We start from the raw sequence: 115,343 nt of genomic DNA on the forward strand, positions 1-115,343 counted from the left end.
GGTCATCGTCAAGATTAAATTCCGAAACCCCATTTGCGAAAGCAGATGGGGTTTTGTTTTGGGCGGGCGGAAAGTGCGAGGGCGGATCAGGGCGAGCTCTCGAATATCCTCAGGGGCGGCGGGCCTGAACTGGCCTAATGATTTTGAACACTTCAATCGGGCGCTATATTGGTACCCAAGTCTGAGGTGTTTGGATACTTCGCCAAAAAGTGCGCCTTTATCAAGCAGCGCACGGGCGACTACTCGATTCGACGGCTTTGCCTGACGCTGATAGTGCATCCCGGTGGTTATTACAGCGTGGCGGTCTGAGCCGCAATCTATACGCGCCAAAGACGACCAGCGACTGCTGGGTTTGGTCAAGCATTCCTGGCTGGAGAGCGGCGGCGTTTACGGCTATCGCAAAATCCATGACGATCTGCGCTAGGTCTGTGAGGATTGTGGTGGTCATTGTGTGGCTAGGCTGATGCGTCTTTAAGGTATGCGTTCTCAGACAGGTTATCGACGCCGCCCCGGAAAGTGCGGCGGTAAGCCAGCGGTAGCATTACCCAATTTGTTGAAGCGCCAGTTCGATGTCTTGGAATCCAACAGGGTTTGGGTCACTGACATCACCTACATTCGTACGTATGAAACAACGTAAAACGCCGCCATGGTTTCAACAATCAGCTGCCATCGGTAGTTTGAAAAGCGTTACGCAATGAGCTTGCAAGGTGTCTAGAGAATCCGGGGCGATTCACACTGATTGAGAAGGCGCGGGATGACCGGCAAATAGTTAGGATTATTTTTGCCGTCCCAGTTCGGACGATCAATCGCATCTTGAACGTCAAGGATAACAATCAGGATAGGGGCGGATTGGTCCTTCATCTCATCTCCTTTGGGTAGGGCGGCAGGCCGAGTGTGCTAAGACGAGCCTCAACCAACAGTTGATTGCACTCGAAACCTGCCTACAGCTCTCTGCGAAGCCCTCCATAATGAATCTCAAGCTTATGCAAGTTGAGTTCGGCAGACGCTTACCGATACGCGCACTGTCTGATGCGGAACATTTGCCAGGATTCCTAACGGATATTGCCTTCTACCTAAGCTAGAAATCTCTCAATGGTTGGGCCTGGGTGTTGCCGACGCCTCGGCGTAGCCCAAATTCGTCCAATCGATAAGGCCGATATCGTAATTCGAGATTCGCGCGTTGGCTTATGCGTGATGGGAGGTGAGCGAGAGTGGGCTTTCGATGTCATCACAAGGCTTCTGGGGCGGGGCGTGAGCGCGCTCAACGATCTTTAAGGTTGTGGGCTGGTTTTGTCTGTTCTCGCCTTCTGGGCACCTTTGCCGGCCTCTGGCGACGTGACTTCACTTTTCCACAGACGAAAAAAAAGACCTTGAAATTCAAGGTCTTTTTTTAAGATGGTGCCCCGAGGGAGACTCGAACTCCCACTCCTTTCGAAAACGGATTTTGAATCCGCCGCGTCTACCAATTCCGCCATCAGGGCTCAATGGCGGCGAAGTATAGAGATGAGATTACCGTTGGTCAATCACGTTTCATGGTCTATTTTCACTATTTCCGCTAAACTTCCCGGCCCTGCTAGACGAACCCCATCATGCGCGTTTCTGACTTTACTTTTGAACTCCCTGATTCGCTGATCGCACGCCACCCTTTGGCCGAGCGTCGCGCCAGCCGACTGCTTACCCTGGAAGGGGTCAGCGGTGCCCTCGCACACCGTCAATTCACTGATTTGCTTGAGCATTTAAACCCAGGCGACTTAATGGTATTCAACAACACCCGCGTAATTCCTGCGCGGTTGTTTGGCCAAAAAGCCTCCGGCGGCAAGCTGGAAATTCTGGTGGAGCGCGTGCTGGACAGCTATCGCGTGCTAGCCCATGTGCGCTCCAGCAAATCACCGAAGCCGGGTTCGAGCATTCTGATCGAAGGCGGCGGCGAAGCCGAGATGGTGGCGCGCCATGATGCATTGTTCGAGCTCAAGTTCGCCGAAGAGGTTCTGCCTCTGCTGGAGCGCGTCGGCCATATGCCGCTGCCTCCCTATATCGACCGCCCTGATGAAGACTCGGACCGCGAGCGCTATCAGACGGTGTACTCCCAGCGCCTAGGCGCGGTTGCCGCGCCAACGGCCGGACTGCATTTCGACCAGCCGCTGCTGGATGCGATTGCGGCCAAGGGCGTCGAGACGGCCTATGTGACCCTGCACGTGGGGGCCGGCACCTTTCAGCCGGTGCGTGTGGATAACATCGAAGACCACCATATGCACAGCGAGTGGCTGGAAGTCAGCCAGGAAGTTGTCGATGCGGTATCTGCGTGCAAGGCTCGTGGCGGGCGTGTAGTCGCAGTGGGTACCACCAGCGTGCGCTCCTTGGAGAGCGCGGCGCGTGATGGTGTGCTCAAACCGTTCAGTGGCGACACCGATATATTTATCTTCCCAGGCCGGCCGTTCCATGTCGTCGATTGCCTAGTCACCAATTTCCATCTGCCGGAATCCACGCTCTTGATGCTGGTGTCGGCATTTGCCGGTTACCCGGAAACCATGGCGGCTTATCAAGCGGCCATCAATAATGGGTACCGTTTTTTCAGCTACGGTGATGCGATGTTTATCACCCGTAACCCGGCGCCACGCGGCCCAGAGGAAACCTTATGAGTCGTATGTCGTTTGAATTATTGGCCACCGACGGCAAAGCCCGTCGCGGTCGCCTTACTTTCCCTCGCGGTACGGTAGAGACGCCGGCGTTCATGCCGGTTGGCACCTACGGCACCGTAAAGGGCATGCTGCCCCGTGACATCGTCGCCACCGGTGCCGAGATCATTCTTGGTAACACCTTCCACCTGTGGCTGCGTCCGGGCACGGAAGTGATCAAGAAGCACGGCGACCTGCACGATTTCATGAAGTGGCAAGGCCCAATTCTCACCGACTCCGGTGGTTTTCAGGTGTTCAGCCTGGGCGCCATGCGCAAGATCAAGGAAGAGGGCGTAACGTTCGCCTCGCCGGTGGATGGTTCTAAAGTATTCATGGGGCCGGAAGAGTCGATGCAGGTACAGCGTGACCTGGGTTCGGACATCGTGATGATTTTCGACGAGTGCACGCCTTACCCGGCCGATGAAGATGTCGCGAGAATCTCCATGGAGTTGTCGCTACGTTGGGCTCAGCGGTCGAAGAACGCCCACGGTGATAACACCGCTGCGCTGTTCGGTATTGTCCAGGGCGGTATGCATGAAAGCTTGCGTAAACGCTCGCTTGAAGGCCTCGACAAAATCGGGTTCGATGGCCTGGCCATCGGCGGTTTGTCGGTAGGCGAACCCAAACACGAGATGATCAAGGTGCTGGACTACTTGCCAGGCCTGATGCCCGCTGACAAACCTCGTTACCTTATGGGCGTTGGCAAACCGGAAGATCTCGTAGAGGGTGTGCGCCGCGGTGTGGACATGTTCGATTGCGTGATGCCAACCCGTAATGCCCGCAATGGGCATCTGTTTATCGATACAGGCGTGCTGAAGATCCGTAACGCGTTCCATCGCCATGATGATTCGCCGCTGGATCCCACCTGTGATTGCTACACCTGCCAGAACTTCTCCCGTGCTTATCTGCACCATCTGGACAAATGCGGGGAAATGCTGGGTAGCATGTTGAATACCATCCACAATTTGCGTCACTACCAAGTCCTGATGGCTGGTTTGCGCGAGGCTATTCAACAGGGTACATTGGCCGCCTTCGTCGATGCCTTCTATGCCAAGCGCGGGCTCCCTGTGCCGCCCTTGGACTGAGTTTTCCGACCCTAAGATTCACTATTTGCAACTGGAGTGCTAAATGAGCTTTTTTATCTCTAACGCCATGGCTGACGCCGCTGCGCCTGCTGCTGCCGGCCCTATGGGCGGTGGTTTCGAGTGGATTTTCCTGGTCGGCTTCCTGGTCATCTTCTACCTCATGATCTGGCGTCCACAGGCCAAGCGTGCCAAAGAGCAGAAAAACCTGCTGGGCAGCCTGCAGAAAGGTGACGAAGTTGTGACTACTGGCGGTATCGCCGGCAAGATCACCAAGGTTTCCGACGCTTTCGTGGTTCTGGAAGTCTCCGACACTGTAGAAATGAAGTTCCAGAAGGGCGCCATCGCCGCCACGCTGCCAAAAGGCACGCTCAAAGCGATCTAAGTAACAACCTTTACCAATCGACGGGGCGCGCAAGGCGCCCCGCGTTATAAGCGGGCGGCGTGATGCTGAACAAATACCCTCTGTGGAAATACGTACTGATCCTGGCGGTGCTGGCGATCGGTTTTATTTATTCCGCTCCCAATCTCTATCCTGATGATCCGGCGATCCAGATCACTGGCGCCAGCACTTCGTTGCAGGTCAATCAGGCTGACCTGGAACGCGCGAGCAAGGCTCTGAACGACGCGGGTATCCAAGTTAAAGCGGCAACATTGGCGGCTGGTGCGAAGGGCGGCTTGTTGCGCCTGACCAAGCAAGAAGACCAATTGCCGGCCAAAGACGTCGTGCGCAAGGCCATGGGTGACGACTACGTCGTTGCGCTGAACCTGGCACAGACCACGCCGCAATGGCTGCGCAGCATTGGCGCGCACCCGATGAAGTTGGGTCTGGACTTGTCCGGCGGTGTGCACTTCCTGCTGGAAGTCGACATGGACAAAGCCCTCGACGCACGCCTGAAAGTCTATGAAGGCGATGTGAAGAGCCTGCTGCGCAAAGAAAAGTTGCGTTATCGCAGCCTGCCGCAGCTCAACGGCGCCATCCAGTTGGGCTTCTCAGACGAAGCTTCCCGCGAACAGGCCCGTGCGCTGATCCGCAAGAACTTCAACGATTTTGACATCGTACCGGCTGACCTGAACGGTCAGGCCGTGCTGCGTCTTGCAATGAGCCCGGCCAAGATCGCCGAAATCCGCGAGTATTCCATCAAGCAGAACTTGACCACGGTACGTAACCGCGTCAACGAGCTGGGCGTGGCCGAGCCGATCGTTCAGCGCCAGGGCGCCAACCGCATTGTGGTTGAGCTGCCAGGCGTGCAGGACACCGCTGAAGCCAAGCGTATCCTGGGTAAAACTGCCAACCTGGAATTCCGTCTCGCAGCTGAGCCAGGCGCTTCCCGCGCGACTTCCGAGGAGTTCGAATTCCGTGAAGGCAATCGTCCGCCGGCGCAAATCGAGCGTGGTTTGATCATCACGGGTGATCAGGTAACCGACGCCAAGGCCGGGTTCGGCGAGCACGGCACACCTGAAGTTAACATTCGCCTGGATGGTCACGGCGGCGAACTGATGAGCCGCGCCACGCGCAGCAACGTCGGTCGCAGCATGGCGGTGATCTTCATCGAGCAGCGTCCTGTTACTACCTACACCAAGCAGATCGTCAACGGCGTCGAGAAAGACGTGCCGGTGCAGACCTTCAAGGAAGAGAAGAAGATCATCAGCCTAGCGACCATCCAGTCGCCGCTGGGTGCTCAGTTCCGTATCACTGGCCTGAACGGCCAGGGTGAATCCTCGGAGCTGGCACTGCTGCTGCGTGCTGGTGGCCTGGCGGCGCCGATGTACTTCGCTGAAGAGCGCACCATCGGCCCAAGCCTGGGTGCGGACAACATCACCAAAGGCGTGGATGCTGCACTGTGGGGCATGTTGTTCGTGTCGCTGTTCATCATCGCCATCTACCGCTTCTTCGGCATCATCGCTACCGTAGCCCTGGCGGGCAACATGGTGATGCTGCTGGCCTTGATGTCGCTGCTGGGCGCTACGCTGACCTTGCCGGGTATCGCCGGTATCGTACTCACCATGGGTATGGCGGTAGATGCCAACGTGCTGATCTTCTCGCGGATACGTGAGGAGATCGCCGCAGGCATGACTGTGCAGCGCGCAATCAACGAAGGCTTCGGCCGGGCATTTACCGCGATTCTCGACTCCAACCTGACCACATTGCTGGTTGGCGGGATTCTCTTTGCCATGGGCACCGGCCCTGTCAAAGGTTTTGCGGTGACCATGTCCCTCGGTATCTTTACCTCGATGTTCACGGCCATCATGGTGACCCGCGCAATGGTCAACCTGATCTTTGGCGGGCGTGACTTCAAGAAGTTGTGGATTTAAGGGGCTGCCATGTTACGTACAATCAACTTCATGGGCGTTCGCAACATTGCGTTCGGCGTCACTGTGCTCCTTACCGTTCTGGCGTTGTTCAGCTGGTTCCATAAGGGCCTGAACTACGGTTTGGATTTCACCGGGGGTACGCTCATTGAGCTGACCTACGAGAAGCCGGCCGACGTTACCTTAGTGCGCAACGAGCTGGTAAAGGCCGGTTATCACGAGGCCGTGGTGCAGAGCTTTGGTGCGACCACCGACCTGCTGGTGCGCATGCCAGGCGAAGATCCGCAACTGGGTCACCAAGTAGCCGAAGCCTTGCAAAAGGTTGGCGGCGACAATCCCGCGTCGGTCAAGCGCGTCGAGTTTGTCGGCCCGCAAGTAGGTGAAGAGCTGCGCGACCAAGGCGGCCTTGGCATGCTGATGGCACTCGTCGGCATCATGATTTACCTGGCTTTCCGCTTTCAGTGGAAGTTCGGTGTCGGCGCGATTGTGTCGCTGATCCACGACGTGATCGTGACCGTAGGTATTCTGGCGTACTTCCAGATAACCTTCGATCTGACCGTACTGGCGGCTGTGCTGGCGATTATTGGTTACTCGCTCAACGACACAATCGTGGTATTCGACCGGGTTCGTGAGAACTTCCGCGTATTGCGCAAGGCGACGCTGATCGAGAACATCAACATCTCCACCACTCAGACCCTGCTGCGTACCATGGCGACATCAATCTCCACTTTGCTGGCGATTGCTGCGCTGATGATCTTCGGCGGTGACAACTTGTGGGGCTTCTCCCTGGCGCTGTTTATCGGCGTTCTGGCGGGTACTTACTCGTCGATCTACATCGCCAACGTGGTGCTGATCTGGTTGAACCTCAACAGCGAAGACTTGATCCCTCCAGCCGCGACTGGCAAGGAGGTCGACGACCGCCCTTAATGAGCGCTTGTTGATCTGCTGTTACAAGAAAGGCACGAGTATTGAACTCGTGCCTTTTTTTTTGCTCCAAGGCTGGGTATAGCGCGGATCTTTCGGTCCGTTTGTGATGGTCAGGAGGTTCAACGTGAACAAGTCGTTACTGGTTGGTGCGGTATTGGGTGCTGTCGGTGTAACTGCCGGGGGTGCTGTCGCCACCTACAGCCTGGTAAAAAGCGGCCCTGAGTATGCGCAAGTGCTGGCGGTGCAGCCGGTAAAAACCCAGATCAAGACCCCTCGCGAAGTCTGTAAGGACGTCGCAGTTACTCGGCAGCGACCGGTGCAGGACCAGCATCAAATCGCAGGTACCGTTGTAGGTGCCCTGGCGGGTGGTTTGCTGGGTAATCAGATCGGTGGCGGTAACGGTAAGAAGCTAGCGACGGTAGCCGGTGCGGTCGGTGGTGGTTATGCCGGTAACAAGGTTCAAGAGGGTATGCAGAATCGCGATACCTACACCACCACACAAACGCGTTGTAACACCGTCAACGACATCAGCGACAAGGTAGTCGGCTATGACGTGCGTTACACCTTGGATGGCAAGGAAGGCTCGGTGCGGATGGATCGTGATCCGGGTGGCCAGATTCCGGTCGATAAAGAAGGTCGTTTAGTGTTGGGTCAAAACCAGCAATAATTTGAGGCTTGTCATAGTTGAAGGTGTGGGAGGGTGCTTGCTCTTGATGTGGGCGCATCGGTTAATGAGTCTGTAACTGAGCTGCTGTCATCGGAGGCAACATCCCTTTCACATTGATTGGTAGCGTTGCTGGTATTCAAGTTCGCACCAAATCGCAGGCATAAAAAAAGCACCCCGAAGGGTGCTTTTTTTTATGCTCGCTAGCTTAGCGCTTCAGCGAGGCTGGCAGGTGTGGCTGTATAGCCGTCAGCACTGCCTTGAAGCATTTGGTGTTGCCAGCAACGACGTGGCCTTTTTCCAGGAAGTCGTGACCACCGGTGAAGTCGCTCACCAAGCCACCGGCTTCCTGGATCAGCAGAGCGCCTGCAGCCATGTCCCACTCGGACAGGCCTGACTCCCAGAACGCATCAAAACGACCGGCAGCAACATAGGCCAGGTCCAAACTCGCTGCGCCAGCGCGACGGATACCTGCGGTCTGGCCAACCAGGGCGCGGAACATGCCCAGGTAGTTTTCCAGGTTGTCCATCTGGTCATCGCGGAAGGGGAAGCCGGTACCCAGCAGGGCGCCGTCGAGACTGGTACGGCCGCTGACGCGCAGGCGGCGACCGTTCAGCTGGGCGCCACGGCCACGGCTGGCGGTGAATTCTTCCTGGCGAACCGGGTCGAGGACGACGGCATGTTCCAGGCGGCCACGGTATTTGCAGGCGATGCTTACTGCGAAGTGGGGGATGCCGCGCAGGAAGTTGGTGGTGCCATCCAGTGGGTCGATGATCCACAGGTAGTCTTCGCCTTCGCCGCTACCTTTATGCAGGCCGGTTTCCTCACCCAGGATGCCGTGGGTAGGGTAAGCCTTGCGCAGTGCGTCGATGATTTTCTGTTCGGCGGCGCGGTCTACCTCGGATACATAATCCTTGGCGTCTTTTTCGTCGACCTTGATGGTATCCAGGCGCTCGATGGAGCGGAAAATCAATTCACTGGCGCTGCGGGCGGCGCGCAGCGCGATATTCAGCATGGGCTGCATGGATGTGTCACCTAAGGTTGTTAAAGAAAGCCGGGCATTCTAGCAGAAACTTTCTTCAGGTGAAGGACGACGTTAGCTTTCATGGCATAACCTTAGGCTGTTCTGTAAGATTTGCTCCCCTTTCCCATGTCCGAGAGCGCCTCCCTTGCTGCAAAACATTCGTGTCGTCTTGGTCAATACCAGTCATCCCGGCAATATCGGTGGGGTGGCGCGTGCCATGAAAAACATGGGGCTGACGCGCCTGGTGCTGGTCGAACCGCGCGTGTTCCCGCATCACGAGGCCGATGCCCGTGCATCCGGTGCCAATGACATCCTTGAAAAAGCCCAGGTCGTCGCCACCCTGGAGGATGCTTTGGTCGGCTGCAATCTGGTGCTCGGCACCAGTGCCCGTGATCGTCGCATCCCCTGGCCTCTGCTGGATCCCCGTGAATGCGGCGGTAAAGTGGTGGAAGAGGCTGCTGGTGGCGCTGAGATCGCCTTAGTGTTTGGTCGTGAAGACTCCGGCCTCACCAATGAGGAGCTGCAGCGATGTCACTACCATGTGCACATTCCATCGGACCCTGAATTCAGTTCACTGAACCTCGGGGCTGCGGTGCAGGTGCTGACTTACGAAGTGCGCATGTCGTGGCTGGCAGCTGCCGGTCAGCCAAGCAAAATGGAAAAGGAAGAGGTTGCGTCGACCAAAAGTGGCGAGCTGGCCACCATGGATGAGCTGGAGCGGTTCTATGAGCACCTGGAGCAAACCCTGGTGGCTATCGAATTCCTTGACCCTGACAAGCCGCGGCACTTGATGGCGCGCCTGCGTCGGTTGTACGGGCGCAGCTCGGTAAGCCGGGCGGAAATGAATATATTGCGTGGCATCCTCACGGAAACCCAAAAAGCGGCCCGTGGCGAGCTTCTTAAGCGGAAGGATTAAAAATGTTCGAGCGTTTGCGAGAAGATATCCAGAGTGTTTTCCACCGTGACCCGGCGGCCCGCAACGCCTTTGAAGTGCTGACCTGCTATCCGGGCATGCACGCGATCTGGATTCATCGGCTATCCGGCGCCTTGTGGGGCATGGGCTGGAAATGGCTGGCGCGACTGGTGTCGAACTTCGGCCGCTGGTTGACGGGTATCGAGATTCATCCGGGGGCCAAGGTGGGGCGCCGTTTTTTTATCGATCATGGTATGGGTATCGTCATCGGTGAAACTGCTGAGATTGGCGACGATGTCACGCTCTATCAAGGTGTGACGTTGGGCGGCACTAGCTGGAACAAAGGCAAGCGCCACCCAACGTTGGGCGATGGCGTGGTGGTAGGGGCCGGCGCCAAGGTGCTAGGGCCATTCACTGTAGGTGCTGGCGCTAAGGTCGGCTCCAATGCGGTCGTAACCAAGGCTGTACCGCCTGGCGCAACCGTGGTGGGTATTCCGGGCCGAATCATCGTCAAGCCGGAAGTTGGCGATGAGCAGGAAGCAAAGCGCAAGGCAATGGCCGAGAAGATCGGCTTTGATGCCTATGGAGTCAGTGAAGACATGCCTGATCCGGTCGCGCGCGCCATCGGCCAGTTGCTTGACCACTTGCAGGCGGTGGACGGGAAGCTGGACGGTATGTGCGGCGCGCTGAAGGAGCTGGGCAGCAGTTACTGTGCGAAAGAGCTTCCTGAGCTGCGCGAAGAGGACTTCGCCGAGATCAAGGACGAAGCTGCGACGAAGACTGGTTGAGGTCTTCCAGGCACTGAAAGTCACCTGTGGGAGGGGGCTTGCTCTCGATAGCTGTTTGTTAGTCGTTCACTACGTGGGCTGGTCCGCTGCTATTGGGAGCGGTTGCCTCCTACATCTTGACCTCCATTGGTCTCGGAGTAGCCGCTAGGCCCTGTTCCCGCTGTTCGTCCCCACCCCATCCTGCTATGATTTGCGCGCCCTTTTTACGGGTAATCCTGACTAAAGTACTAGGTCTTATAGTTGACTTAAATACTCGGGAATCGCATACTTGCCCACATTCTGAAACACCTTGGTAATTGTCCATGAGACTGACTACAAAAGGCCGATACGCGGTGACTGCCATGCTCGACCTGGCTCTGCACGCGCAAACTGGGCCGGTGTCCCTGGCCGATATCTCCGAGCGCCAAGGCATTTCCCTGTCCTATCTTGAGCAACTGTTCGCCAAATTGCGCCGTAGCAATCTGGTCTCCAGCGTGCGTGGGCCAGGTGGCGGCTATCAGTTGTCCCGCGATATGCAGGGCATTCAGGTGGCCCAGGTGATCGATGCGGTCAACGAATCCGTTGACGCGACCAAATGCCAGGGCCTGGGTGACTGCCATGCAGGCGACACCTGCCTGACGCACCATTTGTGGTGTGACTTGAGTCTGCAGATCCATGAGTTTTTGAGTGGTATCAGCTTGGCTGATCTTGTGACTCGCCGTGAGGTACAAGAAGTAGCCCAGCGTCAGGACCAGCGCCGTTGCAACACTAAGGCGCCGCGTCTGGACAAGATTGAAGCGTCCGCCGTCGAGTGACAGCCGAAGAGCTAACGGCACGCCAGCCAGCCTGATTTAGGAGAAAGTCCATGAAATTGCCGATTTACCTTGATTACTCAGCGACCACCCCGGTTGATCCGCGTGTCGCGCAAAAGATGAGCGAGTGCCTGCTGGTCGACGGAAACTTCGGCAACCCGGCCTCCCGTTCCCATGTATTCGGCTGGAAAGCCGAGGAAGCGGTCGAGAATGCTCGTCGCCAAGTCGCCGACCTTGTTAATGCCGACCCGCGCGAAATCGTCTGGACTTCCGGCGCCACTGAGTCCGACAACCTGGCAATCAAGGGCGCGGCGCATTTCTACGCGACCAAAGGCAAGCACCTGATCACCACCAAGATTGAGCACAAGGCTGTCCTCGACACCATGCGTCAACTGGAGCGTGAAGGTTTCGAAGTTACCTACCTTGAGCCGACCACCGACGGTATCGTCACCCCGGCCATGATTGAAGCCGCGCTGCGTGAAGACACAATCTTGGTTTCCGTGATCCACGTAAACAACGAAATCGGCACCATCAACGACATCTCGGCCATCGGCGAGCTGACTCGCTCCAAGGGCATTCTGTTGCACGTCGACGCTGCTCAGTCCACCGGCAAGGTTGATATCGACCTGTCCAAGCTGAAAGTTGACCTGATGTCTTTCTCGGCCCACAAGACTTACGGGCCTAAAGGTATCGGCGCGCTGTACGTGAGCCGTAAGCCACGCGTGCGCATCGAGGCCACCATGCACGGCGGCGGTCACGAACGCGGCATGCGTTCTGGCACCCTGGCGACCCACCAAATCGTAGGCATGGGCGAAGCCTTCCGTGTAGCCAAGGAAGACATGGCTGCCGAGAACGTGCGCATCAAGGCCCTGAGGGATCGCTTCTACAAGCAGGTCGAGAACCTTGAAGAGCTGTACATAAACGGCAGCATGACCGCCCGCGTACCGCATAACTTGAATTTGAGCTTCAACTACGTCGAAGGCGAGTCGCTGATCATGGCGCTCAAGGACCTGGCGGTTTCGTCCGGTTCGGCCTGCACCTCGGCCTCTCTTGAGCCTTCGTACGTACTGCGCGCCCTGGGCCGCAACGACGAACTGGCACATAGCTCGATCCGCTTTACGTTCGGCCGCTTCACCACCGAAGAACAAGTCGACTACGCCGCGCAGAAAGTCTGCGAAGCCGTCAACAAGCTGCGCGTTCTGTCGCCGCTGTGGGACATGTACAAAGACGGTGTCGATATTTCCAAGATCGAGTGGGCGGCACACTAACTATAGAAGCCGCCACCCAAGCTCTGTAGGAACGTGGCGGAAAACGCAGGCGTTTTTACAGGGTTCCAGAGCGGCCCTGATGAGTGAGGATTCAGTACCATGGCTTACAGCGAAAAGGTCATTGACCACTACGAAAACCCGCGCAACGTCGGCAAGATGAACGCGGAAGATCCTGATGTCGGCACCGGCATGGTCGGCGCTCCGGCGTGCGGCGATGTGATGCGCCTGCAGATCAAAGTCAACGAAGCTGGCGTCATCGAAGACGCCAAGTTCAAGACTTACGGTTGCGGTTCGGCCATCGCCTCCAGTTCTCTGGCAACCGAATGGATGAAAGGCAAGACTCTGGATGAGGCTGTGACTATCAGCAACACCCAGTTGGCCGAAGAACTGGCCCTGCCGCCAGTGAAAATCCACTGCTCCGTACTCGCAGAAGACGCCATCAAGGCGGCCGTTCGCGACTACAAGCAGAAGAAAGGCTTGATCTAAGCATTTGGCGACGAGTAAGGAGTCAACGATGGCTATCAGCATGACAGAAGCGGCTGCGCAGCACATTCGCCGCTCCCTGAATGGGCGCGGTAAAGGTGAGGGGATTCGTCTGGGTGTTCGCACCACGGGCTGTTCCGGCCTTGCCTACGTGCTGGAGTTTGTCGACGAGGTGGTTGAGGAAGACCAGGTGTTCGAAAGTCACGGCGAGAAAGTGATCATCGATCCTAAAAGCCTGACCTACCTGGACGGCACCGAACTCGATTTCGTCAAGGAAGGGTTGAACGAGGGCTTCAAGTTCAACAACCCCAACGTACGCGGTGAGTGTGGCTGCGGCGAAAGCTTCAACATCTGAGGCTATTCGTGGGTACTCCTTGTCATTTCGCTTTATTCGAGCTGCAGCCGAGCTTTCGGCTGGACCTTGAGCAGCTTGCCACGCGCTACCGAGAGTTGGCGCGTGGGGTGCATCCGGACCGCTTCGCTGACGCTTCCGAGCGTGAGCAACGCCTGGCCCTGCAGCAGTCGGCCAGCCTCAACGAGGCCTATCAGACACTGAAGAGTCCGCCAAAGCGCGCGCGTTACCTGCTCGCCATGAACGGCGGCGAGTTGCCGATTGAAGTCACGGTTCACGATCCCGACTTCCTGATGCAGCAAATGCAGTGGCGCGAAGAGCTCGAAGACCTACACGACGAGGCCGATGTGGCCGGTGTCGCCGTCTTCAAGCGCCGTCTGAAAGTGGCCCAGGATGAGCTCAACGAAAGCTTCGCAGCCTGTTGGGATGATGCAGCGCAACGTGAACAGGCTGAACGCCTGATGCGACGTATGCAGTTCCTCGACAAGCTCACCTACGAAGTGCGCCAGCTAGAAGAGCGCCTCGACGATTAACCCAGTGCTGCCCGTGATGCACGCCTGATAGACAGATAAGACCTGATTACCATGGCATTACTGCAAATCGCCGAACCCGGCCAAAGCCCTCAACCGCACCAGCGTCGCCTGGCGGTCGGGATTGACCTGGGCACCACCAATTCCCTGGTCGCTGCCCTGCGCAGTGGCCTGTCCGAACCGCTGCCGGACGCTGATGGGCAGGTCATCCTGCCCTCGGCCGTGCGCTATCACGCTGATCGCACCGAGGTCGGTGAGTCTGCCAAGTTGGCGGCATCTAGCGATCCTTTGAACACTGTGCTGTCTGTCAAGCGCTTGATGGGGCGTGGCTTGTCCGACGTCAAGCAGCTCGGCGACCAACTGCCGTATCGCTTTGTCGGCGGCGAATCCCACATGCCTTTCATTGATACTGTCCAGGGGCCGAAAAGTCCGGTGGAAGTGTCGGCTGATATTCTCAAGGTGCTGCGCCAGCGCGCAGAAACGACCTTGGGCGGCGAATTGGTCGGTGCAGTGATCACGGTTCCCGCTTATTTCGACGACGCACAGCGTCAAGCCACCAAGGATGCGGCGAAGCTTGCCGGCCTCAACGTGCTGCGCCTGCTCAACGAGCCGACTGCTGCTGCTGTGGCCTACGGTCTGGACCAGCACGCCGAAGGTCTGGTTGCCATTTATGACCTGGGCGGCGGCACTTTTGATATTTCGATCCTACGCCTGACCGGCGGTGTGTTTGAGGTGCTGGCTACTGGTGGCGACAGCGCGCTGGGCGGCGATGACTTCGACCACGCGATCGCAGGCTGGATTATCAGCAGTGCCGGCTTGTCCGCGGACTTGGATCCAGGCGCACAGCGCAACTTGCTGCAAACTGCTTGTGCCGCTAAAGAAGCGCTGACTGATGCTGCCTCTATTGACGTGTCTTACGGCAACTGGTCGGCACCGCTGACGCGCGAAGCCTTCGATGCGTTGATCGAGCCAATGGTCGCCCGCAGCCTCAAGGCGTGCCGTCGCGCCGTACGTGATTCCGGTATCGAGTTGGAAGACGTCGGTGCCGTGGTCATGGTGGGTGGTTCGACCCGTGTGCCGCGTGTTCGTGGGGCAGTTGCCGAGGCTTTTGGTCGCGAGCCACTGACCGAAATCGACCCCGATCAAGTAGTCGCCATCGGCGCAGCGATCCAGGCAGACACCTTGGCCGGCAACAAGCGCGATGGCGGCGAACTGCTGCTCCTCGACGTGATTCCGTTGTCGCTGGGGCTGGAGACCATGGGCGGCTTGATGGAGAAGGTGATTCCGCGCAACACCACCATCCCCGTCGCCCGCGCCCAGGACTTCACCACTTATAAAGACGGCCAGACGGCCATGATGATTCATGTGCTGCAAGGCGAGCGCGAGCTGATCAGTGACTGCCGCTCCCTGGCGCGTTTCGAATTGCGTGGTATCCCTGCAATGGTAGCCGGTGCTGCGAAAATTCGTGTGACCTTCCAAGTCGACGCCGACGGCCTGCTTAGTGTCGCGGCCCGTGAGCTGGGGTCTGGTGTTGAAGCCAGCATCCAGGTGAAGCCTTCCTACGGCCTCACCGACGGCGAAATCGCCAAGATGCTCAAGGACTCTTTCCAGTACGCCGGTGACGACAAGGTCGCCCGTGTGCTGCGCGAACAGCAAGTGGATGCGCAGCGCCTGCTTGAAGCGGTGCAGGGCGCCCTTGAGGCTGACGGCGAACGCCTGCTGGATGCCGAAGAGCGCATGGTCATCGACCTGCAGATGCATGAATTGGCCGAACTGATGAAAGGCACTGATGGTTATGCTATCGAGCAACAGACCAAGCGCTTGTCGCAAGTGACCGATGCCTTTGCCGCCCGCCGTATGGACCAGACGGTAAAAGCCGCCCTGGCGGGACGCAACCTGAATGAAATCGAGGAATAATTAATGCCGCAGGTCATTTTTCTGCCACACGCCGAGCATTGTCCGGACGGTATGGTTGTGGAGGCTGAGACCGGCAAGTCCATCCTCGAAGTTGCCCATGACAACCACATCGAGATCGAAAGCGCTTGTGGTGGCGTGTGCGCCTGTACCACTTGTCACTGCATCATTCGCGAGGGTTTCAATTCGCTTGAAGAAGCCGACGAGCTGGAAGAGGACTTTCTCGATCGTGCCTGGGGCTTGGAAGCGCAATCGCGTCTAAGCTGTCAGGCAAGGGTGGGAACTGAGGACATCACTGTCGAAATTCCGAAATATTCGCTCAACCATGCGGCCGAAGCGCCGCATTGATTCAAGGAACTGTCATGAGCCTGAAATGGGTTGATGTACAAGAAATCGCTATACAACTTGCTGAAGCTCATCCTGAGGTCAATCCTCTTACCGTGAACTTCGTCAAACTGCGTGATCTCGTAATGGCGCTGCCGGAATTCGATGACATCCCGGATCGGGGTGGCGAAAAGGTTCTGGAGGCGATTCAGGGCCTGTGGATCGAAGAAGCAGACTGAGCCGCCTTTTACGCAGTTAGGCAATACCCAATAACCCGCGTATAATTCGCGGGTTTAATTTTTCGTAAATTACCGTTTCTGGAGTTACACCATGGCTGTTCAACGTACTTTCTCCATCATCAAGCCTGACGCTGTTGCAAAAAACGTCATCGGCGAGATCACCACTCGTTTCGAAAAAGCCGGCCTGAAGGTTGTAGCTTCGAAACTCAAGCAACTGTCCAAGGCTGAAGCTGAAGGCTTCTACGCTGAGCACAGCGCTCGTGGCTTCTTCGGCGACTTGGTTGCCTTCATGATCTCCGGTCCTGTTGTTGTTCAGGTTCTGGAAGGCGAAAATGCTATCGCTCTGAACCGTGAGCTGATGGGCGCTACCAACCCTAAAGAAGCTGCTGCCGGCACTATCCGTGCTGACTTCGCTGAATCCATCGACGCCAATGCTGTACACGGCTCGGACTCCGAAGCTGCCGCTGCTCGCGAAATCTCGTACTTTTTCGCTGCTACTGAAGTAACCGCTCGCTAAGCATTGGCTTAAAGAGTGAGGGTGAATCCATGACTACATCGACTGTTAAAACCAACCTGCTGGGTCTGACTCAGCCGGAAATGGAGAAATTCTTCGACTCAATCGGGGAGAAGCGCTTCCGTGCCGGTCAGGTAATGAAATGGATTCACCACTTTGGTGTCGACGATTTCGACGCCATGACGAACGTCAGCAAGGCCCTGCGCGACAAGCTCAAGGCCATTGCTGAGGTCCGTGGCCCCGAAGTTGTCAGCGAGGACATTTCCACCGACGGCACGCGTAAATGGGTGGTGCGCGTGGCGTCCGGCAGCTGCGTCGAGACCGTGTACATTCCCCAGGGCAAACGTGGCACCTTGTGCGTTTCGTCCCAGGCAGGCTGTGCCCTGGATTGCAGTTTCTGCTCCACCGGCAAGCAAGGCTTCAATAGCAACCTCACTGCCGCCGAAGTCATTGGTCAGGTGTGGATTGCCAACAAATCCTTTGGCAGCGTCCCGGCGACCGTCGACCGTGCCATCACCAACGTGGTGATGATGGGCATGGGTGAGCCGCTGCTGAACTTCGACAACGTGATTGCGGCCATGCATCTGATGATGGACGACCTGGGCTACGGCATCTCCAAACGCCGTGTGACCCTGTCGACCTCCGGTGTGGTACCGATGATTGATGAGCTGGCCAAGCACATCGACGTATCCCTGGCGTTGTCGCTGCACGCACCTAATGACGCATTGCGTAACCAATTGGTGCCGATCAACAAGAAGTATCCGCTTAAGATGCTGCTCGAATCTTGCCAGCGTTACATGGCTACTTTGGGTGAGAAACGCGTGCTGACCATTGAGTACACCATGCTCAAGGACATCAACGACAAGGTCGAACACGCGATCGAGATGATCGAGTTGCTCAAGAACACCCCGTGCAAGATCAACCTGATCCCGTTTAACCCGTTTCCCCATTCTGGCTACGAGCGGCCGAGCAACAACGCCATTCGTCGTTTCCAGGATCAACTGCACCAGGCAGGCTACAACGTCACCGTACGCACCACTCGTGGTGAAGACATCGACGCCGCCTGCGGCCAATTGGTAGGACAGGTGCTGGATCGCACCCGTCGCAGCGAACGTTATATCGCCGTGCGTGAACTGAATGCCGCCGACGACATGCCGCAAATCGCTGTGAATCGAATCTGAGAGAGGATCTCTATGCCCTTGCGCCTTGCGCTGCTTCTGCTTGTTACCGGCCTCGCGGCCGGTTGTGTTTCATCGGGCCATGAGAGCCCTTTGCAAACCGGTAAAGGTCGTGATGAGGCGCGAGTTGCCTATGTGCAACTGGGGTTGGGTTACCTGCAGCAGGGCATGAGCGAGCAGGCCAAGGTGCCTTTGAAAAAGGCCCTTGAGCTGGACAACAACGATGCCGACGCCAACGCTGCATTGGCCTTGGTGTTCCAAGCCCAGGCCGAACCTGAACTTGCCGATCAGTATTTCAGAAAGGCTTTGGCCTCCCGTCCTGCCGACCCTCGGCTGCTGAACAATTACGGCAGCTTCCTGTTCGAACAGAAACGTTATGACCAGGCTTCCCGTTATTTCCAGCAAGCTTCTGCCGACACCCTTTACCCAGAGCGTTCGCGGGTCTTCGAGAACCTTGGGGTGACCTCAATGCGTCTCGGCCAGCGCGACAGTGCTCGCCAGCAATTGGAAAAAGCCCTGCACCTGAACAGTCGCCAGCCGCGGGCATTGCTCGAAATGGCTGAGTTGTCTTACGAAGACAGGCATTATGTGCCGGCACGTGACTATTACGAGCGTTTTAGCCTGCTCAGCGGGCAAAATGCACGTAGTCTATTGCTCGGTGTGCGCCTGGCGACAGTTCATGAAGAACGCGACACGGCCGCACATTTTGGCCAGCAACTCGAACGACTCTATCCCGGTACGCCGGAATATCAGCAATACCTGTCGGAGCAATGATGAAAGCGGCGCACCCGGAAGTTGTAGCAGCTAATCGCGTAAACCCAGGCGAAACCTTGCGTCAGGCCCGCGAAAGCAATGGTTGGTCGCTGGCGGAAGTGGCCCTCAAGCTCAATTTGACCACCACGTCCTTGGGCAATCTGGAAGCTGGCGCGTTCGATAAGCTGCCTGGGCACACCTTCGCCCGAGGCTATATCCGCGCATACGCCAAATTGCTGGGTATCGACCAGACCGTTCTGGTTCAGGAGTTCGACCAATTCACCGGCACCGATTCCCAGGGCAGCAGTGTTCATGGCCTGGGTCGTATCGAAGAGCCAGTGCGCGTTTCCCACACCATTTTGCGAATTGTTAGCCTGTTGCTGCTTGTTGCGGTGATCGGTGGCGGGTTTGTCTGGTGGCAAGACCAAGCCTCTCAGCGCAGTAAAGACCTGACCAGCAGCGCGATGGAGCACGTCGAAGTCGAAAGCGCCGATGGAACCACTCAGATCCATCCGTTGGATGAACCGGAAGACCAGGCTGTTGCCGAGGGGCAAGCCACGTCTGAAGCGCCGCTCGCGACCGAGCAACCGGCACCGGAAACCGCTCCTGCGACAACCGCCGCTGTGCCTGCTCCTGTAACGCCAGCGACTCCGGCAGCGCCCACCGCCCAGGCTCATACGCCGGCAGCACCCGCGTCCGCGCCCCCCGCTCCAGCAGCCTCGGCTACGCCAGCTATTTCGCCACCTACCACTCCAGCATTGATCGCCGGTGACGGGCGCGTACAAGTGACCTACATTGCTGACTGCTGGACGCAAGTCACCGATGGCAACGGTAAAGTGCTGTTTAGCGGTCTTAAGCGTAAGGGAGATACTCTTGACCAAGGCGGTAAGCCTCCTCTGACGCTGCGTCTGGGCTTCGCCCGTGGCGCGCAAGTGGCCTACAACGGTCAGCCTGTGGACGTGGCGCCGTTCACCAGTGGCGAGACTGCTCGCCTCAAGTTGGGACAATAGTCATGCACGGCGAATCTCCAATCAAACGTCGCGTATCGCGCAAGATCTGGGTCGGCTCGGTGCCGGTGGGCGGCGACGCCCCCATCGCAGTACAAAGCATGACCAACAGCGACACCAATGATGTAGCCGCCACTGTGGCCCAGATCAACCGTTTGGAAGCCGCTGGCGTGGACATAGTGCGGGTTTCCGTGCCGGACATGGACGCTGCGGAAGCCTTCGGCCGCATCAAGCAGTTGGTCAAGGTGCCGTTGGTTGCAGACATTCACTTCGACTACAAGATCGCGTTGCGCGTGGCTGAACTGGGTGTCGATTGCCTGCGTATCAACCCAGGCAACATCGGTCGTGAAGACCGTGTGCGCGCGGTGGTGGATGCTGCCCGTGATCGTGGGATCCCGATCCGCATCGGCGTCAACGCAGGTTCTCTGGAAAAAGACCTGCAAAAGAAATACGGCGAGCCCACTCCGGCGGCGCTGGTTGAGTCGGCATTGCGCCACGTTGAACACCTTGAACGCCTGAATTTCCAAGACTTCAAAGTCAGCGTAAAGGCCTCCGACGTGTTCATGGCGGTTGAAGCTTACCGGCTGCTGGCCAAGGAAATCGTGCAGCCATTGCACTTGGGTATCACCGAGGCTGGCGGTTTGCGCTCAGGCACAGTGAAATCTGCGGTAGGTCTCGGTATGCTGCTCGCCGAAGGGATTGGCGATACTATCCGCATCTCGTTGGCGGCAGACCCTGTAGAGGAAGTGAAAGTCGGTTACGACATTCTCAAATCCCTGCGTTTACGTTCCCGTGGCATCAACTTCATTGCCTGCCCGAGCTGCTCGCGGCAGAACTTCGACGTGGTGAAAACCATGAACGATTTGGAGTTGCGCCTTGAAGACTTGCTGGTACCGCTGGATGTTGCGGTGATCGGTTGCGTGGTCAACGGGCCGGGTGAAGCCAAGGAAGCGCATGTGGGCTTGACCGGCGGTACACCGAACCTGATTTACATCGACGGCAAGCCGTCGCAGAAGTTAACGAATGACAATCTTGTGGATGAGCTGGAAAAGCTGATCCGCGAGAAAGCGGCCGAAAAGGTCGCCGCTGACGCAGCGCTGATCGCTCGCGGCTGATTGAACGAATTTAAGGATTTGATGTGAGCAAGTCTCTGCAAGCCATTCGTGGCATGAACGACATTCTGCCGGAGCAGACGCCCCTGTGGCGCTACTTCGAGAATACTGTCGCGCGTCTGCTGGATAACTACGGTTACAAGCAGATCCGCATGCCGATCGTCGAGTTCACCGAGCTGTTCAAGCGCTCCATCGGTGAAGTGACCGATATCGTCGAAAAAGAGATGTACACCTTTGAAGACCGTAACGGCGACTCCCTGACTCTGCGTCCGGAAGGCACTGCCGCGTGCGTGCGCGCTGTGCTTGAGCACGGCCTCACCGGTGGCGGCCAGCCGCAAAAACTATGGTACATCGGTCCGATGTTTCGCCACGAGCGTCCGCAAAAAGGCCGCTATCGTCAGTTCCACCAGATCGGCCTGGAAGTATTCAACCTCGACGGTCCGGACATCGATGCCGAGCTGATCGTGATGACGTGGCGCTTGTGGGGCATGCTTGGCATTCGTGATGCGGTCAAGCTTGAACTCAACAGTCTGGGCACCAGCGAATCCCGTGGCCGCTACCGCGTCGCACTTGTCGAGTACCTGTCTGCGCATCTGGACAAGTTGGACGAAGACAGCCAGCGCCGTCTGAAAACTAACCCGTTGCGCGTGCTGGACACCAAGAACGCCGACACGCAAGCCGTACTGGTCGATGCGCCGAAAATGGCCGACTACCTGGATGACGAATCCCGCGTGCACTTCGAGGGCCTCAAGGCTCGCCTGGATGCGGCCGGCATTCCCTACGTAATCAACCCTAAGTTGGTGCGTGGTCTCGATTACTACAGCAAAACCGTGTTCGAATGGGTCACTGACAAACTAGGCGCCCAAGGCACTGTGTGCGCGGGTGGCCGTTACGACGGCTTGGTCGAGCAGATGGGCGGCAAGCCGACCACCGGCGTGGGTTTTGCCATGGGCATCGAACGGCTGATCCTGCTGTTGGAAACTCTGGAACAAATCCCCGCAGAAATCTCCCGTCAGGTGGATGTGTACCTGTGCGCCTTTGGTGAGGCAGCCGAACTGGCGGCCCTGGCCTTGAGCGAGAGCGTGCGCGACCAGTTGCCGAACCTGCGCCTGCAGATTAATGCTGGCGCGGGCAGCTTCAAGAGTCAGTTCAAGAAGGCCGACAAGAGCGGTGCACTGTATGCACTGATCCTCGGCGATGACGAGTTGGCCCAGCAAGTGATAGGTTTCAAACCCCTGCGTGGCCAGGGCGAGCAACAGAACATTGCCTTTGATGCGCTCGCTGCGCACTTGGCCACCTGCGTCGTGCAGGGTTGAAGCTGTCGAACAGCCGAATTTAGCGATTAAGGAGTATTGGGGTGTCGAGTACTGATGATGAGCAGTTGGCCGAGTTCAAGGACTGGTGGCAGCGTAACGGCAAGCCCCTGGTTACTGGCGGTCTCCTGGCTTTAGTGGTGGTGTTCGGCTGGCAAGCCTGGACAAAATATCAGGCCAACCAGTCCCAGGGCGCCTCTATCCTCTATCAGCAATTGCTGGAAACCACCCTGACGCCGGACGGCAAGCCCGACCCTGCGCAAGTGGCGGACCTGGCCGGCAAGCTGAAGAACGAATTCGGCGGTAGCACCTACGCCCAATACGGCAGCCTGTTCGTCGCGAAGGTCGCGGTCGATACCGGCAAGCTGGATGACGCCGCTGCAGAACTGAAGGCTATCGCCGACAAGCCGACCAACCCGACCCTGGGTGAAATCGCACGTCAGCGCCTGGCCCAGGTATTGGCGGCACAGAACAAAGCTGACGAAGCACTCAAACTGCTCGACGGTGATGCGGACAAGGCATTTGTTGCTACTCGCGAAGAGCTCAAGGGCGACCTGTTGGTCCAATTGGGTCGTACCGATGAAGCCAATGCTGCGTACAAGAAAGCCAAGGCGGCGCTGTCTGATGAAGCGGCGGTCGGTGGCTTACAAATCAAGCTCGACGACTTGGCCAAAGGGGATGCGTGACGTGATCCGTTGGAAACATGCAGCATTGCTGGCTCTGGCCGTTCTGGCCGCGGGTTGCAGCAGCAACAGTAAAAAAGAACTGCCTCCGGCCGAGCTGACCAGCTTCAAGGAAGAAGTAGTCCTGCAAAAGCAATGGAGCCGCTCCATCGGTGACGGCCAGGGCGAGACCTACAACATGTTGGTTCCGGCAATCGACGGTGACAACATTGTGGCTGCTGACGTGACCGGCGTAGTGATCTCCATGGATCGCATGAACGGCGATGTGAAATGGAAGACTGACCTCGAATTGCCTGTGTCCGGCGCCGTAGGCGTTGGTTATGGCCTGGTGATGGTCGGCACGCTGAAAGGCGAAGTGGTTGCCCTCGATTCCAGCACCGGTGAAGAGAAATGGCGCGCTCGCGTGACCAGTGAAGTCCTTGCACCCCCTGCCACCAACGGCGACATCGTTGTGGTGCAGACCCAGGATGACCGTGTAATCGGTCTGGATGCCGCTACCGGCAACCAGCGCTGGTTGTACGACAGTACTCCTGCGGTGTTGACCCTGCGTGGTACCAGTGGTCCGGTTGTAACCAACAATCTGGCCGTTGCAGGCCTGTCGACCGGTAAAGTGGTCGCCCTGGACACCCAGAACGGCGTGCCGGCCTGGGAAACCCGTGTGGCAATCCCGCAAGGTCGTTCCGAGCTGGATCGTGTAGTGGATATCGACGGTGGCTTGCTGCTGTCGGGTGAAACCCTCTACGTCGCCACCTATCAGGGCCGTGTTGCGGCGCTGGACCTGCAGAGCGGCCGCGTTAACTGGCAGCGTGATGCTTCCAGCTACGCCGGTGTCTCCCAAGGGTTTGGCAGCGTCTACGTCAGCCTGGCATCCGGCACTGTTGAAAGTGTCGACGAGCGTTCCACCACCGCGTTGTGGAGCAACGACTCCCTGGCTCGCCGTCAACTGTCGGCACCGGAAGTGTTCTCCAGCTACGTAGCGGTCGGCGATTTCGAAGGCTACTTGCATCTGCTGAGCCAGGTGGATGGTCGCTTCGTAGGTCGTGAGCGTATCGACAGCGACGGCCTGCGCGCGCGTCCGCTGGTGGTGGGTAACATGCTTTATGTGTATGGCAACAGCGGCAAGCTGGAAGCCCTGACCATCAAGTAAGAACTATGCTTGGGGTAACACCCAGGCGGCCCCGTTTCGGCGGGGCATGCGGCATCTGACGATGCTGCCCCGAGCACCAGCCGCTGCCCTGCAGCGGCTTTTGTATTTTCTGAAATAACGAAGTGGAGAGCCGCATGGTTCCCGTAATCGCCCTGGTGGGCCGACCTAACGTCGGCAAGTCCACCTTGTTCAACCGCCTGACCAGGACTCGCGACGCTATTGTCGGCGACTTGTCCGGTCTGACCCGTGATCGCCAATACGGTGAGGCAAAGTGGCAAGGGCGCTCCTACATTATTGTCGACACCGGTGGTATCTCCGGTGATGAGCATGGCATGGACGAAAAAATGGCCGAGCAGTCGCTGCTGGCCATTGAAGAAGCCGATGTCGTGTTGTTCCTGGTGGACGCCCGCGCTGGCTACACCGCTGCCGACCAGATGATCGGCGAGCACCTGCGCAAGCGTAACAAGCGTTCCTATTTGGTCGCGAACAAGATCGATAACATCGATCCTGAGGCGGCCCGTGCTGAATTCAGCCCGATGGGCCTGGGCGACGCGATCCCGGTTGCCGGTGCCCACGGCCGCGGCATCACGCAGATGCTGGAAATCGCTCTGCGCGACTTCCCGAAGGATGATGCTGAGGAAGAAGAAGGCGAAGAAGAGATCGTTGCAGAAGGTGAGGAAGCCAAGCGCATTCCTGGCCCTAGTGAAAAAGACGGTATCAAGATCGCCATCATCGGCCGTCCTAACGTCGGCAAGTCGACCCTGGTCAATCGTATGCTCGGTGAAGACCGGGTAATCGTGTACGACCAGCCTGGCACCACCCGCGACAGTATCTACATCCCGTTCGAGCGTAACGACGAGAAGTACACGCTGATCGACACAGCCGGTGTGCGCAAGCGCGGCAAGATCCACGAGGAAGTTGAAAAGTTTTCCGTGGTGAAAACCCTGCAAGCGATCAAAGACGCCAACGTGGTGATCTTCGTGATGGACGCCCGCGAAGGCGTGGTGGACCACGACCTCAACTTGCTGGGCTTTGCCCTGGAAGCGGGCCGGGCATTGGTCATCGCGATCAACAAGTGGGACGGCATGACGCCGAGCGAGCGCGATTTCGTCAAGATCGAGCTGCAGCGCCGCCTGTTCTTCGTCGAGTTCGCCGATATTCACTTTATCTCGGCATTGCACGGTACTGGCGTGGGTAACCTGTACGCTTCCGTACAGAATTCGTTCAAGTCCGCAGTCACCCGCTGGCCGACCAACCGTCTCACCCAGATCCTGGAAGATGCGGTGGGCGAGCATGCGCCGCCGATGGTCAACAACCGCCGGATCAAACTGCGTTACGCCCACTTGGGTGGTGCCAACCCGCCGATTATCGTGATCCACGGTAACCAGATCGAGAAGGTGCCTAAGTCCTACGTGCGTTACTTGGAAAACACCTACCGCCGTGTCTTGAAACTGGTCGGTACGCCGATCCGTATCGAGTTCAAGGGGGGCGAGAACCCATACGAAGGCAACAAGAACACACTGACTGACCGTCAGGTGAACAAGAAGCGTCGTTTGATGACTCACCACAAGAAGGCCGACAAGAAGCGCCGCGACAAGCGCTGATTCAAGCTTTAAAAAGGCGCCGGTGGCGCCTTTTTTACGCCTGTGATTCGGAAAAATAACAAGCCAGCAGGAAGGTTGGTTCAAGCGTGAGGCCTGATAAGGACATCAATACGAGCAATCGTTTTTGTTGGTCCATGACCAGCCCAATGGGCTCGCTGAACTGCTGGTTGAAGTCCAGCTCAACGATGCCGGTGCCGTTAGGCCCGAAGCTTGTATCTATCTCGCCATTGCTATTGAAGCGCGCCATCACGGCCGTTTTGTTCAATACCTCTTCAAGGGTGCCGACCGCTACGATTTTGCCAGCGTCCACCAGCAACTTGTGCCAACGGGTCACGTTTGCCGTGATTACCGGTAGGCCATTGTTGAAGCCGGGATCCGGCACGCCGTCGGGGTCTAGTGAGATAAGCAGTGCTCCTTGCGCAGCAGAGCCGCACGCAAGGATCTTTTCATGGGTGGCAACGAGATCAAGGTATTGATGATCCTGGGTTCGGTACTCGCCGCTGATCGCGAAGGTTGTATCTACCGCACCTTCCGAGGTGTAACGCTGGAGGATTCCCGTCTTGATACCCCTGACATGGACGCTGTGGCCGTAAGCGAGAATCTTGTCGTCCGCTTGAATGGCAAGGCCTGCTAAAGCCGTGTTCTCGCCCGCCTTAAGGGTATCGATATAGCCACGGCCACTATTGAAGGCGAGGTCGGTTTGGCCGTCGGCATTTATACGGGCTATCAGAGCTCCCCAGTGTCCGGGTTCGCCTGTGTACAAGTGCAGGGTGATTATCTTCCCGGTACTTTGAAGGGCCGCGTCCAGGCCTGGCGCTTGGTAGGGGCCTTGTTCGTAGGTGATTGGCAGATTCAGTACCGATAGGCCGTTTTTACCGAACTGAAGGACGGGTGCTCCGGTTAGTTGGCTTTTAGCTACTGCGGGTACGGGAGTGCTTGAGTTGTGCGTCAGGGCTCCGCACAGCAAGTAGGACTGGTGATCCGCCGTGAGCACTTTCAGGCCATTTGAGGGCCATTGCTGATCCGATGGTTCAAAGAGCCCGGTCACGATTCCATTTTTACCGAAACCTTGATTGGGCTGCCCATCTGCTTGCAGGTTGAAATAGACGAAGTGGCCTTGGGTGTAAGTGTTCATATCCTTCAGAACACTGGCGGAAACCAGTAACTTGTCGTCAATGCTGTTCAGTCCATATGCCCTGAAAATCGCTCCATCTTCGATGTTGAGCGGCAAGACTCCGCGTTCACCAAACGACGGATCCAGTTCACCGGTTTTGTGGAGGAGAGTGGTTGACATGGGTTGCCTCGCTGATGGGGTAAGCCTGATTAGTTAGGCGCTTTTTTCTTCGTTGAGGTAACTGTCAGAAATACCTGTTATGCACACTGAGACAGTCCGTTCGTCGCAGAGGACGCGGTAGAAGGCCGATACTGGTCATGGCTATCAATGGCGCGTGCCGGCTTTTTTTCTGACAACCGCATGGGCTATCCTCGACCCTTACCGCGCCATTGCAGCGACAGGTGTTCAGCAGGGACTCACCGAATGATCAACAGCAAGTTACCGAATGTCGGCACCACTATTTTCACCACTATGTCGCAATTGGCTGCCGAAACCGGTGCGCTCAACCTCTCCCAGGGGTTTCCCGACTTCAACGGCCCCCAGGCTTTACTCGATGCCGTGGGCAAACATGTTGCCAGCGGGCATAACCAATACTCCCCGATGACCGGCCTTCCGGCGCTGCGTCAACAGGTGGCGGGCAAGATCGCTCGCAGCTATGGCGCCACGGTCAACCCGGACAGCGAAGTGACCATCACCCCCGGTGCCACTGCTGCGATCTTCTGTGCGATCCAGGCGGTGATCCGCAGTGGCGATGAAGTCATCGTGTTCGATCCCTGCTACGACAGCTATGAGCCCTCGGTCGAACTGGCCGGGGGACGCTGTGTCCATGTGCAACTTAGCCAGCAAGGCTTCGCATTGGACTTTGAGAAGATCAAGGCCGCGCTGTCGCCACGCACGCGCATGATCATCCTCAACACCCCGCACAACCCGACTGGCGCGCTGATCAGCCGCGCCGAGCTGGACCAGTTGGCAGAACTGATCCGCGATCGCGATATCTACCTGCTCAGCGATGAGGTCTACGAACACCTGGTATTCGACGGCGTGCCCCACGTGAGCGTGCTGGCCCATAAAGAGCTGTACCTGCGTGCGTTCGTGGTCAGCTCCTTTGGCAAGACCTACCATGTCACCGGCTGGAAAACCGGCTACGTGGTCGCGCCACCGGCCCTGACGGCTGAATTGCGCAAGGTGCATCAATACGTCAACTTCTGTGGCGTAACCCCGTTGCAGTTCGCCTTGGCCGATTTCATGGCCGAACACCCGGAGCACGTCGACGAACTGCCTGCGTTCTATCAGGCCAAGCGCGATCTGTTCTGCGACCTGCTGGCGCCGTCGCGCTTCAGCTTTACCCGGGTGACCGGAACCTACTTCCAATTGGTGGATTACTCACAAATACGCCCGGAGCTGGATGACGTCGCCATGTCCTTGTGGATGACCCGTGAACACGGTGTGGCGACTATCCCGGTCTCGGTGTTCTACCAGACCCCACCCCAAGGCCAGCGCCTGGTGCGCCTGTGCTTTGCCAAACGCGAGGAAACGCTGCAACAGGCAGCTGAAAAACTATGCGTGATCTGAGTGCACTGCCGAATCTGAATATCGCCCTGATCCAGACCACCCTGGCCTGGCACGACCGCCAGGCCAACCTCGAACATTTCGAAGGGCTGCTGGAGCAGGCCCGCGGCGCCGACCTCATCGTGCTCCCGGAGATGTTCACCACCGGTTTCTCCATGGACTCGCAAACCCTCGCCGAGCCGGAAAACGGCCCGACCCATCATTGGCTCCAGGCCCAGGCTGCGAAGTACAACGCGGTGATCACCGGTAGCGTGATCATCCAGGCCGCTGATGGCAGCCACCGCAACCGCCTGTTATGGGCGCGGCCGGATGGCGAGGTGTTGCACTACGATAAACGTCATTTGTTTCGTATGGCCGGTGAACACAATCACTACACACCCGGCGAGCGCCAGGTGCAGTTCGAGTTGAAAGGTTGGCGTGTTCGGCCGCTGATTTGCTACGACCTGCGCTTTCCGGTGTGGAGTCGGGATCCCCAGGACACTGACTTGCTGCTGTACACCGCCAATTGGCCGGGCGCGCGGCGCCAGCATTGGAACCGGTTGTTGCCGGCGCGGGCTATCGAGAACCTGTGCTACGTAGCGGCGGTCAATCGAGTGGGCACCGACGGCAAGGGCTTTGCCTACACTGGCGATAGCCAAGTGCTGGATTTCCAGGGCGAGAGCCTGCTGAGTGCGGGGGAGGCGGACGGGGTGTTCCAGGTGTGCCTTGACGCGGCTGAGCTCGCTGCGTATCGCACCAAGTTTCCGGCGAATCTGGATGCCGATAGCTTTCAGTTTGTCTGACAGACCGCTATCGGGGGGGGCAAGCCTCCTCCCACACTTTGCTTTGTGAATACATTCAAAATGTGGGAGGGGGCTTGCCCCCGATGAGTCCCTGACAGGCAACCCAAATCTGGAACTCAATAAAAAGGCCCCTGGGTTCTCACCCAGGGGCCTTTTGTATGACGGCTAAGGTTACGCCGCTTTGGCTTCCTGCTGGCTCAGCGATCGGTTCAGCGCACTGAACAGCGCCTTGAAGCTCGCCGTGGTGATGTTTTCATCAATGCCCACGCCATGCACTGGACGTTCACCGTTCACACGCAGTTCGATATAGGCCGCTGCCTTGGCGTTGGTGCCCGCGCCGATCGCATGTTCGTTGTAGTCCATGATTTCCACGCCAATCGGCAGGCCAGCCACCAGGGCTTCCAGTGCGCCGTTGCCCTTGCCCTTCCAGTGCAGGTTGGTTTCGCCCTGGCCCTTGCCCGAGACTTCCACTTCGACAAAGCTGTTGCCGTTCTCTTCCTGCAGGCGATGGCTGACCAGCGCGTACGGAGTGTTGGCTTGCAGGTATTCACGCTGCAGCAAGGCGTAGATCTGTGGTGCGGTCATCTCCAGGCCCACGCGGTCGGTTTCGGCCTGGACTACCTGGCTGAATTCGATCTGCATGCGGCGTGGCAAGCTGATGTCGTATTCCTGTTCCAGCAGGTAGGCGATGCCGCCTTTGCCCGACTGGCTGTTCACGCGGATCACCGCCTCGTAGCTGCGACCGATGTCAGCCGGGTCGATCGGCAAGTACGGCACTTCCCACAGGGCATCATCTTTCTGTTGGGAGAAGCCTTTGCGGATCGCGTCCTGGTGGGAACCGGAGAACGCGGTGTGCACCAGATCGCCGACGTACGGATGACGGGGGTGTACCTGGATCTGGTTGCACTCCTCGACGACTTTGCGCACACCGTCGATGTCGGAGAAGTCCAGCTGCGGGTCCAGACCCTGGGTGTACATGTTCAACGCCACGGTGACGAGGTCGACGTTACCGGTACGCTCGCCGTTGCCGAACAGGCAGCCTTCGACACGGTCGGCACCGGCCATCAAGCCCAGCTCGGTAGCGGCCACGCCGGTACCACGGTCGTTGTGGGTGTGCAGGCTGATGATCACGCTGTCACGGCGGTTGATATGGCGGCCGAACCACTCGATCTGATCGGCATAGATGTTAGGCGTGGCGCACTCCACGGTGGCTGGCAGGTTGAGGATCATCTTGTGCTCAGGCGTCGGGTTCCACACCTCGATCACCGCGTCACACACTTCCTTGGCGAACTCCAGTTCAGTGGCACTGAAGGTCTCTGGGGAATACTCGAAGGTCCACTGGGTTTCCGGCTGCTGGGCAGCGTATTTGACGAACAGCTTGGCCGCATTGACTGCGATGGCCTTGATGCCGTCCTTGTCCTGGTTGAACACGATGCGGCGGAACGACGGCGAGGTGGCGTTGTACAAGTGCACGATGGCTTTCTTGGCGCCGCGCAGGGATTCGAAGGTGCGTGCGATCAAGTCTTCACGGCCCTGGGTCAGCACCTGGATGGTGGTGTCCTCGGGGATGTGATTGTCTTCGATCAGGGTGCGCACGAAGTCGAAGTCGGTTTGCGACGCGGCAGGGAACGATGCCTCGATTTCCTTCACGCCGACGGCTACCAGGGTCTTCCAGAAGCGCAGTTTTTTCACTGCGTCCATCGGCTCGATCAACGACTGGTTGCCATCACGCAGGTCGGAGCTGCACCAGATTGGCGCGGTGGTGATGGTCTTCGATGGCCAAGTGCGGTCCGGGATATCGATGGTCGGAAACGCGCGGTACTTCGAAGACGGGTCTTTGAGCATGCTCATCGGGAAATCCTTTGTTGTAGGGGCCGAGAAAAGGCGGCCTGCCGTGGAACTGTTTTTGGGGATAAAGCGTAGAGACGAGGCAGATCGATTCAGCCTGGCAGTCGTGCGCTGACGAGGCACAGGCTGCGGTGCTGGCGGAGCTGAATGAGGGTGTGAGAGGTTTTCATAAGCTCAACCCTAACCGCCGAGGTGAAAGATGGCAAGCAGTCGAGAAAAATTGAGAGAAGTTCTGCTATTTACGTAGGAGGCGAGATTTTATGCCTGGAAATTCGGTGGGTTCTGAATTTAATTGCGCGCGCTTTGCGGCGCACGCAATCGAGTCATTCAGGGCTGGAACGCGCCGATAAAGATCGCAGGGTCCACCCGCGCATCGTTGAGGCTGATGTTCCAGTGCATATGTGGGCCGGTGGCGCGGCCGGTCGCGCCGACCTTGCCCACCACTGTCCCACGCACCAGTTGCTGGCCGACCTTCACGTCTATCTTCGACATATGACAGAACATGCTGATAAAGCCTTGGCCGTGGTCGACGAATACGGTGTTGCCGTTGAAGAAGTAGTTACCGACCAGAATCACCTTGCCGTTTGCCGGCGTCTTGATCGGCGTACCGGCCGGCACGGCGAAATCCAGGCCCGAATGCGGGTTACGCTCTTCGCCGTTGAAGAAACGGCGCACGCCGAACTTGCTCGACAGGGGCCCGTTTACCGGTTTATCCAGCACCAGGTTACTCGGCAGGTTGGGGCTGAAGCTGCGGTAGGCCTTGAGCTGTACGGCCAGTTCGCCTTCGATGCGCTTCAGTTGAGCCGGGTCGGGGTTGACCTGGCTTTTGTTTTTCAGGGTGATGCGCTGTTCCGGGTATTTCTTATAGCCGACGATAAACGGCAGACTGCGCCCGCCGCTGCTGATGCGCTCGTTACCCGGCTTGACGCTCAGCGGGATACCGACAATCGCCAGCCAATTGTCCTGTTCCTTGACCACCAGCACCGGCTTGCCTTGATAGGTCGCTTTCGGCGCTGCCGCCGAAGGGCCCAGGTCGACCACGGCCACACCACCCGGCACCGGTTTGTTCAAGGTACGGCTGATATAGCTATCGGCGTGGGCATTAAAGGTAAGGCACAGCAGCATCAACAAACTAAAGAGACGAGGCATCAATCAATCCAATAACGAAAGGGTGACGGGTGTCAGGTGGTTGTCTTCCACGCGCACTTGCAATTGGCCTTCACCGAGACGCGCGGTGAGACGCTGGCCGGTGTGGGTTTGCGCCGCGTTGCGAATGGCATGGCCGCGCTCATCCAGCAGGATGCTGTAACCACGGGCCAGGGTTGCCAGCGGGCTGACCACCTGCAATGTCTGCACCTGGCTTTGCAGTTGCAGGCGACGGGCCTTCAGGCCTTCGCGCATGGCGCGGGGCAAGCGTTCGGCGAGGCTGTTCAGGCGCTGGCGCAATAGCGCCAGTTGACGGCCGGGGTGCTGGCCGGCGAGGCGGGTTTCCAGGCGGATCAGGCGCTCGCGACGGGTATTGAGGCTGCGTTCAAACGCGCGGCGCAGGCGCATATCCAGATCATCCAGGCGCTGGGCCTGCTGGCGCAGACGTTCGCCGGGATGGCGCAGGCGACGGGCCATGCCTTCCAGACGCAGGCGGTCGTGGGTCAGGCGGTTACGCATCAGCATGACCAGGCGGCGATGCAGGTTTTCCACCTGACGCACCAGATGGCTGGCGTCCGGTGCCAGCAATTCGGCGGCGGCGGACGGGGTAGGGGCGCGTACGTCCGCCACGAAGTCGCTGATGGACACATCGGTTTCATGTCCGACGGCGCTGACAATGGGGGTCACGCAAGCGTCCACCGCGCGGGCTACGGCTTCTTCGTTGAAGCACCAGAGGTCTTCCAGGGAGCCGCCGCCACGGGCCAGAATCAGTGCGTCAAAGCCTCGCGCATCGGCCAGTTTCAGCGCGCGGACAATCTGCGGGATCGCCTCGCGGCCTTGCACGGCGGTCGGGATCAAGGTCAGCTCGATGTTCGGCGCACGGCGGCGGAACACGCTGATGATGTCGCGGATCACTGCGCCGGTGGGCGAACTGATAATGCCAATGCGTCGAGGATGGGCCGGCAGTGGGACCTTACGCTCGGCACTGAACAAGCCTTCGGCGCTGAGCTTTTCCTTCAAGGCATCGAAGGCCAAACGCAGCGCACCATCACCGGCGGGCTCCACGGTGTCGAGGATCAGTTGGTAGTCGCCACGGCCCTCGAACAGCGAGACCTTGCCGCGCACCTTCACCGCCAGGCCATCTTTCAGCGCCTGGCGCACCCGTGCGGCATTGTTGCGAAACAACGCACAACGTACTTGGGCGCCGCTGTCCTTGAGGGTGAAATACACATGGCCGGAGGCTGGGCGGGCGAGGTTCGAGATCTCGCCTTCGACCCAGATATTGGTGAACACGTCTTCCAGCAACACCCGCGCACGGCCGTTGAGTTGGCTGACAGTCAGGACTTCACGGTCCAGGCCCAGGCGGGCAAAGGGGTCTTTAATCATGGGCGGCAGTTTATAGGCATTCGTGCAAGGTTTGACAGAACTGCTCAACCAACCGGCTCGGCGTCGGTGGGCAGGCCAGGGCCACGGTGCTCAGGCAATCCGGATCGGCCAGCGGTAGAAAGTGCACATTGGCGGGAGCAATGTCCTGCATGGATTTTGGTAATAAGGCGATACCAAACCCGGCCTGGATCAACTGTAGCTGGGTGGTCTTTCGTGACATGACCCGCGCAGCCTTAGGGAAAAATCCGGCGCGCATGCAGAGCTCGGCCGCCAGATAACTCAGGCCGCCACGCTGTGGGTGGGGGATCGAGATAAACGCTTCATCTTTGAGCTGTTCCAGGTCGACGGGCTCGTTGCTACGTGCCAAACGGTGATTCGGCGGCACAGCAAGCAGCAATTGTTCGTTATATAAGGGCTCCACACGTACCCCTTCACGCTGGCGCAACACCGGCAACCGTAGCAGCCCGATATCCAGCCTACCGTCGGCGATTTGCTCCAGTTGCGCCTCGGATGACAGTTTGACGATGTCCATTGATACGCCGGGGCAACGCTCCAACCACATGTTGATGCCCTGCAACAAAACGCCGCTCATCGGCACGGTGCTCGAATGGCTCAGCCGCAGGGTGCCGAGCTGGCCGTTGCCGACCTGGGTCGCGGTTTCACTGGCCTTGAGTAGCTCGCTCAGCAAGTTGCGTGCCCTCGGGTAGAACGCTTCACCGGCGGCGGTCAGGCGTGGCTGACGCGCGGTGCGTTCGAACAATGGCGTTTGCAGCTGTTTTTCCAGCTCCTTGATCTGTCGGCTTAGAGCCGATTGCGCCACAAACAGACGTTCGGCGGCGGCGCTGAAGCTGCCGCTGTCGGCGATTTCAACGAAGTAGCGCAGTTGGCGAGTGGAAATCACGCGTCATGCCTTTTCGAGATGGGTGGAGGGCTTTGAAGATATTAGTCGCAACCCTCGCCGATGGCTAAAGTGATGGTTATCTCTTTCAAGGAAGACTCCATGAGCCCGCTTGAGCTGATGAACCAGTGGTCGTTTAGCGGTGTGGATTGGCTGGTGATCGGCCTGGGTGTCGTCGTGGCGTACATCGTGTTTGGTATTGCCGGCTTCGGGACGGCGCTGGTGGCGGGGCCTATCCTGATTCTGTTTATGCCGCTGTCGAAGATCATTCCGTTGCTGGTGCTGCTGGATTTTGTCGCGGCCTTTGGCGGCCTGCTGCAAACGCGGCGGGATGTGAACACGTCGGAATTGCTGCGGCTGCTGCCGTGTATGGCCATTGGTTGCACACTGGGCGTGGTGTTTTTGCTCAATCTGCATTCGGACTTGTTGCTGCTGTTGATGGGGCTGTTTATCAGCGCCTATGCCGTCTACACCTTGGCAGTAAAAGCCCGTCCCACGCAGCTCGGCAAAGGCTGGTCGATTCCCATGGGCACCGTCGGCGGCCTGTTTGGCGCGCTGTTCGGCAGTGGCGGCTTTTTATATGCGATCTATCTGAACAGCCGATTATCCAAGGACGCGGCGCGGGCGACTCAAAGTGCGCTGATCAGTTGCAGTACCGTGGTGCGCCTGAGCCTGTTCCTGATCGCCGGGGTGTATGCGGATGTGCCTTTGTTGCTGTTGGCGCTGTGCCTACTGCCAGCGATGGGCCTTGGGCTGTGGTTTGGGCGTAGGTTGACGATGCGTATGTCGCGTGAGGCGTTTGTGCGGTTAGTGACGTGGCTGGTGCTGGCCAGTGGCATTGCGTTGATTGGACGGTATCTGAGCACTTGACCGGATTTCTTCAGGGATTAAGCTGCCAGCCTCCCGGGCGTCATCGCGGGCAAGCCCGGCTCCCACAGTTGAGCGCATTCCAATATGGGAGCCGGGCTTGCTCGCGATGACGCCAGAAGCCACACCGCAGGACTCTCATGAACTCCCAAAGCATCCTTGTCCCGAAAATCTCCACCTTGCCCGTTCACGAACCCCGCGCGCGGGCGATCGTGCGTTGGCTGGTGCGCAAGAACATCATCAAGGAAGAACTCACCACTTGCGGGCGCACCGGCAACCGCATGGCCTACGCCCTGGCCGACGGAGCCCGCGCCGTGGTCCGGCACCCCGAAGCGCTGCCGTTCAACGAGCCGGTCAATGGCCTGGAGATCATCTACAAACGCTGCATCTACACCCCGGCCAAGGGCTTTCTCGAAGAAGCCGGCTGCCCGGAATGCCGCAAGGAAGTCGGCGAGGCGCTGTTTGAAAGCCTGGAAGACTGGATGCCCGGCCACACCGACAACTTCACCTGCCCGCTGTGTGGGCATGAAGATGACATCAATGGGTTTCTGTTCCTGCAGGAATGCGGGTTTTCCAACCTGGGATTCATCTTCAATAACTGGGCAGAGGCGGGGTTCAAGCAAAGCTTCATCGACGAATTCGCCGATTGGCTGGACCAAAAGATCAGTTGGGTTAAGGTCGAACTTTAATCCATCTATCAGTATTACCAAGTTTGTCAGAGTTTTACATTGAGCCCGACAGGGTGCATGTATATAATGGCGCGCTTCCATTTTCCCGCTCGGGAGCCCCCGCGATGCTGCGTATCAGCCAAGAAGCTCTGACATTCGACGACATTCTCCTAGTGCCCGGTTATTCCGAGGTGCTTCCTAACGAAGTCAGTCTCAAGACCCGCCTAACCCGTGGCATCGAGCTGAATATTCCCCTGGTTTCCGCTGCGATGGACACCGTTACCGAAGCCCGCCTGGCCATTGCCATGGCGCAGGAAGGCGGTATCGGGATCATCCACAAGAACATGACTATCGAGCAGCAAGCTGCCGAAGTGCGCAAGGTCAAGCGTTACGAAGCCGGTGTGGTGAAAGATCCAATCACCATCGAAGCCGACGCCACCGTGCGTGATCTGTTCGACCTCACTCGTCTGCACAACATCTCCGGTGTTCCTGTGCTGCACGATGGCGACCTGGTCGGCATCGTCACTTCCCGTGACGTGCGTTTCGAAAACCGTCTTGAAGTCACCGTCCGCGAAGTGATGACGCCTAAAGAGCGCCTCGTGACTGTCAAGGAAGGCGCCGACAAGAACGACGTGCGCGAACTGCTGCACAAGCACCGCATCGAGCGCGTGCTGATCGTCGACGACAAATTCGCCCTCAAAGGCATGATGACCGTCAACGACATCGAAAAAGCCAAGGCTTACCCGCTGGCCAGCAAGGATGACCAAGGTCGTCTGCGCGTGGGCGCTGCCGTCGGTACCGGCAAAGACACCGGTGACCGCGTTGCAGCCCTGGTAGCCGCGGGTGTGGACGTGGTGGTGGTCGATACCGCTCACGGTCACTCCAAAGGCGTGATCGACCGCGTACGTTGGGTCAAACAGAACTTCCCTGACGTGCAGGTGATCGGCGGCAACATCGCCACCGGCGCAGCGGCCAAGGCCCTGGCCGAAGCCGGCGCTGACGCAGTCAAGGTCGGTATCGGCCCTGGCTCGATCTGCACCACGCGTATTGTCGCTGGTGTGGGCGTGCCGCAAATCAGCGCCATCGCCAACGTTGCCGCTGCCCTTGAAGGCACCGGCGTTCCGTTGATCGCTGACGGCGGCATCCGTTTCTCCGGTGACCTGTCCAAGGCCATCGTAGCCGGTGCCTCCTGCGTGATGATGGGCTCGATGTTCGCCGGTACCGAAGAAGCACCGGGTGAGATCGAACTGTTCCAGGGCCGTTCGTACAAGGCTTACCGTGGCATGGGTTCGCTGGGCGCCATGTCCCAGGCTCAAGGTTCGTCCGACCGTTACTTCCAGGACTCCTCGGCAGGCGCCGAGAAGCTCGTTCCGGAAGGCATCGAAGGCCGTGTTCCTTACAAAGGCACCCTGAGCGCCATCATCCATCAACTGATGGGCGGCCTGCGTTCTTCGATGGGCTACACCGGCAGCGCCGACATCGAAGAAATGCGCACCAAGCCAGAGTTCGTACGGATCACCGGCGCCGGCATGGCTGAATCCCATGTCCACGACGTGCAGATCACCAAGGAAGCGCCAAACTACCGCGTAGGTTGAGGCTTCCAGCAAAATGTTAAGTAACCGGGGCTGTTCTTCAGCCCCGAGTTGTTTCTGATTCATTAGACGAGACTGACTTCATGGCCCTCGACATTCACGCCCACCGCATCCTGATCCTCGACTTCGGTTCCCAGTACACCCAACTGATCGCCCGCCGCGTGCGTGAAATCGGCGTGTATTGCGAACTGCACCCGTTCGACATGGATGACGAAGCGATTCGCGAATTCGCACCGAAAGGCGTCATCCTCGCCGGTGGCCCCGAGTCCGTGCACGAAGCCAACAGCCCGCGCTGCCCTCAAGCCGTATTCGACCTGGGCGTGCCGGTCTTCGGTATCTGCTACGGCATGCAGACCATGGCCGAGCAACTGGGCGGCAAGGTTGAAGGTTCCGAGCTGCGTGAATTCGGTTATGCCCGTGTAGATGTGGTCGGCAAAAGCCGCCTGCTGGACGGCATCGAAGACCACGTTGACGCCGATGGCCTGTTCGGCCTCGACGTGTGGATGAGCCACGGTGACAAGGTCACCAAGATGCCGGAAGACTTCCACATCTTGGCCAGCACTCCAAGCTGCCCGATCGCCGGCATGTTCAGCGACGAGCGTCGTTACTACGGCGTTCAGTTCCACCCGGAAGTGACCCACACCAAGCAAGGCGGCCGCATCCTGTCGCGCTTCATCCTCGACATCTGCGAGTGTGAAGCCCTGTGGACCCCGTCGAAAATCGCTGAAGACGCCATCGCCAACGTGCGTGCCCAGGTCGGCACCGACAACGTGCTGCTCGGCCTGTCCGGCGGCGTTGACTCCTCCGTGGTTGCTGCGCTGCTGCACAAAGCCATCGGCGACCAACTGACCTGCGTGTTCGTCGACAACGGCCTGCTGCGCCTGCACGAAGGTGAGCAAGTGATGGCCATGTTCGCCGAGAACATGGGCGTCAAGGTGATCCGCGCCAACGCTGAAGACCAGTTCCTCAACAACCTGGCCGGCGAGTCCGACCCGGAGAAGAAGCGCAAGATCATCGGTCGTACCTTCATCGACGTATTCGATGCCCAGTCCAACAAACTGGACAACATCAAGTACCTCGCCCAAGGCACCATCTACCCTGACGTGATCGAGTCGGCCGGCGCCAAGAGCGGCAAGGCCCACGTGATCAAGTCCCACCACAACGTGGGTGGCCTGCCTGAGGAAATGAACCTCAAGCTGGTAGAACCACTGCGCGAATTGTTCAAGGACGAAGTCCGTCGTCTGGGCCTGGAACTGGGCCTGCCGTACGACATGGTCTACCGCCACCCATTCCCAGGCCCGGGCTTGGGCGTGCGTATCCTCGGTGAAGTGAAGAAGGAATACGCCGACCTGCTGCGTCGTGCCGACCACATCTTCATCGAAGAACTGCGCAAGGCCGACTGGTACCACAAGGTCAGTCAGGCGTTCGTAGTGTTCCAGCCGGTGAAATCGGTTGGCGTTGTCGGCGATGGCCGTCGTTACGCCTGGGTCGTTGCCCTGCGTGCCGTAGAAACCATCGACTTCATGACCGCCCGCTGGGCCCACCTGCCGTACGAACTGCTGGAGACTGTCAGCGGCCGTATCATCAATGAGATCGAAGGCATCTCGCGCGTTACTTATGACGTGTCGAGCAAGCCGCCAGCGACGATTGAGTGGGAATGATTGGGCGTCCGGCATTGTCCGGTACGATCTAGCAAGAAATACCCTGAAGCCCGCGTAATTGCGGGCTTTTGGTTTTTTGGTGCTGGCAAATTCTGGCCGCTTTGTGCATCGCTAAGACAGTTACTTCATCAACGATACTCAAGCTGTATCACAGTCTTCCAGTAGGGGGCTAAACCAGTAGATGCAGGGCATTTTCTGCTCCGCCAAATCAAGGATGGAACATTTATGAAAATACGGATCTGGCTCAAAAGCTTCGCGTTGCTAATGCTGGTGGGCCTGGTGTTGAGTACAACGCTTCACCTCGCGCTTTACCTGCCGTTCATTGTGAAATACGTGGGGGTGGGTAGTTCACTCGGCCAGAAGATGCTGATATTCACTGCCATGGACATCCTTGCTTACCTAGTCTGGGTCTTGCCGGCAGGGTTGTTGTTGATATTCAACTTACGAAAGTCCGCCTACGGTGTAATGCTCATCGTAATTCTGATCTCTCTGAAATTCCCAGAGGCTCTTGCGCTGGCGCAATTGCTGATGTGGCTGTGGGCTGTGTGTCTGGTGCTGAGGACTGTGTTGCTGGCGGTGTGGCTAAGCGGGTGCAAACTTCGCGACCTTTATAACTATCACCGTTCTAAATGATTGCGACCCCAGCAGGGCTTCAAGCGAGTTAGAAGAATTCATCCAGCAAGCAGTAAAACCTCATGCGCTGCTCATCAGGCTCAATACCGTAACGCTCGAAAAATGGCTTTACCCATTCCGGCCCAAGGTTACGCCCGATGCTGCGTGCCGCGAGCGCCAAGTCTTGGTATCGGTCGCTGATACCCAGGCGCCCGCAGTCGATGAACCCACTGAAACGGCCGCCTTGCGCCATGAAATTTGGCAGGCAGGCATCACCATGGGCCACTACCAGATCATGGGTGTTTGGCTGAGTCGACAAGAGTTCGGCCAGCACATCTTCCGCGCTGCGTCCGAGTCGTTCGTCGTCGAAGTCTGTCTCATCGACCAGCCCGGCACGAACGCGCTCCCGCGCGAGCCCGATGCGTTGCTGTAGAGGGTGATCGAAGGGGCATTGCGCGAGGGGTATCTGGTGCAAGGTACGCAGGGCCGTTGCCAGTATGTCGATGGTTTGCGCGGCAGACAGCGTATTGGCGCTGGCCAGGTCCTGTCCCGGAAGGGCGGTCATCAGCACCCAGTGGTGATGGTTTTCTGTCAGCTCAGCCAGCACGATGGGCGCCGGCAAATTAACCTGCTGGAGCCACCGAAGGCGCTCGACTTCATCCGCAAGCTCACCGAACGCTCCCTGGGGCTCGGCCTTCAGGAACAGGTCTGCACCACAGCCCTGGCTCAGGCGAAACACGTCAGCCCGCGATTCACCGATGGCCTGTTGCTCAATCAGCGCTTGCGGGAACTGTTCACGCCACGCGTTCGGAATATTCACTGTGCTTTCCGTTCTCGGCTCAGCGCCGCGCAATATCCGAAAAGTAAAACTTATCCAACGTATGCCGCGACTCGGTGTACTCGAACTGCCGCCCATCCTGCAAAAACGTCTGGTTGCTCACCACGATCACGTGGCTTTGGCCGTCGAGGTCTAGGTGTGTCTGGTCGTCTTTACTGCGGGGCAGGGCTTCGATGGTGCGTTGGGCGTAGCTGATCTGCAGCTGCAAGGTCTGCTCGATAAACGCGTAGATCGACTGCTCGGCAATTGCTTGGTCCAGGCCAGGGATCAGGTCGGCGACAAAGTGGTTGATGTCGAGAATCACCCGTTTACCACCGATGCGCCGCACGCGTTTGATGCGGGTGATCAGGCTGCCGGGTTCGGCTTCGATGTGTTGCTGCAATGAGCCTTCCAGCGGGAACTGCGTGAACTCGACCACTTCGGTGTGTACGTCATCGCCCAGGTCGGCGTGAGTTTCGTGGAAGCTGACGATGCCACCCAGTTGAAATTCGATCGGGTTGGGCGATAGGACGAAGGTGCCTTTGCCGTGGATTTTTTGCGCAAAGCCACGTTCCTGCAGCTGCTCGATGGCGCGACGCACGGTGCCACGGCTGGCCTGGTAGCTGTCCATCAATTCGGTTTCGGAAGGAAGGCGCGTACCGCGTTGCAGGCGTTCAGTGGTGATGCTGGCAAGCAGATCCGTATAGATCTGGTTGTATTTGCTCATGTGATGGCTGCTCTGTGCCCGGCTTTCTGTAGGTGAACGGTGCGTTCAAGGCAGGAACCTTAGTGGCAGCGGTGGGGTTTGTCCATTGGGCCTTGGAAAGCGGTAAGCCAATATTTTTAAACTCGTCTGTACGAGTTGTTGCTTTAACTCGTACAGACGAGTACTTTTGGCTTCGGCGTGCTGCCAATGACTGCCCTCAAATAAAAAAATCAAAGTGGAAACCAAGCATGAGCCACGACTATTCAACGATCGCCCGCGAGATTCTCGACAACCTCGGGGGGCGCGAAAACCTTGAGCAAGCTGCCCACTGCGTGACCCGCCTGCGCCTGGCGCTCAAGGACCCAAGCCTGGTCAATAACAGCGCGCTGAACCAGGTCGATCTGGTCAAAGGCTCGTTCTTCACCGGTGGTCTGTTCCAAGTGGTCATCGGCCCCGGCGAAGTGGAAAAGGTCTACGCCGCCCTGCGCGAACAGACCGGCCTCGCCGCTGCCACCATCGCCGACGTAAAGAAGAAGGGCGCCGACAAGACCAACGCCATGCAGCGTCTGGTGCGGGTGTTCTCCGATGTGTTCATGCCGATCCTGCCTGCGCTGATCATCGCCGGCCTGCTGATGGGTGTGAACAACCTGATGGGCGCCAAGGGCATGTTCATCGAGGGCAAGACGTTGCTGGAGGCGTATCCGAACCTGGATGGCCTCTGGAGCCTGATCAACCTGATGGCCAACACCTCGTTCGTGTTCCTGCCGGCGCTGGTGGGCTGGTCGGCGGCGAAGCGGTTTGGCGGCAGTGAAATCCTCGGCATCGTGCTCGGGCTGATGCTGGTGCACCCGGACCTGCTCAACGCCTGGAACTACGGGAAGGCGGTGGCGGGGCTCGACGGCCAGAGCCTGCCGTATTTCGATATTTTCGGCTGGTTCAAGATCGAAAAAGTCGGCTACCAAGGGCAGATCCTGCCGATCCTGATGGCGGCGTATGTGATGAGCGTCATCGAGAAATGGCTGCGTGCTCGCGTGCCCAATGCCATTCAACTGCTGGTCGTGCCGATCACCACCATCGTCGTTACTGGCGTGCTGGCGTTGGCGATCATCGGCCCGGTGACCCGTCACCTCGGCATCCTGATCACCGAAGGCGTGGTCACCCTGTTTGACCTGGCGCCCATGCTCGGCGGGGCGATTTTCGGCCTGCTGTATGCACCGTTGGTGATCACCGGCATGCACCACATGTTCCTCGCCGTGGACCTGCAACTGATTTCCACCCAAGGCGGCACCTTTATCTGGCCGATGATCGTGATGTCCAACCTGGCCCAGGGCAGCGCCGCGCTTGCGGTGTTCTACATGACCCGTAATGCGCGGGACAAAAGCATGGCCTCGACCTCGGCGATTTCCGCGTACTTCGGTATCACTGAGCCGGCGATGTTCGGGGTGAACCTGCGCTTCAAGTTTCCGTTCTATGCGGCATTGCTCGGCTCGGCGCTGGGCAGCATTTTCCTGTCGATGAACAAGGTGCAGGCGTCGGCCATCGGGGTGGGTGGCTTGCCTGGGTTTATTTCGATCGTGCCGAGCGCCATTCCGATGTTTGTGATTGGGATGGTGGTCGCGATGGTGGTGCCGTTTGTTCTGACCTGTGCGTTGAGCATGAAGATTGTTCGGCCGGGTTATCGCGTCGCCTGATCGACCGCTATCGGGGGCAAGCCCCCTCCCACATTTGACCGCGCTCCCCTGTGCCGGCGATAGGGCCCAAGAGGCCGGCACACAATTCAACTGAAGGAACCCAGCATGCAAACCTGGCAACACTCGGTGATCTACCAGATCTACCCCAAAAGCTTCCACAGCCACGCGGGTAACGCCACCGGTGACCTGCTGGGCATCGTGGACAAACTCGATTACCTCCAATGGCTGGGCGTGGATTGCCTGTGGATCACGCCGTTCCTGCGCTCGCCGCAACGGGACAACGGCTACGACATCAGCGACTACTACGCCATCGACCCCAGCTACGGGACCATGGCCGACTGCGACCTGCTCATCAGCGAAGCGGCCAAGCGCGGAATCAAGTTGATGCTCGACATCGTGGTCAACCACACCTCCATCGAGCACGAGTGGTTCCAACAAGCGCGCAGCAGCCTCGACAACCCGTACCGCGACTTCTACATCTGGCGTGACCAGCCGAACAACTGGGAATCCAAGTTCGGCGGCTCGGCCTGGGAATACGAAGCGCAGACCGGCCAGTACTTCCTGCACCTGTTTGACCACACCCAGGCCGACCTCAACTGGGACAACCCCAAGGTCCGTGCCGAAGTGTTCAAGCTGATGCGCTTCTGGCGCGACAAAGGCGTAGGCGGTTTCCGGCTGGACGTGATCAACCTGATCTCCAAACCTGCCGACTTCCCCGAAGACACCAGCGACGGCCGCCGCTTCTACACCGACGGCCCCAACGTGCACGAATACCTGCAAGAGATGCACCGCGAAGTCTTCGAAGGCCATGACCTGATCAACGTCGGCGAAATGTCGTCCACCAGCCTGGAACACTGCATTCGTTACTCTCGGCCTGAGTCGAAAGAACTGTCGATGACCTTCAACTTTCATCACCTGAAAGTGGATTACCCCAACCTGCAGAAGTGGGTAAAGGCCGACTTCGATTTCCTGCAACTCAAGCGGATCTTGTCTGACTGGCAACTGGGCATGCAGGCCGGTGGCGGTTGGAATGCATTGTTCTGGTGTAACCACGACCAGCCGCGAGTGGTCTCGCGCTTTGGGGATGACGGTGAACACCGCGTGGTCTCGGCGAAGATGCTCGCCACGGCGCTGCACTTCCTCCAGGGCACACCGTTCGTGTACCAGGGTGAAGAGTTGGGCATGACCAATCCGGGTTTCGACGCGATCGAACAGTACCGCGATGTGGAGACCCTCAACATCTATCGCCTCAAACGCGATGCCGGTGAATCCGAGGCGTCGAGCATGGCGGCGATCATGCAGAAGTCCCGCGATAACGGACGCACACCGATGCACTGGAACACGCAGGCCAACGCCGGTTTCAGCAGTGGCGAGCCGTGGATCGGCGTTGCGGCCAATGCGGCGCAGATCAACGTCGACAGCCAGCGTGATGACCCGGACTCGGTGCTGCATCACTACCGCGCGCTGATCGCCTTGCGTCGTCACGAACCGCTGATTCAAGAGGGCGTTTACTGCGAACTGCTGCAAGACCATCCCCAAGTCTGGGCTTACCTGCGCGAGGGCCACGGCGAACGCCTACTGGTGCTGAACAATTTCTACGGGCAGCCCTGTGACATCCAACTGCCCGAGAGCGTGATCAGTGCGGCGAGCGAGCAGCGTCTGTTGATCAGCAATTACCCCGACTGTCCGCGGCGTACGTCTTCGGTGGTGCTGCGCCCTTACGAATCCTTCGTGCTGCATCTCAAGGACTAAGACCCGTTGTAACCCCCGTATGGGAGTGCGGGGGCGCTGCAAAAAAACATAATAAAAATATCGGAGTGCTTCATGAAAACAACAATAAAGTTGGGCCTCGTTGCATCCTGCCTGAGCCTGCCTCTCGGCGCTCAAGCCCTCGAATTCGCCGGCTATTTGCGTAGTGGCGCGGGGACGTCAACCGGCAGTGGCCCGCAGCAATGTTTCCAACTTCCGGGCGCGCAATCCAAATATCGTTTGGGTAATGAATGCGAGCAATACGGCGAACTGGAACTGCGCCAGGACCTGCTGACGTTTGACGATGGCTCGGTGCTTAGCGTCGATGCCATGGCTTCCCTCTACAACAAGTACGACCGCGAGCTGAAATTCCAGGGCGAGAATAACGGCTCGGCGCGCATGCCGCAGATGTATGCGCAATGGACGAACCTGCCCGCCCTCAACGGCGGTTCGGTGTGGGCCGGTCGGCGTTACTACAAACGTAACGACATCCATATCTCCGATTTCTACTACTGGAACCAGAGCGCCACCGGCGGCGGCATCGAGGACGTGCTGATCGGCGACCTTAAATACAGCTACGCCATTTCGCGCAAGGACAACCTGTACCAGAAGGAATACGCCACCCGTCACGACTTCAACGTCGGGGGCTTCAAGACCAACCCCGGCGGGGAGCTGGAGCTGGGCTTGAGCTATATCGAGAAAGCCGGCGGTCGCGATACCAACAGCGGCTGGGCACTGACAGCGCAGCACGTGCAAAAACCTTTCCTCGGCGGCAAGAACAAATTCGCCCTGCAATACGGCGAAGGCCCCGGCACTGGCCTGGGCTACACCGGCAATACCTTCCTGGATAAAAGCAGCAAAAGTTATCGCGCCGTGGAGTTCTTCGACTGGCAAGTGACCCCGCGCTTTGGTGGGCAGATCGAGGCGGTGTACCAGAAGGATATTCGCCCCGGCAGCCAGGACCAGACCTGGATGTCCATCGGCGTGCGCCCGGCCTATGCCCTCAGCGAGCAATTCAAACTGGTCACCGAGCTGGGCCATGATCAAGTCGATGCCAGCGGCGGTACGCGCAAGTTGAGCAAATTCACCTTCGCCCCGACATGGTCGCCCAAAGGTCCGGATTTCTGGGCACGGCCCGAAGTGCGCTTGTACTACACCTATGCCACCTGGAACGAAGCTGCCAAGCGTGCGGCGAATGAACTGGCGGCTGGTTCGGCGTTATCCGACACCGGGTCCTACGGCACCGCGCGGCATGGATCGAACTTTGGTGTGCAGGTCGAGTATTGGTGGAAGTGATCCCTCTTCTGCCCAATGATTTTTACAGAACCAAACAGCAGGTGACGTCATGACCGCAACTCAACCCCTGGAATTGCTGGCGCCTTTATCCGGCGTGCTGCTGGCGCTGGATCAGGTGCCGGACCCGGTGTTCGCCAGCCGCATGATCGGCGACGGCCTGTGCATCGATCCCACCTCGCAGACCTTGTGCGCACCGTTGACCGGGGTGGTCAGCAATATTCAGAACACGGGGCACGCGGTGAGTATCACCGACGACAACGGCGTGCAGGTGCTGATGCATATCGGCCTGGATACCGTGAACCTGGCGGGCAAGGGCTTCACCCGATTGGTCGAAGAAGGCCAGCGGGTGGAGGCCGGCGAGCCGCTGATCGAATTTGACGCTGACTACGTGGCGCTCAATGCCCGCAGTTTGCTGACCCTGATGCTCGTGGTCAGCGGCGAACCGTTCACCCTGCTGGCAAACGGTGCTGTAGACATCGGCCAGCCGCTGTTGCAGGTATCCCCAGGCGAGCCGATTGAAGCTGCAAGCGAGGAGGAGGGTGATGCGCTGTTCTCCAAACCGCTGAGCCTGCCCAACGCCAATGGCCTGCACGCGCGCCCGGCGGCGGTATTTGCCCAGGCGGCGAAGGGGTTCAATGCGAGCATTTACCTGCACAAGCAAACCCAAAGCGCCAACGCGAAATCCCTGGTGGCGATCATGGCGCTGCAAACCGTGCAGGGCGATATCTTGCAGGTGAGTGCGGCGGGAGAAGAGGCTGAGGCGGCCATCAAGGCGTTGGTGGAATTGCTGGCGCAAGGGTGCGGCGAGCCGGTCGCGGCAACGGTGGCGGTGGTTGAGTCGGTGGTGTCTGCGACTGTGCTGCGAGGTGTTTGTGCATCGCCGGGTTCGGCGTGTGGTCATGTGGTGCAGGTGGCTGAGCCTGAACTGAACATCCCTGAAAAGGGCGCGGGCGAAGCGGTCGAGCGTGCCGCGCTGGCGCGTGCGCTGCGGGCTGCTACGGAAGCGCTGCAAACCTTGCAAGCTAAGGCGGTCGGCAGTGCCCAGGCGGAGATTTTCCGTGCTCATCAGGAATTGCTCGAAGACCCGACCCTGCTGGAACACGCCCACGGCCTGCTCGCCGCTGGCAAAAGCGCAGCATTTTCCTGGCACAGCGCCACGGCGGCCACGGTCAAGTTGTTCCAGGGGCTGGGCAATGCGCTGATCGCTGAGCGTGCAGCGGACCTGGCCGATGTGGGCCAGCGCGTACTCAAACTGATCCTGGAAATTGAGGACCGCGCCTGGGATCTGCCCGAGCGCGCCATCTTGATCGCCGAGCAACTGACCCCGTCACAAACCGCCAGCCTCGACACCGGCAAGGTGTTGGGGTTTGTCACGGTCGGCGGCGGTGCGACCAGCCATGTGGCGATCCTCGCCCGTGCTTTGGGTTTGCCAGCGATCTGTGGTGTGCCCTTGCAAGTACTGGCGCTGGCCAACGGCAAACACGTCCTGCTGGATGCCGATAAGGGCGAGCTGCACTTGGAGCCGAACCAAGCTGAGATCGAACAGCTGAAAGCCGCACGTCAACAACAGGCACAGCGACAGCAGCGCGACGTTGCACAGGCTGCGTTGCCCGCCATCACGCGCGACGGCCATCATGTTGAGGTCACGGCCAACGTCGCCTCATTGCAGGAGGTGGAGCAGTCACTGACTCTCGGCGGTGAAGGGGTCGGCTTGCTGCGTTCGGAGTTTCTGTACCTCGACCGCAACCGCGCGCCGAGCCCGGAGGAGCAGGCCAGCACCTACACGGCCATCGCCCGCGCCCTGGGCGCTGAGCGCAACCTGGTTGTGCGCACGTTGGACGTGGGCGGCGACAAACCGCTGACCTACGTGCCGATGGAGGCCGAGACCAACCCGTTCCTGGGCTTGCGCGGCATTCGCCTGTGCCTGGAGCGCCCGGAACTGTTGCGCGAACAGTTCCGCGCGATCCTCGCCAGCGCCGGTCTGGCGCGGCTGCATATCATGTTGCCGATGGTCAGCCTGCTGTCGGAACTGCACCTGGCCCGCAGGATTCTCGAAGAAGAAGCGCTGGCGCTGGGGGTGGGCGAGTTGCCGAAGCTGGGGATCATGATCGAAGTGCCCTCTGCGGCGTTGATGGCTGACGTGTTTGCGCCCCATGTGGATTTCTTCTCCATCGGCACCAACGACCTGACCCAATACACCCTGGCCATGGATCGCGACCACCCACGCCTGGCCAGCCAGGCGGACAGCTTTCACCCGGCGGTATTGCGCTTGATCGCCACCACCGTCAAGGCCGCCCATGCCCATGGCAAGTGGGTTGGCGTATGCGGCGCGTTGGCGTCCGAAGCGCTGGCGGTGCCGGTGCTGATCGGGCTGGGGGTGGATGAGTTATCGGTCAGCGTGCCGTTGATCCCGACCATCAAAGCCACCGTGCGCGAGCTGGACCTGGTCGACTGCCAGAGCATTGCCCGTCAGGTGCTGGGCCTGGAAGAGGCCGCCCAAGTGCGCGAGGCCTTGCGTGGCTTTCACGCGGCGACCGTCGAAACCTCATCTGTGCTGGAGAACTGAGCATGTTGGATAAATTGAAGCAGGCGTTCTGGAAAGCCCTGACCCCGGATTTGATTGCCGAAACGGTCGAGGCGCCGACGCAGAGTCTAGTGTCGGCCGACGTGCTGAATGCGTTGGGTGGCGCGGATAACCTCACGTCGCAACAGCGTGTGGCACTGACGCGGGTTAGGGTGCAATTGCAGGATGTGGGGCGGTTGGATGAGTCAGCGTTGAAAGCGGCGGGTGTGCCGGGTGTGATGGTGTTGGCGGGAGGTGTGGTGCACCTGATCACTGGCCTACAAGACGACGGTGATCGAATGTGAGCCGTTTGAATGGGGTGTAATTTACTTGCTTGTGGTGAGCGGGCTTGTCCCGCGCTGGTTGGTGGCGTTTAGAGCTTAGGGTTGTCTTCCGCAGGCTTGGTCTTGTCCACACCTGGCACATGCAGGTTGCCTTCGACCACCTGGTTGCCTTCCAGCTGCGGCTGGGTCACCCACGTCAGAATGTCGTAGTAGCGCCGGATGTTCGCCACAAAGTGCACCGGCTCACCGCCCCGGGCGTAGCCGTAGCGGGTCTTGCTGTACCACTGCTTCTGCGACAGGCGCGGCAGCATTTTCTTCACATCCAACCACTTGTTCGGGTTCAGGCCTTCTTTCTTCGCCAGGGTGCGCGCGTCGTCCAGATGGCCGGTGCCGACGTTATAGGCGGCGAGGGCAAACCAGGTGCGGTCCGGCTCGGCGATGCTGTCGTCCAACTCATCCTTGATTTTGGCCAGGTACTTGGCGCCGCCCATGATGCTCTGCTTGGGATCCAGGCGATTGGACACGCCCATGGCCTGTGCGGTGTTCTGTGTCAGCATCATCAGGCCGCGCACGCCGGTCTTGGAGGTGACCGCCGGTTGCCACAGTGATTCCTGGTAGCCGATGGCCGCTAACAGGCGCCAGTCGACCTTTTCTTCCTTGGCATAGGCCCGGAAGTGTTTCTCGTATTTGGGCAGGCGCTGCTGCAGATGCTGGGCGAAGGTGTAGGCGCCGACGTAACCGAGCACATCGACGTGCCCGTAATAGCGGTCTTTGAGACGTTGCAGGGTGCCGTTCTTTTCCACCTTGTCCAGGTAGCTGTTGATCTCGTTGAGCAGGCTGTTGTCTTCGCCGGCGGCCACGGCCCAGCTCTGGTTGCTGGCGTTGCCCAGGTCGAAGGCCACGCGTACGTTGGGGAAGTACACCTGGTTCATCGCGACTTCGTTGGAGTCCACCAGGGTCAGGTCGATTTGCCCCTCGTCCACCATGCGCAGCAGGTCGACCACCTCAACCGCGTCGGATTCTTCGTACTCGATTGCAGGGTTTTGCTTTTTCAGCTCGGCCAATTGCTCGGCGTGGGTACTGCCCTTGAGCACCATGATCTTCTTGCCCACTAGGTCCGCCGCGTTCGTCGGCCGTGACTGGCCGTTGCGGTAGATGACCTGCGGAGTGACTTCAAGGTAAGGATGGGAGAAACGCACCTGTTGCTGGCGCTGCTCGCTGCTGACCAGGCCGGCGGCGGCGAGCACCGGGCCATTGGTCTTGCCCAGTTGGCCGAACAGGTCGTCGAGGTTGTCGGCAGTCTCGATCTCCAGCTTCACGCCCAGGTCGTCGGCAAAGCGCTTGACCAGTTCATATTCGAAACCGGTTTCACCGTTGCGGTCCTGGAAATACGTGGCCGGGCTGTTCCGGGTAATGACCCGCAATACGCCATCCTCCTTGATTCGCTCAAGCGTGCTGGGTTTATCAACACAGGCGCTGAGCATCAGGAAGAGTCCGGTGGCGATGAGCCATTTGGCGCATCGCGGGCGCAAAGCAGTTGGTGAGAACATCTGCGCAGTATACGCAAACGGCCCACGGCGCCATATCTCGACAGCGGGGGACTTGTCTGCTAGCGCCGCCAAAACTGTGCTGCAGCCCGCAGAAACGTGGCTTGGCGGGCAAATGTGACGGTTAAAATAACTACGCGCAATGCCTTGGATAACGCCCCGATAGTGTGCAAACCGTGCCAACTGACGCCCGGCAGCAGCCAGCGATGCCGTTTCGGGTGCCGTTGGCGATGGTTTACGCTAGAATGCACGGCCTCAAAGCACACCCCTTCCCGAGGCTGTCCCGAAGATGTTGATCCTGCGCGGCGCTCCTGCCCTTTCTGCCTTTCGCCACAGCAAACTCCTTGAACAACTGAGCCAGAAGGTTCCAGCGGTTACAGGCCTGTATGCTGAATTTGCTCACTTCGCCGACGTTACCGGCGTATTGACCGCCGACGAACAGCAAGTGCTCGCACGCCTTCTGAAGTACGGCCCAAGCGTTCCCGTTCAAGAGCCGACCGGCCGCTTGTTCCTGGTTCTGCCACGGTTCGGCACCATCTCGCCCTGGTCGAGCAAGGCCAGCGACATCGCCCGCAACTGCGGCCTGGAAAAAATCCAGCGCCTGGAGCGCGGTATCGCCTTCTACGTTGCCGGCCAGTTCAGCGATGCCGAGGCCGAGCTGATCGCCAGCAGCCTGCACGACCGCATGACCCAGATCATCGTCAGCCAGCTCGAACAGGCTGCCGGTCTGTTCAGCCACGCCGAGCCCAAGCCGCTGACCGCGATTGACGTGCTTGGCGGTGGCCGCGCCGCCCTGGAGAAGGCCAACACCGAACTAGGCCTGGCCCTCGCCGAAGACGAGATCGACTACCTGGTCAACGCCTTCAACGGCTTGAAGCGCAACCCGCACGACATCGAACTGATGATGTTCGCCCAGGCCAACTCCGAGCATTGCCGTCACAAGATTTTCAACGCCAGTTGGGACATCGACGGCCAGAGCCAGGAAAAAAGCCTGTTCGGCATGATCAAGAACACCTACGTGATGCACAGCGAAGGCGTTCTGTCGGCGTATAAGGACAACGCCTCGGTGATCGTCGGCTCCGTCGCCGGCCGTTTCTTCCCGGATCCAGAGACCCGCCAGTACGGCGCGGTTCAGGAACCGGTGCACATCCTGATGAAAGTCGAAACCCACAACCACCCGACCGCGATTGCCCCGTTTCCTGGCGCAGCCACCGGTTCCGGCGGTGAAATCCGTGACGAAGGTGCTACCGGACGTGGCGCCAAGCCAAAGGCCGGCCTGACCGGTTTCACCGTGTCCAACCTGCAGATCCCTGGCTTTGAACAGCCGTGGGAAGTGCCGTACGGCAAGCCTGAGCGCATCGTTACCGCCCTCGACATCATGATCGAAGGCCCGCTCGGCGGCGCCGCGTTCAACAACGAGTTCGGTCGCCCGGCTCTGACTGGCTACTTCCGTACCTTCGAACAGTCCATCACCACGCCCCATGGTGATGAAGTGCGCGGTTACCACAAGCCGATCATGTTGGCCGGCGGCATGGGCAACATCCGTGAAGAACACGTCAAGAAAGGCGAGATTCTGGTCGGCTCCAAGCTGATCGTGCTGGGTGGACCGGCGATGCTGATTGGCCTGGGCGGCGGTGCTGCTTCCTCTATGGCAACCGGCACCAGCTCGGCTGATCTGGACTTTGCTTCCGTACAGCGTGAAAACCCGGAAATGGAGCGTCGCTGCCAGGAAGTCATCGACCGTTGCTGGCAGTTGGGTGACAAGAACCCGATCAGCTTCATCCATGACGTCGGTGCTGGTGGTTTGTCCAACGCCTTCCCGGAACTGGTCAACGATGGCGACCGTGGTGGCCGTTTCGAACTGCGCAACATTCCAAACGACGAGCCGGGCATGGCCCCGCACGAAATCTGGAGCAACGAATCCCAAGAGCGTTACGTGCTGGCCGTCGGCCCTGAAGACTTCGCGCGCTTCCAGGCCATCTGCGAACGCGAGCGCTGCCCGTTTGCCGTGGTCGGCGAAGCCACTGCCGAGCCGCAACTGACGGTCACTGACAGCCACTTCGGCAACAGCCCGGTGGACATGCCCCTCGAAGTGCTGCTGGGCAAAGCCCCGCGCATGCACCGTTCAGCGGTGCGTGAAGCCGAGCTGGGCGATGATTTCGACCCAAGCACACTCGAACTGGCCGACAGCATCGAACGCGTGCTGCATCACCCGGCCGTGGCGAGCAAAAGCTTCCTGATCACCATCGGCGACCGCAGCATCACCGGCCTCGTAGCCCGTGACCAAATGGTCGGCCCATGGCAGGTGCCGGTGGCCGACGTTGCCGTCACCGCCACCAGCTTCGACGTCTACACCGGTGAAGCCATGGCAATGGGCGAGCGCACGCCGCTGGCCCTGCTGGACGCCCCGGCGTCGGGCCGCATGGCCATTGGTGAAACCCTCACCAACATCGCCGCGTCGCGTATCGGCAAACTGTCTGACATCAAACTGTCGGCCAACTGGATGTCCGCTGCCGGTCACCCGGGTGAAGATGCGCGTCTGTATGACACCGTAAAAGCGGTCGGCATGGAGCTGTGCCCGGAACTGGGCATCACCATTCCAGTGGGCAAGGACTCGATGTCCATGGCCACCCGTTGGAACGAAGACGGCACCGACAAGAGCGTGACCTCGCCGCTGTCGTTGATCGTGACCGGTTTTGCACCGGTTACCGATGTCCGCCAGACCCTGACCCCGCAACTGCGCATGGACAAAGGCACCACCGATCTGATCCTGATCGACCTGGGCCGTGGCCAGAACCGCATGGGCGCCTCGATCCTCGCGCAAACCCACGGCAAGCTCGGCAAAGTGGCGCCGGACGTTGACGACGCTGAAGACCTCAAGGCCTTCTTCGCCGTGATCCAGGGCCTGAACGCCGACGGCCATCTGCTGGCTTACCACGACCGTTCCGACGGCGGCCTGCTGACCAGCGTTGTCGAGATGGCGTTTGCCGGTCACTGCGGCCTGAACATCGTGCTCGACAGCGTTGCCGAGGATGCATCCGAGATCAACGGCATCCTGTTCAACGAAGAGTTGGGCGCCGTGATCCAGGTTCGCCAGGACGCGACCCCGGACGTACTCGCTCAATTCAGCGCCGCTGGCCTGGACGACTGCGTGGCGGTGATTGGCCAGCCGATCAACAACGGTGAAATCAATATCTCGTTCAATGGCGATACAGTGTTTGCCGGTCAACGCCGTCTGCTGCAACGCCAGTGGTCCGAGACCAGCTACCAGATCCAACGCCTGCGTGACAACGCCGATTGCGCCGAGCAGGAATTCGACGTGATCCTGGAAGAAGACAACCCGGGCCTGAGCACCAAGCTCAGCTTCGACGTCAACCAGGACATCACCGCGCCGTACATCAAGAAAGGCATTCGCCCACAAGTTGCTGTGCTGCGTGAGCAGGGCGTCAACGGCCAGGTGGAAATGGCGGCGGCGTTCGACCGTGCCGGCTTCAATGCGATTGACGTGCACATGAGCGATATCCTCGCCGGTCGCGTTGACCTCAACGAGTTCAAAGGCCTGGTCGCTTGCGGCGGTTTCTCCTACGGCGACGTGCTGGGTGCCGGTGAAGGCTGGGCCAAGTCGGCCCTGTTCAACAGCCGTGCCCGCGATGCGTTCCAAGGCTTCTTCGAGCGCAACGACAGCTTCACCCTGGGTGTGTGCAACGGTTGCCAGATGATGTCCAACCTCAGCGAACTGATCCCGGGCAGCGAGTTCTGGCCGCACTTTGTGCGTAACCGTTCCGAGCAGTTCGAAGCCCGTGTCGCCATGGTGCAGGTGCAGGAGTCCAACTCGATCTTCCTGCAAGGCATGGCCGGTTCGCGCATGCCGATCGCCATCGCCCACGGCGAAGGCCATGCGGAGTTCGCCAGCGAAGAAGCCTTGCTCGAAGCCGACCTGTCCGGTTGTGTGGCCATGCGCTTCGTCGACAACCACGGCAAAGTCACCGAAAACTACCCTGCCAACCCGAACGGCTCGCCGCGCGGGATCACCGGCCTCACCAGCCGCGACGGCCGCGTGACCATCATGATGCCGCACCCTGAACGTGTATTCCGCGCTGTGCAGAACTCGTGGCGCCCGGAAGAGTGGAACGAAGACGGTGCGTGGATGCGCATGTTCCGTAACGCTCGCGTTTGGGTGAACTAAGGTCGTGTACAAGCTTGCCTTCTTTGTGCCCGACAGCCATGTAGAGACGGTGAAAACCGCCGTCTTTGCAGCTGGCGGCGGGCGCATTGGCGACTACGACAACTGCGCCTGGCAAGTGCTGGGCCAGGGCCAATTCCGCGCGTTGGACGGCAGTCAGCCGTTTATCGGCCAGGTTGGCCAGGTCGAAGTCGTCGAAGAATGGAAGGTCGAGTTGGTGGTGGCGGATGCGCTGATCGTGGCTGTTGTGGCCGCGTTGAAGCTGAGCCACCCCTACGAGACACCGGCGTATGAGGTGTGGCAGTTGGCGGATTTCTGATTCGTTGACTGCATAAACAAGAAACCCGCTGGGCCAGTTTGGTCAGCGGGTTTTTTGTTGCCTGGATTACGGCGCGGGCGTCAGTTGTACCTGGGCGCGTACGGCGTCGATCAAGGTGGTCTGGTAGAGGAAGCGCTGCTGCGCCATGCCCCAGCGATCGATGTAGAACAGGCCCTGGTCGTCGACCTGGATGGGGGTCGAGACGATTTCGCCGCTGCGGGATTTGTGCAGCAGGTTGCTTTCGGCCATTGACGGGTGTTCGACCAGAAAGTGGCCGGACACTTTCAGTCGGGTGCGGTCCAGCGGTACGAATGCGGCAGGCTCACGCATGCCAGCCACGCCGACCTTTAGCGTGAAGTCGCTGCGCAGTGCCGTCCAGCGGGTTTCCAGGCCTGTCTCCCAGCGGCCGGGGCGGATGGGGGACGACAGGTTGGGCGCAGCATCGCGGATATGCAGGCTGGCGGCGCCTTGCAGCTCGGCCAGGCCGGGCACTTGCAGGTGGGTGTTGGTGTGGGCGCTGCCGATGAACGCCACCCATTTGTGTGGGCCGTGCGCCGCCTGGTCAGCGTCGATCACCCGTGACGCGAAGTAGCTGAACATCTGGTTGCGCGCCTCTGTGTTGGCGCCCTTGACGTGGTAACTGGCGGTGCAGTCGAGTGCGCGTACACGCAACCCATATTTGTTGGCTTGCTGGATCACTTCGAAGTAGGTGTTGGCGCCACTGTAGAGCGGCATGTGCCCGGCATCCTGGCGTTTGAGGTAGTCCTTGAGCGCGGGCGAAAGGCGTTTGGATTGGCGGAAGGCATCCAGCTCGGCCTGGTGCAGGTCGGTGAGCAAATGTTCGACGTACAGCGTGTCGAACTTGAGCGCCTTGAGTTGCTTCATGTGTTTGATCAGGAACGCCTTGCTCGTCTGCGCGCTGTGGGCCTCGCCGATGACCAGCCCCGCCAGCCGGCTTTCACTGACAGCGCGCAGAAACGGTTCCGGCTGCGTCTGCCCGCTGAGTCGCGACAGTTCCGGGCGAGCCGGCAGGGTGTGCTGGCTGAAGTACTGCTGTGCATCTTGGGTCAGACGCTCCCGCGTTTTCTTGAACACTGAAAACGCCTTGCGGTGCTCGGGGGCCGGCAGGAAATGACTGTCCAGGCCGTGGGACTGGTATGACTGGGTCTGGATGCTTTCGCGCAGGTCGGCAGCGATATCGTAGTCGCTGTAATGCGTGACCGTTGCCGCACCACTCGACGGGGCAGGGGATTCTACGGTTCGTTCAGGCCCGCGCACGGCCAGGGTGTAATCGGCGGAAGCGTCGCTGGCGTCGATGCGCAAACCCACGGCGTGGTCAGCGCCGACATTCTCCACGCGCACAGCAACCGCCTTGTGCAGATCGGCCAGGCCCGGGACTTGATCGGCCGCGCGCATGCGCGCGGGGTCCAATAGGGCAACCCAGCGCTCATCGGGCAGGGCGTCGCTGTCGCCTTGCAGGACTTTGTGCGAGTAGAAGTTGCGCAACGCGGTGCTGCGCGTTGTGGTGGGTGGGGTGTCGCCTAGGTTGAGGGCATCATCCAGGTCGTAGCAGGTCGAGGCGTCCAGTGCCTTGATCTTGATGCCTTTGGCCGAAGCCTTGCGTACCAGCGCCACATAGGAGAATTCGGCGTTGTCGGCAAAGCCCATTGCCTTGTCGACGAGCTTCAGATGCCGCTCGATGTGCTTCCAGGATTTGCCGCTGTTGAGCTTGTCCAGTTTCAGGCGAAACACATCACCGGGCAGGTATTCGATGTACAGGCGCTTGAAACCTTTGTTGAGCAGCGCGTCGATGTTCTCGATAAGCACCTGCTGGCCGACACCGCTGCCGGGGATGGCGCCAATGATCAGGTTCGGTGCGCGGCTAAATGCGGGGTTATCGGTGAGCGTGGCCAACGATGTCTCCCGCGTTACGGTAGGTACCTCGGCACGGGGCGCGACGGGCGGCTGCTGGCGGAAAAAGTCCTTGGCGTCGCGGGTCAATTGGCTGACTTGTTGCTGATACACATCGCGCACCGGCTGCAATTCCCGGGACGCCGCAGCGACGGTGACGTGCGGGTTTTGGTACACCCAGTCACCCTGTTGGCGCAGTTGCGCCGTAAGGTCGGGGTTGAGCACCTGCTCCAGTTTGTCCGCGTACTGGGCGGGCATCTCGTAGTGCTTGAGTGCGTCGGGGGCCTGCGGGACTTTTTCATACTTCGGCGCGCCGCCAGTCACTCCGGTACGGCGCCATACACCTTGGGCATCCGGTGCCGCGAGGCGGGTGGTGGAGACCAGCTTGCCGGTGACCGGGTCGAGGCGATAGAGCAAATAGCGTCCGATCGGGTCCGGAGTCTGATGAGCCCAGAGATATTCGCCATTGAACAGCACCGATTGCATCCCCGCAGGCTTGAGTGGCGCCGGTTCCACGGCGCTGATCAACTGCAGCGTCGGGCTCTGTACGAGGCGCCTTGGGGCCTGGCGCACGGCGAACTGTTGCAAGGTGCCGAGGGTCGGGCGCAGGTCGGTGAACAGCCCGCCGGCGCTGTTGAGCAGGTAACCCATCAAGTGTTCCAGGGCCTGGGCGTTGTCGCCCTGGTGGTAAGCGTGCAGAGCCAGCATGGCGTCCTTGAACGCCAGCGCCAGACCGATGCTCAGGCTCAGCACTGGAAAAGGCGCGGTAGCGATGGCGGCAACCCATTCCACACAGGTCCAGGCGATGCCGCTGATCATCTGGGTACGGTTGACGGTAGTCGCGTGAACATCATCAATGGTGCGTTGCAGCTTGAGGTCATACACCTCGCGCCGCAGGTCCTGGATCTGGGTTTGCGCGCGTATCGGGTCATAGCGCGGCGGGCTGATGCTGGTTTTATCCAGCCCTTCAGGCAACTGGTGCCGGGCGTCCTCCAGGAATGTGCGCACTCGTCCCTGGGACTGCACCGCGACGCGTTGCACCAGGTAACCGAGCATGCCGGGCAGTTTTTTCAGCAAGTAGTTGAACTGCCTGGCTTCGCGCACGCTGATGCCATCCGGAGCATTGGGGGTGTAGAGCAGCGTTGGGTCATCGGCATGGGTGAACAGATAGCAGCCGATCACCCAGTCGCCGTCGATGACCAGGCGGTGTATCCCATGGTCGCGGCGGATGGCCGGTGCCGTCTCGCCCATCTTCGCAATACTGCGCTCCAGCCATTCCCGGTCGATGGACGCGATATCCCCCTGCAAGTGAGATTCCAGAGCGGCACTGCGCAATTGCCCTTGAGTAATGGCCAGTGTGGTATCGCGGCGCAGCTTGTAGTCCGGGCTGCCGACGTTCAGTAGGCGTGTCTTGATCTCATCGATGTAGCGCTGGCCGATCCAGACGCCGGTGACCGAGCGTGCGACTTTTTCGGCGGTCAATGGGCTCAGGTCGATGCCTTCGGGGCCTTTGAAGCGTGCCGAGCGCGAGAACTTTTCGTCGAGAAAACCGATGCCATCGGCATAGCCGTCGCGATACAGCTGGGTGTAGTTGATGGGCGCAGCCTTTGCCGACCCCGGTGAGTAGGCCCAAACAGTGTCGGGGTCGACATCGTTGCGTGGGCGTCCCAGCAGCTCATTCAGACGGGCGCGCGCCTGCTCATGCAGGTAAGCGCTGAAGCTCGGCACTTGCGCCTCGGACAACGAATAATCGTTGTAGGCGCGCAGACCGCCTTTGGTGTCGTCCGCCAGTTTCATCAGGGTTCGCCGCGTGGTCAGCGGCGCCGCGCGGAACCAGGTGGGCGTGCTGAACTCATCGTCATCCAGGCGCGTGGCCAACACATGGGTGGCCATGGCCTTGAGGCAATCGGCATGGCTGCCGGCGTGTCCGAAGCTGATTTCGCGGTGTTCCTGGGCGTGAAACTTGTAGCTCAGGCCGCTGAGCACCTGTTTCATCTTGGCCCGAAAGCGCAGGGCGACGCGGCTGATCAGGTAATCGGTGAGGGTACCTGGCGGCGATTTGAGGCCATTGTCCAAAGTCCAGCCGAGGATGTGGTTCTGGCAGGCAATTTCACTGTCGAACGCCTGGAACTGTTGCTCGCGCGGAGCCTGCGGCGTACACAGCAACACGCGGTCGACGGCGCCGCTGGCGTCGCGCCGGAGCAGCACCCACAGGTCTTGCAGTTGGGCCTCGTGCAGCGCCAGGGTCGTGGCGCTCAGCAATGGATCGCTGCCCTGGCGCACGCGTTGGATCAGTTCGAAATCGTCAGCAGTGAGATGCCCCTGCAGCATTGCGGTGCAGGCCAGCGCGTTGATTCTGTGGTCGAGCATGGCTTCGATGGCCTGGCACAGCTCGGTCTTGGCATGCAGCTGCTTTTGCAGGTCCCTGAAGTCGATACGCGGTTGCAACGTGCCCATTTGTTGCGCGAGCCAGGCCGGTGTCAGCGCGGCGTAGGTGTCGGGCAGTGGCGCGCCGTCGTAGCTGAGGCTGGTCTTTTCGAGGAAATCGGAACCGGCGTTTTCATCGTCGGGATGCAGGCCGCGCAAGGCCAATTCGACCAGGTCGCGTTTGTGGCTGTATTCACCGATCGGTGTGACGGCGCGGCGGGTGGTCACCAGCAAGCGTTGTGGTTCCAGGTCGTGGATATCAAGGTCATCGCTCAGGCGCTCCAGCCATTGGTGGCGTGCCAGGGTGTACGGCGTGGCCAGGGCGCCGAACAGTTGTTCCAGGCGCTGCCGGGACTGGTCGTAATGCTGCAAGTGTTCGGCGAGTCGTGCGCGTTGGGTGTCTGAGGCGCTGCGGTACCAGTCTGGCGCGCTGTGCCGTAACCATCGGTCGAGCAGCAATTGGGCGCGCCATTGCAGTCGCGCGCCGAGGTCGGGCACGGCGTCGACGATGGCCTGCTCCAGCGCATTGATCAGTGCCTGCGCGTCAGTGTGCGGGTTGTCCACCAGGCTCAGGGCGCGGTCGATGTCGGCGCTGCGCTTGGCGATCAGTTGGTTGTCGAGGTGCTCGAACAGTGGCCGTTCGCTGATCGGGGTCAATGCCAGCGGCCAGATGGCTTGCGGCGTCAGTGCGCGGTAGTCGGTCGCCAGCATGCCCATGAAGTGAGCGCGCTCGGCGGCGGTGTCCAGGCGTTGGAACAGATCGCTGTCGAGGTCGGCCAGGGAGGCGAAAAACTCAATCCCGCGCGAGGGAGTGAACAGTGCCACGCGGCCAACCGGCGTGCTCGATTGAAGCTCGCTTACCACCGGGCTTGAATGTTCGGTCAGCACAAACGCACCGGCCAGTTCGATGGTTTGCTCCTGGTATTCAAAGGTCAGTGCATACAGGCCGGGGCGTTGCGTGACGCCCAGTGGTACGCGGTCCAGGATCGCCTGCTCTTGAGGGTGGAACAGGCGATCGGCGACCGCGAGTGCGGTTTCGTGGGTCAGTGCGATGTAGCCGGCTTCAAAGGTCATGAAGGATTTGCGCGCTTTGCCGTCGATCTGCTCGCGGCTATCCATGTCCAGCAATTGCGTGTTGAGCGTGGCCTTGAGCGTGGTCAGCAGGGCCTGACCTTCAGCACTGCGCAGATCGCTGTTGGCCAGGTTCTGGTACAGCACGCGGCTATTTGTCAGGAACTGCTGGCGGTAGTTTTCCAGATGGGTATTCAGGCGCTCCAGGTACGCGAGTGGAGGCGACGCTGGCTGCGTCGGCAGCAGCGGTGCATCGAGGTCGAGCAGGTGATGGCCGATCAAGTTGAGTGAGCCTTTGATCTCGTCAAAGGTCAGGGGTGGGGTGGAAGTGCTCACGGGCACAGGCTCCATGCTGAGGATTGGAGCCCTCAGCATGGGGACGACCGCCCTGAACAGGGCGGTAGATAGGTAGGTCAGGCGCCGGTGCGGACTGGCTGGCGAGAGGTCAAGGCCTTGAGTGCGTCGCTTAAGCCTTGGGCCTGCTCGCCGACCAGCAGGTGCCACACACCGGCGTCGATCCGGCTGACACCCTGGCAACCGAGTGCCGTGAGCTGCGCCTGCGACAGCGCGTTTTCGTCGGCCAGGTGCAGGCGCAGGCGGGTCATGGCCACGCATTCCAACTGCACGACATTGGCCTGACCGCCCAGCGCATCCAGCCATTGCTGCGCCACGGTCGAGGCAACGTTGCTGGCTTGAGTCGGCGCAGTGGCGCTGGCAGGTGATGTGCTGACGGAGGTCGGCATCGCCAGACGAATCTCATCGGCAATGCTGTCTGCCAGCGGCCCGACCACTACCTGCAAACTGCCGCCGTTGCCCGGCCGCACGATAGCCATCGCCCCCAGGGCTTTGAGTTCGGCATCCACTGCCTTGTTGCGGTCAACCATGTCCAGGCGCAGGCGAGTGGTGCAGGCACCGACGCTCAGCAGATTGTCCGCGCCGCCCAAGGCGCGGATGTACGCCGTGGCGCGCTGGTTGTCGCTCATTGCTTCGGCCGGTGCCACTTGGCCGTCTTCACGGCCCGGGGTTTTCAGGTTGAAGCGGCGAATGCAGTAGCTGAACACCGTGTAGTAGATCGCTGCGTACGCCAGCCCCACCGGCACCACCAGCCAGCCATTGGTGGACTTGCCCCAGCCCAGCACCATGTCGATAAACCCGCCGGAGAAGGTAAAGCCCAGGTGGATATTCAGCATATTGGTCACGGCCATCGACAGACCGGTGAGCAGCGCATGGATCAGGTACAGGAACGGCGCGAGAAACATGAATGCGAATTCAATCGGCTCGGTCACGCCGGTGAGAAACGAGGTCAGCGCCATCGACAGGAAGATCCCGCCCATCACCTTGCGCCGTTCCGGCAGGGCGTTGCGGTACATCGCCAGGCACGCGGCGGGCAGGCCGAACAGCATCACCGGGAACATGCCGGTCATGAATTGGCCACCTTTGGGGTCACCGGCAAAATAGCGGGTCAAGTCGCCGGTCACTACGGCGCCGGTGGCCGGGTCGGTGAAGCTGCCGAACACAAACCAGGCCATGTTGTTGAGGATGTGGTGCAAGCCGGTGACGATCAGCAGGCGGTTGAACACGCCGAACACGAACGCGCCGATGCTGCCGCTTTCCATCAGCAGCACGCCGAAACTGTTGATGCCGTGCTGGATCGGCGGCCAGATCAGGCCAAAGATCACCCCCAGCCCAACCGCTGAGAACCCGGTGACAATCGGCACGAACCGTCGCCCGCCGAAGAAGGCCAGGTACTCAGGCAGCTTGATGTCCTTGAAACGGTTATACAGCGCACCGGCCATCAGGCCGCTGGCGATCCCGGCGAGCATGCCCATGTTGATGCTGGTGTCCATCACCTTGAGGGTAGAGATCATCACCAGGTAGCCAATCGCACCGGCCAGCCCGGCTGTGCCGTTATTGTCGCGGGCAAAGCCCACGGCGATACCGATGGCGAAGATCAGCGCCAGGTTGGCGAAGATCGCCTGGCCGGCATCGTGCATCACTGCGATGTTGAGCAGGTCGGTATCGCCCAGGCGCAACAGCAGGCCGGCAATCGGCAGGATGGCGATAGGCAGCATCAGCGCGCGGCCCAGGCGTTGCAGGCCTTCGATGAACAGTTGGTACATGGCGGGTCTCCTTTTTCTTGTTGTTGTTGTCAGCTCAGCGGCCAGTGGTGTTGACAGGCTTGGCGTACGGCTTTGGCGCTGCTCAGGTCGAGCAGGCTAAGGCTCAGTTGCCGGCATTGCGCCGCATCCAGGTGGCGGACGCGGTCCTTGATTTCTGCGATTTGCGGCGGGCTCACCGACAGCTCGCTGACCCCCAGGCCGATCAGTGCGGGGGTGGCCAGCGGGTCGGACGCCAGCGCGCCGCAGACGCCAACCCAGCGCCCATGCTTGGCTGCGCCGTCGCAGGTTTGTGCGATCAGCCGCAGCAGCGCCGGGTGCAGCGCGTCGACCCGCGCGGCGAGTCCGGCGTGGTCGCGGTCCATGGCCAGGGTGTACTGGGACAGGTCATTGGTGCCGATGGACAGGAAGTCCGCATGTTCGGCCAGTTGTTCGGCCATCAGCGCGGCGGCGGGAACTTCGATCATCACCCCCAGTTCAGGGCGCTGGGTCAGCTTCAGCTGCGCACACAGTTCATCCAGGCGCTGGCGGATCTCCAGCAGTTCGTCGACTTCGCTGACCATCGGCAACAGGATGCGGCAGCGCGCCAACGGTGTGAGTTGCAGCAGCGCGCGCAGTTGCTGGTCGAGCAGTTCGGGACGCACCTGGGCCATGCGGATACCGCGCAGGCCCAAGACCGGGTTGGCTTCGACGGGCAGGGGCAGGTAGTCGAGTTGTTTGTCGCCGCCCACATCGATGGTGCGGATGATTACCGACTTGTCGCCCATGGCATCCAGCACGGCTTGATAGGCCTGGCGTTGCTCCTGTTCATCCGGCGCGGTGCGGCGGTCGACAAAGAGGAATTCGGTACGCAGCAGGCCGACACCATCGGCGCCGTTTTCAAACGCTGTTTGAGCTTCTGCGCTGGAGGCAACATTGGCAGCCACTTCAATGCCTACGCCGTCACTGGTGCGTGCTGGTTGGTGGGCCTGGGCCTGTTGCTGTTGGCGGCGCAGTTTTTGCGCGTCGCGAATCTGGTGCACTTGAGCGTGACGGGCTTCGCTGGGCGCCAGTTCCAGGCGACCGTTGGCGGCGTCCAGTACCACCCGCTGGCCTTGCGGTACGTCGAGGACTTCGCTGCCCAGCGCGACCACGCAGGGCAGACCTTTGCCGCGCGCCAGAATAGCCACATGGGAGGTCGCGCCCCCTTCGGCCATGCACAGGCCGACGGCCTGCTGCGCGCTCAGTTGCAGCAAATCCGAGGGCGTCAGTTCATGGGCGCTGACGATGGCGCCAGCGGGTAACTCGAAGTGCCAGGCTTCACCCAGCAATGTGCGCAGCACGCGTTGTTGCAGGTCGCGCAGGTCGTTGGCGCGCTCGGCGAACAATGGCTTGCCCAATGCCAGCAGCACTGCGCACTGGGCCTGGATCGCATCGCGCCAGGCATGGGTGGCGGCGCTGCCTTGCTCGATGGCACCCGTGGCGGCTTCCAGCAGGGTCGGGTCTTCCAGCAGGGCCAGGTGGGCGGCGAAGATGTCTTCTTCCTCGACGTTTTTACGCTGGCGGGCGTGCTCCAGGGTGTTGCGAATTTCACCGCGCACCTGCTCCAGCGCCGTGTCCAGACGTTGCAGTTGTTCGTCGGCCGAATGCTGGCCCGTGTCTGCGGGCAGCTCGATACCGCTCAGGCGAAACAGCGGCCCGCAGACCAGGCCGGGCGCCGCGCAGACGCCTTGCAATACACCGGCTTCGGTATTGGCTCGGCGTGGCGTAACGGCGGCAGGCGCGTGATGTTCTTCTTTCATCGGTGCAGACAGCGCGGCAACCAAGGCCTGCAACGCCGCCTCGCAGTCCTTGCCCCGGCAAGTGACGCGCACTTCGTCGCCTTCGCCGATGCCGAGCCCCATCAAACCGATCAAGCTGTCGCAGGCGGCCGACTTGTCAGCGTAGTGCAAGCGCGCCTGGCTGCTGAAACCCTGGGCCGTCTTGCGGATCAGCGCTGCGGGCCGAGCATGCAAGCCGCCTCGATGGGTGATGTGCACACGGGCGCTGGCTTCTTCGATGGAGTTATCCACAGCCGTCTGAGCGGGCGCTGTCGACCGCGCGATGACCTGCATCAGTGGCTCGCCGACGTTGACGGTTTGCGACGCCAGAGGCAGCACGTCAAAGTGCTCGCCATTGGTTAGGATGATCAGGCTGATAAGGCTCTTGCACTGGCGCGCAATGCAATCCAGGTCAAACCGTACCAGCGCCTGGCCCAGGCTCACCCGCGCGCCCTGTTTGACCAGCAGCGCAAAACCTTCGCCCTTCAGCTCGACGGTGTCGATGCCCAGATGCATCAGCAGCTCGGCGCCATTGTCGGCGCGGATTGTCAGCGCGTGGCCGGTACGCGCGACGTGAATGATCTCGCCGTCGCAGGGCGCATGCAGGCAGCTGTTAAGCGGGTCGATCGCAAGGCCTTCGCCCATGGCACCGCTGGCGAATACTTCGTCGGGGACGTTGCCCAGGGTCAGCACCGGCCCACTGAGGGGGGCGCTGAGGGTTACTGCATTATTGTTGTTAGACATGGGCACGGTACTCATCAGGAAAACACGGCACACCACTTAGTGAGTGCGGGTGACTTTGCTCAGGTGGCGCGGTTGGTCCGGGTCCATGCCGCGGGCGACCGCCAGACCGGCGGCCATGACGTAGAAACTCTGGATCGCCAGCACCGGGTCCAGGCTCGGGTGTTCGGCGCGGCTCAGGGTCAGGTCGCGTTCGGCGATATCGTCCGGCGCGGCCAACAGCACGCGGGCACCGCGCTGGCGCATGTCGGCGGCCAGGCTCAACAGGCCTGCCTGCTCGGCGCCGCGCGGGGCAAACACCAACAGTGGATAGTTGTCGCCGATCAAGGCCATCGGCCCATGGCGCACCTCGGCGCTGCTGAAGGCTTCGGCCTGGATCGCCGAGGTTTCCTTGAGCTTGAGTGCGGCTTCCTGGGCAATGGCAAAACCGGCGCCACGGCCGATCACCATCAGGCGCTGACTGTCGCGCAGGGCGTCGATGGCGCGGCTCCAATCCTGGCGGGCCGCTTCACGCAGGCCATCGGGCAACGCCTGGCAGGCTTGCAGCAGGTCGACTTCCTGATTCCAGTGGCCGACCAACAGCGCGCTGGCGCTGAGGGTGGCGATAAAGCTTTTGGTCGCGGCCACGCTGAGTTCCGGCCCGGCGCACAGCGGCACGTGGAATTCACAGGCGGCTTCCAGCGGCGAGTCTTCGGCGTTGACCAACGAGATGCTCAAAGCCCCGCGCTTACGCAGCAGGCGCAGGCTGTTGACCAGGTCCGGGCTTTGGCCGGACTGCGAGAAACCGAACGCCACCTGGCCGCTGACCTTCAACGGCGCTTGCAGCAAGGTCACCACCGACATCGGCAACGACGCCACCGGAATGCCCACATGTTGCATGGCCAGGTAGGCGAAATAGCTGGCGGCGTGGTCCGAGCTGCCACGGGCGATGGTCATCGCCACTTGCGGCGGCTGGCGGCGCAGGCGGCCGGCGATTTCTTCCAGCGCCGGGTTCAGGCGTTGCAGTTGCGCCGCGACGGCGTCACAGGAGGCCAAGGCCTCTTCAAGCATTTTTGAAGACAATGGTTTCTCCTTCGACCATGACGTCGGTGAGTTGCAGGGAGCGGTCCAGGCGTACGCAGTCGGCAAAGCTGCCGGGTTGCAGGCGGCCGCGTTCTTCCAGGCCCAGGTAATCCGCAGGAAATTGCGACAGGCGTTGTGAGGCTTCGCTGATAGGCAGGCCGATCTTCACCAGATTGCGCAGCGCCTGGTCCATGGTCAGCGTGCTGCCGGCCAGGGTGCCGTCGGCCAGGCGTACGCCGCCCAGGCATTTGGTCACGGTGTGGCTGCCCAGCTTGTATTCGCCATCGGGCATGCCGGCGGCGGCGGTGGAATCGGTAACGCAATACAGGCAAGGGATCGACCGTAGCGCCACGCGTATCGCGCCGGGGTGCACATGCAGCAGGTCCGGAATCAACTCGGCGTACTTGGCGTGGGCCAGCGCGGCGCCGACGATCCCCGGCTCGCGGTGATGCAACGGGCTCATCGCGTTGTACAGATGGGTAAAACTGGTGGCGCCCGCGGCGAGGGCGGCGACGCCTTCTTCATAGCTGCCCAAGGTGTGGCCGATCTGCATGCGTACGCCGCGCTCGCTGAGGGTGCGGATCAGGGCGTCGTGGCCGGCGATTTCCGGGGCGATGGTGATCACTCGGATGGGCGCCAGGCGCAGGTACGCCTCGACTTCTTCCATCAGCGCGGTGTGGGCGAAGTTGGGTTGGGCGCCAAGTTTGCCTGGGTTGATGTAAGGCCCTTCCAGGTGTACGCCGAGTACTCGGGCGCTGCCGGCAGGGCGCTGCTCGCAAAAGCCGCCGAGTTGACCGAGCACGCTGGAGATTTCATCCACCGGCGCGGTCATGGTGGTGGCCAGCAGCGAGGTGGTGCCAAAGCGCACGTGGGTGCGGGTGATGGTCTCGAAGGCGTCGATGCCTTCCATGATGTCCTTGCCACCGCCGCCGTGCACATGCAGGTCGATAAAGCCCGGCAGCAGGTAGGGCAAATCGTTTTGCGTCGGGTCGCAAGGCACGCCTTCAATGGCGGTCACCTTGCCGTGTTCATGCACCAGGCGGCCGCGAATCCAGCCGTGGGGCGTGAGGATATTATCTTCGGACATGGGCAGTTCTCTAAGGCCGCTACTCGGCGGCAAAGTCATATCGACGCAGCTCTGCGACAAAGTCGTAGTAGTCGTTGCGGCAGTAGGTGTCGGTGATTTCAATCGGCGTGTTGTCGGCGGTGTAGCCCACGCGGGTCATCAGCAGCATGGCGGTGCCGGGGGCGATGCCTACCAGGGCGGCGAACTCGTCCGAGGCGTTGACCGCCTGGATATGCTGCAGGGCACGGACGATGGGCTTGCCGATACCTTCCAGGTACTCGTACAGCGAGCTGCCGATGGCTTGCGGTTGCGGCAGCACCGAGGCGGGCATGGTGGTCATCTCAATGGCCATGACGGTGTCGTCGGCCTTACGCAAACGCTTGAGGCGCGCCACTTTGTCGGTGGGCGACAGGGCCAGGCGGATCAGCTCTTCATGGGTCGGCGGGGTGATGTCACGCTCCAGCCATTGGGAGCTGGGCACAAAGCCCTTGAGGCGCAACATCTCGCTGAAACCCGACAGGCGTGAGAGCGGCTGTTCCAGGCGAGGCGTGATAAAGGTACCGGAGCCCTGGCTGCGGCGGATCAGGCCTTGTGCAAACAACACTTCCAGCGCCTTGCGGGCGGTGACTCGCGAGATGCTCAGTTGCTCGCTAAGGACGCGTTCAGACGGTAATGCCTGTTCGGATTTCCACTCGCCGGCATGGATGGCCGCTTCCAGCTTGCGGGCCAATTGCAGGTAAAGCGGCGTGGATTGTTTGTCGTCAGGGCGCAGGGCCAGGATGGGATTCATCTGTCAGGTTTCCGATGCGTTATTGGAGTGTTGTCGCCCGGTATTGGCCGGAAATTAATACCACTTAAATACCATGTCAATGCAGCGAAAACGGTGCAAATCCGGTTTTTATGGCCCTATAACGGGGCTCGGTCTTAAGTGGTATTAGAGAGGTCTTTATGGCGCGCAGAACGGCGCAGCCCGCGCGGTGAACTGGTATTCACCGGCGGGCGCTGTTGAAGGCGGGAAAAATTTTCGAATTATTTTACGAACGGTCGACGATTACGGCCGAATCTCGATCAGGGTGCCGTCTTTGACCAGGGTCCAGACTTCACGCATATCGACGTTGCGCATGGCGATGCAGCCGTCGGTCCAGTCCAGGGTGTGGAACCACTGTTCGGGATAGTCTTCGGTGTCAGGCGTGCCGTGGATCATGATCATGCTGCCGGGCTTCACGCCTTCGCGACGCGCGCGCGCGGCGTCGCTGATATTGGGGTAGGAGATGTGCATGGCCAGGTTGAAGCGGTCGCTGGTCTTGCGCCAGTCGATCCAGTACAGGCCTTCCGGGGTGCGGCGGTCGCCCTCTATCAGCTTGTGGCCCTTGGGGTTTTTGCCCAGGGAAATGCGGTAAGTCTTGATCGGCTTGCCGTCGTTGATCAGTTGCAATTGATGGGCGGACTTGAGCACCAGGACTTTTTCGACGGTTTTGCCGCCCAGGGTCTCCACGGTAGAAGCCGGCGAAAGGGTAGTGAACGACAGGCAGAGCAGAGCAAGCAACCAACGCATTAAAACGATTTCCCTTGATGCCGGATTATTATTGGGCGGGCTTGCCCATCGGCGGCACAGCCTCGCTGCGCACCGGGTAGGACTCAAGTCTGCGGTCAGCGAAAAAGCATTCTAAGGTACGTCCCACCGTGCGGAAAGCCAGCTCGGACCAAGGGATGTCGGCTTCGTCAAACAACTGCACTTCAAGGCTTTCGGGGCCTGCGGCGAAGTCCAGGTCGACCAGTTCGGCGCGGTAGAAGATATGCACCTGGTTGATGTGCGGCACATCGATCAGGGTGTAAATCGCCAGGTTGCGCACGCGTGCGCAGGCTTCTTCCTGGGTTTCGCGCGTGGCGGCCTGCTCGACGGTCTCGCCGTTTTCCATAAAGCCCGCGGGCAGGGTCCAGTAGCCCAGGCGCGGTTCGATGGCGCGTCGGCACAGCAGCACTTTATCGCCCCACACCGGCACGGTCCCGGCGACGATATTGGGGTTCTGATAGTGAATGGTCGAGCAGTGATCACACACAAAACGCAGGCGCCCGTCGCCTTCGGGAATGCGTTGGGTGACCGGTTTACCGCACTGGCTGCAGAATTTCATGCTGGGGTTCCTGGAAAGTGCGCCTATCTTGGCGTGGCGGGCAGGGGCCTGCAAGTTGTCGTTTAGCGACACCCGCCGGGTTTTGGGGTTGGGCGCCCGCACGCTTTGGTGCATGATGCATGGTAGCCAACAGACCGAGATGACTCATGCTGGACGAGCTACTTCGCCGGGTAAGCAACCACACCCCCCACACGCTGGAAACCGACGGGCGTTTCCCCGAGGCTGCGGTGCTGGTGCCGATTACCCGCAGTGATGAACCCGAGCTGATCCTGACCTTACGCGCCAGCGGCCTGTCGACCCACGGTGGCGAAGTGGCGTTTCCCGGCGGTCGTCGCGACCCCGAAGACCCGGACCTGATTTTCACCGCCCTGCGTGAGGCCGAAGAGGAAATCGGCCTGCCGCCTGGCTTGGTCGAAGTGATCGGCCCGTTGAGCCCCCTGATCTCCCTGCATGGTATTCGCGTCACACCTTATGTCGGCGTGGTCCCTGATTACGTCGAATACCTGGCCAATGATGCAGAGATTGCCGCCGTTTTCAGCGTTCCCCTAGACTTTTTCCGGCAGGATCCGCGCGAACATACCCACAGAATCGATTACCAGGGCCGCAGTTGGTATGTGCCCAGCTATCGGTTTGGCGAATACAAGATTTGGGGGCTGACGGCGATCATGATCGTCGAGTTGATTAACCTGCTCTATGACGACGCCCAGATCAGCCTGCACCAGCCACCCAAGAGCTTCATCAATATCTAAGCCATCGTTTGAATGGCAAGCCGTGAGGACACACCATGAAATACCGCCTGGGCGATGCCCGCGTCGAGACGCATCCCAACAGCTGGGTGGCGCCGAACGCCACGCTGGTGGGCAAGGTCAAGCTGGAAGAGGGCGCCAACGTCTGGTTCAACGCGGTATTGCGTGGCGACAACGAACTGATCCTGATCGGCAAGAACAGTAATGTGCAGGACGGCAGCGTGATGCACACCGATATGGGCTATCCGCTGACTCTGGGCACGGGCGTGACCATCGGCCATAACGCCATGCTGCACGGCTGCACCGTGGACGATTACAGTCTGATCGGCATCAATGCAGTGATCCTCAACGGCGCGAAAATCGGCAAGCACTGCATCATTGGCGCTAACTCGCTGATTGGCGAAGGCAAGGAAATTCCCGATGGCTCGCTGGTCATGGGCTCGCCGGGCAAAGTGGTGCGTGAGTTGACCGACGCCCAGAAGCGCATGCTCGAAGCCAGCGCCGCCCACTATGTGCATAACTCACAGCGCTATGCCCGCGACCTGGCTGAGCAGCAAGAATGAACCCGATTGAACGCCCCGTTGGCTCGCCGTGCGTGAGCATTTGCGCGCTGGATGATGACGACATCTGCACCGGCTGCCAGCGCACCGTGGATGAAATCACGCGCTGGAGCCGCATGGACAACGCCGAACGCCGGGTGGTGTTGGGCTTGTGCCACGAGCGAGCGGTGGCGGCTGGGCTGGTGTTTATGGCTTCTGGTAAATCCGGCGCCTGATAGATCGCCATCAGGGGCAAGCCCCCTCCCACACTTAACCGCGTTTAATCTGTAGGAATACGGTCAAAAATGTGGGAGGGGGCTTGCCCCCGATGAGGCCCTCCCAGACGACATATTTCAAAATGTGAAGTACCCTGTGCCCCTTGTTCACAGGTCTCTCGCCCCATGCTCTTCCTGATCGCCTACATCAGCAGCGTCGTGCTGATCAACTTCGCTTTCTCCACCGCCCCGCACCTTGACGTGATCTGGTCCGCCTGGGGTGGCCTGGTATTTATTCTGCGCGACATGGTGCAAACCCGCTTCGGCCACGGTGCGATCATCGCCATGTTGGCGGCGCTGGTACTGTCCTATGTCACTTCCGACCCTGCCATTGCCCTGGCCAGTGCCACGGCATTCGCGGTGTCCGAATGCATCGACTGGCTGGTGTTCAGCATCACCAAGCGCCCGCTCCACGATCGCCTGTGGATAAGTTCGGCGCTGAGCATTCCCCTCGACACGTTTATCTTCTTCGGCCTGATCGGCGCGCTGACGCCGGCGGTGGTGGGTACGGCCTTGGCATCGAAATTCGCCGGGGTCACGGTGGTGTGGCTGATCATGGCCTGGCGTATCCGCAAGCGGGCCGTCGCCAACTGAGGCCAATTTTTACAGTTCATGTAAAATGCCGGCCTTTCTCCCCATGATCCGCTCCCCTGAGGACCTGAGATGACCCGAATCGGAACTCCATTGTCGCCAACCGCGACCCGCGTTTTGCTGTGTGGCTGCGGTGAGCTGGGCAAGGAAGTGGTGATCGAACTGCAACGCCTGGGCGTTGAAGTGATTGCCGTGGATCGCTACGCCAATGCGCCGGCCATGCAGGTTGCCCACCGTAGCCATGTGATCAACATGCTCGACGGCGCCGCCCTGCGTGCGGTGATCGAAGCGGAAAAACCGCACTTCATCGTGCCGGAAATCGAAGCCATCGCCACCGCTACCCTGGTGGAGCTGGAAGCCGAAGGCTTCACCGTGATCCCGACCGCGCGCGCCACGTCGCTGACCATGAACCGCGAAGGTATCCGTCGCCTGGCCGCCGAAGAACTGGACCTGCCGACCTCGCCGTACCACTTCGCCGACACCTTTGAAGACTACAGCAAGGCTGTCCAGGATCTGGGCTTCCCGTGCGTGGTCAAGCCCGTGATGAGTTCGTCGGGCAAAGGCCAGAGCTTGCTGCGCAGCGCTGACGATGTGCAGAAGGCCTGGGATTACGCCCAGGAAGGCGGGCGGGCTGGCAAAGGCCGCGTGATCATCGAAGGTTTTATCGACTTCGACTACGAAATCACCTTGCTGACCGTGCGCCATATCGGCGGCACCACCTTCTGCGCGCCAGTCGGCCACCGTCAGGAGAAGGGCGACTATCAGGAATCCTGGCAGCCACAGGCCATGAGCCCGGTTGCCCTGGCGGAATCCGAGCGCGTTGCCAAAGCCGTGACCGAAGCCTTGGGTGGCCGTGGTCTGTTTGGCGTGGAGCTGTTCATTAAGGGCGATCAGGTGTGGTTCAGCGAAGTGTCGCCGCGCCCGCACGACACGGGTCTGGTGACCTTGATTTCCCAGGATCTATCGCAGTTTGCCCTGCACGCGCGCGCCATTCTGGGCTTGCCAATCCCGTTGATTCGCCAGTTCGGGCCTTCGGCCTCGGCGGTGATTCTGGTGGAAGGGCAGTCGACCCAGACCGCATTTGCCAACCTCGGCGCTGCACTGAGCGAGCCGGACACCGCGTTGCGTCTGTTTGGTAAGCCAGAAGTGAATGGCCAGCGCCGCATGGGCGTGGCGTTGGCGCGGGATGAGTCGATTGAAGCGGCTCGGGCCAAGGCAACCCGTGCTTCCCAAGCCGTTGTCGTAGAGCTCTAAAAGCATCGGGGGCAAATCGAATCTTCGCACCGCCCCTCACACACTTGACCGCGTTTAATCTGTAGAAATGCGCTCAAAATGTGGGAGGGGCGGTGCGACGATTCGACTTGCCGCCGATAGCGGTCTATCAGGCAACCTTGTTCAAATCATTATCCCGCGTCTCTTTCAGGCACAGCACAGCAATCAAGCTGAGCAACGCTGCCGCCGACACATACCCGCCGACATAACTGAGCCCGCCCATCGCCACCAGCTTGGTTGCGAAAAACGGTGCCGCCGAAGCGCCCACAATTCCACCCAAGTTATACGCCGCCGAAGCGCCGGTATAACGCACGCGGGTTGGGAATAGCTCTGGCAGCAGGGCGCCCATCGGTGCGAAGGTCACACCCATCAGGAACAGCTCCAGCGCCAGGAACAGTGCTACGGCCCAGGTCGAACCGTGAGTCAGCAGTGGCTCCATGGTGAAGCCGGACAGGATCGCCAGGACTGCGCCGACGATCAGCACCGGCTTGCGCCCGTACCGATCACTGGCCAAGGCAGCCAACGGTGTGGCCAAACCCATGAACAGCACCGCGAAGCACAGCAGGCCAAGGAACGTCTCGCGGCTGTAGCCCAAGGTCGACACGCCGTAGCTCAGGGAGAACGCCGTAGTGATATAGAACAGCGCATAGCACACCACCATCGATGCGGCGCCCAGCAGCACCGGCAGCCAATGCTGGCTGAACAATTCCACCAGCGGCACTTTTACCGGTTTTTCCTTGGCCACGGCGTTGGCGAACACCGGGGTTTCATGCAATTTCAACCGCGCGTACAGGCCGACCATCACCAGCGCGGCGCTGAGGATGAACGGGATGCGCCAGCCCCAGCTACGGAATTGCTCGTCGTTGAGGCTCATGGCCAGGATCAGGAACAAGCCGTTTGCGGCCAGGAAGCCGATCGATGGGCCAAGCTGCGGGAACATGCCGAACCAGGCGCGTTTGCCCTTTGGCGCATTCTCGGTAGCCAGCAGCGCCGCGCCGCCCCATTCCCCTCCCAGGCCAAGGCCCTGGCCGAAACGCAGCACGCACAACAGAATCGGCGCCCAGGCCCCGATGCTGTCATAGCCGGGCAGCAAACCGATCAACGTGGTGCACACGCCCATCAGCAGCAGTGAAGCCACCAGCGTCGACTTGCGGCCGATACGGTCGCCAAAGTGGCCGAACAGCGCTGAACCCAGTGGGCGGGCGATAAAGGCGATACCGAAGGTCAGGAATGACGCCAGCATCTGCGCGGTGCCGGAGGTTTGCGGGAAGAATACCGGGCCGATCACCAGGGCAGCGGCGGTGGCGTAGATATAGAAGTCGTAGAACTCGATGGCGGTACCGACGATGCTCGCGGTGGCGACTCGTGCAGTCGAGTTGGTCGGGGCGGCGGTCACAGCCTCGTTATAGGTGGTGCTCATTGAGTTATCCCTGACAGTCATTGCGCGTTTGGACGCGGATTATTATTGGTCGAACACCCCTGGATCAGGGTTGTGCGCGGGGCGGCTCGGGATGGGAGCGTACACCGGTCAGACAGGATGCTGCGGTGCCTGGACGCGCTCAGTGCGGATAGCACACGGTCGGGCGGGGCTTGGGTAAGCCGACCCGATTATAGGAAGGGGGTTGCGCATCGAACAAGCGGATTAAACGGCCACCGGCACTCGACTGGTGTGCCAGATCAGTACCTTGCTCACCCGGTTGTCCTCGGTTTCGAGGATTTCCAGGCGGTAGCGGCCGATCTTCAGGCACACCGCGCAATCCGGAATGGTCTCCAGGGCTTCGGTCACCAGGCCGTTGAGCGTCTTGGGGCCGTCGCTTGGCAGGTGCCATCCCAGGCTCTTGTTCAGTTCGCGGATCGAAGCGGCGCCATCAATGATGTAGCGGCCATCGGGCTGCGCTTCGATATGCGGGTTGTCCGTACCTTGTTCACTTTCGAACTCTCCGACGATTTCTTCGAGGATGTCTTCCAGGGTAACGATGCCCAGCACTTCGCCATATTCATCCACCACCATGCCCAAGCGCCGCTGCTGTTTGTGGAAGTTCAGCAGTTGCAGCTGGAGGGGCGTGCTTTCCGGAACGAAGTAGGGTTCGTAGGAGGCTTCGAGCAAGGCTTCCTTGGTCAGGCTGGCGTCCGGCAGCAGATGCTGGATCAGTCGGGTGTTCAGTACGGCTTCGACCTGATTGATGTCACTGTGGAACACCGGCAGGCGAGTGCGCGGGGAGGTGCGCAGTTGCTCGATGATTTCTTCGATCGAGTCATCCAGGTTGATACCGTCCACTTCGCTGCGGGGTACCAGGATGTCATTGACGGTGATGTTGTCCAAGGCGTGGATGCCCGGCATGCGAGGGGTGCGGCTGTCGTCGGCCTCGGGCTGCGGCTCATCGTCGTGGTCGGGCTGTGGCTCGTCGCTGTTTTTCACCACGCCGGGCTTTCGGGCAAACGGGCGTAGCAGCAACAGGCTGATGCCATTGAGCAGCCAGGCGGCGGGATAGAGGATTTTCAATGGCACGCCCAGCAGCGTGTTGCCGAAGCCCAGCACCGCTTGCGGATGGCGGGTTGCCAAGGCGCGTGGCAGGTAGTCGGCCAGGATCAGTAGAACAGCGCAGGAGATCAGCCAGCCGAGCCACGGGCCGTTCTGTGCCCAGGCATAAATCGCCAGCAGGGTGCAGAGGATTACCACGGCCGCACGGCACAGGCTGTTGCACAGGATCAGGCTGTGGCGCGGGAAACTCAGGCGGGCGGCAGCCTTGTCGCCCTGACGTGTACCGGGGCGCAGGGCCAGCAGGTGTTGTTGTGCGGCTTCGATGGCGGTAAACAGCGCCGCCCATAACACCAGCAAGGCGATTACCGCGAGCATCGGCCCAAGGGGCAAGTTGTCCATGATTGCTGCCCGTCAAATATGCAGGATGTATTCGCGAACCAGCTTGCTGCCGAAATAGGCCAGCATCAGCAGGCAGAAACCGGCCAGGGTCCAGCGGATCGCCTTGTGCCCGCGCCAGCCGAGGCGATTGCGGCCCCACAGCAACACGCTGAACACCACCCAGGCCAGGCACGCCAGCAGGGTCTTGTGCACCAGGTGCTGGGCAAACAGGTTCTCGACAAACAACCAGCCGGAGATAAGCGACAGCGAGAGCAACGTCCAGCCGGCCCATAGGAAACCGAATAGCAGGCTTTCCATGGTTTGCAGCGGAGGGAAGTTCTTGATCAGGCCGGAGGGGTGCTTGTGCTTGAGCTGGTGATCCTGCAGGAGCAGGAGCAGGGCCTGGAACACCGCGATGGTGAACATGCCGTAGGCCAGGATCGACAGCAGGATATGGGCGAGGATACCGGGTTCTTCGTCAATCACCTGCACCGTGCCGGTGGGCGCGAACTGCGCCAGTAGCACCGTCAGTACGCCCAGGGGGAAGAGCAGGACCAGCAGGTTCTCAACGGGGATCCGGTAGCAGGCCAGCAGCGTCAGCGCGATGACCGCTGCAGCGATCAGGCTGGCGGCACTGAAAAAGTCCAGGCCCAAGCCGACCGGCGTCATCAGGTGGGTGAACAGGCTCGCGGCATGAGCCAGCAGGGCGAGTACACCCAGGCCGACCAGCAGGCGTTTGTCCGCCTTGGTGCCTTGGGCAAGACGAGTGCCCTGATAGAAGGTCGCAGCGGCATATAAGAGGGCGGCGGCGAGACTGGGTAGCAAACTGGGTGACAAGGGGACCATAAATCCTGATAGACAAGCCCGAAAGGCGCTGAGTTTGGCATACACCTGCGTTCCACGAAAGACTCCCGGACCAGACAGCGGGTGTGCATGGGCGCAGTCTTCGCTATAATCCGCGACCTGCCCACGCCGCAGGCTCGCCGAGCGCTGTTTTTAATAGCGATTTACCACAGCCTGGGCCGCCATTACCTCGGTCTACAATGCATTTCGATGAATAGGGCCTGAAAGGATCGCGCATGTTTGAAAACCTGACTGACCGTCTCTCGCAGACGCTGCGCCACGTAACCGGCAAGGCCAAGCTGACCGAGGACAATATTAAAGACACCCTGCGTGAAGTACGCATGGCGTTGCTGGAAGCCGACGTGGCCTTGCCTGTGGTCAAGGACTTCGTCAACTCGGTCAAGGAGCGTGCGGTCGGCACTGAAGTGTCCCGCAGCCTGACCCCGGGCCAGGCCTTTGTGAAGATCGTCCAGGCCGAACTCGAAAGCCTGATGGGCGCCGCCAACGAAGATTTGAACCTCAGCGCCGTGCCACCGGCCGTCGTGCTGATGGCCGGTCTGCAAGGTGCGGGTAAAACCACCACCGCCGGCAAGCTGGCGCGCTTCCTTAAAGAGCGCAAGAAGAAGTCGGTAATGGTTGTGTCGGCCGACGTGTACCGTCCGGCGGCCATCAAACAGTTGGAAATGCTGGCGGGCGAAGTGGGCGTAACCTTCTTCCCGTCCGATCTGAGCCAGAAGCCGGTCGACATTGCCAACGCAGCTATTAAAGAGGCCAAGCTCAAGTTCATTGATGTCGTGATCGTCGATACCGCCGGTCGCCTGCACATTGATGAAGAGATGATGGGCGAGATCAAGGCGCTGCATGCCGCGATCAATCCGGTCGAGACACTGTTCGTGGTCGACGCCATGACCGGCCAGGATGCGGCTAACACCGCCAAGGCTTTCGGTGATGCGCTGCCGCTGACCGGCGTGATCCTGACCAAGGTCGATGGCGACGCCCGTGGCGGTGCTGCGCTGTCGGTACGCGCCATTACCGGCAAGCCGATCAAGTTCATCGGTATGGGTGAGAAGAGTGAAGCGCTCGAACCGTTCCACCCTGAGCGTATCGCCTCGCGTATCCTCGGCATGGGTGATGTGCTCAGCCTGATCGAACAGGCCGAAGCCACCCTCGACAAGGACAAGGCCGATAAACTGGCCAAGAAGCTGAAGAAGGGCAAGGGCTTCGACCTCGAAGACTTCCGCGACCAGCTGCAACAAATGAAGAACATGGGCGGCCTCGGCGGCCTGATGGACAAGCTGCCGAACATCGGCGGTGTGAACCTGGCGCAAATGGGCAATGCCCAAGGCGCGGCAGAGAAGCAGTTCAAGCAGATGGAAGCCATCATCAACTCCATGACCCCGGCCGAGCGCCGCGATCCTGAGCTGATCAGCGGTTCGCGCAAGCGTCGGATCGCCATGGGTTCCGGCACCCAGGTGCAGGACATCGGTCGCTTGATCAAGCAGCACAAGCAGATGCAGAAGATGATGAAGAAATTCTCCGCCAAAGGCGGAATGGCCAAGATGATGCGCGGCATGGGCGGTATGTTGCCCGGCGGCGGCATGCCGAAAATGTAAAGAATTCGAGCGCAAGTTTGCTTGCGCTCCGACCCACAGGGATGTGGGATCTCCAGCAAACCCGCCGTTGGCGGGGGCTGACCTGCCGTTTTAAACGACGGCTCTATAGCAGATCTGAATGGCACGCTGATAGGCGCCAGAAAAAGACATTTGCAAAAGTCCGGATATTCCTTAGAATATGCGGCCTTTCGGGCACCTATGCCCGCTGTGCATTTAGATTTGCAGCACCGACTACAGGAACGATCTTCACATGCTAACAATCCGTCTTGCCCTCGGCGGCTCCAAAAAGCGCCCGTTTTACCACTTGACCGTAACCGACAGCCGCAACCCGCGCGACGGTTCGCACAAAGAACAGGTTGGTTTCTTCAACCCTGTTGCTCGTGGTCAAGAAGTTCGTCTGTCCGTGAACCAAGAGCGCGTAGCCTACTGGCTGAGCGTTGGCGCACAGCCATCCGAGCGCGTTGCAAAACTGTTGAAGGACTCGGCTAAGGCCGCAGCCTGAGCAATATGAACGCGACGCCAGCTGTTGCTGATGATTTGATCGTTATCGGCAAGATTTATTCTGTTCATGGCGTTCGCGGCGAAGTGAAGGTGTATTCCTTTACTGATCCGACAGAAAACCTGTTGCAGTACAAAACCTGGACGCTCAAGCGCGAAGGTAGTGTGAAACAGGTCGAGCTGGTCAGTGGGCGTGGGAGCGATAAGTTCCTGGTCGCGAAGCTCAAGGGTCTTGATGATCGTGAAGAAGCTCGTCTTCTGGCTGGTTATGAGATCTGCGTGCCGCGCAACCTGTTCCCTGAATTGACCGACGGCGAGTACTACTGGTACCAGCTGGAAGGTCTGAAGGTTATTGATCAACTCGGGCAATTGTTCGGGAAAATCGATCATCTTCTGGAAACCGGCGCCAATGATGTAATGGTGGTCAAGCCTTGTGCTGGCAGCCTGGATGATCGCGAACGCTTGTTGCCCTATACGGAGCAATGCGTGTTGGCTGTTGACCTGGCAGCGGGCGAGATGAAGGTGGAATGGGACGCGGACTTCTAAGCGTGGCTAATTTGCGCATTGAAGTGATCAGTTTGTTTCCCGAGATGTTCTCCGCCATCAGCGAGTACGGCATCACCAGTCGGGCGGTGAAACAGGGGCTGTTGCAGCTCACCTGTTGGAACCCGCGAGACTACACGACGGATCGACATCACACTGTGGACGATCGCCCATTTGGCGGTGGCCCGGGCATGGTGATGAAGATCAAGCCCCTGGAAGACGCGTTGGTTCAGGCCAAGGCAGCTGCTGGGGAGAAGGCGAAGGTAATTTACCTGTCCCCTCAAGGCCGTCAGCTGAAACAGGCGGCGGTACGCGAACTGGCGAATGAGGAAGCATTAATCCTGATTGCCGGTCGCTATGAAGGCATTGACGAGCGCTTTATTGAGGCTCATGTCGATGAAGAGTGGTCGATTGGGGACTATGTCCTGTCTGGCGGCGAGCTGCCGGCGATGGTCCTGATAGATGCGGTTACACGACTGCTGCCTGGAGCTTTAGGGCATGCGGACTCCGCGGAGGAAGATTCCTTCACGGATGGTTTGCTGGATTGCCCGCACTACACCCGTCCGGAGGTGTATGCGGATCAGCGTGTTCCCGACGTATTGCTAAGTGGCAATCACGCACACATCCGGCGTTGGCGTTTACAGCAGTCCCTTGGTCGGACCTATGAACGACGCGCCGATCTTCTGGAAAGCCGCTCGCTTTCTGGAGAAGAGAAGAAGCTGCTCGAGGAATACATCCTCGCGCGGGACGATAGTTAACAACGTATCGATGGTAGGTCCATTGACTTACCTTAGGAGCACAGCATGACTAACAAAATCATCCTTGCACTCGAAGCAGAGCAGATGACCAAAGAGATCCCTACCTTTGCCCCGGGCGACACTATTGTCGTTCAGGTGAAAGTGAAGGAAGGCGACCGTTCGCGTCTGCAAGCGTTCGAAGGCGTGGTAATCGCCAAGCGTAACCGTGGTGTGAACAGTGCTTTCACTGTTCGTAAAATCTCCAACGGTGTTGGCGTAGAGCGTACTTTCCAGACCTACAGCCCGCAAATCGACAGCATGGCCGTTAAGCGTCGCGGTGACGTACGTAAAGCCAAGCTGTACTACCTGCGTGACCTGTCCGGTAAAGCAGCTCGCATCAAGGAAAAACTGGCTTAAGTCCAGCTTTCCGATGCAGAAAAAAGCAGCCTACGGGCTGCTTTTTTGTGCCTGAAATTTGTCCATTTTCCGGTATTTGCCCATGACTACTCGCCTCGAAGAAATTCAGCGCCGTACTGACCTCTCTGTCACCCATGTGACCAAGGCTGTATTCCCGCCGACGACCAACCACCACAACACCTTGTTCGGCGGCACTGCACTGGCCTGGATGGATGAAGTATCGTTCATCACCGCCACGCGTTTTTGCCGTTTGCCGTTGGTGACGGTTTCTACCGACCGCATCGACTTCAATCATGCGATCCCGGCGGGTTCCATCGTTGAGCTGATCGGCCGTGTGATCAAGGTCGGCAACACCAGTCTCAAGGTTGAGGTTGAAGTGTTCGTCGAGAGCATGAGTGCCGATGGACGTGAAAAGGCGATCCAGGGCGTGTTCAGCTTTGTCGCGATTGATGCGGACAAGCGCCCAGTACCTGTGCTGCCGGGATTTGCAAACTGAAACATCCTTTTGTAGGAGCCGGCAAGCCGACTTCTACATGCGGTAGCATCCCCCTATTCTTTTCTGCTTCGAGCCCTCATGCCTGCTATCGACCACCCCCTGATCGACCGCTTCCTCGACGCCCTCTGGCTGGAAAAAGGCCTTTCGGATAACACTCGCCAGGCTTACCGCAGTGACCTGGCGCTGTTCAACGGCTGGCTGCAGGAGAATAACCTTGAGCTGGTCAGCGCTGGCCGTGAGCTGATCCTCGATCACTTGGCCTGGCGCCTGGATCAGAATTACAAGCCGCGCTCCACTGCACGTTTTCTATCTGGTGTACGTGGCTTTTATCGCTATCTGCTGCGAGAAAAGCTGATTGCCCTGGACCCGACCTTGCAGGTCGACATGCCGCAACTGGGCAGGCCATTGCCCAAATCCCTATCGGAAGCCGACGTCGACGCCTTGCTCGCCGCCCCTGACCTGAGCGAAGCCATCGGCCAGCGTGACCGCGCGATGCTCGAAGTGTTGTACGCATGCGGGCTGCGGGTTACCGAGCTGATCAGCCTGACCCTGGAGCAGGTTAACCTGCGTCAGGGCGTGCTGCGTGTGATGGGCAAGGGCAGTAAGGAGCGGCTGGTGCCGATGGGGGAGGAGGCGATTGTGTGGGTCGAGCGTTATATGCGCGATGCCCGTGGCGAATTGCTCGGTGGGCGCCCCAGCGATGTGCTGTTTCCCAGCCTGCGCGGTGAGCAAATGACCCGCCAGACTTTCTGGCATCGCATCAAGCACCAGGCCAAGGTCGCCGGAATTGGCAAGAGCCTGTCTCCCCACACGCTACGCCATGCATTTGCCACCCATTTGCTCAACCACGGTGCGGATTTACGCGTGGTGCAAATGCTGCTCGGGCACAGCGACTTATCCACCACCCAGATCTACACCCATGTGGCGCGTGCGCGATTGCAGGATATGCACGCCAAGCACCACCCGCGAGGCTGAAAACCGCCAATTTATCCCGCCGCGGGCTGCCCTGCGGCCCAACTGTGGTAGGCTTTGTCGGTTAGCAAAGGTGACGGTCCCGACCCGTGTCTACAGAGACAGCGGTGTTCCTTCCCGTCCCTACATCTGCCTTCAGGAGTTCCCATGCGCTTGACCCAGATTATTGCCGCCGCAGCCATTGCGTTGGTTTCCACCTTTGCCGTCGCCGATGATGCTGCCGAGCAGACCATCCGCAAGAGCCTGGCCAACCTGCAACTTGATACCCCGATCGAAAGCATCAGCGCCAGCCCGATGGCCGGCCTGTATGAAGTCAAGCTCAAGGGTAGCCGCGTGTTGTACGCCAGTGCCGATGGCCAGTACATCGTCCAGGGTTACCTGTTCCAGTTGAAAGACGGCAAGCCGGTCAACCTGACTGAGAAAGCCGAGCGTCTGGGCGTGTCCAAATTGATCAATGGCATTCCGGTGGCCGAAACTGTGGTGTACCCGGCCATCGGCGAGACCAAGACTCACATTACCGTGTTTACGGACACCACCTGTCCGTACTGCCATAAGCTGCACGCCGAAGTGCCTGCGTTGAACAAGCTGGGTGTGGAAGTGCGCTACGTAGCGTTTCCGCGTCAGGGCCTGGGTTCGCCGGGTGACGAACAATTGCAGGCGGTCTGGTGCTCGGCCGACAAGAAAGCGGCCATGGACAAGATGGTCGACGGAAAGGAAATCAAGGCTGCCAAGTGCGCCAATCCGGTCTCCAAGCAGTTCGCATTGGGCCAGTCCATTGGCGTGAACGGTACACCGGCTATCGTTTTGGCTGACGGCCAGGTTATTCCGGGCTACCAGCCGGCGCCACAAGTTGCCAAACTGGCGCTGAGTGCCAAATAAACCAGCATCGTCGAACCTTTGACGATCATGGCTCGTTGATCAGTCGACGGGTCATTAATTGAAAGCCGCAGTTGTGCGGCTGTTTTCCACGGCCGACCTAGCGTCGGCCGTTTCATGGGGAGTTCTTCAGTGAAACCGGTCAAAGTAGGCATCTGTGGTTTAGGGACCGTCGGTGGCGGCACCTTCAACGTACTTCAGCGTAATGCTGAAGAAATTTCCCGCCGTGCAGGGCGCGGGATTGAAGTGGCGCAAATTGCCACGCGTTCGCCAAAGCCTCAGTTCGAAACGACCGGTATTGCGATTACCAACGATGTCTTCGCCGTGGCCACCAATCCGGAGATCGATATCGTCATCGAGCTGGTAGGCGGCTATACCGTTGCCCGTGAGCTGGTGCTCAAAGCCATCGAGAACGGCAAGCACGTGGTCACTGCCAACAAGGCGCTGATCGCCGTGCACGGCAACGAGATCTTCGCCAAGGCGCGTGAGAAGGGCGTGATCGTAGCGTTCGAAGCCGCAGTAGCCGGTGGTATCCCGGTGATCAAGGCGATCCGTGAAGGCTTGTCCGCCAACCGTATCAACTGGGTGGCCGGCATCATCAACGGCACCGGTAACTTCATTCTCACCGAAATGCGTGAGAAGGGCCGTACCTTCGAAGACGTGCTGGCAGAAGCCCAGGCTCTGGGTTACGCCGAAGCCGACCCGACTTTCGACGTGGAAGGGATCGACGCGGCCCACAAGCTGACCATCCTGGCGTCCATCGCCTTTGGTATCCCGCTGCAGTTCGACAAGGCCTACACCGAAGGCATCACCAAGCTGACCACGGCCGACGTGAACTACGCCGAAGCCCTGGGCTACCGCATCAAGCATCTTGGCGTAGCGCGCAGCACCCCGGCTGGTATCGAGCTGCGTGTGCACCCGACGCTGATCCCCGCCGATCGCCTGATCGCCAACGTCAACGGCGTGATGAACGCAGTGATGGTCAACGGTGACGCTGCGGGTTCCACGCTGTTCTACGGCGCCGGCGCTGGTATGGAGCCGACCGCTTCCTCGGTGATCGCCGACTTGGTAGACGTGGTTCGCGCCATGACCAGCGACCCGGAAAACCGCGTCCCGCACCTGGCCTTCCAGCCTGATTCACTGTCGGCCCACCCGATCCTGCCTATCGAAGCGTGCGAAAGTGCCTACTACCTGCGCATCCAGGCCAAGGATCATCCGGGCGTGTTGGCCCAGGTCGCCAGCATCCTGTCGGAGCGCGGTATCAACATCGAGTCGATCATGCAGAAGGAAGTCGAGGAGCAAAATGGCCAGGTGCCGATGATCCTGCTGACCCACCGCGTGCTTGAGCAGCACATCAACGACGCCATCACCGCGCTGGAAGCCTTGCAAGGCGTTGTCGGCCCGGTCGTTCGTATTCGTGTTGAACACCTGAACTAACCGATTGTTCCAGGGGCCCCGCGCGTTCGGCGGCCTCTGTTCGAGAATGTTTTAGAGGAGCCAGTCATGCGTTACATCAGCACCCGCGGCCAGGCACCGGCCCTGAATTTCGAAGACGTTTTGCTGGCAGGCCTTGCCACTGACGGCGGCCTGTACGTGCCGGAAAACCTGCCACGCTTCACTCAGGAAGAAATCGCCTCCTGGGCCGGGCTGCCGTACCACGAACTGGCGTTCCGAGTGATGCGTCCATTCGTCACCGGCAGTATTCCAGATGCGGACTTCAAGAAGATTTTGGAAGAAACATACGGCGTGTTTTCCCACAGCGCCATCGCTCCGTTGCGCCAACTGAACGGCAATGAGTGGGTGCTGGAACTGTTCCACGGCCCGACTCTGGCGTTCAAGGACTTTGCCCTGCAACTGCTCGGTCGCCTGTTGGATTATGTGTTGGAGAAGCGCGGCGAGCGCGTTGTGATCATCGGCGCTACCTCCGGTGATACCGGTTCGGCCGCCATCGAAGGCTGCAAGCACTGCGAAAACGTCGACATCTTCATCCTGCACCCGCACAAGCGTGTGTCGGAAGTTCAGCGCCGTCAGATGACCACCATCTTTGGCGAGAACATCCACAACATCGCCATCGAAGGCAACTTCGATGACTGCCAGGAAATGGTCAAGAACAGCTTCGCTGACCAGAGCTTCCTCAAGGGCACCCGCCTGGTCGCGGTGAACTCGATCAACTGGGCGCGGATCATGGCCCAGATCGTTTACTACTTCCACGCATCCCTACAGTTGGGCGGCCCGGCGCGTTCGGTGTCGTTCTCGGTGCCGACCGGCAACTTCGGCGATATCTTCGCCGGTTACCTGGCGCGTAACATGGGCCTGCCGATCAATCAGTTGATCGTCGCCACCAACCGCAACGACATCCTGCACCGCTTCATGAGCGGCAATCAGTACGTCAAGGAAACCCTGCGCGCTACCCTGTCGCCTTCCATGGACATCATGGTCTCGTCGAACTTCGAACGCCTGCTGTTCGACATGCACGGTCGCAACGGTTCGGCGATTGCCGGCTTGATGGACACCTTCAAGAGCGGCGGCGGTTTCAGCGTTGATGAGGAGCGCTGGACCGAAACCCGCAAGCTCTTTGACTCCCTGGCCGTGGACGATGCACAGACCTGCGAGACCATCGCCGAAGTCTATGCCCAGACCGGCGAACTGCTCGACCCGCACACCGCCATCGGAGTGAAGGCCGCCCGCGAATGCCGTCGCAGCCTGGATATTCCAATGGTGATCCTCGGTACCGCGCACCCGGTCAAATTCCCGGAAGCGGTGGAGAAAGCCGGTGTCGGCAAGGCGTTGGAGCTGCCGGTGCACTTGACCGACCTGTTCGAGCGCGAAGAGCGTTGCACGGTGTTGGCCAATGACTTGAAAGCAGTGCAGGCGTTCGTCAGCCAGCACGGCAATCGTGGTAAGCCGTTGTAAGGCAGACCGCGTACACAAAAACGCCGCTTTCCCTTGCTGGGTCAGCGGCGTTTTTTGTTTTTTGGCAGCGCTCATTAAGTAAAGGGGCGACCTGCGATAGCGCCCGGCCAAACCCCAAACCACCGCCCATTGCGCAAGCATTTATGTGTCGCCGTTTTTTGCTTGTCATATTGCAAGCGCATGCTGGAAACCTCATCCCCCGGTAACCCCCGTAAATACGAAAAAGCGAACTTTCCTACGTCATAACCAGTCACTTAGGATAGATGCAGTTCCCGTTGAAACGATTGTTCCCGAACTATTGAGTGGTGATCGAGATGGAAAGTATCAGCCTATTGCTCGAAGAAGCACTGACCCCTTATCAGGTTACGCTGACCACTGCGGGTGTTCAGGACGAGTGCTTGGTGACAGTAAAGAATCCTACTGGCGCTATTGTGGTCGAGCGTGAAGTTGACCGTGCTCAATTGATGGATAAACGCGTGCTGGTGGACGTAGTGGACTGCCTGCTGCGTGACATCAAAATTGCAGAAGGCCGATTGGAACCCTCGGTCATCGCCGCCTTACGCAATGCCGCCCAGACCCGTGGCATTGCCCGCGCATGAAGAATTGTTCATCGATGGAAACTTCCTACGGCATGGCCGGTCAGATTTTGTAACAGCAAGAGCAAACATTGTGCTCCGGTGTTTGTGGCTTGCTGTACTGGTCTTTGTTGGCCACGTTTAACCCTGAAGTGTCTCCCCACGCTTCGGGGTTTCTTTTTGCCCGCGATTTGTCAGGGCGTAGTCGCGTCTTGGTAAAACTGGACATGGTCGGTCAGATATTGCGCGCGCAGCGCAGGGTCGAGCCAGGCGGCATAGGCGTGCAGTAGTTGAGCCTGGGGCAGCGCGTTCAACACTTGGTTGATGTGTTCAATTGCCTGGTGGCCCTCAGGCGTATCGGAGCAGCCGATATGCACACGTTGGTAGGGCATGACGCCAGCAATCGGATAGAACGCCAAGGTCAGCGGATCAATCCCCTGGCGCAGGGCGTGATAGCGAATTTCAGTCCAGTAGCCCAGCACGGCTTCCAGGCGACCCAATCGCTGCATTTGCAGCAGGCTGCCCAGGGCGTCGTTTCCGTAGTGCAGCACGCGGGTGGGCGCATCCGTTTGGTCCAGCATTTCATCGATGAGCGTCCCGTAGCTGCGCTCGGCCACCACGCCCAGGCGTGCGCGCTTATCCAGCAGGAGCGCCGCGAGGTCCACCCTTTGCTGTGCGACAAGCGGCGCGAGCACGTCACGGCGGTCCTGACGTACCACCACCCCATTACTGACCATGGAAAAAGCCGGGCGCGAATACACCACCCACTTGGCCCGTTCTGCGGTCCATAGCATGGTGGGGTCGCAGGTCAGTGCGGGGGTCTGAAGTATCTGCAGGCCGCGTGCACGGTTAACGTGCAAAATCTTGTGTTGGTACTCGGGCAGGCGCTCCATCAGCATCGGCAGCAATTCGTCGATGACGCCCTGGCCCTTTTGCGGGCCGTCGAGGATGGTCATCGGGGGCAGGTCGCGGATTAACCAGGTCAAGGTGTCCGCTGCCTTGGCAGACAGCGGCAGAAGCCCGAGCAACGGTGCACAAACACCCAGGAGCCAACGCCGCGCCATTATTGCGAGTGCGCCATCAGATCGCGCCTTGTTCACGTAGCCGGGTGATCGCGGCCGCGTCGTAACCCAGCTCGTTAAGCAGCACGTTGGTGTGCTCGCCCAACTGCGGCCCGACCCACTCGCAGCTCCCGGGCGTGTCCGACAGCTTGGGCACGATGCCCGGCATCTTAAAGTCCTTGCCGCCTGGCAGTTGCGCCTTGAGGAACATCTCCCGCGCCAGGAATTGCGGATCGCCAAGCATGTCCTCGGCGCTGTAGATCCGGCTGGCGGGTACCTCGGCCTTGTTCAGTTGCTCCACCACCTGCTCCAGTGACAGCGAATTGACCCAACGATCAATCACGCCATACAGCTCATCACGACGGGTATCGCGCCCGTCATTGCTCGCCAACTGCGCATCATTCGCCAGGTCTTCACGGCCAATGGCACTCATAAACCGTTTGAAGATTGCATCCCCATTTGCGCCGATCTGCACATGCTTGCCGTCCGCGCTGGTATGGATCGACGACGGTGTAATGCCGGGCATGATGTTGCCGGTGCGCTCACGGATGAATCCGAACACGTCAAACTCAGGAATCATGCTTTCCATCATGGCGAAGATAGCTTCATACAGCGCCACATCCACCACTTGGCCTACGCCGCCATTCACTTCGCGATGACGCAGCGCCATCAATGCACCGATTACTGCCCACAACGCAGCGATGGAGTCGCCAATGGAAATCCCTGTGCGCACTGGCGGGCGGTCCTCGAAACCGGTGATGTAACGCAGCCCGCCCATGGATTCACCGACGGCACCAAACCCCGGCTGGTCTTTCATCGGTCCGGTCTGGCCAAAGCCCGAGAGGCGCACCATCACCAGTTTCGGGTTCAGCGCGTGCAGGGTTTCCCAGCTCAGGCCGAGCTTCTCCAGTACACCGGGGCGAAAGTTCTCGATGAGAATGTCGGCGTCCGTCAGGAGTTGCTTGAGAATCTCCAGACCGTCCGGGTGCTTTAGGTTCAGCGTCAGGGATTTTTTGTTGCGTGCCTGCACGAACCACCACAGCGAGGTGCCCTCGTACAGCTTGCGCCATTTGCGCAGCGGATCGCCGCCATTCGGGGATTCGACCTTGATCACTTCTGCACCAAATTCAGCGCAGATACGCGAAGCGAACGGGCCGGCGATCAGGGTGCCGAGTTCGATGACTTTCAGGCCGGCAAGCGGTTTGGCATTAAACGACATGGGGATCCTTGTCTGCGCGGAGCGGGTGTGTGATGCCTTTTAACATAGGCGAGCGGCCAGGGATAAGCGTGAAACAGCGCAGGATTCGTTGAATGGCACCACCATCAGTTAGACTGGCCGCCTTTCCCTGTCTCTAGAAGCCCGTTCATGGCCCAGCCGTCCACGACCTACAAATTCGAACTCAACCTCACCGACCTCGACCGTTCGGTGTACGAGAGCGTCAAACAGACCATCGCCCGCCATCCTTCGGAAACTGAAGAGCGCATGACCGTGCGCCTGCTGGCCTACGCCCTTTTTTACAATGAGCAATTGGCATTCGGTCGTGGCCTGTCAGATGTAGACGAACCAGCCCTGTGGGAAAAAAGCCTGGATGATCGGGTTTTGCACTGGATCGAAGTCGGCCAGCCCGATGCCGACCGTCTGACCTGGTGCTCGCGCCGTACTGAACGTACCAGCCTGCTGGCTTATGGCAGCCTGCGTGTGTGGGAAGGCAAAGTGGTGCCGGTGGCGAATAATCTGAAAAACGTACACATCGCTGCGGTGCCCCAGGAGATTCTGGAGGTTCTGGCCAAGGACATGCCCCGCGTAATCAAGTGGGACGTGATGATCAGCGAAGGCACGATCTTCGTCACTGATGACCGTGGCCAGCATGAAGTGCAACTGCAATGGCTGGTCGGCGAGCGCGGTTGAATACTGCGGGTAGGGCTTGCCCCTTCCACATGTGCCCCGTGTTGCCTTCAGCGTTGTCGTTTAACCGTCGTATCAAAGAGAAGCGCCCATCACCCCATGCGTATTGATCCTCGTCCGTTGCCCGCTGTCCTGCCATTTCTCGGTGAACTGCCACCGCTGTTGACCCGTCTTTATGCCGCACGCGGGGTGCAGTCCGAGGCCGAGCTGGATAAAAGCCTGGCGCGCTTGATTCCCTATCAACAGCTCAAGGGCATCGACGCCGCCGTAGACCTTTTGGTGACGGCCCTGGAGCAATGCCAACGCATCCTCATCGTTGGTGACTTCGACGCCGATGGCGCCACCGCCAGCACTGTAGGCACCCTGGGCCTGCGTTTGCTCGGTGCCGCCCATGTCGATTACCTGGTGCCCAATCGCTTCGAATACGGCTACGGCCTGACGCCGGAGATTGTTGCCGTGGCCTTGCAGCGCGAGCCGCAGTTGCTGATTACCGTGGACAACGGCATCTCCAGCGTCGAAGGCGTGGCCGCAGCGAAGGCGGCGGGGTTGCAGGTGTTGGTCACCGACCACCACTTGCCCGGTGACGAGTTGCCGGCGGCAGACGCCATCGTCAATCCTAACCAGCCGGGCTGTGAGTTTCCGAGCAAGGCGTTGGCCGGTGTTGGCGTGATTTTCTACGTGCTGATGGCGCTGCGCGCGCGCTTGCGTGATCTGGGCTGGTACGCGAACAAGCCGCAGCCGAATATCGGCGATCTGCTCGACTTGGTCGCCCTGGGCAGTGTCGCCGACGTGGTGCCGCTGGACGCCAACAATCGCATCCTGGTGCACCAAGGCCTGGAGCGTATCCGCGCAGGTCGCGCACGGCCTGGGATCAAGGCGATCCTTGAAGTGGCCAAGCGCGATGCGGCGCGCATCACCTCCACCGACCTAGGCTTTATTCTCGGGCCGCGGCTCAACGCCGCCGGGCGCCTGGACGACATGAGCCTGGGTATCGAATGCCTGCTCACCACGGATTTCGCGGCGGCGCGGGAAATGGCGGCGCAACTGGACGGCATGAACCAGGACCGTAAATCCATCGAGCAAGGTATGCAGCGCGAGGCTCTGGCCCAGCTCAAGGACTTGCCGGTGGAATCAATGCCCTATGGCCTGTGCCTGTTCGACCCTGAATGGCACCAAGGCGTGATCGGCATTCTGGCGTCACGCATGAAAGAGCGTTATTTTCGCCCGACCATCGCCTTCGCCGATGCGGGTGATGGCCTGCTTAAGGGCTCTGGGCGCTCTGTGCCGGGTTTTCACATCCGTGATGCGCTGGCGGTGGTCGCCAGCCAGCATCCCACTCTGATCGCCAAGTACGGCGGCCATGCCATGGCGGCGGGTCTGACATTGCCAGAGGCGAATTTCCCTCTGTTTGCCGAAGCTTTTGATGCCGAAGTGCGTCGTCAACTGCGTGAAGAAGACCTCACCGGTCGCCTGTTGTCCGACGGCACACTGGCGGTTGAGGAGTTTCACCTGGAGCTGGCCCGCGCCCTGCGGCACGCCGGTCCTTGGGGGCAGCACTTCCCCGAGCCGCTGTTTCACGGGGTGTTTCAGTTGGTGGAGCAACGTGTGGTGGGGGAGCGGCACCTGAAAGTGGTGCTCAAGAGCGAATGCGGGTCAGTGAAGCTCGATGGCATCGCCTTTGGCGTGGACCGTGAGGTCTGGCCGAATCCGACCGTGCGATGGGTGGAGTTGGCCTACAAGCTGGACGTGAACGAGTTTCGTGGGAATGAAACCGTGCAGTTGATGATTGCCCACATCGAACCGCGCTAGATTTTATTAACACCGCAAAACAACTGTGGGAGGGGGCTCGCCCCCGATAGCTGAGTGTCAGTCAACAATGCTGTGACTGACCTACCGCTATCGGGGGCAAGCCCCCTCCCACATTTTGATTTGTGTAAGGCCTGGGGTTATTCGCTTTTGGCCTGGTGCTTGACAATGATATCCACCAACCGCTTGGCCAGCGCCGGGTAGTTCTCATCGAAGTGATGCCCGCCGGGCAGCTTCACAGCCTCGCCCACGGCGGTCTTGTCGGTGCAGCCACTCTCGTCGACTTCTTCGGCGCCGTAGATGCACACCACTTTCTCAGGCGGCAGCTTGGCCATTTCCGGGCCGGTCGCGGCTTCTTTGCCGGCGTTGCCCAGCCAGCCTTCCACTTCGATCTCAAAGCTACCGGTGCGGGCGAAGGCCAGCAGGATGATCGCATCGACGCGCTGTTGCTCGTTCTCCGGCATGCGGTTATAGATTGCTGGCAACACGTCGGCGCCGAACGAATAGCCGGTCAGCACAAAGCGCTTGGTGCCCCACTTTTGCCGGTAGTGCTGCATCAGCTCGGTCAGGTCTTTGGCGCTTTGTTCCGGCGTCTTGTGCTGCCAGTAGTAGCGCAGGGTATCGATGCCGACCACTGGGTAGCCGATCTTGGCCATTTCACCGGCCACGTCGCGGTCCAGGTCCCGCCAGCCGCCGTCCCCGGAGAGGAACAGGGTCACGGTGTCCTTAGCCTGGCCTGCCGGGACTTCCACCACGGGAATCGCCAGGCCACCGTTATCCGAACCCACCAGTTGCTTGCGCAGTTCGTTGTTCAGTACTTGCGGGTAGTGAATGTCGTAGTCACTGATGCTGGTTGTGGCGCGTGGTGTATCGCGTACGAAACTGGCGCTTTCGTCGTCAGGGTTGTCATTCCACGCCACCAGCCAGTTGCCGTGCTCTGCAGTTTTCGGCAGCGGATCCTTGCAGCCTTCCTGCGCCAGAGCGAAGCCGACAGAGATGGCATTGGCCTTGTCGTCGTTCTGAGTGGCCAGCCAGCGCCAGGCAAGCGCCGCGCCAGGGCCGATGCCGCTGACCAGCGTCGCTGGGCCCTTGAGCTGGCTCAAGGCGCTTTGCAGCGCTTGTTCCTGCAGCTTGCAGTCATCTTTTGGCAAGACCACCTGGACGATCTGCGCTTTGCCACCCTGGCTCAGGGTTAACAACTGGCTATCGGTCAGGGTTTCGTCGGCCATCACCGCCACGGCCACACGGGCTTTCGGGTTGCCGGCCGGGGTCACGCGGGTCATTACCGAGCCATCGGCCTGGGGCAGTTGCTCCAGGGTCGGCTGCGGGGCAGGGCGTTTCAAATACCAAAAGCCGCCACCCAGAACCAGGGCCAGCAGCACTACAAAGGCCAATACATACCGCCAGGAGCGTCGAATCATCAGCGTTTCACCAATCCAGTCAAGCCACCCGCGATCAGGGCGGCGGTATCGGCCAGTGCCACCAGCGGATCAAGTCCTGCGGGCACGGCCATGTAACGGGGTTCCCAGTCTGGCTGGAACTTATCTTTGAAGCGGCGCAAACCTTGGAAGTTATACAGTTGCTCGCCACGACGGAACACCATCGAACCCAAACGCTGGGTCAGTGGCGCGCCGCGTCGCGGTTGCAGGCCCGACAACGGCACCATGCCGAGGCTGAAACGGGCGTAGCCGTGACTCTTATAGTGTTGAATCAGACCGACCATCATGAATTCCATGGTCAACTTGGGCGCATCCGGATGGGCGCGCATCAGGTCGAGGCTGGCCAGGTCGTGATTGTAAGTCTCAAGCAAGTTGGCGAAGGCTACCGGGCGTCCTTCGAAGCGAATGATCGCAATCCGAAAATGCTTGAGGTAGTCGTCACTGAAGCGTCCCAGGGAAAACCCTTTTTCGCGCACATTCTTACCGGTAAGCCATGCGTCCGAGATGACTTTTAATTCATCCATCGGCGCCGTACCCGGTTCATGGATCTCCAGGGACAGACCGTCCCGGGTGCCACGGTTCCAGGTGTAGCGCAGATCCTTCATCTCTTTGCCTTTGGCTTCCAGGTCAAAGCGTTTCAGGTCGACGCGCGCCTCTTCGCCCAGCTTGATCGCGGTTAGGCCGATGTCCATGTAGTAGGGCAGGTTCTCTGCCCGTACCTGATAGAACACAGGACGCGCGTGGTGGATGTCGCACAGGTCGCGGAACTGCCAAATCATCTCGGCCCTTGGTTGGGTCGGTCCAATTGGGTCGTACAAGGCCACCAGGCTGCGGCCGCGACGGGCATACATCAGGAAGGCTTCGTCGTTGGGGTGGAACAGCAGCGCCTTGTCACCGGTCAGCGCAAGGCCACCGTCGGGTTGGGACGAAGCCATCAGGATCTTCGAGGCGCGCTCCAGCTCATCTGGGGTCGGCAAGTGGATCACCGGGCGGGCGGTGCGCAGCAGCCAGGTCAGCGATACGATCACCAGCAGCACGGCGGCTCCCAGCAATGAGCGCAGGCCGCGTGGGGCGTTGGCATCGAGGGTGAACTGCCACCACAGTTGATGGCTGTACGGCACATCTTGATAGGCAAACAGCAGCAGCCAGATCGAGGCACCCAGCACGCAGACGCTGGACACCAGGTACAGCGGTGAGAACGGCAGTTCTGTCAGGCGGCTGGCGCGGTAGAACGAGCGGCGAAAGATCGCCAGCAGCACCGCCGTCATGGTCATCAGGCTGGCTTCTTCCCAGTCGAAGCCTTTGAGCAGCGAGAGCAGGGCGCCCACCAGCAGCAGCACCATGGTCAGCATCCAGGCCGCCGACAAACGTCGACGCAGGCCCTGGGCCAGCAACAGGCACAGTACGCCTATCAGGCTGGCACCAAAGTGCGAGGCATCAATCAGGCGGTGGGGAATCAGGAAGCCGATGTTTTCCAGGCGTGAGTCGATCTCTGGCGTGGCGCCTGAAAACAGCAGGACCACGCCGGACAAAAAAACCAGTACGGCCAGCACTGGCGCCGCCAGACCTGAGGCCACGCGCAGGCTCTGCTGGGTCTGGAATAGTCGTTGCGCCTCATTGATCAGCAGGAACACGCACGCGATCAGGAGCGGCAACACTACGTAGATCATGCGATACAGCAGCAGGGCAGCGGCCAGTGGTGCGGCGCCGAGCTTGTCTGCAAACGCGGCGAGCAGGATCGCTTCGAACACCCCGACTCCGCCCGGTACGTGGCTGAGCACGCCAGCGGCGAGGGCCAGCAGGTAAACCAGCAGGAATGGACCGAAGGGCGGCGCTTCTGGCAGCAATAGATAGAGGACAGTGGCGGCGGCGGCGACATCCAGGGCAGTGATGACCAATTGCAGGAGCGTCAGGCGCCGGCCGGGCAGGCGCAGGGTGCGACGGCCGACTTTGACCAGCAGGTTGTCCGGGTAAGGTTGCTCCGGCAAGCGGCGGCGGTAAATGCCGATACACAGCGCGGCCGACAACAGCAGTACGGCACCGGCAATCGCGCCGAGCAGGCCTTGCGACAGATGCAGGTAGGTCGACGCTGCAGGTAGGTTGCTCAGTGTCGCGAGTGCGGCCAGCGGGGGCAGGGCGCAGCCCAGGGCCAGGCTGGCGAACACAGTCATATGGGCGACTTCCGAGGCCCCGATGCCATGGCGTGCATATAAACGGTAGCGCACCGAGCCGCCGGAGAGCATCGACAGGCCAATCGCATTGCCAATGGCAAAGGCGGTGAAGCCGCCATGGGCCAGTGTCTTGGCGGGCAGCTTCACGCCGGCATAGCGTGCGCCGGAGAACTCATAGCCGAGAAGAATGACAAACCCTGCGACGCCCGCGGCAAATGCTCCCAGCAGTGCAGGTTTGGGCACTTCCAGGATCGAGTCGTGAAGTGCGTACAGGTCGAGTTCCAGCAGAAGGTGGCGGCAAGCGATCAAGGCGATGGCGAACAGCAACAGGGTGACCGCCAGCCCGAGGGGTTGCCGGTACTTGCTGATCAGATCCAGCCAACGCAATCGGGTAGGCGTGATCGGTTGTTCTGCTGTGACGGTGTCTTGTGGTTCAGACGAGTTGGCGCGCATCAATCACCTCGTGGATTGTGCGCGACAGGATGGGGGTATCCAGCCAAGTTACCAATCCCTATGGACAAAATAATTACAAATATTAACGCGTATCACCGGGGGCGGCGACAGCGGCCCTTGGTCGTAGAGGAGTAAGCATAGCGTGCGATGAGATGGACTCTACAAACCGTGTACGGTTTCATGAAAGATGCCATCCCATTGTTTCAGAAGAACTTTTTCACCGGATACAAAAAAGGCCACTCTTTCGAGTAGCCTTTTTTGATGTTTGGTTGCGGGAGCCGGATTTGAACCGACGACCTTCGGGTTATGAGCCCGACGAGCTACCAGACTGCTCCATCCCGCGTCTGTGGGCGGCATTCTACAGCCAAGCGGCGAGGTGTCAACCGTTAATCAACCGATGGTGCAAATAAGTGTGAATTAACCGCCCATGCAACCTAAGTTCTCGATTGAGAAGGCTTTTTGTGGTGAGCAGGCTTGCTCCGCGTTGGGCGCGAAGCGTTCGTAATGAAGTGCACGCGATCCAGGTTTGAAAAACACACGCGCACAAAAAAGGCCACTCTTTCGAGTAGCCTTTTTTGATGTTTGGTTGCGGGAGCCGGATTTGAACCGACGACCTTCGGGTTATGAGCCCGACGAGCTACCAGACTGCTCCATCCCGCGTCTGTGGGCGGCATTCTACAGCCAAGCGGCGAGGTGTCAACCGTTAATCAACCGATGGTGCAAATAAGTGTGAATTAACCGCCCATGCAACCTAAGTTCTCGATTGAGAAGGCTTTTTGTGGTGAGCAGGCTTGCTCCGCGTTGGGCGCGAAGCGTTCGTAATGAAGTGCACGCGATCCAGGTTTGAAAAACACACGCGCACAAAAAAGGCCACTCTTTCGAGTAGCCTTTTTTGATGTTTGGTTGCGGGAGCCGGATTTGAACCGACGACCTTCGGGTTATGAGCCCGACGAGCTACCAGACTGCTCCATCCCGCGTCTGTGTGTCGGCATTCTACAGAGGATCACGAGTGTGTCAACCTGTGAGTTGAAGAAAAGCGCTTGTGCTTCAATCGGTTAGCTCTCCAGAAAGCCTCGTAGGGGCTGCGCGAGCCAGGCGGGGCAAGGGTTTTGGGTCTATCGGGATGCTGTTTTCGATTGAAAAAATAAATCCATGTGTGAAATTTCCTACCGCTTAGGCAGAAGATTCAAACTACTGGTGCTATATACAGGTGCGAGTGCGATACTGCCCACCCGTAGGATTTCACCCCTCTATATATGACGCAGCGCAAAATCATCCACGTCGACTGTGATTGCTTCTACGCCGCTATCGAGATGCGCGATAACCCGAGCCTGGCGCAAAAGCCTCTGGCGGTGGGTGGTTCGGCGGACCGAAGGGGCGTGATCGCTACGTGCAATTACGAAGCGCGGGCGTACGGGGTGCGCTCAGCCATGTCGTCGCGCCATGCCTTGAAGCTTTGCCCGGACCTGACCATCGTCAAGCCGCGCATGGATGCTTATAAAGAAGCGTCGAAGGAAATTCAGACGATCTTTCGCGACTACACCGACTTGATTGAGCCATTGTCCTTGGATGAAGCCTACTTGGACGTCTCGGACAGCCCGCATTTTGGCGGCAGTGCCACGCGTATTGCCCAAGACATTCGTCGGCGGGTCTCCAACCAGTTGCACATCACCGTATCCGCCGGCGTGGCCCCGAATAAATTCCTGGCCAAGATCGCCAGCGACTGGAAAAAGCCCAACGGCTTGTTTGTGATCACCCCGGACCAGGTCGAAGACTTTGTCTCGCAGTTACGCGTGAGCAAGTTGCACGGCGTCGGCAAGGTCACGGCCGACAAGCTGGCTCGTTTGGGCATTGAAGACTGCCTGCAACTGCGCGAGTGGAGCAAACTGGCGTTGGTACGGGAATTCGGTAGTTTTGGCGAGCGACTCTGGAACCTGGCTCGCGGGATCGATGAACGCGCAGTGCAGAACGACAATCGTCGGCAATCGATCAGTGTGGAAAATACCTACGACGTGGACCTGCCGGATCTCTCAAGCTGCCTGGAAAAACTCCCTGAACTGATGGAGACCCTGGCCGGGCGCATGGCGCGCATCGACAGCAGTTACCGTGCGGGCAAACCGTTCGTTAAGGTGAAGTTTCACGACTTTACCCAGACCACCTTGGAGCAGGCGGGGGCAGGGCGGGATCTGGAGAGTTATCAACAGCTGATGACCCAGGCGTTTAATCGTGGTGATAAACCGGTGCGATTGTTGGGTATTGGCGTGCGGTTGCTGGACCTAAGCGGCGGCCACGAACAGTTAGAGTTCTCTTGGTAGAAACCGGAAACAAAATGTGGGAGGGGGCTTGCTCCCGATAACGGTGGGTCAGCTACGTATAAGCTGACTGATGCACCGCAATCGGGAGCAAGCCCCCTCCCACATTTGGATCTACAGTGTTTTCGAAGTCTCAGCGTGCTCCGGGATCTGCGACTAACCGCCCCGCGTCCTTGGTCAGCGCCTGCAGGAATTCCTGCTGTAGCTCCGGATCATTTCGGGTCAGCTCAATCAGGCTTTGTTCCAGTTCACTGGCTTCTTCTTCTAAGCCCAGCTCCGACAGACGCTTGACCCGGTGCACCCATTGGCTGACTTCGTCGTCTTCCAGGTCGTCGTAGATCAGGCCGTGGGCTTCCAGCAACTTGCCGCGCAAGGTACTGCTGATTGCCAGGGTCGAGTCCGAATGTACGTCGTCCTGGCCATCTTCCACGCTGATCTTCAGCGTCGTGATGCGATTCAGGTCTTGCTCGGCAAACGGGCTGTCCAACAGGTTCAGGCGCAGGACGCCGTTGCGGTCGGTGGTCAGCTCGTGGATCTTTTTGCCGGCGGTGACCTGCACCGGTCGTTCGCTCCAGGGCAGGCTTGAATACTCCACGCGCTTGTCACGCTGGACTTCATCGATACCTGCCAGATTCTGTTGCGCCCGGCCGTGGGATTGCACGTTCATGAACGGGTTGATACCGTCCACGCCGTAAGTCAGCCAGTCGTGGGTCATGCTGGTAGGCAGGTTGCCGAGGGCGAAGATATTCGCCACGTTGGCACCCGCGCCCGCCACCAATGCCACCGCACCCAGGGGCAACTCATAGAGTTTGCGCCAGGGCTGGTAAGGCGTGTAGCGGTCGTAGCGACGGGTGACTTCGAATTCGGTGACCTCGAAAGTCTTCTGCTCGTGAATGCGAACCCGGCGTTGCGGCAGTTCCAGCACTTTGGGATCGCCTACATCGATCTGCAGACTGTGGTCGAGCAACTTACGCTCGACCCGTTCCTCGTGCTCACTGCGTTGCGACATCTGGTTGGCGCAGCCGCTGACCAGCAGGGCGCCGCACAAGGCGGCGCCCCCCAGGGCTCTGGTGTTTCGCTTGAACATGACTTCTCTTGATCTGGTTTTCAGCGACGAATACGCGCCTGAAGGAAAGACAGCACGTCAGCCACCGGCAACGGTTGGGCTTCGGCTTCGGTCCGGCTCTTGTATTCCAGATTGCCATCGGCCAGGCCGCGGTCGCTGACCACGATCCGGTGCGGGATGCCAATCAGTTCCATGTCGGCGAACTTGATGCCCGGGCTGGTTTTCTTGTCCCGGTCATCGAGCAGCACTTCAAAACCGGCGGCCGTCAGTTCGGCATACAGTTTGTCGGTGGCTTCGCGTACTTGCTCGGTTTCGTAACGCAGCGGTACCAGGGCGATCTGGAACGGTGCCAGGGTGTCGCTCCAGATGATGCCTTTCTCATCGTTGTTCTGCTCGATGGCAGCAGCAACCACGCGGGATACGCCAATGCCGTAGCAACCCATGTCCAGGGTGATCGGCTTGCCGTTTTCGCCCAGCACTTCGCACTTCATCGCCTTGCTGTACTTGTTGCCCAGCTGGAAGATGTGCCCGACTTCGATGCCGCGCTTGATTTCCAGGGTGCCCTTGCCATCCGGGCTTGGGTCTCCGGCGACGACGTTGCGCAGGTCCGCTACGGTCGGAACTGGCAGGTCACGTTCCCAGTTCACGCCGAAATAGTGCTTATCGTCGATGTTCGCGCCGATACCGAAGTCGCTCATCAACTCTACCGAACGGTCGATGATGATCGGCAGTGGCAGGTTCAGCGGGCCGAGGGAACCGGCGCCGGCGCCAATGGCGTTGCGCAGTTCGTCGTCGGTGGCCATGACCAGCGGGCTGGCCACGCCAGGCTGTTGGGCAGCCTTGATTTCGTTGAGTTCGTGGTCGCCACGGATCACCAGGGCGATCAGTTTGCCTTCTTCCTCGGCGCGCACGATCAGGGTCTTGATGGTCTTTTCAATCGGCAGATTGAATTTTTCCACCAGGGCCGCGATGGTCTTGGTTTCCGGCGTGTCCACCAAGCGCAGTTCTTCAGCCGGCGCTGGGCGCGAGGTTTCGCGCGGTACGGCTTCGGCTTTCTCGATGTTGGCCGCGTAGTCGGAACCGTTGCTGAACGCGATATCGTCTTCGCCGGATTCAGCCAGTACGTGGAACTCGTGGGAACCGGCACCGCCGATGGAGCCATTGTCCGCTTCAACTGCCCGGAACTTCAGGCCCAAGCGCGTGAACACATTGCAGTAAGCCTGGTGCATACGATCGTAGGTGACCTGAAGCGATGCCTGGTCAGCGTGGAACGAATAGGCGTCCTTCATGATGAATTCGCGGCCGCGCATCAAACCGAAGCGTGGGCGGATTTCATCACGGAATTTGGTCTGGATCTGATACAGGTTCAGCGGCAGCTGCTTATAGCTGCTCAGCTCGTTGCGCATCAGGTCGGTGATCACTTCTTCGTGGGTCGGGCCAGCGCAGAAGTCGCGGCCATGACGGTCTTTGAAGCGCAGCAACTCAGGGCCGTACTCTTCCCAGCGCCCGGATTCCTGCCACAACTCAGCCGGTTGGGTGCTCGGCATCAACACTTCGAGAGAGCCGGCGGCGTTCATTTCTTCACGAACGATGGCTTCGACCTTGCGCATCACCTTCAAGCCCATGGGCAGCCAGGTGTACAGGCCGGAGGCCAGTTTGCGGATCATGCCGGCGCGCAGCATCAGCTGATGGCTGATCACGACCGCGTCGGAAGGCGTTTCTTTCTGTGTGGCGAGCAAATATTGACTGGTACGCATGGTAGGCCGTTGTCGGTTGCTTGGACTTGAAATGACTTGGGATTGTACGGGCGCAAACTGCCGCCGTACAGGCATCAGAATATAGGGCTGTTTGAAGGAGCGAGGGGGACGCCTAGTTCTTGCTCGCGATGGGGGCGCCGCAGTCTGGCTTTTAAAGGGCCCCCAAAATCAGTCTTCTGCCGGCGGATTCAACCGAATCCGCCGATTCTCCTGAAACCAGTGCAACGCAATCAGCAGCAGCGTCGGCACCCCCAGCATGCAGGTGATCAGGAAGAAGTTGTGATATCCGAACTTCTCCACCATCACCCCCGAATACCCACCGATCAGGCGCGGCAGCAGGAGCATGATCGAGCTGAGCAAGGCATATTGAGTGGCGGAAAACTTGAGGTTGGTAAGGCTCGACAGGTAAGCCACAAATGCCGAGGTGGCCAGGCCGGAGCTGAAGTTGTCCAGGGAGATGGTGAAGATCAGCATCTGCAGGTCGGGGCCCATGTCTGCGAGCATCACGAATAGCAGGTTGGTGCCGGCCGACAGGACACCGCCGATAAACAGGATCGGCAGGATGCCGAACCGCACAATCAGCAAACCACCCATGCCGGCGCCGAGCAGGGTCATGATCAGGCCGAAGATCTTGCTGACCCCGGCGATCTGATCCTTGGTAAAGCCCTGGTCGATGTAGAACACGTTGGCCATCACGCCCATCACTGTGTCGGACATGCGATAGGTGGCGATTAGCCCGAGCAGCAGCAGTGCCTGCCAGCGGTAGCGCAGGATAAAGTCGTTGACCGGTGTCAGCACCGGCGCCAGGCCGCGACGGCCCATGGTCGAGAGGCACAGGGCGGTGAGGATGATATAGAGAATGGCGCGCAGGAACGCGCGGTCCTCCATCAGCAGGTCCCACACGCTAGTGTCGTGGAACACCACGCTTCCGAAGTCGGTGTTGTACAACTGGGTAAACATGGCGGGCACTGACACCAGCAGAACGATCAGCACAAACACCGACATCAGTTGGTGCATGAAACTGTAGCGCCCGGCCTGCAACTGGGTGCGCAATGGCACATTGGGTTCGCGCATGAACAGGGTGGTCAGCAGCGCGGGGATCATCAGCACGCCGAACAGCACATAGGTGCCGGTCCACGCCGAGTGTTTATAGTTGAAACCGGTGGAGCCGAAGCCTTCGGCAAAGAACAGTGCACCCGCCGTGGCCAGCAGGGCGGCTATGCGGTAGCCGGACATATAGCTGGCGGCCAGCGCGGCCTGGCGGCTATCGTCGGCGATTTCCAGGCGATAGGCATCGACCGCGATGTCTTGGGTGGCGGACGCGAAGGCGACGACGACGGCAATAGCGATCAGCCAGGACAAATGTTTCTGCGGGTCGCAGAAACCCATGCCGATCAATCCAAGGATCACCAGCGACTGGGCCAATACCAGCCAGGAACGACGCCGTCCAAGTTTGCCGAGCAGCGGCAGGCGCCATTGGTCGAGCAGTGGTGACCAGACCCATTTGAAGGCGTACGCCAGACCGATCAGGCTCGCATAGCCGATGGTCTCGCGGGCCACACCGGCCTCGCGCAGCCACACCGAAAGCGTCGAGAACACCAACATGTAAGGCATGCCGGCGGCAAAGCCGAGCAACAACAGCACTAACGTCGAGGGGCTGGCATAGGCGGCGAGCGCGGCGCGCCAGGTTTTACGGGGCATGGGCTGGAGTCTGCCTCAGGTTTGCGGAAACAAAGCGCGCACTCTAACCGCTGTGCTCTACCGGGCGCCAGCCATGGCGCTGAATATCCACGCGATTATTACGGACAGTGACGCCTTCATCGCGCAAACGCGCGCGCTGCTCGTCGCCCGAGGCGCTGCCCACCGGCAGGCTTATCCGACCGCCGGCACCCAGCACGCGATGCCAGGGCAATGTGGTGCCTTCTGGGAGTTGGCTCAAGGTGCGCCCCACCCAGCGTGCAGCGCGGCCCAGCCCGGCCAGTTGCGCCAGCTCGCCGTAACTCACCACGCAGCCGGCGGGGACTTGCGCCAATGTCAGGTACAACGCGGTACGGCGCATCTCGGCCGCGTTTTGCGGGGTGTCGGCAGATTGATTCACTGAGGTGCTATCCGTTGAAAATGTCGGCATATCTGTAAGAAATATGCTGTAAGCAGGGTGTTGAGAATTGAACTCAATACAGATCCTTGAGTCAGTCCTTGCTAACACGTCATCTAAGACGATAATGCCCTCTTTTCGCCAAAACCGAGCCTCGAATCCGCATATGTTGTCCAGAACCCTGCTGTGCCTTGCTGTTTTCAGCGCCTCAACACCTTTGCTCGCCGATACCGTCTGGTTGAAGAACGGTGACCGCCTGACCGGCAAGATCAAGGTATTTGACGGTGGCAAGCTGCTGATCCAGACCGACTACGCGGGTGCAATCCCGGTGGACTGGAAGCAGGTTAAAACCCTGGAGAGCGACCAGGAGTTGTTGGTCAAGCAGGACGCCTACACTGGCGAGAAGGCCAAATCCCTCAAGGCTGCGGATGATGGCAAAGTGGTGCTGGCCAATGGCGAAGCGCCCAAGACTGTAGAACTGGCCAGCATCCAGCAGATCATCAAGCCCAAGCCTGTGATCGAAGACCTGGTGTGGAAGGGCAACGTCGACATGGCGCTGGACTACAAACGCGCCGAGAACGACACCAACGACTACGATATCGACTTCAAAACCACTGCCCGCCATGGCCAGTGGCGGCATACCGGTCAAGGTGAGTACAACCGCGAATTCCAGGACGACGTGACCACCACCGACAACTGGGCTTTGGAATACGACCTGGACCGGTTCATCACCGAGCATTGGTTCTGGCAAGGGCGTTTGACCTACAAGCGCGACAAAGTGGAAGACCTTGCGCGTCAACGCACGGTCGGTACCGGTCCGGGCTACCAGTTCTGGGACGACGAATTGGGTGCGTTCTCCCTGGGGTCGCTGGTCAACCGCACCGATTATGAATATGCCGATGGCGGTAAGGACAACTTCTATTCCCTGGCTATGAAGTGGAACTACAACCGCTATCTGGTGGGCAAGACCGTCGAGTTCTTCACCACTGGCGAACTGGGCAAGCCTATCGATGCGCCCGCGGATTACTCTCTGGATGCGGAAGTCGGCCTGCGCTACAAGGTCACCGAGTGGGCTTCCCTCAATCTCAAGGCCGAGCGCGACGTTATCAGTGGCGACTCGGAAAGCAGTTTGAGCAAGACCCGCTACACCGCAGGCTTCGGCGTGGCCTGGTAATAAGGCTGCATAAAACCTGCTTGGCAACCTGCGCGGATATTGATTACCTTGTGTTGCGATCCATTCCCATATGGGTTGGGCGGTTGAATACCCGAGGAGTCTCACGTTGAGCGCGCACGTTGCCAAGAACGCCCGAGAGCTATTGCTCAAGGAATACCGTGGGGCTCTCGCCACACAGTCAAAAGCCATGCCGGGTTTTCCCTTTGGTTCGGTCGTGCCGTACTGCCTGGACGAACAGGGTCGCCCGCTGATCCTGATCAGCCGTATCGCCCAGCACACCCACAACCTGCAAAAAGACCCCAAGTGCTCGCTGCTGGTGGGCGAACGTGAGGCCGACGATGTGCAAGCCGTTGGGCGTCTGACCTACCTGGGTGAAGCCGAGAAGTTGGAGGAGGGCGCCGCCATTGAGGCTGCCGCCGAGCGCTATTACCGCTACTTCCCCGATTCCGCCAACTACCATAAAGCTCACGATTTCGACTTTTGGGTGCTCAAGCCGGTGCGCCACCGTTACATCGGCGGCTTTGGCGCGATTCACTGGGTCGACCAGTTGACACTCGCCAACCCGTTCGCGGGCAAGGCTGAGCGAAGCATGATCGAGCACATGAACAGCGATCACACCAAGGCCATCGCCCATTACGTTCGGCTTGCCGGCCTGCCTGCCGTGGAGCCCGCGCAATTGGCCGGCATCGACAGCGAAGGCATGCACCTGCGTATCGGCCAATCCCTGTACTGGCTGCCGTTTGCCGAGCCTTGCAACACGCCGACACAAGTACGCGAAGCCCTGGTTTCATTGGCCCACGCCGCAGCCTGGCCGAAAAAAGCCGCGGCTGACGCTTGAATTCACGAAACGGCGACGTCATCTAAGGTGGACTGGCAAGGCATTCTTGCGTTGAGGAACCATTTGATGCGCCCTTTTTTATTGCTCTTTCTGCTGTTCCCGGTGTTGGAGCTGTTCGTATTCGTCCAAGTCAGCAGTGCGATCGGGTTTTTCCCGGCCCTGTTGCTGATCATTCTCGGCTCGATGCTTGGCGTTCTGGTGCTGCGCGTCGCCGGCCTGGCAACGGCACTGCGTGCCCGTGAAAGCCTGAACCGTGGCGAACTACCGGCCCAGACCATGCTTGAAGGTCTGATGATGGCCCTGGCGGGTGGCTTGTTGATCCTGCCGGGTTTCGTCAGCGATGTTGTCGGGCTGTTCCTGCTGCTGCCGTTCACTCGCAAACTTCTGGCGGGCAAGATGCGCCAGCGCGCCGAAGAGGCGGCGATTCGCCAGCGTGCGTTCGCAGACGACCTGCAACCCCGTGGTGGCCCGGCTCCGCGCCAGCCTTTGGGGCGTGAAGGCGATGTGATCGAAGGTGAGTTCGAACACCGCGACAGCAAATAACCGCTTTATTGACACGGCACCTGCGGGTGCCGTGTTGCTTTTATCGCTCGGCAACTGCAAAAAAATTCCGCCGATCGCCCTTGTAATAAGCTTATGCGCCCTTATGTAACGGTCACCGCAAGGTTTCTGGTGGCGACACCAGACAGACTTCCGCGTCTTGCTTGGCGAGGCGCGACCGGCACAGCCGGATAACAACCTGCCGGTACTGACACCGGCCGATGAAAAACACAATTAGGAGAGATCGACAATGAGCAAGCTTCGTCCTCTGCACGACCGCGTCGTAATCCGTCGCAGCGAAGAAGAAAAGAAAACCGCTGGCGGTATCGTTCTGCCAGGTTCGGCTGCTGAAAAAGCCAACCACGGTGTGATCGTCGCTGCAGGCCCAGGCAAGACTCTGGAAAACGGTGACGTACGTGCGCTGGCCGTTAAAGTCGGTGACAAGGTTGTTTTTGGCCCTTACTCCGGCAGCAACACTGTGAAAGTCGACGGCGAAGACCTGCTGGTTATGGCTGAGAACGAGATTCTCGCTGTTCTGGAAGACTGATTTCCCCGCTCATTTTCCCGTTACTACAAAGTATTTAAGGAATATCGATCATGGCTGCTAAAGAAGTTAAATTCGGCGATTCCGCCCGTAAAAAAATGCTCACCGGTGTCAACATCCTGGCTGACGCAGTAAAAGCTACCCTGGGCCCGAAAGGTCGTAACGTGATCATCGAGAAGAGCTTCGGCGCTCCGACCATCACCAAGGACGGCGTTTCTGTAGCTAAAGAAATCGAACTGGAAGACCGTTTCGAAAACATGGGCGCGCAGCTGGTCAAAGACGTTGCCTCCCGTGCCAACGATGACGCAGGCGACGGTACTACCACCGCCACCGTTCTGGCTCAGTCGATCGTCAACGAAGGCCTGAAAGCCGTCGCTGCCGGCATGAACCCGATGGACCTCAAGCGCGGTATCGACAAGGCCACCATCGCCGTTGTTGCCGAGCTGAAAAACCTGTCCAAGCCATGCGCTGACACCAAGGCTATCGCTCAGGTAGGTACCATCTCCGCCAACTCCGACAGCTCCATCGGCGACATCATTGCCGAAGCCATGGAAAAAGTCGGTAAAGAAGGCGTGATCACCGTTGAAGAAGGCACTGGCCTGGAAAACGAACTGTCGGTTGTAGAAGGCATGCAGTTCGACCGTGGCTACCTGTCCCCGTACTTCGTCAACAAGCCAGAAACCATGGTTGCCGAGCTGGAAAGCCCGCTGATCCTGCTGGTCGACAAAAAGATCTCCAACATCCGCGAAATGCTGCCAGTGCTGGAAGCCGTTGCCAAAGCCGGCCGCCCACTGCTGATCGTTTCCGAAGACGTTGAAGGCGAAGCCCTGGCGACTCTGGTTGTGAACAACATGCGTGGCATCGTCAAGGTTGCAGCCGTCAAGGCTCCAGGCTTCGGCGACCGTCGCAAGGCCATGCTGCAGGACATCGCTGTTCTGACCGGCGGTACCGTAATCTCCGAAGAGATCGGCCTGAGCCTGGAAAGCGCCACCCTGGAAAACCTGGGTAGTGCCAAGCGCGTGACCATCTCCAAAGAAAACACCATCATCGTTGACGGTGCTGGCGTCGATGGCGACATCCAGTCCCGCATCAACCAGATCCGCGCCCAGGTTGCCGAGACTTCCTCGGACTACGACCGTGAAAAACTGCAAGAGCGTCTGGCCAAGCTGTCCGGCGGCGTTGCAGTGATCAAGGTTGGCGCCGGTTCCGAAGTCGAAATGAAAGAGAAGAAAGCCCGCGTTGAAGACGCCCTGCACGCAACCCGTGCAGCCGTTGAAGAAGGCGTGGTACCTGGCGGTGGCGTTGCGCTGATCCGTGCTCTGGAAGCCTTGGTTGACCTGAAAGGCGATAACGCTGACCAGAACGTCGGTATCGCTGTTCTGCGTCGCGCCGTTGAATCCCCACTGCGCCAGATCGCTTCCAACAGCGGCGACGAGCCAAGTGTTGTGGTCAACGAAGTGAAGAACGGTAAAGGTAACTACGGTTACAACGCTGCAACCAGCGAATACGGCGACATGGTTGAAATGGGTATCCTGGACCCAACCAAAGTCACCCGTTCGGCACTGCAAGCTGCGGCTTCGATCGCTGGTCTGCTGCTGACTACCGAAGTTGCCATTGCTGACAAGCCAAAGGCTGAAGGCGCTGGCGGTGGCGGTATGCCAGACATGGGCGGCATGGGTGGCATGGGCGGCATGATGTAAGCCAGCCTTACCCCTGTACTGAAAAAGCCCCGCCTGCAGTGATGCAGGCGGGGCTTTTTTGTGGGCGTTGCTTTGGGTTCAGGTGTGCGTTGCGCGCTTGGATGGCCGGTACAGCAACAGGCAATACAGCCCGAGGCAGATCAGCCAGCAGAAAATCGCCGTCCACACGTTATGGGAAAAGAAGTGTGCGCCTTGCATCATACGGCTTACGGAAAAGACGCTGCCCAAGCCGACGGCGAAGATGAATGCATAGCGCGCCATGCGCGGCTGCCTGTCCCGCAGTGCAAAAAACAGCGCGAACAAGGCGAACCCGGTGGCGGCATGACCGCCTGGCCAGCAGCGCCCGGGTTTATCGGTGGGCGGGCGAGGGTTCAGCAGTTTGCTGTAGGTTTCCTGACCGCCGAACTCCTGGACACTCCATGGGCACTGGACGCCGGTGATGGTTTTCAGCGGAGAGACAAACGCCGTCGCCAGCCCGAGTGAGAGCACTAGGCAGCCCAGTTCGCGGCGATAGGGTTTGAGCCGTTGGAGGACAAACGTGCCGACAAATCCCAGGATCGCCAAGACCGAGAACAGGATGACCAACTCTTTGGCGCGGTCATGCAGGATGTCTTCGAGGAAGAAACTGTAACGCCCGATGAAACCGCCCTCCGCGCCGTTGTAGAACAGCTTTGCGAGGTCCATGTCCAGCGAGGTCAGCTCCAGCAACAGCAATAGAAGCGCAGCGCCGCCAGGGATGCCGAGGCATAGCCATAAGTTGAGAGGTTTGGAAGCCGGTACGGCGGGAACGGTTCGCATGGTGAACCCTGGTGAAACAGTCCCGTACTGACCTGTACGGGACGTTTTGGTTAGCGCGTGCTCAATGCCGGGGCCTCTTCCTTGGGCGCCCTCCAGCTCAGCAACTGTTGTTTGAAGTCATAACTGGCAGCCTGGTAGTAGCTGATCGCCCGCTGGATCAACGGATCATCGCTGCCGACGCGCAGCTCTTTGCTTTCACCCAGGGCTTGGTCGTGGCGGCGTAGGCCCATGCGCGGGCTGAGAATGGCCAGGTCCTTGCCGTCGAACAATCCCAGGTGCTGGTAGTTACCGACCACGACCCGAGGTGGCAGTGGGTTTTCCTGCAGCAGGTTACGGCCAAAGAACGTTGATTCGTAGCTCAGGTTGAGCAGGCCCAGCAGCGTAGGCGCCAAGTCGATCTGGCTGGCCAGTTGTGCGCTTTCTCGTGGGTCGATCAGCTTGGGCGCATAGATGAAGAGCGGAATCTGGTAGTTGGTGATGGGCAGATCTTCTTTACCTGCGCTGCCGGCGGTGTGGTCGGCGACGAAGATGAAGATCGTGGTATCGAACCAGGGTTTTTGACGGGCGGCTTCCAGGAATTGGCCGATGGCATGGTCGGTGTACTTCACGGCGCCGTCGCGGCCATTCCCGGATTTGATGTCGATACGCCCATCCGGGTAGGTGTAGGGGCGGTGGTTGGAAGTGGTCATCAACTGCAGCAAAAATGGCTGCTGCTTGGCGTAGTCGGTGTCGGCCAGTTTCAGGGTTTGTTTGTACAGGTCCTCGTCAGCCATACCCCAGGCGTTCTTGAACGAGATTTCCGACTCGGGCACGCTGCTCTGGTCCACGACGCGATAACCGTTACCGCTGAAAAACGCGTTCATGTTATCGAAGTACCCGCGCCCGCCGTACACGAACACGCTGTCGTAACCGACGGCCGTGAGTTGCTGCCCCAGGCTGGCGAAGCCGCTTTCACGACCAATGCGCTTGACGATCGAGCGCCCGGGCGTAGGGGGGATCGCCAGGGTAATTGCTTCCAAGCCACGGTCGGTGCGGGTGCCGGTGGCATAGAAATTATTGAAATACAGGCTCTGTTTGCGCAGTGCATCGAGGTAAGGCGTGAGGTTGCGTTCGTCGCCGTTGCTGCCCATGTATTTGGCGCTGAAACTTTCGATAGTCACCAGCACGATATTGGGTTTGCGCGGCGTCCCCGGGTTGGTGATGGCGCGGCGAATATCCAGCGGGTCCTGACCGATAAAACGGGCGTTGGGCTCGCTGAGTTCGGTGCGCATTTGCTGGGCAACGACGTCCGTTGGCAGGGTTTTGTAGAACTGCGGGTAATCCAACTCATTATTACGGAAGGCGGCAAAGAACTGATACGGGCCATTGCTGGCCAGTTCGTTCTTGTAAGCGTTACCGCCCTGGGCGCGTGGGCTGTCTTGGCTGATCAGTTGCAGGCTCAACCCGCTGACGATCAACAGGCCCAAGGCATTCGCCAGCCGGCCACGCATTGTCGGCAGTGGGGCGCTCACCGCCGCGTTGAACGGCTTGCGCAAGGCCAGGCTCAGCACAATGGCCAGCATGGCTAGCAGGCTCAGCAGTTTACCGATCGGATAGGACTCCAACAGGTTGTTCAACACCTCATCGGAATACACCAGATAGTCAACGGCAATAAAGTTGAAGCGAACGCCGAACTCATCCCAGAACAGCCACTCGGCCACCGAGGTAAACAGCATTGCGAACAGGCTGACGGTGAGCACCGCCTGCAGGAACCAGCGGTGACCGCGACGGCGCCACAGCGCGGGTGGGCATAGCAGCAAATACAGCCCCAGCGGCAGTGCTGCATAGGCCAGGAAACCCAGGTCGTACAGCAGGCCCACGCCAAACACCGGCAGCAGGTTGCCGCCGACTTCATCCAGGTGGGTGATGAGCAGTACGCTGCGAGTGAGCAGGAAAATAACCAGCCAGGCACCGGTTACCAACAGCAAATAGCGCATTGGCGCCATCTTGAGAAACCCCATGTCAATGTTCCTTATATCAATGGGGGGCGATCTTCTGCCTGACACTGTAGTCAGTTTGTGAAGCTATAGTGAAAAACTTGTTCAATTCCTTACAAGGTTGAAAACCTTTATCGTCGTACCTCTCAGCTCTATCCCTTAGCCACACTTGGCCTTAAGCTGCGCGAGCCAACACGGCCGTTACCGCGTACGGAGACACTGCCCATGCGAATTCTATTGGTTGAAGACAACCGCGATATTCTGGCCAACCTGGCCGACTACCTGGGGCTAAAAGGCTACACCGTGGACTGTGCGCAGGACGGTTTGTCGGGCTTGCACCTGGCCGCGACCGAGCACTACGACTTGATCGTGCTCGACATCATGCTGCCTGGCATCGATGGCTACACCTTGTGCAAACGCCTGCGCGAAGACGCCCGCCGCGACACACCGGTGATCATGCTCACCGCTCGCGACCAGTTGGATGACCGGTTGCAGGGCTTCAAGTCCGGCGCCGACGATTATTTGCTCAAACCGTTTGCCCTGTCGGAATTGGCCGCGCGTATCGAAGCCGTGCTACGCCGTGCCCAAGGTGGCGGTCGTCGCGCCCTGCAAGTGGCCGATCTTAATTACGACCTCGATACCCTGGAAGTTACCCGCGAAGGGCGCCTGCTCAAACTCAACCCGGTCGGCCTGAAGCTGCTCGCGGTCTTGATGCAGAAGAGTCCCCACGTACTGCGTCGGGAAGTCCTTGAAGAGGCGCTGTGGGGCGATGACTGCCCGGACAGCGACAGCCTGCGCAGTCATGTGCACCAGTTGCGGCAAGTGATCGATAAGCCGTTCGCCAAACCGCTGCTGCAAACGGTGCATGGTGTGGGTTACCGCTTGGCCGAGGGCCGTGATGGAGTTTAAGCAAAGCCTTGCCCAGCGGATCATCATCGCCTTTGCCTTGATGAGTGCGTTGGTGGCGGGCGCCTTCGCCATGGGCATCGTCGCGACCGTGCACCTGGTGGAAGAGAAGTTGATCTCGGCAGGCTTGGGCGGTGACTTGCAGCGCCTGCTGCTGATGGACACCGTTGAGGACTGGCGGCACCGGCCCGAGCCCGATCAGCTGTTTTACTTCAGCGGTGGCCCCGGCGATTTTGAATTGCCCAAGGACCTGCGCCATCTGGAGCCAGGGTTTCATGAGGTGTTTCGTGAGGCGCTGTCGTACCACGCCATGGTCGAAGTAGTCGACGGTCGGCGCTATGTGCTGCTGCAAGATCAAAGCGATTTCGAAGAGCGCGAGCGCGTGCTGTTTGCCGTGGTGTTGGTGGGCTTCGTGCTCAGCCTGGCGCTGGCGGTGTTCCTCGGTTGGGTGCTGGCCCGCAAGGTGATGGCGCCGGTGGTGCGCCTGGCTCGTCAGGTGCGCCACCGTGACCAGTTGCTTGGCCTGGCGCCGCCCCTGGCGCCCGACTATGCCGCCGACGAAGTCGGGGAGTTGGCCGTGGCCTTCGACGCCACGCTGGGGCGCCTGCGTCAGGCATTGTCACGCGAGCAGTTGTTTACCAGCGATGTCAGCCACGAACTGCGCACGCCCCTGATGGTGCTGGCCAGTTCCTGCGAACTGCTACTGGAAAACCCCGCGATCGATCAGCGTGGGCGTAACCAGGTCGAGCGAATCGCCCGTGCCTGTGAAGAAATGCGTGAACTGGTCCAAACCTTCCTGATGCTCGCCCGTGCCCAACATGACGATGGCAGCATGTCGCCCAAGGTCAACCTGTCGCAGGTGGCTGATGATCTGCTTGGCATTTGGCGCGAGCCCATTGAGCACAAGGGCCTGGAGTTGATCTACCAACCGGGCAACCCTTTGGATACCCGCTACAACGCGACCTTCCTGCATGCCGTGATGGGCAACCTGTTGCGCAATGCGCTGCATTACACCGAACGCGGTTTTATCCGGCTGACCCTGGAGCCTACCGGGTTTGTGGTGGAAGACAGCGGCGTCGGCATTCCCGAAGATAAGCGCGAAGCGATGTTCGAGCCGTTTGTCCGCGGCAGTGAGAAGCGCGGTGAGGGCCTCGGATTGGGTTTGTCACTGGTCCAGCGCATCTGCGAGAACCAGGGCTGGAGCGTTACCCTCAGCACTATGGAACCCAATGGCTGTCGCTTTCATGTTCAGTTGAGTCAGGTCAACGCCTGACCGTTTCCCCTGCCGTTATCCTGCCAGAGATCGCCGTAATTCGGCGAAGATGGCCCCATGATATTGCTTGTATCTGTAAAGTCTTGAAATATATGAGATTGGACAGGACAAGTTTTTCACAATGGGTTGACCTGTTGATCACAGGACGCTGCTTAAGGTTGTAGGCATCAGCAACAGGAGATCCGTTGATGCCTACCCCGATCAAACTCGAATTTTCCGACAAGTACGACGACGAACACGCCCACGAATATTTGCTCAAGCATCAGGACAATTTGGCCCGCCGCTTGTCCCACAAGCGCGACGAACAATTGGCCCGCGGTGCCTTGGCGATGGCGGGTGAGCCTAGCCTGGTGCTGGACTTGCCGTGTGGTGCGGGGCGCTTCTGGCCGTTGCTGGCGGAAAAACCCAACCGTGTGATTATTGGCGCCGACAATTCCGCGTCGATGTTGAAGGTCGCAACCGCCGCCCAACCGGCGGATGTGGTGAAACGGGTACGACCTTTGCAGACATCTGCCTTTGATATCGATTTGCCGGATAACTCGGTCGATAGCATTTTCTGTATGCGCCTGTTGCACCACATTGGTGATCCGGCGCACCGACTGGCGATATTGCGGGAGTTTCAGCGTGTTACCCGCGACAGCGTGATCATTTCGCTGTGGGTCGATGGCAATTTCAAAGCCTGGAAACGCAAACGCCTTGAAGGGCAGCGACGCAAGAGCGGTGAGCAAGAAGGTTACCAAAACAGATTTGTGTTACCAGCTGCTACTGTTGAAGCAGAATTTGAGCAAGCGGGTTTCCGTGTTCAGGATTCTCTGGATTTCATCCCGCTGTACGCCATGTGGCGAGTGTATGTATTGCGCAAGAGGTAAGAGCATGGCAGTTGAGTGCGTAGCAGGCAGTCACGTAGCTCCCGAAGAAAGATTTGATTATTTCTGGCGCCAACAAGGCGAGTGGGTCGAAGAGCCCAATCGTCGTCGCGGCGGTGAAAGTGGTGTGCAGCGAGTGATGAGCGCCAATGGGCGTCTGCTCTACAGCAAGCGCCAGACTGGCCACATCTACCGCAGTTGGCTGCACCCCTTTGGGCGCCCCACGGTGCTTCGCGAGCGTGATGCCCTCAAAGGGCTGCGCTTGCTGGATGTGCGGGTGCCGGAGTTGGTGTTCTGCGAGGCGCGCCGCGATGCTGAGCACCAGTGGCAGGCGTTGCTGGTCACCGCGTCCCTAGACGGTTTTGACGAAATTGAAAACTGGTACTCCGCGGGTGGCCGTGAACGCTACGGCGAATTGGTCCACGAGCGCGTACTCAAGGAATTGGCCTGCACCCTGGCACGTATGCACAAGGGGCGTTGGCAGCACGGTTGCCTGTACATCAAGCATATCTTTGTAAGGGTGACGGGCGAGGGCGACGCGGCCAACGTGGAAGTGGCACTGCTGGATTTTGAGAAGTGCCGCCAGCGCATTACCGCTCATAAGGCAGCGTCCCACGACATGCTGCAACTGCGCCGCCATTCGTCGTGGAACGATAGCGACTGGGCAAAACTCAGCTACTTTTACGAGACGGCGTTTGGCAGCGCTATCAAGGGTTTAACCAAATGAAGCTAGAAATAGCACGAGGTGTGTTTCTGGTAGGGGCGTTAGGCGTTGCAGCCTTGGCCCTGGCCGCGTGGGAACAGCCTCGCACACAGGTACTCAGTGCGACGCAGGACGGGGCGCAATGCCTGTTGCCGCGCGTCGTCAAGGCGAGTGTGGCGGCCAAGCCTGATCACGAGTTGCTCCTGTTCATGTTTGGAATGTCTCAAGGGATGAGGCCGCAGAGTTGAAACGATTTAAACCACCCCGAAAGGGCCTTGCGATGCGAGGCCCTTTTTTTTGCTTCAAGCCTTATCCGGTTTGGCCAGGAGGGTATAAACGCAGGGCAGTACAAACAGCGTAAACAACGTACCGGTCGACATCCCCGTCGCAATCACCATCCCGATATCAAACCGGCTGACGGCACCCGCCCCGGTCGCGAAAATCAGCGGCACCATGCCGAACACCATGGCGGCTGTGGTCATCAGCACTGGTCGCAGGCGAATCGATGCGGCTTCCTCCACGGCTTGTCGGGGCGTGAGGCCCTTGTCCTTACGCAACTGGTTGGCAAATTCCACGATCAGAATGCCGTGCTTGCTGATCAAGCCGATCAGCGTTACCAACCCCACCTGGGTGTAGATGTTCATGCTCGACCAGCCCAGGAACAGCGGAATCAGCGCCCCACAGATCGACAACGGCACCGTCACCAGGATCACCAGCGGGTCACGGAAGCTTTCGAACTGCGCCGCCAACACCAGGAAGATAATCGCCAGGGCCAGGCCAAAGGTTACCCACAGCGCCGAGCCTTCCTGAATAAATTGTCGGGACGCACCGCTGTAGTCGAACGCATAGCCGGGTGGGGTTTCTTCAATGGCGATCTGGCGCACGGTGTCGATGGCCTCGCCCATGCTCACGATCGGAAAGCCTGAGATCAGCGCCGAGTTGAGTTGCTGGAACTGATTCAACTGGCGCGGTCGGGCGCGGTCAGTGAGTGTGATCAGGGTCGACAGCGGCAACAATTCACCCTGGGTGTTTTTCACGTAGTAGTTGTTCAGCCAGTCGGGGTTATCGCGGTAGGCGCGTTCTACCTGAGCGATCACCTTGTAACTGCGCCCATCGAGGGTGAACCGGTTGATCTCCGCCTCCGCCAGCAGGGTTGCCAGGGTGCCGCCGAGGTCTTGCATCGACACACCCATCTGCGCCGCCTTGGCGCGGTCGATATCCACCACCACTTCGGGTTTGTCGAAGGCCAGGTCGATGTCGACAAAGGCAAACTTGCCCGACTCCATCGCGCGCTTTTTCACGCGGTTGGCCACTTCCAGCAACGACTCATAGTCATTGGCGGTGTTGATCACAAAGCCAAACGGCAGGCCTTCACCCGTGCCGGGCAGGGACGGCAGGTTGAAGCCGAACACTTGCAGGCCGGGAATCTGCTCGAGGCGATGCTGCACCTCGGGGAGGATTTGCATCTGGGTGCGGTCGCGCTCGTTCCACGGCTTGAGCAGGAAACCGCCGATGCCCGATTGCACGCCGTTGAAGCCATTGATCTGGAACGACGAGTAGTACTCCGGAAACTCCTTGAAGATGTTGATGAACTCGTCGGTGTAGGTGTTGAGGTAGTCCAGGTTGGTGGGCTGCGGCGCGCTGGCAATCATGAAGATGATGCCCTGGTCTTCGTCCGGGGCCAGTTGCGACTGGGTGAACTTGAGGAACACCGGGATCAGGCACAGCACGATCAGCGCAAACACGATCACCACCGGCCGCGTATTCAGGGTGCCGTGGAGCATGCGTTGATAGCGCCGCTTGAGTCTGTCAAAAATCCGGTCGAGGCGATGAGCCAGGCCGCTCGGGTTTTCATCGTGGCGCAACAGCAGGGCGCACATCATCGGTGACAGGGTCAGAGCGACAATGCCGGAAATGATCACCGCCCCGGCCAGGGTCAGGGCGAACTCCTTGAACAGCGCCCCGGTGAGC

The 115,343-nt window shown here is 59.6% G+C and carries 100 protein-coding genes, 4 tRNA genes and 1 pseudogene (1 of these 105 running past the window's edge); 69 read left to right on the forward strand and 36 right to left on the reverse strand.

The window, feature by feature from the left end:
- Positions 1-204: 204 nt before the first annotated feature.
- Positions 205-628 (forward strand): annotated as a pseudogene (locus AOA61_RS21905) (IS3 family transposase); the annotation flags it as partial.
- Positions 629-711: 83 nt separating this feature from the next.
- Here the strand turns inward: AOA61_RS21905 and AOA61_RS21910 are convergent.
- Both AOA61_RS21910 and AOA61_RS21915 read right to left on the reverse strand, forming a co-directional pair.
- On the reverse strand, positions 712-861 hold the full coding sequence (locus tag AOA61_RS21910) for a hypothetical protein (protein ID WP_241149728.1): 150 nt from the start codon (positions 859-861) through the stop codon (positions 712-714).
- 535 nt (positions 862-1,396) lie between these two features.
- A tRNA-Leu gene (locus tag AOA61_RS21915) sits at positions 1,397-1,481 on the reverse strand.
- A gap of 108 nt (positions 1,482-1,589) precedes the next feature.
- Here AOA61_RS21915 and queA point away from each other — a divergent pair.
- The 6 genes from queA to AOA61_RS21945 all read left to right on the forward strand — a co-directional run bounded on the left by queA (position 1,590) and on the right by AOA61_RS21945 (position 7,664).
- Positions 1,590-2,639 carry a tRNA preQ1(34) S-adenosylmethionine ribosyltransferase-isomerase QueA gene (queA, locus tag AOA61_RS21920; protein ID WP_099602713.1) on the forward strand — a complete coding sequence of 350 codons (1,050 nt, stop codon included), beginning with the start codon at positions 1,590-1,592 and terminating at the stop codon, positions 2,637-2,639.
- 5 nt (positions 2,640-2,644) lie between these two features.
- Positions 2,645-3,760 (forward strand): tRNA guanosine(34) transglycosylase Tgt, encoded by a 1,116-nt coding sequence (gene tgt / locus AOA61_RS21925; RefSeq protein WP_003175976.1) that lies wholly within the window; start codon positions 2,645-2,647, stop codon positions 3,758-3,760.
- A gap of 43 nt (positions 3,761-3,803) precedes the next feature.
- Positions 3,804-4,142 (forward strand): preprotein translocase subunit YajC, encoded by a 339-nt coding sequence (gene yajC / locus AOA61_RS21930; RefSeq protein ID WP_003175975.1) that lies wholly within the window; start codon positions 3,804-3,806, stop codon positions 4,140-4,142.
- 62 nt (positions 4,143-4,204) lie between these two features.
- The gene (gene secD, locus AOA61_RS21935; RefSeq protein WP_032890673.1) at positions 4,205-6,073 is read left to right on the forward strand and encodes a protein translocase subunit SecD; all 1,869 of its coding nucleotides are present in this window, start codon (positions 4,205-4,207) and stop codon (positions 6,071-6,073) included.
- Between the two features lie 9 nt (positions 6,074-6,082).
- The gene (gene secF / locus AOA61_RS21940; protein ID WP_032890676.1) at positions 6,083-6,997 is read left to right on the forward strand and encodes a protein translocase subunit SecF; all 915 of its coding nucleotides are present in this window, start codon (positions 6,083-6,085) and stop codon (positions 6,995-6,997) included.
- Positions 6,998-7,121: 124 nt separating this feature from the next.
- Complete coding sequence (locus tag AOA61_RS21945; RefSeq protein ID WP_032890678.1) at positions 7,122-7,664, forward strand: glycine zipper 2TM domain-containing protein; 543 nt, start codon at positions 7,122-7,124, stop codon at positions 7,662-7,664.
- A 205-nt stretch (positions 7,665-7,869) separates the two neighbouring features.
- Here AOA61_RS21945 and suhB read toward each other — a convergent pair whose 3' ends face one another.
- The gene (gene suhB, locus AOA61_RS21950) at positions 7,870-8,685 is read right to left on the reverse strand and encodes an inositol-phosphate phosphatase (RefSeq protein WP_003175971.1); all 816 of its coding nucleotides are present in this window, start codon (positions 8,683-8,685) and stop codon (positions 7,870-7,872) included.
- A 145-nt stretch (positions 8,686-8,830) separates the two neighbouring features.
- Between suhB and trmJ the strand changes: the two genes are divergently transcribed.
- The 19 genes from trmJ (at position 8,831) to der (ending at position 25,598) form a co-directional block, all read left to right on the forward strand.
- The gene (gene trmJ / locus AOA61_RS21955) at positions 8,831-9,601 is read left to right on the forward strand and encodes a tRNA (cytosine(32)/uridine(32)-2'-O)-methyltransferase TrmJ (protein WP_099602714.1); all 771 of its coding nucleotides are present in this window, start codon (positions 8,831-8,833) and stop codon (positions 9,599-9,601) included.
- A 2-nt stretch (positions 9,602-9,603) separates the two neighbouring features.
- Positions 9,604-10,386: a serine O-acetyltransferase gene (gene cysE / locus AOA61_RS21960; protein WP_032890682.1), complete on the forward strand. Its 783-nt coding sequence runs from the start codon at positions 9,604-9,606 to the stop codon at positions 10,384-10,386.
- A 302-nt stretch (positions 10,387-10,688) separates the two neighbouring features.
- Positions 10,689-11,180 (forward strand): Fe-S cluster assembly transcriptional regulator IscR, encoded by a 492-nt coding sequence (gene iscR, locus AOA61_RS21965; RefSeq protein WP_003194020.1) that lies wholly within the window; start codon positions 10,689-10,691, stop codon positions 11,178-11,180.
- 50 nt (positions 11,181-11,230) lie between these two features.
- Positions 11,231-12,445: an IscS subfamily cysteine desulfurase gene (locus tag AOA61_RS21970; protein ID WP_099602715.1), complete on the forward strand. Its 1,215-nt coding sequence runs from the start codon at positions 11,231-11,233 to the stop codon at positions 12,443-12,445.
- Between the two features lie 99 nt (positions 12,446-12,544).
- Positions 12,545-12,931 (forward strand): Fe-S cluster assembly scaffold IscU, encoded by a 387-nt coding sequence (gene iscU, locus AOA61_RS21975; protein ID WP_003209682.1) that lies wholly within the window; start codon positions 12,545-12,547, stop codon positions 12,929-12,931.
- A 28-nt stretch (positions 12,932-12,959) separates the two neighbouring features.
- Entirely contained in the window at positions 12,960-13,283 is a 324-nt protein-coding gene (gene iscA, locus AOA61_RS21980; protein WP_003209680.1) for an iron-sulfur cluster assembly protein IscA, read from the forward strand.
- Between the two features lie 8 nt (positions 13,284-13,291).
- Entirely contained in the window at positions 13,292-13,813 is a 522-nt protein-coding gene (gene hscB / locus AOA61_RS21985) for a co-chaperone HscB (protein WP_032890686.1), read from the forward strand.
- 51 nt (positions 13,814-13,864) lie between these two features.
- Positions 13,865-15,727: a Fe-S protein assembly chaperone HscA gene (gene hscA / locus AOA61_RS21990; RefSeq protein ID WP_032890687.1), complete on the forward strand. Its 1,863-nt coding sequence runs from the start codon at positions 13,865-13,867 to the stop codon at positions 15,725-15,727.
- A gap of 3 nt (positions 15,728-15,730) precedes the next feature.
- Positions 15,731-16,072, forward strand: coding sequence for an ISC system 2Fe-2S type ferredoxin (gene fdx, locus AOA61_RS21995; protein WP_099602716.1), 342 nt, complete (start codon positions 15,731-15,733; stop codon positions 16,070-16,072).
- Between the two features lie 14 nt (positions 16,073-16,086).
- Positions 16,087-16,287 (forward strand): Fe-S cluster assembly protein IscX, encoded by a 201-nt coding sequence (gene iscX / locus AOA61_RS22000; protein ID WP_032890702.1) that lies wholly within the window; start codon positions 16,087-16,089, stop codon positions 16,285-16,287.
- 91 nt (positions 16,288-16,378) lie between these two features.
- Entirely contained in the window at positions 16,379-16,804 is a 426-nt protein-coding gene (gene ndk / locus AOA61_RS22005) for a nucleoside-diphosphate kinase (protein WP_003175956.1), read from the forward strand.
- 29 nt (positions 16,805-16,833) lie between these two features.
- Positions 16,834-17,982 carry a 23S rRNA (adenine(2503)-C(2))-methyltransferase RlmN gene (gene rlmN / locus AOA61_RS22010; protein WP_032890704.1) on the forward strand — a complete coding sequence of 383 codons (1,149 nt, stop codon included), beginning with the start codon at positions 16,834-16,836 and terminating at the stop codon, positions 17,980-17,982.
- 12 nt (positions 17,983-17,994) lie between these two features.
- Positions 17,995-18,753, forward strand: coding sequence for a type IV pilus biogenesis/stability protein PilW (gene pilW / locus AOA61_RS22015; RefSeq protein WP_032890706.1), 759 nt, complete (start codon positions 17,995-17,997; stop codon positions 18,751-18,753).
- On the forward strand, positions 18,753-19,742 hold the full coding sequence (locus AOA61_RS22020) for a RodZ family helix-turn-helix domain-containing protein (RefSeq protein WP_032890708.1): 990 nt from the start codon (positions 18,753-18,755) through the stop codon (positions 19,740-19,742). The genes pilW and AOA61_RS22020 overlap by 1 nt, the downstream gene beginning before the upstream one ends.
- A 2-nt stretch (positions 19,743-19,744) precedes the next feature.
- Complete coding sequence (gene ispG / locus AOA61_RS22025) at positions 19,745-20,854, forward strand: flavodoxin-dependent (E)-4-hydroxy-3-methylbut-2-enyl-diphosphate synthase (RefSeq protein WP_003175952.1); 1,110 nt, start codon at positions 19,745-19,747, stop codon at positions 20,852-20,854.
- Positions 20,855-20,877: 23 nt separating this feature from the next.
- Entirely contained in the window at positions 20,878-22,167 is a 1,290-nt protein-coding gene (gene hisS / locus AOA61_RS22030; protein ID WP_032890710.1) for a histidine--tRNA ligase, read from the forward strand.
- Between the two features lie 41 nt (positions 22,168-22,208).
- Positions 22,209-22,850, forward strand: a complete 642-nt coding sequence (locus tag AOA61_RS22035; RefSeq protein ID WP_032890712.1) for a YfgM family protein — start codon at positions 22,209-22,211, stop codon at positions 22,848-22,850.
- Positions 22,843-23,994 (forward strand): outer membrane protein assembly factor BamB, encoded by a 1,152-nt coding sequence (gene bamB, locus AOA61_RS22040; RefSeq protein ID WP_032890714.1) that lies wholly within the window; start codon positions 22,843-22,845, stop codon positions 23,992-23,994. Before AOA61_RS22035 ends, bamB begins: the two co-directional genes overlap by 8 nt.
- Positions 23,995-24,128: 134 nt before the next feature.
- Entirely contained in the window at positions 24,129-25,598 is a 1,470-nt protein-coding gene (gene der, locus AOA61_RS22045) for a ribosome biogenesis GTPase Der (protein ID WP_032890716.1), read from the forward strand.
- A gap of 34 nt (positions 25,599-25,632) precedes the next feature.
- On the opposite strand, the gene AOA61_RS22050 is transcribed toward der, so the two are convergent.
- Positions 25,633-26,892 (reverse strand): hypothetical protein, encoded by a 1,260-nt coding sequence (locus AOA61_RS22050; RefSeq protein WP_099602717.1) that lies wholly within the window; start codon positions 26,890-26,892, stop codon positions 25,633-25,635.
- A 243-nt stretch (positions 26,893-27,135) separates the two neighbouring features.
- On the opposite strand from AOA61_RS22050, the gene AOA61_RS22055 reads away from it, so the two are divergent.
- Both AOA61_RS22055 and AOA61_RS22060 read left to right on the forward strand, forming a co-directional pair.
- A complete protein-coding gene (locus tag AOA61_RS22055) occupies positions 27,136-28,284 on the forward strand; it encodes a pyridoxal phosphate-dependent aminotransferase (protein WP_099602718.1) in 1,149 nt (382 codons plus the stop codon).
- A complete protein-coding gene (locus AOA61_RS22060) occupies positions 28,272-29,063 on the forward strand; it encodes an amidohydrolase (RefSeq protein WP_099602808.1) in 792 nt (263 codons plus the stop codon). Before AOA61_RS22055 ends, AOA61_RS22060 begins: the two co-directional genes overlap by 13 nt.
- Before the next feature lie 171 nt (positions 29,064-29,234).
- Here AOA61_RS22060 and leuA read toward each other — a convergent pair whose 3' ends face one another.
- From leuA to AOA61_RS22085, 4 genes are all read right to left on the reverse strand, one after another.
- Positions 29,235-30,914, reverse strand: coding sequence for a 2-isopropylmalate synthase (gene leuA / locus AOA61_RS22065; protein ID WP_017530007.1), 1,680 nt, complete (start codon positions 30,912-30,914; stop codon positions 29,235-29,237).
- Between the two features lie 324 nt (positions 30,915-31,238).
- Positions 31,239-32,060 carry a M23 family metallopeptidase gene (locus AOA61_RS22075; RefSeq protein ID WP_099602719.1) on the reverse strand — a complete coding sequence of 274 codons (822 nt, stop codon included), beginning with the start codon at positions 32,058-32,060 and terminating at the stop codon, positions 31,239-31,241.
- Between the two features lie 3 nt (positions 32,061-32,063).
- Entirely contained in the window at positions 32,064-33,443 is a 1,380-nt protein-coding gene (xseA, locus tag AOA61_RS22080; RefSeq protein ID WP_099602720.1) for an exodeoxyribonuclease VII large subunit, read from the reverse strand.
- Positions 33,444-33,453: 10 nt separating this feature from the next.
- Complete coding sequence (locus AOA61_RS22085) at positions 33,454-34,344, reverse strand: LysR family transcriptional regulator (RefSeq protein ID WP_099602721.1); 891 nt, start codon at positions 34,342-34,344, stop codon at positions 33,454-33,456.
- Positions 34,345-34,443: 99 nt separating this feature from the next.
- Between AOA61_RS22085 and AOA61_RS22090 the strand changes: the two genes are divergently transcribed.
- The 5 genes from AOA61_RS22090 to AOA61_RS22110 all read left to right on the forward strand — a co-directional run bounded on the left by AOA61_RS22090 (position 34,444) and on the right by AOA61_RS22110 (position 39,762).
- Complete coding sequence (locus AOA61_RS22090; protein ID WP_099602722.1) at positions 34,444-35,211, forward strand: sulfite exporter TauE/SafE family protein; 768 nt, start codon at positions 34,444-34,446, stop codon at positions 35,209-35,211.
- Between the two features lie 137 nt (positions 35,212-35,348).
- On the forward strand, positions 35,349-35,897 hold the full coding sequence (locus AOA61_RS22095) for a hypothetical protein (protein WP_032890730.1): 549 nt from the start codon (positions 35,349-35,351) through the stop codon (positions 35,895-35,897).
- 104 nt (positions 35,898-36,001) lie between these two features.
- Complete coding sequence (gene guaB, locus AOA61_RS22100) at positions 36,002-37,471, forward strand: IMP dehydrogenase (RefSeq protein WP_003209646.1); 1,470 nt, start codon at positions 36,002-36,004, stop codon at positions 37,469-37,471.
- Between the two features lie 80 nt (positions 37,472-37,551).
- Positions 37,552-39,129, forward strand: a complete 1,578-nt coding sequence (gene guaA, locus AOA61_RS22105; RefSeq protein WP_032890732.1) for a glutamine-hydrolyzing GMP synthase — start codon at positions 37,552-37,554, stop codon at positions 39,127-39,129.
- Between the two features lie 225 nt (positions 39,130-39,354).
- Positions 39,355-39,762, forward strand: coding sequence for a hypothetical protein (locus AOA61_RS22110; protein WP_099602723.1), 408 nt, complete (start codon positions 39,355-39,357; stop codon positions 39,760-39,762).
- 28 nt (positions 39,763-39,790) lie between these two features.
- Here the strand turns inward: AOA61_RS22110 and AOA61_RS22115 are convergent, their stop codons facing one another.
- Positions 39,791-40,561, reverse strand: a complete 771-nt coding sequence (locus AOA61_RS22115) for an APH(3')-II family aminoglycoside O-phosphotransferase (protein WP_206199174.1) — start codon at positions 40,559-40,561, stop codon at positions 39,791-39,793.
- A gap of 19 nt (positions 40,562-40,580) precedes the next feature.
- Complete coding sequence (gene treR, locus AOA61_RS22120; protein ID WP_032890738.1) at positions 40,581-41,285, reverse strand: trehalose operon repressor; 705 nt, start codon at positions 41,283-41,285, stop codon at positions 40,581-40,583.
- A gap of 227 nt (positions 41,286-41,512) precedes the next feature.
- Here treR and treP point away from each other — a divergent pair, with 227 nt between their 5' ends.
- The 5 genes from treP (at position 41,513) to AOA61_RS22145 (ending at position 48,868) form a co-directional block, all read left to right on the forward strand.
- Entirely contained in the window at positions 41,513-42,955 is a 1,443-nt protein-coding gene (gene treP, locus AOA61_RS22125; RefSeq protein WP_032890740.1) for a PTS system trehalose-specific EIIBC component, read from the forward strand.
- A gap of 105 nt (positions 42,956-43,060) precedes the next feature.
- A complete protein-coding gene (gene treC / locus AOA61_RS22130) occupies positions 43,061-44,707 on the forward strand; it encodes an alpha,alpha-phosphotrehalase (protein ID WP_032890742.1) in 1,647 nt (548 codons plus the stop codon).
- 72 nt (positions 44,708-44,779) lie between these two features.
- Positions 44,780-46,000, forward strand: coding sequence for a carbohydrate porin (locus tag AOA61_RS22135; RefSeq protein WP_099602725.1), 1,221 nt, complete (start codon positions 44,780-44,782; stop codon positions 45,998-46,000).
- A 49-nt stretch (positions 46,001-46,049) separates the two neighbouring features.
- A complete protein-coding gene (gene ptsP, locus AOA61_RS22140) occupies positions 46,050-48,566 on the forward strand; it encodes a phosphoenolpyruvate--protein phosphotransferase (RefSeq protein ID WP_099602726.1) in 2,517 nt (838 codons plus the stop codon).
- 2 nt (positions 48,567-48,568) lie between these two features.
- Positions 48,569-48,868 carry a PTS transporter subunit EIIB gene (locus AOA61_RS22145; protein WP_032890748.1) on the forward strand — a complete coding sequence of 100 codons (300 nt, stop codon included), beginning with the start codon at positions 48,569-48,571 and terminating at the stop codon, positions 48,866-48,868.
- A gap of 68 nt (positions 48,869-48,936) precedes the next feature.
- Here the strand turns inward: AOA61_RS22145 and mltF are convergent, their stop codons facing one another.
- The gene (mltF, locus tag AOA61_RS22150) at positions 48,937-50,397 is read right to left on the reverse strand and encodes a membrane-bound lytic murein transglycosylase MltF (protein WP_032890750.1); all 1,461 of its coding nucleotides are present in this window, start codon (positions 50,395-50,397) and stop codon (positions 48,937-48,939) included.
- A 286-nt stretch (positions 50,398-50,683) separates the two neighbouring features.
- Here mltF and purL point away from each other — a divergent pair, with 286 nt between their 5' ends.
- Positions 50,684-54,580: a phosphoribosylformylglycinamidine synthase gene (gene purL, locus AOA61_RS22155; RefSeq protein WP_095185811.1), complete on the forward strand. Its 3,897-nt coding sequence runs from the start codon at positions 50,684-50,686 to the stop codon at positions 54,578-54,580.
- Positions 54,581-54,584: 4 nt separating this feature from the next.
- Positions 54,585-54,896 carry an NGG1p interacting factor NIF3 gene (locus tag AOA61_RS22160; protein WP_095185810.1) on the forward strand — a complete coding sequence of 104 codons (312 nt, stop codon included), beginning with the start codon at positions 54,585-54,587 and terminating at the stop codon, positions 54,894-54,896.
- A gap of 66 nt (positions 54,897-54,962) precedes the next feature.
- Here AOA61_RS22160 and AOA61_RS22165 read toward each other — a convergent pair whose 3' ends face one another.
- The 8 genes from AOA61_RS22165 to AOA61_RS22200 form a co-directional block, all read right to left on the reverse strand.
- Positions 54,963-60,641, reverse strand: a complete 5,679-nt coding sequence (locus AOA61_RS22165; protein WP_099602727.1) for a membrane-targeted effector domain-containing toxin — start codon at positions 60,639-60,641, stop codon at positions 54,963-54,965.
- A gap of 77 nt (positions 60,642-60,718) precedes the next feature.
- The gene (gene nagE, locus AOA61_RS22170) at positions 60,719-62,425 is read right to left on the reverse strand and encodes an N-acetylglucosamine-specific PTS transporter subunit IIBC (protein WP_099602728.1); all 1,707 of its coding nucleotides are present in this window, start codon (positions 62,423-62,425) and stop codon (positions 60,719-60,721) included.
- A 29-nt stretch (positions 62,426-62,454) separates the two neighbouring features.
- Positions 62,455-64,965 (reverse strand): phosphoenolpyruvate--protein phosphotransferase, encoded by a 2,511-nt coding sequence (ptsP, locus tag AOA61_RS22175; RefSeq protein ID WP_099602729.1) that lies wholly within the window; start codon positions 64,963-64,965, stop codon positions 62,455-62,457.
- A 36-nt stretch (positions 64,966-65,001) separates the two neighbouring features.
- Entirely contained in the window at positions 65,002-66,024 is a 1,023-nt protein-coding gene (locus AOA61_RS22180; protein WP_099602730.1) for an SIS domain-containing protein, read from the reverse strand.
- Complete coding sequence (gene nagA / locus AOA61_RS22185; RefSeq protein ID WP_099602731.1) at positions 66,005-67,111, reverse strand: N-acetylglucosamine-6-phosphate deacetylase; 1,107 nt, start codon at positions 67,109-67,111, stop codon at positions 66,005-66,007. Before nagA ends, AOA61_RS22180 begins: the two co-directional genes overlap by 20 nt.
- 19 nt (positions 67,112-67,130) lie before the next feature.
- Positions 67,131-67,880: a GntR family transcriptional regulator gene (locus AOA61_RS22190; protein WP_099602732.1), complete on the reverse strand. Its 750-nt coding sequence runs from the start codon at positions 67,878-67,880 to the stop codon at positions 67,131-67,133.
- Between the two features lie 261 nt (positions 67,881-68,141).
- Positions 68,142-68,645 carry a murein L,D-transpeptidase family protein gene (locus AOA61_RS22195; protein WP_032890769.1) on the reverse strand — a complete coding sequence of 168 codons (504 nt, stop codon included), beginning with the start codon at positions 68,643-68,645 and terminating at the stop codon, positions 68,142-68,144.
- Between the two features lie 28 nt (positions 68,646-68,673).
- Positions 68,674-69,222: an NUDIX hydrolase gene (locus tag AOA61_RS22200; RefSeq protein ID WP_032890771.1), complete on the reverse strand. Its 549-nt coding sequence runs from the start codon at positions 69,220-69,222 to the stop codon at positions 68,674-68,676.
- Between the two features lie 146 nt (positions 69,223-69,368).
- Between AOA61_RS22200 and AOA61_RS22205 the strand changes: the two genes are divergently transcribed.
- From AOA61_RS22205 to purT, 5 genes are all read left to right on the forward strand, one after another.
- Positions 69,369-69,971, forward strand: a complete 603-nt coding sequence (locus AOA61_RS22205) for a CoA pyrophosphatase (protein ID WP_032890773.1) — start codon at positions 69,369-69,371, stop codon at positions 69,969-69,971.
- Between the two features lie 35 nt (positions 69,972-70,006).
- A complete protein-coding gene (locus tag AOA61_RS22210) occupies positions 70,007-70,531 on the forward strand; it encodes a gamma carbonic anhydrase family protein (RefSeq protein WP_032890775.1) in 525 nt (174 codons plus the stop codon).
- Positions 70,528-70,743 carry a DUF1289 domain-containing protein gene (locus tag AOA61_RS22215; RefSeq protein ID WP_032890777.1) on the forward strand — a complete coding sequence of 72 codons (216 nt, stop codon included), beginning with the start codon at positions 70,528-70,530 and terminating at the stop codon, positions 70,741-70,743. The genes AOA61_RS22210 and AOA61_RS22215 overlap by 4 nt, the downstream gene beginning before the upstream one ends.
- Before the next feature lie 165 nt (positions 70,744-70,908).
- On the forward strand, positions 70,909-71,376 hold the full coding sequence (locus AOA61_RS22220) for a VUT family protein (protein ID WP_032890779.1): 468 nt from the start codon (positions 70,909-70,911) through the stop codon (positions 71,374-71,376).
- 69 nt (positions 71,377-71,445) lie between these two features.
- A complete protein-coding gene (purT, locus tag AOA61_RS22225; protein ID WP_003193969.1) occupies positions 71,446-72,627 on the forward strand; it encodes a formate-dependent phosphoribosylglycinamide formyltransferase in 1,182 nt (393 codons plus the stop codon).
- Between the two features lie 127 nt (positions 72,628-72,754).
- Here purT and AOA61_RS22230 read toward each other — a convergent pair whose 3' ends face one another.
- The 3 genes from AOA61_RS22230 to AOA61_RS22240 form a co-directional block, all read right to left on the reverse strand.
- Positions 72,755-74,065 carry an MFS transporter gene (locus AOA61_RS22230; RefSeq protein WP_099602733.1) on the reverse strand — a complete coding sequence of 437 codons (1,311 nt, stop codon included), beginning with the start codon at positions 74,063-74,065 and terminating at the stop codon, positions 72,755-72,757.
- A gap of 222 nt (positions 74,066-74,287) precedes the next feature.
- A complete protein-coding gene (locus AOA61_RS22235) occupies positions 74,288-75,526 on the reverse strand; it encodes a transporter associated domain-containing protein (protein ID WP_099602734.1) in 1,239 nt (412 codons plus the stop codon).
- A 12-nt stretch (positions 75,527-75,538) separates the two neighbouring features.
- Entirely contained in the window at positions 75,539-76,342 is an 804-nt protein-coding gene (locus tag AOA61_RS22240; RefSeq protein ID WP_177326461.1) for an inner membrane protein YpjD, read from the reverse strand.
- A gap of 242 nt (positions 76,343-76,584) precedes the next feature.
- On the opposite strand from AOA61_RS22240, the gene ffh reads away from it, so the two are divergent.
- The 11 genes from ffh (at position 76,585) to AOA61_RS22295 (ending at position 86,012) form a co-directional block, all read left to right on the forward strand.
- A complete protein-coding gene (ffh, locus tag AOA61_RS22245; protein ID WP_003193965.1) occupies positions 76,585-77,961 on the forward strand; it encodes a signal recognition particle protein in 1,377 nt (458 codons plus the stop codon).
- 250 nt (positions 77,962-78,211) lie between these two features.
- Positions 78,212-78,463, forward strand: a complete 252-nt coding sequence (rpsP, locus tag AOA61_RS22250) for a 30S ribosomal protein S16 (RefSeq protein WP_003175899.1) — start codon at positions 78,212-78,214, stop codon at positions 78,461-78,463.
- Positions 78,464-78,468: 5 nt separating this feature from the next.
- On the forward strand, positions 78,469-79,005 hold the full coding sequence (rimM, locus tag AOA61_RS22255; protein WP_053135622.1) for a ribosome maturation factor RimM: 537 nt from the start codon (positions 78,469-78,471) through the stop codon (positions 79,003-79,005).
- Positions 78,987-79,760: a tRNA (guanosine(37)-N1)-methyltransferase TrmD gene (trmD, locus tag AOA61_RS22260; protein ID WP_024077235.1), complete on the forward strand. Its 774-nt coding sequence runs from the start codon at positions 78,987-78,989 to the stop codon at positions 79,758-79,760. Before rimM ends, trmD begins: the two co-directional genes overlap by 19 nt.
- 45 nt (positions 79,761-79,805) lie before the next feature.
- Entirely contained in the window at positions 79,806-80,156 is a 351-nt protein-coding gene (rplS, locus tag AOA61_RS22265; RefSeq protein ID WP_003175895.1) for a 50S ribosomal protein L19, read from the forward strand.
- A gap of 82 nt (positions 80,157-80,238) precedes the next feature.
- Positions 80,239-80,652 carry an acyl-CoA thioesterase gene (locus AOA61_RS22270; RefSeq protein WP_032890787.1) on the forward strand — a complete coding sequence of 138 codons (414 nt, stop codon included), beginning with the start codon at positions 80,239-80,241 and terminating at the stop codon, positions 80,650-80,652.
- A gap of 78 nt (positions 80,653-80,730) precedes the next feature.
- On the forward strand, positions 80,731-81,627 hold the full coding sequence (xerD, locus tag AOA61_RS22275; protein ID WP_032890789.1) for a site-specific tyrosine recombinase XerD: 897 nt from the start codon (positions 80,731-80,733) through the stop codon (positions 81,625-81,627).
- 144 nt (positions 81,628-81,771) lie between these two features.
- Positions 81,772-82,503 carry a thioredoxin fold domain-containing protein gene (locus AOA61_RS22280; RefSeq protein WP_003175893.1) on the forward strand — a complete coding sequence of 244 codons (732 nt, stop codon included), beginning with the start codon at positions 81,772-81,774 and terminating at the stop codon, positions 82,501-82,503.
- A gap of 129 nt (positions 82,504-82,632) precedes the next feature.
- Positions 82,633-83,937 (forward strand): homoserine dehydrogenase, encoded by a 1,305-nt coding sequence (locus AOA61_RS22285; RefSeq protein ID WP_032890791.1) that lies wholly within the window; start codon positions 82,633-82,635, stop codon positions 83,935-83,937.
- A gap of 66 nt (positions 83,938-84,003) precedes the next feature.
- Positions 84,004-85,413, forward strand: coding sequence for a threonine synthase (gene thrC, locus AOA61_RS22290; RefSeq protein WP_099602735.1), 1,410 nt, complete (start codon positions 84,004-84,006; stop codon positions 85,411-85,413).
- A 314-nt stretch (positions 85,414-85,727) separates the two neighbouring features.
- Positions 85,728-86,012 carry a DUF3509 domain-containing protein gene (locus AOA61_RS22295; protein WP_032890795.1) on the forward strand — a complete coding sequence of 95 codons (285 nt, stop codon included), beginning with the start codon at positions 85,728-85,730 and terminating at the stop codon, positions 86,010-86,012.
- 170 nt (positions 86,013-86,182) lie between these two features.
- On the opposite strand, the gene AOA61_RS22300 is transcribed toward AOA61_RS22295, so the two are convergent.
- Both AOA61_RS22300 and AOA61_RS22305 read right to left on the reverse strand, forming a co-directional pair.
- Entirely contained in the window at positions 86,183-87,052 is an 870-nt protein-coding gene (locus tag AOA61_RS22300) for a TIGR02285 family protein (protein WP_099602736.1), read from the reverse strand.
- A gap of 16 nt (positions 87,053-87,068) precedes the next feature.
- On the reverse strand, positions 87,069-88,268 hold the full coding sequence (locus AOA61_RS22305) for a CaiB/BaiF CoA-transferase family protein (RefSeq protein WP_099602737.1): 1,200 nt from the start codon (positions 88,266-88,268) through the stop codon (positions 87,069-87,071).
- A gap of 147 nt (positions 88,269-88,415) precedes the next feature.
- Between AOA61_RS22305 and AOA61_RS22310 the strand changes: the two genes are divergently transcribed.
- Positions 88,416-88,958: a YaeQ family protein gene (locus AOA61_RS22310; RefSeq protein WP_032890801.1), complete on the forward strand. Its 543-nt coding sequence runs from the start codon at positions 88,416-88,418 to the stop codon at positions 88,956-88,958.
- A 96-nt stretch (positions 88,959-89,054) separates the two neighbouring features.
- Positions 89,055-90,764, forward strand: coding sequence for a single-stranded-DNA-specific exonuclease RecJ (gene recJ / locus AOA61_RS22315; RefSeq protein ID WP_099602738.1), 1,710 nt, complete (start codon positions 89,055-89,057; stop codon positions 90,762-90,764).
- A 137-nt stretch (positions 90,765-90,901) separates the two neighbouring features.
- Here recJ and AOA61_RS22320 read toward each other — a convergent pair whose 3' ends face one another.
- The 5 genes from AOA61_RS22320 to AOA61_RS22340 form a co-directional block, all read right to left on the reverse strand.
- Positions 90,902-92,182, reverse strand: coding sequence for a virulence factor family protein (locus tag AOA61_RS22320; RefSeq protein ID WP_095185797.1), 1,281 nt, complete (start codon positions 92,180-92,182; stop codon positions 90,902-90,904).
- Positions 92,182-94,824 (reverse strand): bifunctional lysylphosphatidylglycerol flippase/synthetase MprF, encoded by a 2,643-nt coding sequence (gene mprF / locus AOA61_RS22325; protein WP_032890807.1) that lies wholly within the window; start codon positions 94,822-94,824, stop codon positions 92,182-92,184. Before mprF ends, AOA61_RS22320 begins: the two co-directional genes overlap by 1 nt.
- Positions 94,825-95,090: 266 nt before the next feature.
- A tRNA-Met gene (locus AOA61_RS22330) sits at positions 95,091-95,167 on the reverse strand.
- 240 nt (positions 95,168-95,407) lie between these two features.
- A tRNA-Met gene (locus tag AOA61_RS22335) sits at positions 95,408-95,484 on the reverse strand.
- Between the two features lie 240 nt (positions 95,485-95,724).
- Positions 95,725-95,801 (reverse strand) — tRNA-Met (locus AOA61_RS22340).
- A gap of 279 nt (positions 95,802-96,080) precedes the next feature.
- Between AOA61_RS22340 and dinB the strand changes: the two genes are divergently transcribed.
- Positions 96,081-97,139 (forward strand): DNA polymerase IV, encoded by a 1,059-nt coding sequence (gene dinB, locus AOA61_RS22345; RefSeq protein WP_032890809.1) that lies wholly within the window; start codon positions 96,081-96,083, stop codon positions 97,137-97,139.
- Positions 97,140-97,269: 130 nt separating this feature from the next.
- On the opposite strand, the gene AOA61_RS22350 is transcribed toward dinB, so the two are convergent.
- The 4 genes from AOA61_RS22350 to AOA61_RS22365 all read right to left on the reverse strand — a co-directional run bounded on the left by AOA61_RS22350 (position 97,270) and on the right by AOA61_RS22365 (position 102,087).
- Positions 97,270-98,223 (reverse strand): hypothetical protein, encoded by a 954-nt coding sequence (locus AOA61_RS22350; protein ID WP_099602739.1) that lies wholly within the window; start codon positions 98,221-98,223, stop codon positions 97,270-97,272.
- A gap of 20 nt (positions 98,224-98,243) precedes the next feature.
- Positions 98,244-99,959, reverse strand: coding sequence for a proline--tRNA ligase (locus AOA61_RS22355; protein WP_095185795.1), 1,716 nt, complete (start codon positions 99,957-99,959; stop codon positions 98,244-98,246).
- A gap of 168 nt (positions 99,960-100,127) precedes the next feature.
- Positions 100,128-101,660 carry an AmpG family muropeptide MFS transporter gene (locus AOA61_RS22360; RefSeq protein ID WP_032890815.1) on the reverse strand — a complete coding sequence of 511 codons (1,533 nt, stop codon included), beginning with the start codon at positions 101,658-101,660 and terminating at the stop codon, positions 100,128-100,130.
- A 43-nt stretch (positions 101,661-101,703) separates the two neighbouring features.
- Positions 101,704-102,087 carry an MGMT family protein gene (locus AOA61_RS22365; RefSeq protein ID WP_050442874.1) on the reverse strand — a complete coding sequence of 128 codons (384 nt, stop codon included), beginning with the start codon at positions 102,085-102,087 and terminating at the stop codon, positions 101,704-101,706.
- Positions 102,088-102,220: 133 nt separating this feature from the next.
- On the opposite strand from AOA61_RS22365, the gene AOA61_RS22370 reads away from it, so the two are divergent.
- The 5 genes from AOA61_RS22370 to groL all read left to right on the forward strand — a co-directional run bounded on the left by AOA61_RS22370 (position 102,221) and on the right by groL (position 106,850).
- Positions 102,221-103,228, forward strand: a complete 1,008-nt coding sequence (locus AOA61_RS22370; protein WP_032890819.1) for a DUF481 domain-containing protein — start codon at positions 102,221-102,223, stop codon at positions 103,226-103,228.
- A 106-nt stretch (positions 103,229-103,334) separates the two neighbouring features.
- Positions 103,335-104,066 (forward strand): HugZ family protein, encoded by a 732-nt coding sequence (locus AOA61_RS22375; protein WP_099602740.1) that lies wholly within the window; start codon positions 103,335-103,337, stop codon positions 104,064-104,066.
- A gap of 66 nt (positions 104,067-104,132) precedes the next feature.
- Positions 104,133-104,609 carry an FxsA family protein gene (locus AOA61_RS22380; protein ID WP_032890823.1) on the forward strand — a complete coding sequence of 159 codons (477 nt, stop codon included), beginning with the start codon at positions 104,133-104,135 and terminating at the stop codon, positions 104,607-104,609.
- Between the two features lie 247 nt (positions 104,610-104,856).
- Complete coding sequence (gene groES, locus AOA61_RS22385; RefSeq protein WP_003175874.1) at positions 104,857-105,153, forward strand: co-chaperone GroES; 297 nt, start codon at positions 104,857-104,859, stop codon at positions 105,151-105,153.
- A 50-nt stretch (positions 105,154-105,203) separates the two neighbouring features.
- Positions 105,204-106,850: a chaperonin GroEL gene (groL, locus tag AOA61_RS22390; protein ID WP_032890825.1), complete on the forward strand. Its 1,647-nt coding sequence runs from the start codon at positions 105,204-105,206 to the stop codon at positions 106,848-106,850.
- Positions 106,851-106,928: 78 nt separating this feature from the next.
- On the opposite strand, the gene AOA61_RS22395 is transcribed toward groL, so the two are convergent.
- Together AOA61_RS22395 and AOA61_RS22400 are read right to left on the reverse strand one after the other, a co-directional pair.
- The gene (locus AOA61_RS22395) at positions 106,929-107,648 is read right to left on the reverse strand and encodes a phosphatase PAP2 family protein (RefSeq protein WP_099602741.1); all 720 of its coding nucleotides are present in this window, start codon (positions 107,646-107,648) and stop codon (positions 106,929-106,931) included.
- A gap of 50 nt (positions 107,649-107,698) precedes the next feature.
- Positions 107,699-109,648 (reverse strand): LTA synthase family protein, encoded by a 1,950-nt coding sequence (locus AOA61_RS22400; RefSeq protein WP_099602742.1) that lies wholly within the window; start codon positions 109,646-109,648, stop codon positions 107,699-107,701.
- Between the two features lie 201 nt (positions 109,649-109,849).
- Here AOA61_RS22400 and colR point away from each other — a divergent pair, with 201 nt between their 5' ends.
- The 5 genes from colR to AOA61_RS22425 all read left to right on the forward strand — a co-directional run bounded on the left by colR (position 109,850) and on the right by AOA61_RS22425 (position 113,620).
- Positions 109,850-110,533, forward strand: a complete 684-nt coding sequence (gene colR / locus AOA61_RS22405) for a two-component system response regulator ColR (protein WP_027605482.1) — start codon at positions 109,850-109,852, stop codon at positions 110,531-110,533.
- Positions 110,523-111,803, forward strand: a complete 1,281-nt coding sequence (locus AOA61_RS22410) for a HAMP domain-containing sensor histidine kinase (RefSeq protein ID WP_032890831.1) — start codon at positions 110,523-110,525, stop codon at positions 111,801-111,803. Before colR ends, AOA61_RS22410 begins: the two co-directional genes overlap by 11 nt.
- A 185-nt stretch (positions 111,804-111,988) precedes the next feature.
- The gene (locus tag AOA61_RS22415; RefSeq protein WP_164444788.1) at positions 111,989-112,672 is read left to right on the forward strand and encodes a class I SAM-dependent methyltransferase; all 684 of its coding nucleotides are present in this window, start codon (positions 111,989-111,991) and stop codon (positions 112,670-112,672) included.
- Positions 112,673-112,676: 4 nt separating this feature from the next.
- Positions 112,677-113,396 (forward strand): lipopolysaccharide kinase InaA family protein, encoded by a 720-nt coding sequence (locus tag AOA61_RS22420; RefSeq protein WP_032890835.1) that lies wholly within the window; start codon positions 112,677-112,679, stop codon positions 113,394-113,396.
- Entirely contained in the window at positions 113,393-113,620 is a 228-nt protein-coding gene (locus AOA61_RS22425) for a hypothetical protein (protein ID WP_032890836.1), read from the forward strand. Before AOA61_RS22420 ends, AOA61_RS22425 begins: the two co-directional genes overlap by 4 nt.
- A 54-nt stretch (positions 113,621-113,674) precedes the next feature.
- Here the strand turns inward: AOA61_RS22425 and AOA61_RS22430 are convergent, their stop codons facing one another.
- A protein-coding gene (locus tag AOA61_RS22430) for a multidrug efflux RND transporter permease subunit (protein WP_099602744.1) crosses the window boundary here: on the reverse strand, positions 113,675-115,343 show its 3' portion. The gene runs 1,358 nt beyond the window's last position; 1,669 of the gene's 3,027 nt are visible here — the last part of the coding sequence; its start codon lies beyond the right edge, outside the window — the gene reads right to left on this strand; it ends in the stop codon at positions 113,675-113,677.

Origin of the sequence: Pseudomonas sp. 2995-1, from assembly GCF_002742505.1 — a bacterium.
In the GTDB taxonomy this organism is placed as follows: Bacteria; Pseudomonadota; Gammaproteobacteria; order Pseudomonadales; family Pseudomonadaceae; genus Aquipseudomonas; species Aquipseudomonas sivasensis.

Bases quoted from the DNA above. Each gene is read 5' to 3' on its own strand.
- AOA61_RS21910 (WP_241149728.1), bottom strand. From the start codon at position 861: ATGAAGGACCAATCCGCCCCTATCCTGATTGTTATCCTTGACGTTCAA.
- queA (WP_099602713.1), top strand. From the start codon at position 1,590: ATGCGCGTTTCTGACTTTACTTTTGAACTCCCTGATTCGCTGATCGCA.
- tgt (WP_003175976.1), top strand. From the start codon at position 2,645: ATGTCGTTTGAATTATTGGCCACCGACGGCAAAGCCCGTCGCGGTCGC.
- yajC (WP_003175975.1), top strand. From the start codon at position 3,804: ATGAGCTTTTTTATCTCTAACGCCATGGCTGACGCCGCTGCGCCTGCT.
- secD (WP_032890673.1), top strand. From the start codon at position 4,205: ATGCTGAACAAATACCCTCTGTGGAAATACGTACTGATCCTGGCGGTG.
- secF (WP_032890676.1), top strand. From the start codon at position 6,083: ATGTTACGTACAATCAACTTCATGGGCGTTCGCAACATTGCGTTCGGC.
- suhB (WP_003175971.1), bottom strand. From the start codon at position 8,685: ATGCAGCCCATGCTGAATATCGCGCTGCGCGCCGCCCGCAGCGCCAGT.
- cysE (WP_032890682.1), top strand. From the start codon at position 9,604: ATGTTCGAGCGTTTGCGAGAAGATATCCAGAGTGTTTTCCACCGTGAC.
- iscR (WP_003194020.1), top strand. From the start codon at position 10,689: ATGAGACTGACTACAAAAGGCCGATACGCGGTGACTGCCATGCTCGAC.
- AOA61_RS21970 (WP_099602715.1), top strand. From the start codon at position 11,231: ATGAAATTGCCGATTTACCTTGATTACTCAGCGACCACCCCGGTTGAT.
- iscU (WP_003209682.1), top strand. From the start codon at position 12,545: ATGGCTTACAGCGAAAAGGTCATTGACCACTACGAAAACCCGCGCAAC.
- iscA (WP_003209680.1), top strand. From the start codon at position 12,960: ATGGCTATCAGCATGACAGAAGCGGCTGCGCAGCACATTCGCCGCTCC.
- hscA (WP_032890687.1), top strand. From the start codon at position 13,865: ATGGCATTACTGCAAATCGCCGAACCCGGCCAAAGCCCTCAACCGCAC.
- fdx (WP_099602716.1), top strand. From the start codon at position 15,731: ATGCCGCAGGTCATTTTTCTGCCACACGCCGAGCATTGTCCGGACGGT.
- iscX (WP_032890702.1), top strand. From the start codon at position 16,087: ATGAGCCTGAAATGGGTTGATGTACAAGAAATCGCTATACAACTTGCT.
- ndk (WP_003175956.1), top strand. From the start codon at position 16,379: ATGGCTGTTCAACGTACTTTCTCCATCATCAAGCCTGACGCTGTTGCA.
- rlmN (WP_032890704.1), top strand. From the start codon at position 16,834: ATGACTACATCGACTGTTAAAACCAACCTGCTGGGTCTGACTCAGCCG.
- pilW (WP_032890706.1), top strand. From the start codon at position 17,995: ATGCCCTTGCGCCTTGCGCTGCTTCTGCTTGTTACCGGCCTCGCGGCC.
- AOA61_RS22020 (WP_032890708.1), top strand. From the start codon at position 18,753: ATGAAAGCGGCGCACCCGGAAGTTGTAGCAGCTAATCGCGTAAACCCA.
- ispG (WP_003175952.1), top strand. From the start codon at position 19,745: ATGCACGGCGAATCTCCAATCAAACGTCGCGTATCGCGCAAGATCTGG.
- bamB (WP_032890714.1), top strand. From the start codon at position 22,843: ATGCGTGACGTGATCCGTTGGAAACATGCAGCATTGCTGGCTCTGGCC.
- der (WP_032890716.1), top strand. From the start codon at position 24,129: ATGGTTCCCGTAATCGCCCTGGTGGGCCGACCTAACGTCGGCAAGTCC.
- AOA61_RS22050 (WP_099602717.1), bottom strand. From the start codon at position 26,892: ATGTCAACCACTCTCCTCCACAAAACCGGTGAACTGGATCCGTCGTTT.
- AOA61_RS22055 (WP_099602718.1), top strand. From the start codon at position 27,136: ATGATCAACAGCAAGTTACCGAATGTCGGCACCACTATTTTCACCACT.
- AOA61_RS22060 (WP_099602808.1), top strand. From the start codon at position 28,272: ATGCGTGATCTGAGTGCACTGCCGAATCTGAATATCGCCCTGATCCAG.
- leuA (WP_017530007.1), bottom strand. From the start codon at position 30,914: ATGAGCATGCTCAAAGACCCGTCTTCGAAGTACCGCGCGTTTCCGACC.
- AOA61_RS22075 (WP_099602719.1), bottom strand. From the start codon at position 32,060: ATGCCTCGTCTCTTTAGTTTGTTGATGCTGCTGTGCCTTACCTTTAAT.
- xseA (WP_099602720.1), bottom strand. From the start codon at position 33,443: ATGATTAAAGACCCCTTTGCCCGCCTGGGCCTGGACCGTGAAGTCCTG.
- AOA61_RS22090 (WP_099602722.1), top strand. From the start codon at position 34,444: ATGAGCCCGCTTGAGCTGATGAACCAGTGGTCGTTTAGCGGTGTGGAT.
- AOA61_RS22095 (WP_032890730.1), top strand. From the start codon at position 35,349: ATGAACTCCCAAAGCATCCTTGTCCCGAAAATCTCCACCTTGCCCGTT.
- guaB (WP_003209646.1), top strand. From the start codon at position 36,002: ATGCTGCGTATCAGCCAAGAAGCTCTGACATTCGACGACATTCTCCTA.
- guaA (WP_032890732.1), top strand. From the start codon at position 37,552: ATGGCCCTCGACATTCACGCCCACCGCATCCTGATCCTCGACTTCGGT.
- AOA61_RS22110 (WP_099602723.1), top strand. From the start codon at position 39,355: ATGAAAATACGGATCTGGCTCAAAAGCTTCGCGTTGCTAATGCTGGTG.
- treR (WP_032890738.1), bottom strand. From the start codon at position 41,285: ATGAGCAAATACAACCAGATCTATACGGATCTGCTTGCCAGCATCACC.
- treP (WP_032890740.1), top strand. From the start codon at position 41,513: ATGAGCCACGACTATTCAACGATCGCCCGCGAGATTCTCGACAACCTC.
- treC (WP_032890742.1), top strand. From the start codon at position 43,061: ATGCAAACCTGGCAACACTCGGTGATCTACCAGATCTACCCCAAAAGC.
- AOA61_RS22135 (WP_099602725.1), top strand. From the start codon at position 44,780: ATGAAAACAACAATAAAGTTGGGCCTCGTTGCATCCTGCCTGAGCCTG.
- ptsP (WP_099602726.1), top strand. From the start codon at position 46,050: ATGACCGCAACTCAACCCCTGGAATTGCTGGCGCCTTTATCCGGCGTG.
- AOA61_RS22145 (WP_032890748.1), top strand. From the start codon at position 48,569: ATGTTGGATAAATTGAAGCAGGCGTTCTGGAAAGCCCTGACCCCGGAT.
- mltF (WP_032890750.1), bottom strand. From the start codon at position 50,397: ATGTTCTCACCAACTGCTTTGCGCCCGCGATGCGCCAAATGGCTCATC.
- purL (WP_095185811.1), top strand. From the start codon at position 50,684: ATGTTGATCCTGCGCGGCGCTCCTGCCCTTTCTGCCTTTCGCCACAGC.
- nagE (WP_099602728.1), bottom strand. From the start codon at position 62,425: ATGTACCAACTGTTCATCGAAGGCCTGCAACGCCTGGGCCGCGCGCTG.
- ptsP (WP_099602729.1), bottom strand. From the start codon at position 64,965: ATGTCTAACAACAATAATGCAGTAACCCTCAGCGCCCCCCTCAGTGGG.
- nagA (WP_099602731.1), bottom strand. From the start codon at position 67,111: ATGTCCGAAGATAATATCCTCACGCCCCACGGCTGGATTCGCGGCCGC.
- AOA61_RS22190 (WP_099602732.1), bottom strand. From the start codon at position 67,880: ATGAATCCCATCCTGGCCCTGCGCCCTGACGACAAACAATCCACGCCG.
- AOA61_RS22195 (WP_032890769.1), bottom strand. From the start codon at position 68,645: ATGCGTTGGTTGCTTGCTCTGCTCTGCCTGTCGTTCACTACCCTTTCG.
- AOA61_RS22200 (WP_032890771.1), bottom strand. From the start codon at position 69,222: ATGAAATTCTGCAGCCAGTGCGGTAAACCGGTCACCCAACGCATTCCC.
- AOA61_RS22205 (WP_032890773.1), top strand. From the start codon at position 69,369: ATGCTGGACGAGCTACTTCGCCGGGTAAGCAACCACACCCCCCACACG.
- AOA61_RS22210 (WP_032890775.1), top strand. From the start codon at position 70,007: ATGAAATACCGCCTGGGCGATGCCCGCGTCGAGACGCATCCCAACAGC.
- AOA61_RS22215 (WP_032890777.1), top strand. From the start codon at position 70,528: ATGAACCCGATTGAACGCCCCGTTGGCTCGCCGTGCGTGAGCATTTGC.
- AOA61_RS22220 (WP_032890779.1), top strand. From the start codon at position 70,909: ATGCTCTTCCTGATCGCCTACATCAGCAGCGTCGTGCTGATCAACTTC.
- purT (WP_003193969.1), top strand. From the start codon at position 71,446: ATGACCCGAATCGGAACTCCATTGTCGCCAACCGCGACCCGCGTTTTG.
- AOA61_RS22230 (WP_099602733.1), bottom strand. From the start codon at position 74,065: ATGAGCACCACCTATAACGAGGCTGTGACCGCCGCCCCGACCAACTCG.
- AOA61_RS22235 (WP_099602734.1), bottom strand. From the start codon at position 75,526: ATGGACAACTTGCCCCTTGGGCCGATGCTCGCGGTAATCGCCTTGCTG.
- ffh (WP_003193965.1), top strand. From the start codon at position 76,585: ATGTTTGAAAACCTGACTGACCGTCTCTCGCAGACGCTGCGCCACGTA.
- rpsP (WP_003175899.1), top strand. From the start codon at position 78,212: ATGCTAACAATCCGTCTTGCCCTCGGCGGCTCCAAAAAGCGCCCGTTT.
- rimM (WP_053135622.1), top strand. From the start codon at position 78,469: ATGAACGCGACGCCAGCTGTTGCTGATGATTTGATCGTTATCGGCAAG.
- trmD (WP_024077235.1), top strand. From the start codon at position 78,987: ATGGGACGCGGACTTCTAAGCGTGGCTAATTTGCGCATTGAAGTGATC.
- rplS (WP_003175895.1), top strand. From the start codon at position 79,806: ATGACTAACAAAATCATCCTTGCACTCGAAGCAGAGCAGATGACCAAA.
- AOA61_RS22270 (WP_032890787.1), top strand. From the start codon at position 80,239: ATGACTACTCGCCTCGAAGAAATTCAGCGCCGTACTGACCTCTCTGTC.
- xerD (WP_032890789.1), top strand. From the start codon at position 80,731: ATGCCTGCTATCGACCACCCCCTGATCGACCGCTTCCTCGACGCCCTC.
- AOA61_RS22280 (WP_003175893.1), top strand. From the start codon at position 81,772: ATGCGCTTGACCCAGATTATTGCCGCCGCAGCCATTGCGTTGGTTTCC.
- thrC (WP_099602735.1), top strand. From the start codon at position 84,004: ATGCGTTACATCAGCACCCGCGGCCAGGCACCGGCCCTGAATTTCGAA.
- AOA61_RS22295 (WP_032890795.1), top strand. From the start codon at position 85,728: ATGGAAAGTATCAGCCTATTGCTCGAAGAAGCACTGACCCCTTATCAG.
- AOA61_RS22300 (WP_099602736.1), bottom strand. From the start codon at position 87,052: ATGGCGCGGCGTTGGCTCCTGGGTGTTTGTGCACCGTTGCTCGGGCTT.
- AOA61_RS22305 (WP_099602737.1), bottom strand. From the start codon at position 88,268: ATGTCGTTTAATGCCAAACCGCTTGCCGGCCTGAAAGTCATCGAACTC.
- AOA61_RS22310 (WP_032890801.1), top strand. From the start codon at position 88,416: ATGGCCCAGCCGTCCACGACCTACAAATTCGAACTCAACCTCACCGAC.
- recJ (WP_099602738.1), top strand. From the start codon at position 89,055: ATGCGTATTGATCCTCGTCCGTTGCCCGCTGTCCTGCCATTTCTCGGT.
- AOA61_RS22320 (WP_095185797.1), bottom strand. From the start codon at position 92,182: ATGATTCGACGCTCCTGGCGGTATGTATTGGCCTTTGTAGTGCTGCTG.
- mprF (WP_032890807.1), bottom strand. From the start codon at position 94,824: ATGCGCGCCAACTCGTCTGAACCACAAGACACCGTCACAGCAGAACAA.
- dinB (WP_032890809.1), top strand. From the start codon at position 96,081: ATGACGCAGCGCAAAATCATCCACGTCGACTGTGATTGCTTCTACGCC.
- AOA61_RS22350 (WP_099602739.1), bottom strand. From the start codon at position 98,223: ATGTTCAAGCGAAACACCAGAGCCCTGGGGGGCGCCGCCTTGTGCGGC.
- AOA61_RS22355 (WP_095185795.1), bottom strand. From the start codon at position 99,959: ATGCGTACCAGTCAATATTTGCTCGCCACACAGAAAGAAACGCCTTCC.
- AOA61_RS22360 (WP_032890815.1), bottom strand. From the start codon at position 101,660: ATGCCCCGTAAAACCTGGCGCGCCGCGCTCGCCGCCTATGCCAGCCCC.
- AOA61_RS22365 (WP_050442874.1), bottom strand. From the start codon at position 102,087: ATGCCGACATTTTCAACGGATAGCACCTCAGTGAATCAATCTGCCGAC.
- AOA61_RS22370 (WP_032890819.1), top strand. From the start codon at position 102,221: ATGTTGTCCAGAACCCTGCTGTGCCTTGCTGTTTTCAGCGCCTCAACA.
- AOA61_RS22380 (WP_032890823.1), top strand. From the start codon at position 104,133: ATGCGCCCTTTTTTATTGCTCTTTCTGCTGTTCCCGGTGTTGGAGCTG.
- groES (WP_003175874.1), top strand. From the start codon at position 104,857: ATGAGCAAGCTTCGTCCTCTGCACGACCGCGTCGTAATCCGTCGCAGC.
- groL (WP_032890825.1), top strand. From the start codon at position 105,204: ATGGCTGCTAAAGAAGTTAAATTCGGCGATTCCGCCCGTAAAAAAATG.
- AOA61_RS22395 (WP_099602741.1), bottom strand. From the start codon at position 107,648: ATGCGAACCGTTCCCGCCGTACCGGCTTCCAAACCTCTCAACTTATGG.
- AOA61_RS22400 (WP_099602742.1), bottom strand. From the start codon at position 109,648: ATGGGGTTTCTCAAGATGGCGCCAATGCGCTATTTGCTGTTGGTAACC.
- colR (WP_027605482.1), top strand. From the start codon at position 109,850: ATGCGAATTCTATTGGTTGAAGACAACCGCGATATTCTGGCCAACCTG.
- AOA61_RS22410 (WP_032890831.1), top strand. From the start codon at position 110,523: ATGGAGTTTAAGCAAAGCCTTGCCCAGCGGATCATCATCGCCTTTGCC.
- AOA61_RS22420 (WP_032890835.1), top strand. From the start codon at position 112,677: ATGGCAGTTGAGTGCGTAGCAGGCAGTCACGTAGCTCCCGAAGAAAGA.
- AOA61_RS22425 (WP_032890836.1), top strand. From the start codon at position 113,393: ATGAAGCTAGAAATAGCACGAGGTGTGTTTCTGGTAGGGGCGTTAGGC.